At 63.2% G+C, this 87445-nt stretch carries 80 protein-coding genes and 1 tRNA gene; 44 read left to right on the top strand and 37 right to left on the bottom strand.

The window, feature by feature from the left end:
* Nucleotides 1-5: 5 nt before the first annotated feature.
* Both DEVEQU_RS12400 and DEVEQU_RS12395 read right to left on the bottom strand, forming a co-directional pair.
* Nucleotides 6-791, bottom strand: a complete 786-nt coding sequence (locus tag DEVEQU_RS12400; RefSeq protein ID WP_329601469.1) for an SDR family NAD(P)-dependent oxidoreductase — start codon at nucleotides 789-791, stop codon at nucleotides 6-8.
* 128 nt (nucleotides 792-919) lie between these two features.
* Nucleotides 920-2542, bottom strand: a complete 1623-nt coding sequence (locus tag DEVEQU_RS12395) for an ATP-binding response regulator (protein ID WP_126150899.1) — start codon at nucleotides 2540-2542, stop codon at nucleotides 920-922.
* 179 nt (nucleotides 2543-2721) lie between these two features.
* On the opposite strand from DEVEQU_RS12395, the gene mscL reads away from it, so the two are divergent.
* Together mscL and DEVEQU_RS12385 are read left to right on the top strand one after the other, a co-directional pair.
* Nucleotides 2722-3111, top strand: a complete 390-nt coding sequence (mscL, locus tag DEVEQU_RS12390) for a large-conductance mechanosensitive channel protein MscL (protein ID WP_329601470.1) — start codon at nucleotides 2722-2724, stop codon at nucleotides 3109-3111.
* A gap of 287 nt (nucleotides 3112-3398) precedes the next feature.
* A complete protein-coding gene (locus DEVEQU_RS12385; protein ID WP_126150897.1) occupies nucleotides 3399-4034 on the top strand; it encodes a response regulator transcription factor in 636 nt (211 codons plus the stop codon).
* A gap of 503 nt (nucleotides 4035-4537) precedes the next feature.
* Here the strand turns inward: DEVEQU_RS12385 and DEVEQU_RS12380 are convergent.
* A complete protein-coding gene (locus tag DEVEQU_RS12380) occupies nucleotides 4538-5452 on the bottom strand; it encodes an SDR family oxidoreductase (protein WP_126150896.1) in 915 nt (304 codons plus the stop codon).
* A gap of 78 nt (nucleotides 5453-5530) precedes the next feature.
* Between DEVEQU_RS12380 and DEVEQU_RS12375 the strand changes: the two genes are divergently transcribed.
* Together DEVEQU_RS12375 and DEVEQU_RS12370 are read left to right on the top strand one after the other, a co-directional pair.
* Complete coding sequence (locus DEVEQU_RS12375) at nucleotides 5531-6124, top strand: TetR/AcrR family transcriptional regulator (protein ID WP_126150895.1); 594 nt, start codon at nucleotides 5531-5533, stop codon at nucleotides 6122-6124.
* A 95-nt stretch (nucleotides 6125-6219) separates the two neighbouring features.
* Complete coding sequence (locus DEVEQU_RS12370) at nucleotides 6220-7671, top strand: FAD-dependent monooxygenase (protein ID WP_126150894.1); 1452 nt, start codon at nucleotides 6220-6222, stop codon at nucleotides 7669-7671.
* Nucleotides 7672-7675: 4 nt separating this feature from the next.
* Here the strand turns inward: DEVEQU_RS12370 and hemA are convergent, their stop codons facing one another.
* A complete protein-coding gene (gene hemA, locus DEVEQU_RS12365; RefSeq protein WP_126150906.1) occupies nucleotides 7676-8956 on the bottom strand; it encodes a 5-aminolevulinate synthase in 1281 nt (426 codons plus the stop codon).
* Between the two features lie 320 nt (nucleotides 8957-9276).
* Here hemA and DEVEQU_RS12360 point away from each other — a divergent pair, with 320 nt between their 5' ends.
* Nucleotides 9277-10599, top strand: coding sequence for a hypothetical protein (locus DEVEQU_RS12360; RefSeq protein WP_126150893.1), 1323 nt, complete (start codon nucleotides 9277-9279; stop codon nucleotides 10597-10599).
* Between the two features lie 196 nt (nucleotides 10600-10795).
* Here the strand turns inward: DEVEQU_RS12360 and DEVEQU_RS12355 are convergent, their stop codons facing one another.
* The 4 genes from DEVEQU_RS12355 to DEVEQU_RS12340 all read right to left on the bottom strand — a co-directional run bounded on the left by DEVEQU_RS12355 (nucleotide 10796) and on the right by DEVEQU_RS12340 (nucleotide 13446).
* Nucleotides 10796-11530 (bottom strand): TlyA family RNA methyltransferase, encoded by a 735-nt coding sequence (locus DEVEQU_RS12355; protein WP_126150892.1) that lies wholly within the window; start codon nucleotides 11528-11530, stop codon nucleotides 10796-10798.
* On the bottom strand, nucleotides 11527-12123 hold the full coding sequence (locus DEVEQU_RS12350; protein WP_126150891.1) for an SCO family protein: 597 nt from the start codon (nucleotides 12121-12123) through the stop codon (nucleotides 11527-11529). Before DEVEQU_RS12350 ends, DEVEQU_RS12355 begins: the two co-directional genes overlap by 4 nt.
* Before the next feature lie 115 nt (nucleotides 12124-12238).
* Nucleotides 12239-12490, bottom strand: coding sequence for an exodeoxyribonuclease VII small subunit (locus DEVEQU_RS12345; RefSeq protein WP_126150890.1), 252 nt, complete (start codon nucleotides 12488-12490; stop codon nucleotides 12239-12241).
* Nucleotides 12491-12516: 26 nt separating this feature from the next.
* Entirely contained in the window at nucleotides 12517-13446 is a 930-nt protein-coding gene (locus DEVEQU_RS12340; protein ID WP_126150889.1) for a histone deacetylase family protein, read from the bottom strand.
* A gap of 65 nt (nucleotides 13447-13511) precedes the next feature.
* Here DEVEQU_RS12340 and DEVEQU_RS12335 point away from each other — a divergent pair, with 65 nt between their 5' ends.
* Nucleotides 13512-14450, top strand: coding sequence for an L-threonylcarbamoyladenylate synthase (locus tag DEVEQU_RS12335; RefSeq protein WP_126150888.1), 939 nt, complete (start codon nucleotides 13512-13514; stop codon nucleotides 14448-14450).
* Nucleotides 14451-14481: 31 nt separating this feature from the next.
* Here DEVEQU_RS12335 and DEVEQU_RS12330 read toward each other — a convergent pair whose 3' ends face one another.
* Nucleotides 14482-15447, bottom strand: coding sequence for a DnaJ C-terminal domain-containing protein (locus DEVEQU_RS12330; RefSeq protein WP_126150887.1), 966 nt, complete (start codon nucleotides 15445-15447; stop codon nucleotides 14482-14484).
* A gap of 112 nt (nucleotides 15448-15559) precedes the next feature.
* Here DEVEQU_RS12330 and pdxH point away from each other — a divergent pair, with 112 nt between their 5' ends.
* The 4 genes from pdxH (at nucleotide 15560) to DEVEQU_RS12310 (ending at nucleotide 19504) form a co-directional block, all read left to right on the top strand.
* Nucleotides 15560-16189 carry a pyridoxamine 5'-phosphate oxidase gene (gene pdxH, locus DEVEQU_RS12325; protein WP_329601468.1) on the top strand — a complete coding sequence of 210 codons (630 nt, stop codon included), beginning with the start codon at nucleotides 15560-15562 and terminating at the stop codon, nucleotides 16187-16189.
* Between the two features lie 75 nt (nucleotides 16190-16264).
* Nucleotides 16265-17479 (top strand): DUF898 family protein, encoded by a 1215-nt coding sequence (locus tag DEVEQU_RS12320; RefSeq protein WP_126150885.1) that lies wholly within the window; start codon nucleotides 16265-16267, stop codon nucleotides 17477-17479.
* Nucleotides 17479-18615, top strand: a complete 1137-nt coding sequence (locus DEVEQU_RS12315; RefSeq protein WP_126150884.1) for a M48 family metallopeptidase — start codon at nucleotides 17479-17481, stop codon at nucleotides 18613-18615. Before DEVEQU_RS12320 ends, DEVEQU_RS12315 begins: the two co-directional genes overlap by 1 nt.
* 136 nt (nucleotides 18616-18751) lie before the next feature.
* Nucleotides 18752-19504, top strand: a complete 753-nt coding sequence (locus tag DEVEQU_RS12310; protein WP_223214207.1) for a DUF1499 domain-containing protein — start codon at nucleotides 18752-18754, stop codon at nucleotides 19502-19504.
* A 45-nt stretch (nucleotides 19505-19549) separates the two neighbouring features.
* Here DEVEQU_RS12310 and DEVEQU_RS12305 read toward each other — a convergent pair whose 3' ends face one another.
* The 3 genes from DEVEQU_RS12305 to glpD form a co-directional block, all read right to left on the bottom strand.
* The gene (locus DEVEQU_RS12305; protein ID WP_126150882.1) at nucleotides 19550-19852 is read right to left on the bottom strand and encodes an alkylphosphonate utilization protein; all 303 of its coding nucleotides are present in this window, start codon (nucleotides 19850-19852) and stop codon (nucleotides 19550-19552) included.
* A 58-nt stretch (nucleotides 19853-19910) separates the two neighbouring features.
* The gene (glpK, locus tag DEVEQU_RS12300) at nucleotides 19911-21401 is read right to left on the bottom strand and encodes a glycerol kinase GlpK (RefSeq protein ID WP_126150881.1); all 1491 of its coding nucleotides are present in this window, start codon (nucleotides 21399-21401) and stop codon (nucleotides 19911-19913) included.
* Nucleotides 21402-21529: 128 nt separating this feature from the next.
* Entirely contained in the window at nucleotides 21530-23029 is a 1500-nt protein-coding gene (glpD, locus tag DEVEQU_RS12295; RefSeq protein WP_126150880.1) for a glycerol-3-phosphate dehydrogenase, read from the bottom strand.
* Between the two features lie 141 nt (nucleotides 23030-23170).
* Here glpD and DEVEQU_RS12290 point away from each other — a divergent pair, with 141 nt between their 5' ends.
* A complete protein-coding gene (locus DEVEQU_RS12290; protein WP_126150879.1) occupies nucleotides 23171-24106 on the top strand; it encodes an AEC family transporter in 936 nt (311 codons plus the stop codon).
* 176 nt (nucleotides 24107-24282) lie between these two features.
* On the opposite strand, the gene DEVEQU_RS12285 is transcribed toward DEVEQU_RS12290, so the two are convergent.
* Entirely contained in the window at nucleotides 24283-25914 is a 1632-nt protein-coding gene (locus DEVEQU_RS12285; RefSeq protein WP_126150878.1) for an alpha-glucosidase family protein, read from the bottom strand.
* Between the two features lie 107 nt (nucleotides 25915-26021).
* Here DEVEQU_RS12285 and DEVEQU_RS12280 point away from each other — a divergent pair, with 107 nt between their 5' ends.
* On the top strand, nucleotides 26022-26480 hold the full coding sequence (locus DEVEQU_RS12280; protein ID WP_164550378.1) for a GNAT family N-acetyltransferase: 459 nt from the start codon (nucleotides 26022-26024) through the stop codon (nucleotides 26478-26480).
* Here the strand turns inward: DEVEQU_RS12280 and DEVEQU_RS12275 are convergent.
* The gene (locus tag DEVEQU_RS12275; RefSeq protein WP_386849530.1) at nucleotides 26477-26779 is read right to left on the bottom strand and encodes a putative quinol monooxygenase; all 303 of its coding nucleotides are present in this window, start codon (nucleotides 26777-26779) and stop codon (nucleotides 26477-26479) included. The two genes, DEVEQU_RS12280 and DEVEQU_RS12275, sit on opposite strands and share 4 nt — an antisense overlap.
* A gap of 11 nt (nucleotides 26780-26790) precedes the next feature.
* Nucleotides 26791-27720 (bottom strand): 2-hydroxyacid dehydrogenase, encoded by a 930-nt coding sequence (locus DEVEQU_RS12270; protein ID WP_126150875.1) that lies wholly within the window; start codon nucleotides 27718-27720, stop codon nucleotides 26791-26793.
* 146 nt (nucleotides 27721-27866) lie between these two features.
* Here DEVEQU_RS12270 and DEVEQU_RS12265 point away from each other — a divergent pair, with 146 nt between their 5' ends.
* Nucleotides 27867-28625 (top strand): NYN domain-containing protein, encoded by a 759-nt coding sequence (locus tag DEVEQU_RS12265; protein WP_126150874.1) that lies wholly within the window; start codon nucleotides 27867-27869, stop codon nucleotides 28623-28625.
* A 6-nt stretch (nucleotides 28626-28631) separates the two neighbouring features.
* Here the strand turns inward: DEVEQU_RS12265 and DEVEQU_RS12260 are convergent, their stop codons facing one another.
* Together DEVEQU_RS12260 and adh are read right to left on the bottom strand one after the other, a co-directional pair.
* A complete protein-coding gene (locus tag DEVEQU_RS12260; RefSeq protein WP_126150873.1) occupies nucleotides 28632-29018 on the bottom strand; it encodes a DUF779 domain-containing protein in 387 nt (128 codons plus the stop codon).
* A 165-nt stretch (nucleotides 29019-29183) separates the two neighbouring features.
* Entirely contained in the window at nucleotides 29184-30704 is a 1521-nt protein-coding gene (adh, locus tag DEVEQU_RS12255; protein WP_126150872.1) for an aldehyde dehydrogenase, read from the bottom strand.
* A gap of 206 nt (nucleotides 30705-30910) precedes the next feature.
* Here adh and DEVEQU_RS12250 point away from each other — a divergent pair, with 206 nt between their 5' ends.
* The 4 genes from DEVEQU_RS12250 to DEVEQU_RS12235 all read left to right on the top strand — a co-directional run bounded on the left by DEVEQU_RS12250 (nucleotide 30911) and on the right by DEVEQU_RS12235 (nucleotide 36312).
* A complete protein-coding gene (locus DEVEQU_RS12250) occupies nucleotides 30911-32743 on the top strand; it encodes a sigma-54-dependent Fis family transcriptional regulator (protein WP_329601467.1) in 1833 nt (610 codons plus the stop codon).
* Nucleotides 32744-32906: 163 nt separating this feature from the next.
* Nucleotides 32907-34328 carry a circularly permuted type 2 ATP-grasp protein gene (locus DEVEQU_RS12245; RefSeq protein ID WP_126150870.1) on the top strand — a complete coding sequence of 474 codons (1422 nt, stop codon included), beginning with the start codon at nucleotides 32907-32909 and terminating at the stop codon, nucleotides 34326-34328.
* 211 nt (nucleotides 34329-34539) lie between these two features.
* On the top strand, nucleotides 34540-35490 hold the full coding sequence (locus DEVEQU_RS12240; RefSeq protein WP_223214206.1) for an alpha-E domain-containing protein: 951 nt from the start codon (nucleotides 34540-34542) through the stop codon (nucleotides 35488-35490).
* Between the two features lie 3 nt (nucleotides 35491-35493).
* Nucleotides 35494-36312: a transglutaminase domain-containing protein gene (locus tag DEVEQU_RS12235; protein ID WP_126150869.1), complete on the top strand. Its 819-nt coding sequence runs from the start codon at nucleotides 35494-35496 to the stop codon at nucleotides 36310-36312.
* A 15-nt stretch (nucleotides 36313-36327) separates the two neighbouring features.
* On the opposite strand, the gene DEVEQU_RS12230 is transcribed toward DEVEQU_RS12235, so the two are convergent.
* The 3 genes from DEVEQU_RS12230 to DEVEQU_RS12220 all read right to left on the bottom strand — a co-directional run bounded on the left by DEVEQU_RS12230 (nucleotide 36328) and on the right by DEVEQU_RS12220 (nucleotide 39180).
* On the bottom strand, nucleotides 36328-36627 hold the full coding sequence (locus tag DEVEQU_RS12230) for a hypothetical protein (RefSeq protein WP_126150868.1): 300 nt from the start codon (nucleotides 36625-36627) through the stop codon (nucleotides 36328-36330).
* A gap of 24 nt (nucleotides 36628-36651) precedes the next feature.
* Nucleotides 36652-37728, bottom strand: a complete 1077-nt coding sequence (locus tag DEVEQU_RS12225; RefSeq protein WP_126150867.1) for an AbrB family transcriptional regulator — start codon at nucleotides 37726-37728, stop codon at nucleotides 36652-36654.
* 282 nt (nucleotides 37729-38010) lie between these two features.
* Nucleotides 38011-39180, bottom strand: a complete 1170-nt coding sequence (locus DEVEQU_RS12220) for a M20 aminoacylase family protein (protein WP_126150866.1) — start codon at nucleotides 39178-39180, stop codon at nucleotides 38011-38013.
* Between the two features lie 221 nt (nucleotides 39181-39401).
* Here DEVEQU_RS12220 and DEVEQU_RS12215 point away from each other — a divergent pair, with 221 nt between their 5' ends.
* The 9 genes from DEVEQU_RS12215 (at nucleotide 39402) to DEVEQU_RS12175 (ending at nucleotide 47080) form a co-directional block, all read left to right on the top strand.
* Nucleotides 39402-40160, top strand: a complete 759-nt coding sequence (locus DEVEQU_RS12215; RefSeq protein ID WP_126150865.1) for an electron transfer flavoprotein subunit beta/FixA family protein — start codon at nucleotides 39402-39404, stop codon at nucleotides 40158-40160.
* A complete protein-coding gene (locus DEVEQU_RS12210) occupies nucleotides 40160-41083 on the top strand; it encodes an electron transfer flavoprotein subunit alpha/FixB family protein (protein WP_126150864.1) in 924 nt (307 codons plus the stop codon). Before DEVEQU_RS12215 ends, DEVEQU_RS12210 begins: the two co-directional genes overlap by 1 nt.
* Nucleotides 41084-41255: 172 nt before the next feature.
* Nucleotides 41256-42440 carry an amino acid aminotransferase gene (locus DEVEQU_RS12205; protein WP_126150863.1) on the top strand — a complete coding sequence of 395 codons (1185 nt, stop codon included), beginning with the start codon at nucleotides 41256-41258 and terminating at the stop codon, nucleotides 42438-42440.
* Between the two features lie 78 nt (nucleotides 42441-42518).
* Complete coding sequence (gene fsa, locus DEVEQU_RS12200; RefSeq protein ID WP_126150862.1) at nucleotides 42519-43172, top strand: fructose-6-phosphate aldolase; 654 nt, start codon at nucleotides 42519-42521, stop codon at nucleotides 43170-43172.
* A 111-nt stretch (nucleotides 43173-43283) separates the two neighbouring features.
* A complete protein-coding gene (locus tag DEVEQU_RS12195) occupies nucleotides 43284-44345 on the top strand; it encodes an Mrp/NBP35 family ATP-binding protein (RefSeq protein ID WP_126150861.1) in 1062 nt (353 codons plus the stop codon).
* A gap of 61 nt (nucleotides 44346-44406) precedes the next feature.
* Nucleotides 44407-44622: a type II toxin-antitoxin system PrlF family antitoxin gene (locus DEVEQU_RS12190; RefSeq protein ID WP_126150860.1), complete on the top strand. Its 216-nt coding sequence runs from the start codon at nucleotides 44407-44409 to the stop codon at nucleotides 44620-44622.
* Nucleotides 44540-44869, top strand: a complete 330-nt coding sequence (locus DEVEQU_RS20315) for a type II toxin-antitoxin system PemK/MazF family toxin (protein WP_386849529.1) — start codon at nucleotides 44540-44542, stop codon at nucleotides 44867-44869. The genes DEVEQU_RS12190 and DEVEQU_RS20315 overlap by 83 nt, the downstream gene beginning before the upstream one ends.
* Nucleotides 44870-45041: 172 nt before the next feature.
* A complete protein-coding gene (locus tag DEVEQU_RS12180) occupies nucleotides 45042-46355 on the top strand; it encodes a GH1 family beta-glucosidase (protein ID WP_223214205.1) in 1314 nt (437 codons plus the stop codon).
* 50 nt (nucleotides 46356-46405) lie between these two features.
* The gene (locus tag DEVEQU_RS12175) at nucleotides 46406-47080 is read left to right on the top strand and encodes a UPF0149 family protein (protein WP_126150904.1); all 675 of its coding nucleotides are present in this window, start codon (nucleotides 46406-46408) and stop codon (nucleotides 47078-47080) included.
* Nucleotides 47081-47084: 4 nt separating this feature from the next.
* On the opposite strand, the gene DEVEQU_RS12170 is transcribed toward DEVEQU_RS12175, so the two are convergent.
* The 7 genes from DEVEQU_RS12170 to DEVEQU_RS12140 form a co-directional block, all read right to left on the bottom strand.
* A complete protein-coding gene (locus DEVEQU_RS12170) occupies nucleotides 47085-48644 on the bottom strand; it encodes a dipeptide ABC transporter ATP-binding protein (protein ID WP_126150858.1) in 1560 nt (519 codons plus the stop codon).
* Complete coding sequence (locus DEVEQU_RS12165) at nucleotides 48631-49479, bottom strand: ABC transporter permease (protein ID WP_206437839.1); 849 nt, start codon at nucleotides 49477-49479, stop codon at nucleotides 48631-48633. Before DEVEQU_RS12165 ends, DEVEQU_RS12170 begins: the two co-directional genes overlap by 14 nt.
* Nucleotides 49476-50426, bottom strand: coding sequence for an ABC transporter permease (locus DEVEQU_RS12160; RefSeq protein WP_126150857.1), 951 nt, complete (start codon nucleotides 50424-50426; stop codon nucleotides 49476-49478). Before DEVEQU_RS12160 ends, DEVEQU_RS12165 begins: the two co-directional genes overlap by 4 nt.
* A 39-nt stretch (nucleotides 50427-50465) precedes the next feature.
* Nucleotides 50466-51944 carry an ABC transporter substrate-binding protein gene (locus DEVEQU_RS12155; RefSeq protein ID WP_126150856.1) on the bottom strand — a complete coding sequence of 493 codons (1479 nt, stop codon included), beginning with the start codon at nucleotides 51942-51944 and terminating at the stop codon, nucleotides 50466-50468.
* An 84-nt stretch (nucleotides 51945-52028) separates the two neighbouring features.
* The gene (locus tag DEVEQU_RS12150; RefSeq protein WP_164550377.1) at nucleotides 52029-53597 is read right to left on the bottom strand and encodes an ABC transporter permease; all 1569 of its coding nucleotides are present in this window, start codon (nucleotides 53595-53597) and stop codon (nucleotides 52029-52031) included.
* A 274-nt stretch (nucleotides 53598-53871) separates the two neighbouring features.
* Nucleotides 53872-54915 carry an extracellular solute-binding protein gene (locus DEVEQU_RS12145; protein WP_126150854.1) on the bottom strand — a complete coding sequence of 348 codons (1044 nt, stop codon included), beginning with the start codon at nucleotides 54913-54915 and terminating at the stop codon, nucleotides 53872-53874.
* Between the two features lie 178 nt (nucleotides 54916-55093).
* The gene (locus DEVEQU_RS12140) at nucleotides 55094-57844 is read right to left on the bottom strand and encodes a histidine kinase dimerization/phospho-acceptor domain-containing protein (protein ID WP_164550376.1); all 2751 of its coding nucleotides are present in this window, start codon (nucleotides 57842-57844) and stop codon (nucleotides 55094-55096) included.
* 265 nt (nucleotides 57845-58109) lie between these two features.
* Between DEVEQU_RS12140 and DEVEQU_RS12130 the strand changes: the two genes are divergently transcribed.
* Nucleotides 58110-58186: transfer RNA gene (locus DEVEQU_RS12130), tRNA-His, on the top strand.
* Nucleotides 58187-58222: 36 nt separating this feature from the next.
* Here the strand turns inward: DEVEQU_RS12130 and DEVEQU_RS12125 are convergent.
* Together DEVEQU_RS12125 and DEVEQU_RS12120 are read right to left on the bottom strand one after the other, a co-directional pair.
* Nucleotides 58223-60049, bottom strand: coding sequence for a TadE/TadG family type IV pilus assembly protein (locus tag DEVEQU_RS12125; protein ID WP_126150851.1), 1827 nt, complete (start codon nucleotides 60047-60049; stop codon nucleotides 58223-58225).
* A 75-nt stretch (nucleotides 60050-60124) separates the two neighbouring features.
* The gene (locus tag DEVEQU_RS12120) at nucleotides 60125-60754 is read right to left on the bottom strand and encodes a L,D-transpeptidase (protein WP_126150850.1); all 630 of its coding nucleotides are present in this window, start codon (nucleotides 60752-60754) and stop codon (nucleotides 60125-60127) included.
* Between the two features lie 435 nt (nucleotides 60755-61189).
* On the opposite strand from DEVEQU_RS12120, the gene DEVEQU_RS12115 reads away from it, so the two are divergent.
* The 5 genes from DEVEQU_RS12115 (at nucleotide 61190) to DEVEQU_RS19915 (ending at nucleotide 65377) form a co-directional block, all read left to right on the top strand.
* Nucleotides 61190-61453 (top strand): hypothetical protein, encoded by a 264-nt coding sequence (locus DEVEQU_RS12115; protein WP_126150849.1) that lies wholly within the window; start codon nucleotides 61190-61192, stop codon nucleotides 61451-61453.
* 105 nt (nucleotides 61454-61558) lie between these two features.
* Nucleotides 61559-63133 (top strand): histidine--tRNA ligase, encoded by a 1575-nt coding sequence (gene hisS / locus DEVEQU_RS12110; protein ID WP_126150848.1) that lies wholly within the window; start codon nucleotides 61559-61561, stop codon nucleotides 63131-63133.
* Nucleotides 63134-63317: 184 nt separating this feature from the next.
* Nucleotides 63318-64382: an ATP phosphoribosyltransferase regulatory subunit gene (locus tag DEVEQU_RS12105; protein WP_126150847.1), complete on the top strand. Its 1065-nt coding sequence runs from the start codon at nucleotides 63318-63320 to the stop codon at nucleotides 64380-64382.
* A gap of 148 nt (nucleotides 64383-64530) precedes the next feature.
* Nucleotides 64531-65220: an ATP phosphoribosyltransferase gene (gene hisG, locus DEVEQU_RS12100; protein ID WP_126150846.1), complete on the top strand. Its 690-nt coding sequence runs from the start codon at nucleotides 64531-64533 to the stop codon at nucleotides 65218-65220.
* A gap of 1 nt (nucleotide 65221) precedes the next feature.
* Nucleotides 65222-65377 (top strand): hypothetical protein, encoded by a 156-nt coding sequence (locus DEVEQU_RS19915; RefSeq protein ID WP_164550375.1) that lies wholly within the window; start codon nucleotides 65222-65224, stop codon nucleotides 65375-65377.
* 135 nt (nucleotides 65378-65512) lie between these two features.
* Here DEVEQU_RS19915 and DEVEQU_RS12095 read toward each other — a convergent pair whose 3' ends face one another.
* Both DEVEQU_RS12095 and DEVEQU_RS12090 read right to left on the bottom strand, forming a co-directional pair.
* Nucleotides 65513-66397, bottom strand: a complete 885-nt coding sequence (locus tag DEVEQU_RS12095; protein WP_126150845.1) for a DUF4214 domain-containing protein — start codon at nucleotides 66395-66397, stop codon at nucleotides 65513-65515.
* A gap of 159 nt (nucleotides 66398-66556) precedes the next feature.
* Entirely contained in the window at nucleotides 66557-67519 is a 963-nt protein-coding gene (locus tag DEVEQU_RS12090; RefSeq protein ID WP_126150844.1) for a glycosyltransferase, read from the bottom strand.
* Nucleotides 67520-67590: 71 nt separating this feature from the next.
* Between DEVEQU_RS12090 and DEVEQU_RS12085 the strand changes: the two genes are divergently transcribed.
* Nucleotides 67591-68340 carry a TSUP family transporter gene (locus tag DEVEQU_RS12085; protein WP_126150843.1) on the top strand — a complete coding sequence of 250 codons (750 nt, stop codon included), beginning with the start codon at nucleotides 67591-67593 and terminating at the stop codon, nucleotides 68338-68340.
* Between the two features lie 20 nt (nucleotides 68341-68360).
* Here DEVEQU_RS12085 and DEVEQU_RS12080 read toward each other — a convergent pair whose 3' ends face one another.
* The 4 genes from DEVEQU_RS12080 to DEVEQU_RS12065 form a co-directional block, all read right to left on the bottom strand.
* Entirely contained in the window at nucleotides 68361-68762 is a 402-nt protein-coding gene (locus DEVEQU_RS12080; protein WP_206437837.1) for a type II toxin-antitoxin system HicB family antitoxin, read from the bottom strand.
* Nucleotides 68763-68769: 7 nt separating this feature from the next.
* A complete protein-coding gene (locus DEVEQU_RS12075; RefSeq protein WP_126150842.1) occupies nucleotides 68770-68964 on the bottom strand; it encodes a type II toxin-antitoxin system HicA family toxin in 195 nt (64 codons plus the stop codon).
* 214 nt (nucleotides 68965-69178) lie between these two features.
* On the bottom strand, nucleotides 69179-70819 hold the full coding sequence (gene groL, locus DEVEQU_RS12070) for a chaperonin GroEL (protein ID WP_126150841.1): 1641 nt from the start codon (nucleotides 70817-70819) through the stop codon (nucleotides 69179-69181).
* 48 nt (nucleotides 70820-70867) lie between these two features.
* Nucleotides 70868-71158: a co-chaperone GroES gene (locus tag DEVEQU_RS12065; RefSeq protein WP_126150840.1), complete on the bottom strand. Its 291-nt coding sequence runs from the start codon at nucleotides 71156-71158 to the stop codon at nucleotides 70868-70870.
* A 186-nt stretch (nucleotides 71159-71344) separates the two neighbouring features.
* Here DEVEQU_RS12065 and DEVEQU_RS12060 point away from each other — a divergent pair, with 186 nt between their 5' ends.
* Complete coding sequence (locus tag DEVEQU_RS12060; RefSeq protein WP_164550374.1) at nucleotides 71345-71704, top strand: DUF427 domain-containing protein; 360 nt, start codon at nucleotides 71345-71347, stop codon at nucleotides 71702-71704.
* 124 nt (nucleotides 71705-71828) lie between these two features.
* Here the strand turns inward: DEVEQU_RS12060 and DEVEQU_RS12055 are convergent, their stop codons facing one another.
* Nucleotides 71829-72233 carry a DUF4260 domain-containing protein gene (locus DEVEQU_RS12055; protein ID WP_126150901.1) on the bottom strand — a complete coding sequence of 135 codons (405 nt, stop codon included), beginning with the start codon at nucleotides 72231-72233 and terminating at the stop codon, nucleotides 71829-71831.
* Nucleotides 72234-72434: 201 nt separating this feature from the next.
* On the opposite strand from DEVEQU_RS12055, the gene DEVEQU_RS12050 reads away from it, so the two are divergent.
* The 3 genes from DEVEQU_RS12050 (at nucleotide 72435) to DEVEQU_RS12040 (ending at nucleotide 75131) form a co-directional block, all read left to right on the top strand.
* On the top strand, nucleotides 72435-72629 hold the full coding sequence (locus tag DEVEQU_RS12050; protein WP_126150838.1) for a hypothetical protein: 195 nt from the start codon (nucleotides 72435-72437) through the stop codon (nucleotides 72627-72629).
* A gap of 23 nt (nucleotides 72630-72652) precedes the next feature.
* Nucleotides 72653-73621 (top strand): DMT family transporter, encoded by a 969-nt coding sequence (locus tag DEVEQU_RS12045; RefSeq protein WP_126150837.1) that lies wholly within the window; start codon nucleotides 72653-72655, stop codon nucleotides 73619-73621.
* 601 nt (nucleotides 73622-74222) lie between these two features.
* Nucleotides 74223-75131, top strand: coding sequence for a hypothetical protein (locus tag DEVEQU_RS12040; RefSeq protein ID WP_126150836.1), 909 nt, complete (start codon nucleotides 74223-74225; stop codon nucleotides 75129-75131).
* Nucleotides 75132-75335: 204 nt separating this feature from the next.
* Here DEVEQU_RS12040 and DEVEQU_RS12035 read toward each other — a convergent pair whose 3' ends face one another.
* Complete coding sequence (locus DEVEQU_RS12035) at nucleotides 75336-76766, bottom strand: sigma-54-dependent transcriptional regulator (RefSeq protein WP_223214204.1); 1431 nt, start codon at nucleotides 76764-76766, stop codon at nucleotides 75336-75338.
* Between the two features lie 298 nt (nucleotides 76767-77064).
* Here DEVEQU_RS12035 and DEVEQU_RS12030 point away from each other — a divergent pair, with 298 nt between their 5' ends.
* The 7 genes from DEVEQU_RS12030 (at nucleotide 77065) to DEVEQU_RS12000 (ending at nucleotide 87402) form a co-directional block, all read left to right on the top strand.
* Nucleotides 77065-78324, top strand: coding sequence for an EAL domain-containing protein (locus DEVEQU_RS12030; protein WP_164550373.1), 1260 nt, complete (start codon nucleotides 77065-77067; stop codon nucleotides 78322-78324).
* A 327-nt stretch (nucleotides 78325-78651) separates the two neighbouring features.
* Nucleotides 78652-79518 carry a TIGR01459 family HAD-type hydrolase gene (locus DEVEQU_RS12025; protein WP_126150834.1) on the top strand — a complete coding sequence of 289 codons (867 nt, stop codon included), beginning with the start codon at nucleotides 78652-78654 and terminating at the stop codon, nucleotides 79516-79518.
* Nucleotides 79519-79635: 117 nt separating this feature from the next.
* The gene (locus DEVEQU_RS12020) at nucleotides 79636-80607 is read left to right on the top strand and encodes a bifunctional riboflavin kinase/FAD synthetase (RefSeq protein WP_126150833.1); all 972 of its coding nucleotides are present in this window, start codon (nucleotides 79636-79638) and stop codon (nucleotides 80605-80607) included.
* Nucleotides 80608-80814: 207 nt separating this feature from the next.
* A complete protein-coding gene (gene ileS / locus DEVEQU_RS12015) occupies nucleotides 80815-83919 on the top strand; it encodes an isoleucine--tRNA ligase (RefSeq protein WP_126150832.1) in 3105 nt (1034 codons plus the stop codon).
* A 167-nt stretch (nucleotides 83920-84086) separates the two neighbouring features.
* Nucleotides 84087-84653: a signal peptidase II gene (lspA, locus tag DEVEQU_RS12010; protein ID WP_126150831.1), complete on the top strand. Its 567-nt coding sequence runs from the start codon at nucleotides 84087-84089 to the stop codon at nucleotides 84651-84653.
* 109 nt (nucleotides 84654-84762) lie between these two features.
* Complete coding sequence (locus tag DEVEQU_RS12005) at nucleotides 84763-85443, top strand: hypothetical protein (RefSeq protein ID WP_126150830.1); 681 nt, start codon at nucleotides 84763-84765, stop codon at nucleotides 85441-85443.
* A 105-nt stretch (nucleotides 85444-85548) separates the two neighbouring features.
* Complete coding sequence (locus DEVEQU_RS12000) at nucleotides 85549-87402, top strand: pseudouridine synthase (protein ID WP_164550372.1); 1854 nt, start codon at nucleotides 85549-85551, stop codon at nucleotides 87400-87402.
* Nucleotides 87403-87445: the final 43 nt, after the last annotated feature.

The following is an 87445-nucleotide window of genomic DNA, read 5'->3' as shown; positions in this document are numbered from 1 at the left end:
CCCCCTCACGTATTCGCCCATCCCGCATCCACCAAAAACTGTTGTCCCGAGATCATGGCGCTGTCATCGGCGGCGAGGAAGAGGGCCATGCGGGCGCAGTCGTCGGGCATGATGTGGCCGGAGAGCGCCTGGTGCGCTTCGATATCGGCCATGTCCTCCGGCTTCAGCCAGAGGTCGAGCTGGCGTTGGGTGACGACCGCGCCGGGGACAAGCGAATTGACGCGGATGCCGGAGCGCCCGAGTTCGCGGGCCATGGAGCGCGTCAGGCCGTGCATTGCGGCCTTGGCGGTTTCGTAGAGCGGCAGCGAGGGCGTCATGATCATCCAGCTGATCGAGCCGAAATTGATCATCGAGCCGCCACCCGCCCGGGCCATCCCCGGCGCCACCGCCTGCATGGCAAAAAAGGCGTGCTTGAGATTGACCGCCATGCGCTGGTCGAAATAGTCCGGCGTCACCTCGGCCCAGTCATGGCGCTGATCGTGTGCGGCATTGTTGATCAGCACGCGCGCATCGCCATGCGCTTCGGCAAAGCCTGAGATCGCCGCCTGATAGGCCGCAATATCGGTGATATCGCAGTCCGCAAAGCGCACGCTCTGGCCCATGGCGACCAGCTCGGCTTCCAGCGCCTTTCCCTCATCGACCGCAATATCGACAAAGCCGACCCGCGCCCCCTGCGCCGCAAAATTGCGCACCAGTGCCGCGCCAATCCCCGAAGCGCCGCCCGAAATGACCACCGCGCGACCCGCGAGACTGGGATAACTGGCAAAGCGCGACATAGCAGCGACATCCATGATTTTGCGTCCACCCCGTGGATAGCGCGGAAATCAGCAGGGTGGCAAGTGCATCTGAGGTACGTACCTCACTTACTCTTGGGACGCTTCTTGAGGAGTTGGAAACGCCACCCAGCCAATCGCAAAAACTAACCCGCCCTTTGCGTCCCCCGGCCGCTCTGGTTGGCAAGGCCGGTTATGGCGGCGCGCAACGCGGCGGGCTTGACCGGTTTGGTGACAACGGCAATGCCGCGGTCCTCAGCCAATGTGCGCACTGCCGGGCTGCGGTCTGCCGTCACCAGTGCCGCCGGCAGATGGCCGCCGAGATTGTGGCGTAGCCACTCGATGGCGTCGAGGCCTGAGGTCTGGTCGAGGTGATAATCCATCAGCACCATGTCGGGATACCAGCCCTCGAGCAGCCGCTCGCGGTCGATCTGCTTCAGCGACAGCGCCGTGCGCACATCGCAGCCCCAATGCTGCAGCAGGCCCTCCATCGCCTCGAGAATGGCGCGCTCATTGTCGACGCAGAGGATCTTGAGATCGAGCATGCCGAAATTCTGCTCCGCCGGCGCCGCCTCGGGCGCGGTCTTGGCCCTGCCGTTGCGCACCACCGGCAAATAGAGCGAAAAGCGCGAGCCATGGCCTTCGCGGCTATCCAGTTCCAGCGTCAGCCCCAGCGCCGTCACCAGGCGCTGCACAATGGACAGCCCCAGCCCCAGCCCCTGTGCCATGCGCGCGCCGCGCTCCAGCCGCGAAAACTCGGCAAAGACCAACCGGTGCTGGTCGCGGTTGAAGCCGATGCCGGTATCGACCACGTCGAGCCGCAGCCGGTTGCCGCGTCGCCGTACCCCCACCAGCACCTTGCCGCCGACCGGGGTATATTTGATGGCATTGGAGACCAGGTTCTGCACGATACGCGCCACCAGATTACGGTCCGCCAGCACCGTGCCTTTGGTCGCCACCATCCGCAGAGTAATCGAGCGCTCCCGCGCCATGGGCGCGAATTCCACCTCGATCTTCTTGAGAAGGTCCTGCGCCGCCACCGGGGCCGGCGCGGGTTTCAGCGCCCCGCTGTCGATGCGGGAAATGTCGAGCAGTGCCGACATGATGTCCTCCACCGCCGTCAGCGACGCCTCGATGGAATTGGCGAGTTCGGCAAAGGCGGTGGATTTGGCCCGCTCGATCAAGGTCGAGGTATAGAGCCGCGCCGCATTGAGTGGCTGCAGCAAATCGTGGCTGGCTGCGGCCAGAAAGCGGGTCTTGTCGTGGTTGGCGGCATCGGCCTTGGCGCGGGCCAGTTCCAGCTCCGTATTGACCTGCCGGAGATCGGCGGTGCGCTCTTCCACGCGGCGCTCGAGGCTCTGGTTGACCCGCTCAAGTTCCATTTCCGCCTGCACGCGCGCCGTCACGTCGCTGAAGCTGATGATCAGCCCGCCATCGGGCAGGCGGCTGGAATAGAATTCCAGCGATTGTCCGGCCGTGCCCATGCGTTGGGTGACTGTGGTGGGCGAGGCGGTAATGGTGTTGATGCGTTCGATGGCCAGCCGCGCGGCGTCGCCCGGGCCGAAATCGCCGCGCTCGGCCATGAACAGGGCAATATCGAACAGCGCCGAGCCCTGCCGCGTCAGGTCGGGCGGCAGCGCCAGCAGCTGATTGTAGCGCTGGTTGGAGGCGGCCAGCCGCAGGCCGGAATCGAACACGGAAATTCCTTGGGGAATATAGTCTATCGCCTCCTTGAGGCTGGCGGTGCGATCGTCGGGCAGAAGCGGCATGTGGGCTGATATCCGCGCCGGAGAAATAGGGTAATGCCCTTATCGTCCCGGCATCATCCCAGTGCAAGGCCGACACATCTCCCATTGCATTTGGGCGAGAGGTCAGGAATTGTTAACCTCCGCCGCCGCGGTCCGCATTGCTTGGTGCGGAAAAGATTACTCAGAGGGCTGCTATGAGCTTGTTTAAGGAATTCCGGGACTTCGCCGTCAAAGGCAATATGATCGACCTCGCCATCGGCGTGATCATCGGGGCGGCCTTTGGGTCTATCGTCTCCTCCATCGTCGACGATATCTTCATGCCGCTCCTCGGGATCATCATCGGCGGCATCGACTTCTCGGGCATCGTGCTCACCGTGGGCGAGGCCAAGGTCAATATCGGCCTGTTCATCAATGCCGTGGTGAAGTTCACCATCATTGCTTTCGTGCTGTTCATGGTGGTCAAGGGCATCAATTCGCTGAAGCGCGATGCCGCCAAGGAGCCGGTAGAAACCACGCCCGCCCCGACCAAGGAAGAAATCCTGCTCACCGAGATTCGCGACGCGCTTCGCGCCAATCCCCCGCGCAGCTAATTCCGCAATCAGAGCCGGCCGTAGTGGCCGGTTCTTTTTTCCTATATATTAGGAATAATATCATTGACATGCGCCAAATATAGGTCATGATGCCTATATATCTTGGCGGTATGTACTTCTACGTACGCAATCCCACTGCGTGGAAGACTGCTTTCACCTAGAGCAAAATACAGTTGCGAGATGCACGGCGGGTTTGTCGCGAAACAAGTAATAAAGTTGAGGTACGTCGGCCACGCGCAATACTGGTCGTTTCCATAAACATTCTGCACCGAGAGAGGTAATGGCATATGGGCGAAAGCAGTTACTATCACGCGTTCCTGAATCGCGATCGGCTGGTTCATCTGGTCGATGCTGATCCGGGCACTTGCGAGGCTTTGAGTGTTTTGTTCCGTCTTGAAGGATTTCAAACCACGTTTTCGCTTGAGGCGGCCCATTTCGTGGCGTCGCTGGAGCGGCGGCGACCGGATGTGGCGGTGATCAATCTCGCCGTCGGAGATGAGAGCGGCCTGTCTCTGCTGCGCCGCATCAAATCCCTGCGCACCGGGGCGCCAGTGGTGATGCTCTCCAACAGCCCCAATCTCGACGCGGCCGTCACCGCCATGAAGCTGGGCGCCAGCGATGTCATCAGCAAGCCCATCGACAGTGAGCATCTGCTTGGGGTTGTGCGCGACGCCTTGCGTCGCGATGTGCATCTGGGTGCCATGCAGGGTGGCTATCGCCCGGTGGAGGTGCGCGGTTTCGCCCAGCTCACCCCGCGCGAGCGCGAAGTGCTGCAATTGATCACCAATGGCCAGTCCAACAAGGAGGCGGGGCGGGAACTAGGCATTTCGCCGCGCACCATCGAGGTCCACCGCGCCCGAGTCATGGAAAAACTCGGCGCCCGCAACACCGCCGACCTCATGCGCATCGTGTTGACTTCGTAGCGTGCCCGCAGGGCGAGCGGCGCCAGTGGCGCCGCGAAAGCGGAGAAGGCCATGAGAGCTACGCTCGAATGGCGAGGTAGCGTCAAGAAATCGCGCCAGTGGCGCGATTTTACCTCACCTCAGGCTCTCTCGCCTCCTCCCCCCTTTGAGGGGAGGGCCGGGGTGGGGGCGTTTAGCAATCCACTGACGGCGACTTGGCGCTTTTAATGGCAGCCCTGCAACCCATCCACCGCACCGCCCTCGGGCTCGACCCGCGGGCCAATCTCCGCGCGCACCAGTGCGTCCATGTGGCTCGCTATAAGGCCCTCGCGTCAAGCCCGAGGCGGCTTGATGCGCGTTGCATCTGTCGCGCCAGAACCCGGCCACTGCCTCCCGCGGGCGTGATGGCCATGCGATGGCTCTCCCCTCATAGCAGATGGGGCCACATCAGCCATAGCGCGCAGCGCCCAATCCAGGACGTCTCCCGACCTGTTCGGCGATGCACGCCCCCAGCACTGCCCCGATCAGCCCGGAAAACGTACCCCCGCCAGGTCCTCCGACGCTGCCCAAAGCGCCGCTGCCATTTTGGTGTCGAGGGCTTGCGGCGGGACGCGCGAGGGGGCCGGATAGCCGCGCACTTCGCTCAGCTGGTTCGGGCCGTAATAGCCGCCGGGCTGCGCCTCTGGCGCAGTGGCGGCGTAGAGTGTCGGCAGGGCACCTTGCCAGGCCGGCTGGAACAGGAAGCCGAGCCAGGTTCGGCCCCAACCGAGCAGGCTCGATCGACCCGCGCCATTATGCACCAGATCCGTCCGCGCCACGCCAGGATGGGCGGCCATGCTGGCAATGCCCCAGCTGCCGGCTTCGATGCGCCGTTGCAGCTCGAAGGCAAACATCAGGCAGGCAAGCTTGGATTGGCTATAGGCTTTCATGGGCACGTAGTCGTTGCATTGCAGGTCGTCCAGATCGATTTGTCCCTGGCGCGCCGCGATGCTCGACAGCGAGATTACCCGCGCGCCCGAACTGTTTCGCAACAGCGGCAGCAAATGCGCCGTCAGCGCGAAATGACCGAGATAATTGGTGCCGAATTGCAGCTCGAAGCCATCGGCGGTTTCCTGCCGCTTGGGCGGCACCATGACCCCGGCATTGTTGATCAGGAGATCGATGTGGTCGTGCCGCTGGCCGATCCGTTCGGCGAACGCGGCCACCGACTGCAGGCTGGCCAGGTCGACCTGCTCGAACCGCACCCTTGCGCCGGGCACGGCACTGTTCACAGCCGAAACCGCCTCGGCACCCTTGCCGGGATTGCGCCCGGCCACGATCACCTCAGCGCCGGCCCGCGCCAGGGCCAGGCTGGTCTCATAGCCAAGCCCGCCTGTGCCCGTGACAATGGCCAGACGGCCGTTTTGCGGGGGGATTTCCGAAGCCGTCCATTTTGTCATAGAAGTGATCCTGCGTCGAATTTGCACTCAGTGCATTTTTATATTGCACTCAGTGCAAAATTATCAAGGGGCAAAGTCATGGATACCGCGGAAACTGCCGGGCTGCGCCAGCGCAAGCGGCAGGACACGATGGATCGGATTACCCGGGCCGGGCTGAAACTGTTCGGCAGCAGCAGTTATGAGGCCACGACCATAGACGATATCGCCGCCGAAGCCGGCATCTCGCGCCGCACCTTCTTTCACTATTTCAAGTCCAAGGACGATATTTTGGTGTCGCTGCAAAGCGGCCTGGGCCGGCAACTGGCTGCAGCCATCGCAGATAAGGCGACCGGCCTCCGTCCGCTCGATGCCGTTCGCGCCGCCACTCTAAGTCTGGTTTCGGCCCATCCGCGTGATGAACTGGTGCATCTCGACCGTCTGATGCGCGCCAGCGAAACCATGCAGGCCCGCAAGCGCGCCAATTACATCATCGAGGAATGGGAATTGTTCGACGCGTTGCGCGACCTCTGGCCGGGCGAAACCGAGACCCGCCTGCGCGCCCTGGCCATGCTGGCCATCGGCGGCGCGCGCCTCTCGCTCGATGCCTGGACCCGCGCCGACCATGCCGGCCGCGCCGAGGACTATATCAACGGCATGTTCGACGCCATCGAGGCGGTCGCCGCGGCGGATTGATCTCCACCCATACTCACATGTAGCGCACAAGGGCCTTGCTTCAAGCCCCATCCCTTCTTCTACAACAAGGGCCCCATCGCATACGGAGGCTCTTCATGATCGACCATCCAGTCATTATCGCCGGCGCCGGCCCCACCGGGCTGGTGCTCGCCGCCGAACTGCGCCTTGCCGGTCTCTCCCCGCTGGTCATCGAAAAGCGCGCTTCCCGCGAGCGCATCCAACCCGGCGCCCTCGGCCTGCATGCCCGCAGCATCGAAATCCTCGATCAGCGTGGCCTGGCCGAACGCTTTCTGGCCGCCGGTACACCCATGCAGGTCATCGGCTTTGCTGGTGTCCGTCTCGATATCAGCGCCTGTCCCACCCGCCATCCCTATGGTCTGTCTCTGCCGCAAAAGCACACTGAACGCCTCCTCGGCGACTGGGCAGACGCGCTGGCTGTGACCATGCTGCGCGGCGTCGAAATCACCGGCCTGGCTCAGGACGACACCGGGGTCACCGTCACGCTCAGCGATGGCACCAGTCTGCGCGCCGCCTATCTCGTCGGCTGCGATGGCGGCCGCAGCCTCGTCCGCAAACAGGCCGGCATCGGTTTCCCCGGCTCCGATCCGACCATCAGCCACCTGCTGGCCGAAGCCGACCTGACGGGTGAACCAAAGCTCGGCCTTTTCACCGACGCCATCGGCACCCACGCCATCAGCAAAACCGAGACCGGCAAGTTCGCCATCATGGTCACCGAAGTCGGCATCGGCACCGGTCCCGTCACCATCGACACGCTGCGTGCCGCACTCAGCGACCATTACGGCACCGACTATGGCGTCGATAATCCCAGTTACATCACCCGCTTCACTGACATGACCCGCCAGGCAGAAACCTATCGCCGGGGCCGGGTGCTGCTGGCGGGGGATGCCGCCCATATCCACTATCCTGCCGGCGGCTTCGGCATGGGCATCGGCATCGAGGATGCGGTCAATCTCGGCTGGAAGCTGGCGCTGGTCGCCAATAATCGTGCACCCGAAACCCTGCTCGACACCTATCACGCTGAACGCCATCCGGCGGCGGCAAAGCTTCTGCGCTACACCATGGCAAGCGTCGCCTTGGCCCGCACCGACGAGCGGTCCAAGGCCGTCGCGGGTGTTCTCGGCGATCTGCTCCGCCTCGACGAGCCGGCCCGCCACATTGCCGGCGACATGTCTGGCCTCGCCACCCGCTACGATCTCGGCGAGGGTCATCCGCTGCTCGGCCGTCGCATGCCCGATCGCGATCTTCTCACCGCCAAAGGTCCCACGCGCATCGCCGCACTGCTGCGCGATGCAAAGCCACTATTGCTCGATTTTTCGGGGAAGACGCCGCTCGATCCGGGTCCCTGGGCCACGCGACTCACCACGCTGACCGTGCAGACGGAGGGCGACTGGCTGCTGCCGGTCATTGGCGCCGTGCCCGCGCCGAAGTCCGTGTTCATTCGGCCCGATGGTCATGTCGCCTGGGTCGGGCAGGGCGATGATGCGGGACTGGCCGAGGCCCTCGCCAGATGGCTCGGCCCGGCCTGAATTTTTAGCCGCCCAGGCTTGGCAGCGTCAGGTCGCCCGAGGTCAGCTTGCTCGCGGTAATGGCGGCATCGGCCTTTTCGCGCGGCAGTTCCAACGCCGTCCACACGCTGACCAGAGCGTGGCGAAGCTCGAAGATCATCTCGTCGGTATGCAGTGGCGTCGGGGTAATGCGCAGCCGTTCCGTCCCCTTGGGCACGGTGGGATAGTTGATCGGCTGGATATAGATATTGTGCTTTTCCAGCAGCATGTCGCTGGCAGCCTTCACCGCCCGCGCGTCGCCGACAATCAGCGGCACGATATGGGTCGATGTCTCCATGACAGGCAGGCCCGCATCGGCGAGGATCGCCTTGGTCAGCCGCGCCTGGCGCTGGTGCATCATGCGCTCATGACCATTGCCCTTGAGGTGCTCGATCGAGGCGCGCGCCGCCGCACAGAGCGCCGGGGGCAGGGCGGTGGTGAAGATGAACTCTGGCGCATAGGAGCGCACCGCATCGATGATGGCCTTGTTGGCGGCGATATATCCGCCCATCACGCCAAAGCCCTTGGCCAGCGTGCCTTCGATGATATCGATCCGCTCCATCAGCCCGTCGCGATCGGCAATGCCGCCGCCGCGCGGACCATACATGCCCACGGCATGGACCTCGTCGATATAGGTCAGCGCCCCGAATTCTTCGGCCAGGTCGCAGATTTCCTTGATCGGGGCGATGTCGCCATCCATCGAATAGACCGACTCGAAGCAGATCAGCTTGGGCCGCTTGCGGTCCACCTGGCTCAACAACTCGCGCAGATGCGCCACGTCATTGTGCCGGAAGATCTTCTTTTCCATGCCAGACTGGCGCACGCCCTGGATCATCGAGGCGTGGTTGAGCTGATCGGAAAGGATGATGCAATTGGGCAGCAGCCGCGCAATGGTGGAGATGCCGGCCTCGTTGGACACAAAGCCCGAGGTAAAGACCAGCGCGCCTTCCTTGCGGTGCAGATCGGCGAGCGAGCGCTCGAGCTCGACCAGCGGGCGGTTGGTGCCCGAAATATTGCGGGTGCCGCCGGCGCCGACGCCCATTGCGCCGGCCGTGTCCTGCATCGCCTTCACGACCTTTTCGTGCTGACCCATGCCCAGATAGTCATTGGAGCACCAGATGGTGATTTCGCGGGCATTGTCGGCATCGTCGCGATAGATGGCCTTGGGAAAGCGGCCGGCAACGCGCTCCAGGTCGGCAAATACGCGATAGCGCTTCTCCGTCCGCAGCGTGTCCACTGCATCTTCGAATATGCCGCGATAATCCATGGAGACTTCCTTCAACACCGTGGCTGGGGTGAGGGGCATTCCAGCCTGGATGCACTGTACTTAGAACGGACGCGCCTGCATTGACATAGGTCAATTCGACGCGCGAAGCGGCTGAAAGCCTTGATAGCCAAGACTCCTGCGCTTTCACTTGAGAGCTATTCTAATGTAGCCGGAGCCATCTGCCAATGCCGCAAACGGGTTTCGCCGCCCGGCATTCCCCCCAAACAAGGGTTAACCGGCCTGTGCATATGCTGTTGATAGTCGGTGCGGACTGCGCTTAGATCGCATCGCGGTGTTTGGGTATCTGAGGGGGTACCGGGATGAAGAGTTTCTCGTCGTCGAGTTTCGCCGGACAAGCCGATGCGCTGGCCTTGGCGCGCATGGCCGTCGCCAAAAATCCCCAGGCCCTGTTCACCGATTTCCAGTGGTTCCTCTATGAGGGCCGCGACACGGTGTTCTTCACCGCCTTCTCCACCCAGACCTATGACCTGGATGTGCTGGGCAATATGGTGGCCGAAATGGTCGCCCTGGCGCCGCAGCTCACCCATGGTTTTGTCGGCGCGCAGCCCGGCCAGCCTTTTCCAAAACATCTGCTCGATGCCATCACCTCGGTCGACTATGTCGACGAACTCGACGGCTATCCCGACAAGTGGCTGAGCAAGTCCAGCGACATTTTCGCCCATAAGGACTTGCCTCTGTTCCGCGTCATGGCCGCGGTGCGTCGTGGCGGGCCCGATGCTCAGGGCAGGGCCTCGGTCATCCAGGTGCGCTCCAGTCACGCTTTGCTCGAGGGCTCCGACTCGGCACTATTGACCCGCTCCCAGCTCGCCTCTCATGGCGTCCAGTCCGACAAGGCCAACAAGCTCCCCTGGGGCGACCGGATGAAGAGCGCCCTGCGCGGCGGCATGACCGCGCTCATCTACCTGGCCATCGCCAATGTGATGGCGCCCAAGGAACAGCCCTGGGGCTTCAAGACGCTGGCGCTGGAGCGTGACCGGCTGCGCAAGCTGGCCAACAAGCTCGGCGTGCGCCAGCGCTCGCTGATGTTCGCGCTGGTCACCCATGCCCTCAATGGCGAGGGCGCTGAAAAATACATGAGCAAGAAGGTGATCGGCGCCGCCTACACCATGCTCGATACCAAGCGCAACAATACCGACGACGACTTCTTCCGCGTCCGCGCGCTCGAAGCCAAGTTCAAGGTGATGGACGATTTCGTCGCTTATGTCCGCTGCGTCGACGACACCGTTGCCGGCATCGAACAGAAGGACATTACCTCCTTCCAGGTGGTCATCAATTCGATGTTCAAGGCGCTGCGCGCCGTCAATCGCGTGCTGCCCTTCCTGCCCAATCGCCGCTTCTGGCGCTTCAATGGCGGCATGCACATCGTGCTGACCCTGGTGCCGCCGCACCGCACCTATGGGCCGCTGACCCACGGCATGATCGAGCCGATCTATTGCGGTGCCTGGCACACAGAGGTCAACATCTGCACCTTCTGCCCGGGCCGCGACTACGTCACGCTCAACTTCTCCATGGAACAGCGCCATCTTGCCAATGTCGACAAGATCACCGCCCTCCTCAACGAAATCGAACGCCGCGACGTCTCCCCCCACACCATGAAACCAGCCGTCGAAAAGCTCTACTGAGCAAGTCTAGCGCTGGGAGCTTCAGCATTTTCAGGCCTTGGCACTATCTTTCCCGAGCCACGATGTGGCTCCTCCCCCCTTCTTCAGGGGAGGTTGGAAGGGGGGGCAGCGCGCTCAGGCTGGTGAGCAGCAGCACCGCGTCAAAGAAGAAGCATGAATCCGGTTCCAGCAAAATCTGAACGGCCGAACTCGCCAACTACCCCCGCGAAAACACCAGCACGGTTTCCTGATTGCCGTCGCCGCCGGTGATAGGGGAGGGCAGGGTGTGGTGTAACTGGAAGCCGGCTGCTTCCACGAAGCGCACCACCTCGGCGAGGGCTCGTGCGCTGGCCTCGGCATCGGTCACGATGCCGCCTTTGCCTACGAAATCCCGGCCCACCTCGAATTGCGGTTTGAACAGGATCACCGCCTCGGCCTTCGGGCCACAGAGGCGCAGCGGCTGCTCGAGGACCTTGGTTATCGACACGAAGCTGATGTCACAGACCAGGAGGTCGATGGGACCGCTGGCGGTTTCCGCGCCGAGGTCGCGGGCATTGGTGCCCTCGAGGCTGACCACGCGGGCGTCGCCGCGCAGCTTTTCATGCAATTGCTCATGCCCGACATCGACCGCATAGATTTTTGCTGCGCCGCGCTCCAGCAGCACTTGCGTGAAGCCGCCGGTCGACGAGCCGACATCGAGACAGGTCTTGCCGCTGGCATCGATCCGTCCGGCGTCGAGACCGGCGATCAGCTTCAGCGCCGCGCGCGACACATAGCCCGCTGCGGGGTCGTCCAGCACCAGCACATCGTCGTCGCCGACCATCTGGTTGGGCTTTCTGGCCGGGGCGCCATTGACGCTCACCGTGCCGCGCAGAATGGCGTCGCGCGCCCGGGCGCGACTGGGCATCAGCCCGCGCTGTTCCAGCGCCAGGTCAAGCCTTATGCGGCTCACCCCTTGACCAGCTTTTCGATCTTGGCCAGCGCTGTATCGCTGGCTTCTTCATAAGCGATGGTGCCCTGGAAACTGCCATCGGCCCGGATCAGGAAGGTGAGGGCCGTGTGGTTGACGAGGTAAAATTCGCTGTCCACGTCGCCGGCCTTTTCCGAGAACACGCCGAAGGCGGCCTTGGCCCTTTCGGTTTCCTCCGGCGTGCCCACGAGCCCGATGACGCTGGGATCGAACCCCTCGACATAGGATTTGACCATCTCGGCTGTGTCGCGTTCGGGGTCGACGGTAACGAAAATGATGCGCAACTGCTCCGGTGTCAGTCCCAGCTGCGCCCGCCAGGCCGTGGTTTCGGCCAGCGTGGTGGGGCACACATCGGGACAGAACGTATAGCCGAAAAAGATCAGGCTCGGCGTGCCGCGCAGATCGTCCTGGGTGAAGCTGCCGCCCTTGGTCGAGGCCAGCGCGAATGCCTGGCCGTTGAGGCCCAATGGCCGCTGTGGCGGCTTGAACACATAAAGCGCTGTCGCGCCGATGGCCGCCACGGCCACCAGCACCCAGAGCACGATCCGGAAATTGCGCAGCGCTTTGTTCGTCATGCTGGTTCGGCCTTCATCAGGAGCGCGCCCACTCGCCAGTGCTGCGGCGCGGCGTCGTCACCCCCAGATGCCAAGCACCCGGTGACAAGGCAACAGGCACTTTGCCGCGTCTGGTCTAGTTGGCGTCGAGCGGCTCGGTGCCCACGGCCTTGCCATCGCGGCTCAGGGTGATTTTCTCGATCCGCGCCTCGGCGGTGCGCAGCAGTGTCTCGCAATGGGCCTTGAGCGCTTCGCCCCGCTCATAGATGGCGATCGATTCGGCCAGCGGCGCGCGACCGCTTTCGAGCTTGGCGACGATCTGCTCCAGCTGCTCCAGTGCTGCCTCGAAGCTCAGCGTCTTCACATCGTCATGCGTGGTTTCGGCCATGGTCTCGTTGCTCGTTCAGAATGCGTTCATAGTCCGGTCATCAACGTCGCCACGTGGTGGCTGGCGCCGTTGGCCAGGCCCCCGAGGTCATAGCCACCTTCGAGCAGGGAGACAATGCGGTTGGAGCAGCGCCGCTCCGCCACCTCCATCAACTTTGCCGTGACCCAGGCAAAATCTTCGCCGGTCCAGTTGAGATCGGCCAGCGGATCGCCGCGATGCGCATCGAAGCCGGCGGAGATGAAGAGCAGGTCGGGCGCGAAATTGTCAAGCGCCGGCAATATCTTGGCGAGATAAGCCTCGCGCATCGCCGCCCCGCCGCTCCCCGCATGCAGCGCGCAGTTGACGATATTGCCCACGCCGGTCTCGCTGGGATCACCGGTGCCTGGAAACAGCGGCATTTCATGGCTCGAGGCATAAAAGACGCTGGGATCGTCCTTGAAGATATCCTGCGTGCCATTGCCGTGGTGCACGTCGAAATCGACGATCGCCACCCGCTCCGCCCCATATTTCCGCTGCGCCTCCCGTGCCGCGATAGCAATGGTATTGATCAGGCAAAACCCCATGGCTGTTGAGATTTCTGCGTGATGTCCCGGTGGACGAATGGCGCAAAAGGCATTGTTGACCTCCCCTAGCACCACTGCATCGAGCGCCGCCAGTGCCCCGCCGAGCCCGGTCGCCGCCACGTCCAGCGATTTGTCGGAAATGAAGGTGTCCGGGTCGAGTTGCCCTATGCCCTCCGCCGGGCGGGCATGGCGCAATTGTCCAAGATAATCAGCGTCATGCACCAGTTCGGCCAGCATCAGGTCGCCGAATGGCGCATCGCGGCGGATCAGCCCATTGAAACGCGGTTCGGCCAGTGCCGCCTCCACCGCGACGATGCGCTCGGCGCGTTCGGCATGACCATTGGGCGTACGGTGGTCGGCAAAATTGGGCTGGCTGATGAGAAGCGTGGTCACGGCGGGCCTGCGAGTGCATCTCTATGTGTCTTGACGCGCCGCGGTGGCATTGTCAAACAGCCCCCATGATCGCTCCCGCCGCCCTCTCCGTCGAAGACGCAGCCCAATTGCTGCGCAATGGCCAGCTCTGCGCCTTTCCCACCGAGACCGTCTACGGCCTGGGCGCCGACGCCACCAATGCCGATGCGGTGCTGTCGATCTACGAAACCAAGGGCAGGCCGCGCTTCAATCCGCTGATCATCCACTGCGCCGACCTGGCCATGGCCGAGACGCTTGCGGTGTTCTCCCCCTTGGCGCGCCGTCTGGCCGAGACATTCTGGCCGGGTCCGCTGAGCCTGGTCCTGCCAATGCAGCCGGGCAATGGCCTTGCCGATGTGGCCACGGCCGGTCTCAATACCGTTGCCCTGCGCGTGCCCGATCATCCACTGGCTCAGGCGCTGCTGCGCGCCGCCGCCCTGCCGCTGGCCGCGCCTTCCGCCAACCCCTCGGGAAAACTTTCACCCACCACGGCCCAACAGGTGTGGCGCGGCTTTGCCGGCAAGGTGCCGGTGCTCGATGGTGGGCCCTGCACCGCCGGGGTAGAATCGACGATTGTTGCGGTCGATGGCGAGCGGCTGATCCAGCTCCGGGCCGGCGCCCTGGCGCGCGAGGAGATCGAAGCCGCTCTCGGCATGCCCGTGGAGCAGGCCGTTGAAGGCGCAGCCATTTCCGCGCCCGGCATGCTGCTCAGCCACTATGCGCCCGAGGCCGGCATTCGCCTCAATGCAGCGCCGCGCCCCGGCGAGGCTTTTCTCGCCTTCGGCGCCGCAGCCGCCTTCGACGGGCCCACGCTCAATCTGTCGCCGAGCGGCGATCTGCGCGAAGCGGCACGGAATCTTTTCTCGATGCTGCATGAACTCGATGCATCAGGCGCGACAACCATCGCGGTCGCACCGATCCCGCAAGCGGGTCTCGGCGAAGCCATCAATGATCGCCTGAGCCGCGCCGCCGCGCCCCGGACCTGAGTGTCGCGCCTCGAAAGGCGCGAGACCCATTCTAGTCCCTCACCGAATAGGGCTTCTGATCCCGCATGAAGCGGGCGAGGGCCTCGAGATCGGGGTCGCCGCCCGGTGGCAGCACCACGCGAACATTGACGTAGAGATCGCCATCGCCGTAGAGCCCCTTGCCCTTGAGACGTAGGGCCTTGGAGGTGTCCACCCCTGGCGGCAGGTTCAACTCCACCGAACCATCCAGCGTCGGCACCCGCACTTTGGCGCCCAGCACCGCCTCATAAAGCGTCACCGGCACATCGGTGCGGATATCCTTGCCATCGCGGCGGAAGGTCTTGGATTTCTCGAAGCGAACGGTCACCAGCGCGTCGCCGGGTTCCCCGCCATAGGGGCTGGGCGAGCCCTGGCCCTTGAGCCGGATCTGCTGGCCTTCTTCCACCTTTTCCGGCAGCTTCACCGACAGCACTTTGCCCGAGGGCATGCGCACCGGCACCGAGGCTGCCTTATGCGCATCCTCGAAGGAAATCGTGGCGTTGACGACGATATCCTCGCCCTTGCCCGAGCGGGCGCCTGCTCCAGCGCCGCCAGCGGTCGCGCCGGCAAACGGGTCCCACTGCGCGCCTCCGGCCGAGGAGGTCCTGCCGCCGCCGCGTGGTTGGCCGCCAAAGCCGCTCATGAACTCCTTGAGGATGTCCTCGGCTGAAAAGCCGCCGGCACCCGCCCCGGGGCGTGCGCCGCGATTGGTACCGCCACCGCCGAAACCGCCATTGCCGAAGCCGGCAAAGCGTGGATTGCCGTCGGCGTCGATTTCCCCGCGGTCGAACTGAGCCCGCTTCTCGGTGTTGCTCAAAAGGTCATAGGCATGGGTCGCCTCGGCAAACTTGTTGTGTGCCGAAGGATCGTCCGGGTTCTGGTCGGGGTGATATTTCTTGGCCAGCTTGCGGTAGGCAGACTTGATGTCCTTTTCGCTCGCTGCCCGCGACACCCCAAGCACGGTATAAGGATCGCGCATTTGGTCCTATCTTCTGGGTTGGGCGTTGCTTGCCCGACATTTCGAGTTCTATATGGCCACGCCCCCCGCCCTTGTCCAGTTTTGCAGGGGCTCAAGCGCAGGAATAATGACGATGCTGCAGACCCTCACCGAACGCCTGTTCGACGATGGTGACCGTTCGGACCTCGACCCTTTTGCCGTATTCGAGGAATGGTTCGCCCTGGCGCAGGAGAGTGAGCCCAACGATCCCCATGCCATGGCGCTGGCCAGCGCCGATGCCTCCGGCCTGCCCGATGTGCGCATGGTGCTGCTCAATCGGCGGGACGAGCGCGGCTTCTGCTTTTTCACCAATTTCGAGAGCGACAAGGGCCGGCAATTGCTCGCCAATCCGCAGGCCGCCATGGTCATGCACTGGAAGTCGCTGCGCCGCCAGGTGCGCATGCGCGGGCCGGTGGAAGTGGTCTCCGAGGCCGATGCCGACGCCTATTTCGCCTCCCGCCCCAAGGGCAGCCGCATCGCCTCGACCGTGTCGCAGCAATCGCGGCCGCTGGCGAACCGCACCCAGATGCTGGCCGAGGTCGATGCCCTGACCCGCAGCATCGGCGATGCCGAGCCGGTGCGCCCGGCGCGCTGGTCCGGATTCCGCCTCGTGCCGCTCAGCCTCGAATTCTGGAAGGACGGCGAATATCGGCTGCATGATCGGGTGCGCTTTACCCGCGCTCAAGCCGACGCCCCGTGGAGCAGCGCGCGGCTTTACCCCTGATTTGGGCTTGCCGGCGCGGTCGGTGCCGCTCCATTCTCTCGCCTGGATGTGATCCAATCTGCCGCTGGAGACCAGATGCCAACGACCGAGCCGATCACCAAATCCGTGGACTTCACCGGCCGCCGGCTCGATCTGGCCTTCATGCTGTTGCGTGGTTATGCCCTCATGGTCCCCACCATCGGGCTCAACCGCTTCTGGCTGACCACCAGCAAGCGCCGCTTCTATTGGGGCCATACGGCGCTGGGCGGCGACGCGCTCGAATATACCGGTAACGCCCAGCAATTGCTGGTTGGCTTCCTCATGGCGCTGGCGGTGTTCCTGCCGCTCTATGGATTGTTTTTCTTCCTTTCCACCCAGTCGATGGAATTGGCGATCACCGGCTATGGCTGCGTCGCGGTCGGCATCTGGTTTCTAACCGGCTACGCCGTCTATCGCGCCCGCGACTTCCGCCTGTCGCGCACCCTCTGGCGCGGCATCCGTTTCGATCTCACCGGCAATCCCTGGGGCTATGGGGCCAGGCGCTTCTTCTGGTCTTTGCTCAATGTGGCGACGCTCGGCCTCGCCTATCCCTTCATGAGCGCCAATCTCTGGGCCTATCGCTATCGCCACACCTGGTTCGGTGATCGCGCCTTCAGCTTCGTGGGCTCCTGGAAACGCCTGGCCTTTCCCTATTACGGCGCCTGGCTCATCGGGGCAGGGCTGGTGGTCTACGGGATTGTCATCGCCGAACAGGGCAGGCTGTTCGAGCCGCTCGAAAACTATGATCCCGATCCCGGCGCCATCGGCCAGTTACTGATCCTCGGCCTTATTCTCGGCATCCTCATCACGATTTATCGCGCCGCGGAAATGACGCGGATGTTCTCTGCCATCCGCCTGGGCGATGCCGCCCTGACCGTGCGCATCGGGGCATTCGATCTCATTGGGCAATATGCGCTCTTCGGCCTGGCTCTCATCGTCGCCTATCTGCTGCTCGCCGCTGGCGGCGCTTTCGTGCTGGGCCTTGTCGCACCGGACGCTTTTGCCGGTGGCGGTTTCGATTTCAGCGCTTTGATGCGGTCGATGCAGTCCAGCGTTACCACGCTGCTCGCCATCGTTTTGGGCTATCTGCTGCTCTTTGCCGCTTTCTCTTTTGTCAGCGAACTGTTTCTCGGCTTCGGTTTCTGGCGCCTGGTCTGCAAGCGGGCCAGCGTAAACGGGCTTGAGACGCTCGCCGATATCCGCGCCCGCGCCGAGGACAAGGCCTTGGCCGGCGAAGGCCTCGCCGATGCCCTCAATGTGGGGGGATATTGATGTCCATTTCCGCCCGCTATTACGATGGCCTCGTCGCCACCTCCCATCAGGTCAACCTGTTCTACGAGCGGCTCGGCACGACTGGCGCGCTGGTGCTGCGTGAGCCGCAGTCAAACGCCGAGCTGACACGCTGGCCCGCGCAAACCCTCCAGGTCATCCCGGGGCGCAGTGGCGAATTGCGGCTGGGGGCGGTGGGCCTGCCCGATGGCGCGCGCGTGGTGGTCTCTGGTGAAACCGATATTGCGCGCATCCGCGCCACCCTGCCCATGCTCGAAGAGCGCCAGCGGCGTGAAAGCGGCCGGCAGGTGCGCCTTGCCGCCCTGTCCACCCTGGCGCTGGCGGCGGTTATTCTCGCCTATGCCTTTGGCGTGCCGCTTTTGGCCAGCCGCATCGTCGCCATCGTGCCGCCCGGCTGGGAAGAGGGGATCGGCGCCACCGTCGCCGGCCAGGTGGAAGCCAGTATTGGCGGCGACGCCGGCCTGCCGCTCTGCGATCCCAATCCACAAAGCCCGGCCAACCGCGCTATTGCCCGTTTTGCCGATCGGGTGATTGCCGAGGTCGGGTCGCCCTTCACGCTCGATGTGCGCGTCGTTCGCTCCGACGTCCCCAATGCCTTTGCTCTGCCGGGTGGCCGCATCTATTTCTTCTCTGCCCTGCTCAATGCCGCTCGCACGCCCGACGAATTTGCCGGCGTGCTGGCCCACGAAATCGGCCACGTCGCCCACCGCCACGGCATGGAGCAATTGATTTCCACCGCCGGCACCGGCGCCCTGATCGGTTTCATCCTCGGCGACATGACCGGCATTTCGGTGGCCGCGGGCCTGGGCTCCACCATCATCGATGCCCGCTTCTCCCGCGAGGCCGAGCGCGAGGCCGACCGCTTCGCTGCCACGGTCGCCCAGCGGCTCGATTTCGACCCGGCGGCGCTGGCGCGTCTTATCGGCCGCGTGGGGCAGGACAATGATTTCAGCCGCGCCCTGGCGCTGCTCAGTACCCATCCGCTGACCGACGATCGCCGCCTGGCGCTCGAGGATCTGGGGCGCGAGCGGCCGAGCGGGCTCGAGCCGGCCTTCACCAATGCCGAGTGGAACGCCATTCGCGACATGTGCAAGCCTGAGACGCTCAAGGCGAAATGAGCCCATCTTCAAGCAAAGGAAACACCTTCGCTTTACCCTGCCTGGGATTTCAGGGAATGCGGCGCCGGTGCGGATAAAGATCAGAACCTCGAAATGGGCCATTTGGTCGCGACGGCTCGGCAGTCTCGCCGTGCCGATGCTCGTCCTGCCCGTATTTCTGCATCGCGAGCAGCTGATCGCCTCGCCGGCCTTTCACGTGGTCATGCTGGCGGCAGGGCTGGTTGCGGCGCTGGCGGTGTTCTGCGCGCTGATCGCCTTGGTGCGTTTGTGGTTCACCGGCGACCAGGGCTGGGGCAGGGCGCTGGCCGGCCTGTTTCTCGGGCTGGTATGCCTCGCGCCCTTTGGCTGGTTCGGCTATCTGGCTGCGGATTATCCGCTGGTCACCGATATCGCCACCACCACGCGCAGCGAACTGCCGCTGATTTTCGAACCCGATACCGCCGCCATGCCGCCGCCGCATCTGCTCACCGCCGAGCAGCAGGCCCGCATCTTCCCCAATGTCACCACGCGCACCTATCCGCTCGACGCCTTCCAGGTTTTCGCCCTGGTCGAGCGGCTGGCCACGGCGCAAGGCTGGGACATCAGGCTGCGCCGTGAACCCGCAGATGCTACCGAAACCGGCCGCCTCAATGCGCGGATCGTAACGCTGGTGGGCTGGCGGGAAGAGGTGGTCATTCGGGTAATGCCCACAGCGACCGGGAGCGCCGTTGACATGCGCTCCGCCTCGATCAACGCCGTGCACGATTTCGGCTCCAACGGCGTGCGCATCAGCGACTTCCTGATTGCGCTGGATGGTGAGGTCACCGCCTTCATTCGCGATAACCGCAACATCCTGCAACCAGCCGATGACGAGGCGGCTCCGGAAGTGGAGACCGGCAGCGATTCCTAGCGCATCGGCCCGAAAAGCCTCCGTGCGCTTTTCGGAAATGCCGCTTTAGCGCTTGCGCACGAACTCGGTGCGCAGCACCAGGCCCTTGATGGCATCGTGGCGGCAGTCGATCTCTTCGGGATTGTCGGTCAGGCGGATGGTTTTGATCACCGTCCCCTGCTTCAGCGTCTGCCCGGCGCCCTTGACCTTGAGGTCCTTGATCAGCACCACCGCATCGCCATCGGCCAGAAGAGTGCCCGAAGCATCGCGCACTTCTAGGGCACTCGCATCGGTAGCAGCCATCTCCGAAGCCGGGCGCCATTCGCCCGTAGCTTGGTCATACACATAGTCGTCGTCTTGATTACTCATATCGGTGCTATTGCAAACCGCGCGCCCAAAGCCAATGGCCAATATGGGTAATTTGCAGCTAGTGCGTCAAAGTCCGGCGCACCGCCTGGTCCCAGCCTGCGATTTTCGCCTTGCGCTCACTGCCATCCATGGTCGGTTCGAACCGCTGGTCCCGGGCCCAGCTGGCGGCGAATTCGTCCATGGCTGGCCAGATGCCGGCCTTCATGCCCGCCAGCCAGGCAGCGCCGAGGGCCGTGGTTTCCAGAATCATGGGACGATCGACGGACGCATCGAGAATGTCGGCCAAGAACTGCATGGTCCAGTCCGATGCCACCATGCCGCCATCGACGCGCAGCACCGTATCCTTGCCGCCGCCCTTCCAGTCCTTGCGCATGGCCTCGAGCAGGTCGCGGGTCTGGTAGCACACCGCCTCCAGCGCCGCCTTGGCGATTTCGGCCGGGCCGGTATTGCGGGTCAGTCCATAGATGGCGCCACGTGCCTCTGCATCCCACCATGGCGCGCCCAAGCCCACAAAGGCCGGGACCATATAGACGTGCTGGCTCGGATCGGCGGTGCGCGCCAAGGGGCCCGTCTCGCTGGCATGCTTGACCAGTTTCAGCCCATCGCGGATCCACTGCACGGCCGCGCCGGCAATGAAGATCGAGCCTTCCAGCGCATAGGTGCTCTTGCCATCCAGCCGATAGGCGAGGGTGGTCAAAAGCCGGTTCTTGGAACGCACCATGTCGCTGCCGGTATTGAGCAGAGCGAAGCATCCCGTGCCATAGGTTGACTTGACCATGCCCGGGGCAAAACAGGCCTGCCCGATGGTTGCCGCATGCTGGTCGCCGGCGACGCCGAGAATGGGCACCGCCGCGCCGAACAATTCGGCTTCGGTCACGCCGAAATCGTCGGCACAATCCTTGACCTCTGGCAACAGCGCAGCCGGCACGTCGAGCAGCTTGAGCAGTTCTTCGTCCCAGCTATTGGCGCCGATATCGAACATCAGCGTGCGCGCCGCATTGGTGGCATCGGTGGCATGCACCTTGCCGCCCGTCAGCCGCCAGATAAGGAAACTGTCGATCGTGCCGAAGGCCAGCTCGCCGGCCTTGGCCCGCTTGCGTGCGCCCTTCACATTGTCCAGCAGCCACTTGACCTTGGTGCCGGAGAAATAGGGGTCGAGCAGCAGGCCGGTCTTCTTGGTGAACAGCGGTTCATGACCCTGCTTCTTGAGTTTGGCGCAGAACTCGGCGGTGCGCCGATCCTGCCAGACTATGGCATTGTGGATCGGCTCGCCCGTTTCCCGGTCCCAGATCACCACCGTCTCGCGCTGGTTGGTGATGCCGATGGCGGCAATATCGGTGGCGGCGGCGCCTGCCTCCTTGATGGCGGTCTTGATCGACCACAGCACGCTGTCCCAGATTTCCTCCGGGTCGTGCTCGACCCAGCCATCCTGCGGGAAGTGCTGGGTGAACTCCTTCTGTCCCACGCCCACGATCTTGCGCGCCTGGTCGAACAGGATCGCCCGGCTCGAGGTCGTGCCCTGATCGATCGCCAGAATGTACTTGGTCATATTCGTCTCCCAGCGAATTCGCTTCCCGACCGATTTTTAGTTCATCGTCACCACCCGGCTTGACCGGGTGGTCCAGGCGTCCAGACACTGGATTGCCCGGTCAAGCCGGGCAATGACGAATGATGTGGCTACACGCGACTCGCTAAATAGGCCTCAAGTCGTGCCACGCCACCAGGCTCCATGCGCAGGCCCAGCTTGGTGCGGCGCCAGAGCACATCTTGTGCCGTCCGCGCCCATTCCTCGGCAACCAGATAATCGACTTCGCGCTCATAAAGATCGGCGCCGAAATGCTGGCCGAGATCGGCTACCGTCCTCGCATCGCCGAGCAGCTTGCGCGCCCGCGTGCCATAAAGGCGCATCAACCGTTTCATCAGATCCGGATGTAATGCCGGATAATCCATGCACAGCCGGCGCACTTCCGGCTCGAAGCTCATCGGCCCGAAGTCGCCGCCAGGCAGGGTGCTCGTCTTGGTCCAGGGCGCACCGCGTTTACCCAGCACGTCCTCGATTTTTTCCAACACCGATTCCGCCAGGCGTCGCGAGGTGGTCAGCTTGCCGCCGAACACATTGATGATAGCGCCGGTCGCGGCATCGCCATTGGTCTTGAGCACATAGTCGCGCGTTGCCTCCTGAGCCGCGCTGGCGCCGTCGTCGAATAGCGGCCGCACCCCCGAATAGCTCCAGACGATGTCGTCCTGAGTGACCGGCTTGGCAAAATATTCGCTCGCCGCCTCCAGCAGGTACCTCGTCTCCTCGGCCGAGATCTTGACGTCCTTGGGGTCGCCTTCATAGTCGCGGTCGGTGGTGCCGATCAGGGTGAAGTCATTCTCATAGGGAATGGCGAAGATGATGCGCCCGTCCCCGTTCTGGAAGATGTAGCAGCGGTCATGGTCATAGAGCTTCTTGACCACGATGTGGCTGCCCTGCACCAGCCGCACATTATGCTTGCCATTGTTGCCGACGACGCCATTGATCACCTGGTCGACCCAAGGACCGGCAGCGTTGACAATCATGCGCGCGCGCACCGTCTCCTCGCCGTTTTCGCCGGCGAGTTTTAGGGTCCATGCGCCATCCTCGCGCCGCGCCTCGGTCACCTTGGTGCGCACATGGATTTTTGCGCCTTTTTCGGCAGCGTCGCGGGCATTGAGCACCACGAAACGCGCATCATTGACCCAGCAATCGGAATATTCGAAGCCCAGCCGATAACCCGGCTTCAGCGGCTTGCCGGTGATATCACGGGTCAGGTCCAGTGTCTTGGTCGGCGGCAACAGCTTGCGGCCACCCATATAGTCGTACATCGCCAGGCCCGTGCGCAGCACGAAAGCAGGGCGCAGTCCCTTGTGATGCGGCAGCACGAAACGCAACGGCCAGATGATGTGCGGCGCGGCGGCCCAGAGGATTTCGCGCTCCGCTAGCGCTTCGTGCACCAGCCGGAATTCGTAATGTTCGAGATAGCGCAATCCGCCATGGATCAGCTTGGTCGCTGCCGAACTGGTGCCGGAGGCGAGATCGTTCATCTCGGCCAGCCCGACGCTGAACCCGCGGCCCACCGCATCGCGTGCCACGCTCACGCCGTTGATGCCGCCACCGATGACAAAGATATCCAGCACGATCCAGTCCTCACCCATCGTCAAGTTGTTTCGTATATAGCGCGTTTTATTTCGTTTTCAAACGTAATGAGTTTCGTTTTGTAGCTTCGCGCGCGAAAGATTGACCGCTTCCTGGGGACGGGTTACGGCTGACGCATCCTAGGGCCCATCCTCAGGCCAATGCTCGATATTCTTGCCGTCATCGCCCCGATTTTCGCGCTCATGGCCTTTGGCTATGGGGCCGTGCGTTTCCGGCTGTTTCCGGCCGATGGCATCAAGGCACTGATCGCCTTCGTCAATAATTTCGCCACGCCCTGTCTGCTGTTCTACTCGATCAGCACCAGCGATTTCCGCTCGGCCTTCAATATCGGCATCATCGGCCCGTTTTATGTCGGCGCTGCCATCTGTTTCGTGCTCGGCATTATCATTGCCCGCCGCGTCTTCAACAATTCGCCGGGTGAAAGCGTTGCTGCCGGCTTTTCCGGCACCTTCACCAATACGGTGCTGGTTGGCCTGCCGATCATGTCGCGGGCCTATGGCGACCAGGCCATGCCGGTCACGCTCTCGATCATCGGCCTGCATGGCGCCATTCTGCTGACCCTGGGCATGGTCACCATGGAGCTGATGCGTCGGGACGGCCAGTCGCTCGCCAAGACCTTGGTCGTCGCCCTGCGCCGCGTCGTCTCCAACCCGCTGATCTGGGGCATCGCAGCCGGCATTCTGGGTTCACTGGCCGATCTGCAATTGATCGAGCCGGCCGAAGCCTTCTTCGTCATGATGAGCCAGGCCGTGGTCCCTGCTGCCCTCTTCGGCATTGGCGGGGCGCTGAACGAGTTCAAGCTCTCGGAAAACTGGAAGCCGGCGCTGGTGGCCTCGCTCATCAAGCTCATCGTCCATCCGGCGCTCGCCTATGTGATGATGATCTGGATTTTGCATGTGCCGATGGACATCGCCCGCTACGGCATCCTGCTCTCTGCCATGCCGGCCGGCGTCAACATCTATGTCTTTGCCACCTATTACGACCGCGGCGTCAGCGTCGCCACCAACACCATCCTCATTGCCACGGTCATGTCGGCCCTGACCATCTCCGCCTGGCTGCTCATCTTGAGCCTTTAGGCCGAAGCTCAGGACGTCAAACATCTTCTGCTTGGTGACCTCCGATTTTCCCCACCCACAACGCCGCCCTCGGGCTTGACCCGAGGGCCATCGGCCGCTTGCGGTTTACAGCGCCTGTGCCTCACCAACCGGCCCCCGGGTCAAGCCCGAGGGCGGTACTGCGTGGTTGAACCCACTCAACCCTGATAACGCACCGAGCCCTCTCCCGCCGGTGCCGGCAGGATGGCAAAGCCGTTCGGTCCCAGCGTCAGCGTCGTTCCGGACAATTCGGCATTGTGACTGACCGGCTCCAGCACCAGCTCCACGCCGCCGACGGTGACAGTACGCGCCTCGGCCGACAGGTTGAACACGCAGACCAGGTCCTTGTTGCCATCGGTGCGCATATAGGCCAGCACCGGCTCATCGCAGTCGAAAAAGGCGATATCGCCGGTCTTGAGCGCCGGGTGATTTTTGCGCCAGGCCAGGATCTGCCGGTAATAATGCAGCGACGAATTCGGATCGGCTTCCTGCAGGTCGACGCTCAGAGCCACGGCGGCATGCTTGACCGGCAGCCAGGGCTTGCCATGGGTAAATCCGGCATGCGCCAGATTATGCTGCCAGGGCATCGGCGTGCGGCAGCCATCGCGGCCCTTGTCTTCCGGCCAGAAGCGCTTGCCACGCGGATCGGTCAGTTCCTCGAATAGGATATCCGCCTCGGGCAGCCCCAGCTCCTCGCCCTGATAGAGTCCCGCCGAGCCCTTGAGCGTGAGCATCAATGCGATCGCCTGGCGCGACAGATCGGCCGACGAAACGCTGAACGGCGTCCAGCGGGTCATGTGGCGAATGACGTCGTGGTTGGAAAAGCTCCAGCACGGCCAGCCGGTGGCGCCATCGGCGAAGAAGGCTTCCACTTTCGAGCGGAAATGCGCCGCCGAGAATTTCGGCCCCAGGAAGTCGAACGAATAGCACATATGCAGCAGGTCGCTGCCCGATGTGTACTGCTTCATCAGCTCCAGCCCGCGCTCGTCGTCGCCGACTTCACCCACGGTGGTGGTGCCGGGATAGTCATTGAGCAGCGCCCGCACCTTGCGCAGCCAGTCCATGTTCTCCGGCTGGCTCTTGGAGAATTTGTGGCTCTGCATGTCATAAGGATTGGTGGCGGGCTTGCCATTGAGCTCCGGCAGTGGCGGGTTCGAGCGCAGCTTGGCGTCGTGGAAATAGTAGTTGACCGTATCGAGCCGGAAGCCGTCCAGCCCGCGATCGAGCCAGAAGCGCATGACCTCGATCACCGCATCCTGCACCGCCGGATTATGGAAATTGAGGTCGGGCTGGGAGGTGAGGAAATTGTGCAGGTAATACTGCTTGCGCGCCGTGTGCCATTCCCAGGCCGAGCCACCGAACACCGAAAGCCAGTTATTGGGCGGGGTGCCGTCGGGGTTGGCGTCGGCCCAGACATACCAGTCTGCCTTGGCATTATCGCGGCTGAAGGCGGATTCGAGGAACCAGGGATGGAGCGAAGAAGTATGGCTCACCACCTGGTCCATGATCACCTTGAGGCCAAGCGCATGGGCCTTCTCGATCAACAGGTCGAAGTCCTGCAACGTGCCGAACAGCGGATCGACCTGCACATAGTCCGAAACGTCATAGCCCATATCGGCCTGGGGCGACTGGGTGAGGGGCGAGAGCCAGATACAGTCCACGCCCAGGCTGGCAATATGGTCGAGCCGGTCGATAATGCCGGCCAGATCGCCGACGCCGTCACCATTGCTGTCCTGAAACGAGCGGGGATAGACCTGATAGATCACTCCGCCGCGCCACCATTCGGTCATTCATTTGCTCCTGTTGGCCGTGATATGTCCGGGCCGGATTCGCGCACGAGGCTATAGATTTGTGCGTCCGCTGTTAATTGGGCAGCATGCAGGCGAGGAATGCAGTTGTGATCACCACCGGATTGCTGATCGACCATGAAGCCACAGTCAGCGACCTGGCCGCGCTGCTGGAGCGGCAATGGCCCGATTGGTACAATCCGCGCGGGGCTTCGGCCCGCGCCGATCTGTGCGACCGGCTGGAGCGCAATCGCCTGCCGCTCGGCATTCTTGCCTTTGCCGATGGCGCAGTGGTGGGCACCTGCGCGCTCACCGCCGGCTCGGGCGGTCTGGTCACCGAACGCTCGCCCTGGCTCGGCGGCCTGGTGGTCGATCCGGCGTTTCGACGGCGCGGCGTCGGCAGGGCGCTTCTGGCCCGCGCCAAGCTCGAGGCAAAGCGGCTGGGTCACGCCCGGCTCCACGCACTGACGGCAGAAGCGCTGGATCTGTTCGACGCCGATGGCTGGCGGCTGCTGGAAATGGTGCCGCTCAACGGCGAAGCGCACGCCGTTTACGTCATCACCGTCTAGGCTGGCTTGGCAGCAAGCAGAACAGGGTCGACATCGATCAGCTTCAGCGATGCCACCATCGCCAACGTCCCCTGCTTGTATTTGAGGAAATGCGGCGTCTGGATATGGGTTAGGTAGGCGGCCTCGGACGCATAGACCTCCAGCAGGCGGATACGATGCGGCGCGGCCTTTTCGGAAACGGCATGCAGCATCAGCACGCCGTCCTCCCGCTCCAGCGACGCTGCAATTTCCTCTTTCAAAAAGGCCAGATACTCATCCAGCCGTTCCGGAACGATCTCCAGTTCGGCGATGCGAACCATGCGCTCGTCCATCACACCACCGCCGAAATCAGCGGTTCCCTGGCAAAATGCCGGTCCAGATTGGCAACCAGCAGTGCCCCCATGGCGTCGCGGGTCTGGTGCGTGGCGCTGCCTTGATGTGGTGACAGCACCACATTCTGCAAGTGCATGAAGGCTTCGGGCACCTCTGGCTCGTCGACGAACACATCGAGCGCCGCGCCGCCCAGCCCGCCATTCTGCAACAGCTCGAGCATGGACGGCTCGTCGATCAATGTGCCCCGCGCCACATTGACCACATAACCATCGGGCCCCAACGCCTCGAGCACCTGTCGCGACACGATACCCTCCGTGCCCTTGCCGCCGGGGGCAATTACCACCAACCAGTCGCTATCGCGGGCCATGTCTTCGAGATCGTCGTAATAGATATAGGGCGTATGTGGCTGCTGCCGGCGGCCATGATAGACCACGCGCATCTTCATCGCCTGCAGCCGTGTGGCGATTTCCTTGCCGATGCGGCCCAGCCCCAAAATGCCCACGGTCTTGCCGGTCAATTCGCTCAACAACCCGAAATTGCCGCTCGGCCACTTGCCCCGACGCACATATTGATCCGATTGCGGAATGCGGCGTGCCAGCGAAATCATCAGGCCCACCGTCAATTCCGCCACCGCGTCATTGAGCACGTCGGGCGTATTGGTCACCCGGATATTCCGAGCCTTGGCACCGGCAATGTCGATATTGTCATAGCCGACCCCGAAACTGGCGATGATCTCGAGATTGGGCAGCTTGTCCATCAAATCCGCCTGCACCCCCGAACCGGCATGAGCGCGGATACGGGCGCCGTTCGCCGCCAGCCAGCCCGCCTTGTGCTCTATCTCGTGCAGCTTGTGCACCGTGTAGCGCTCGGCCAGCGCCGCCTCGCAGGAGGCAAGCAGCTTATGCGTCTGTAGAATTTCGATGGTCATGGCGGCGCGACTCCCTTTGTCAGCGAGACTAAAGGCGCGGGCGGTGGAGGCCAAGTACGAAGCAGAGTGTTTACCCTAAGACCAGTCGCCAGCTTGTGAGACGAAACCAGACTTCGCACATTCGTCGGCAACCGGAGAGATTTGGAATGGCGAGCGCAGAAAAATCGGCACGACTTGCAGTATTGATCGACGCCGACAATACATCGTCCCGCATCGTCGATGGCCTTTTTGAAGAGATTGCCCGAATTGGGGAGGCAAGTGTACGGCGCATCTACGGCGATTTTTCTGGCACGAGATTGAAATCATGGCACGATGTTTTGGCCAGGTACGCCATTATCCCGCAGCAACAGCCCGCCACGACCAGCGGGAAGAATGCATCGGACATTGCCTTGGTAATCGATGCCATGGATCTATTGCATACCGGTCGCTTCGACGGTTTCTGCCTTGTGTCTTCGGACAGTGATTTCACCCGTCTGGCTGCGCGCATCCGCGAACAGGGCGTTGATGTGTTTGGGTTCGGCGAACAGAAAACCCCGCAAAGCTTTCGACAAGCGTGTCGGCGATTTATCTATACGGAAAATCTGCTGCCGGATTCTTTTACTGGGGTTGCGGTGCTGCCAGCCGCAACGCCACTGCAACCACCCAGCAAGGCGGTGCCGCTGCTCAGGAAGGCGATTGTTCAGGCGGAAGGTGATGATGGTTGGGCCAACCTTGGAGAGGTTGGCAGCCGGCTTGCCAATCTGTCGCCGGATTTCGACCCGCGCAGCTATGGCTTTTCCAAGCTCAGCGATCTGGTGCGCAAGACCAACTGCTTCGACTTCGTGCACCCCGAACGCGGCAGCATTCGTATTCGAATGCGCGCCCAACAGCCTGCAATTTCCAAGAACCTGAAGGCGGTCGGCTGATGGCGTTCAGCCCTGCGCGCCAATGCTCACCGGCGCTCGATTTTCGTGTTCTTCGTCGGTGAATACGCGTGATCGCGTCAGAAAGCGCCGCTCGGTGCCGTTATCGAGGCTGAACATGCCGCCGCGCCCGGCAATGGCGTCAATGATCAGCTGCGTGTGCTGCCAGTATTCGAACTGGCTGGGCGACATATAGAAGGGATAGCCGCCGATCTCGCCCATCTTCACGTCGCGATCGCCGATGATGAATTCGCCCTGCGGATAGCACATGGGCGATGAGCCGTCGCAACAGCCGCCGGATTGATGGAACATGATGGCGCCATGGCGCGCCGTGATCTCGCCGATCAGTGCGATGGCCGCCGGGGTGGCAATGACGCGGGGAACGGACTGGTTCATGTCAGGCTCCGCTTGAATGGAGAAAATGTCATTCCAGCGAGCCACGGGCCGGGGGAGAGATGGGGTTGAAAAGGCCCGGTGCCCGCCGGAATGATCCCTTGCCCCCGGGCGGACCCGGGGGCTGCGCGAGGGAGGAGCGCGTAACTCAGTGAGCTGCCGTGGCCCTTAGAAGAAGCCCAGCTTTTTGGGGCTGTAGCTGACCAGCATGTTCTTCGTCTGTTGATAGTGATCGAGCATCATGCGGTGGTTTTCGCGGCCGATGCCGGACTGTTTGTAGCCACCAAAGGCCGCATGGGCCGGGTAGGCGTGGTAGCAATTGGTCCAGACGCGACCGGCCTGGATGCCGCGACCGAAGCGGTAGGCGCGGTTGCCATTGCGGGTCCACACGCCGGCGCCGAGGCCATAGAGCGTGTCATTGGCAATCGCCATCGCTTCCTCTTCATCCTTGAAGGTGGCGACAGAAACAACCGGCCCGAAGATTTCCTCCTGGAAGACGCGCATCTTGTTGTTGCCGGCAAAGACGGTTGGCTTGACGTAATAACCGCCGGCCAGATCGCCCTCGAACGTATTGCGCTCGCCGCCGGTCAGCACCTTGGCGCCTTCCTGCTTGCCGATATCGAGATAGGAGAGGATCTTTTCGAGCTGTTCGGACGAGGCCTGGGCGCCGATCATGGTGGAGGGATCGAGCGGAGAGCCCTGCTTGATCGCTTCGACCCGCTTGATGGCCCGTTCCATGAACCGATCGTAGATCGACTCCTGGATCAGGGCGCGGCTCGGGCAGGTGCACACCTCGCCCTGGTTGAGGGCGAACATGGTGAAGCCTTCGAGCGCCTTGTCGAAGAAATCGTCGTCCTCGTCCATCACGTCCTTGAAGAAGATGTTCGGCGACTTGCCGCCCAGCTCCAGGGTCACCGGAATGAGGTTCTGGCTGGCATATTGCATGATCAGCCGGCCCGTCGTGGTCTCACCGGTAAAGGCGATCTTGGCGATGCGGTTGGAGCTGGCCAGCGGCTTGCCGGCTTCGAGACCGAAGCCATTGACGATGTTGAGCACGCCCGGCGGGATCAGGTCCTCGATCAGCTCCATCAGCAAGAGGATGGAAGCGGGGGTCTGTTCGGCGGGCTTGAGCACCACCGCATTGCCGGCCGCCAGGGCAGGGGCCAGCTTCCAGGTTGCCATCAGGATCGGGAAGTTCCACGGAATGATCTGCCCGACCACGCCCAGCGGCTCGTGGAAGTGATAGGCCACGGTGTCATGGTCGATTTCGGAAATGCCGCCTTCCTGGGCGCGGATGGCGCCGGCAAAATAGCGGAAGTGATCGATAGCCAGCGGAATGTCGGCGGCGGTGGTTTCGCGGATTGGCTTGCCATTGTCCCAGGTTTCCGCCAGCGCGATCAGGTCGAGATTTTCCTCGATCCGATCGGCGATCTTGTTGAGCATATTGGCGCGCTCGGCGGGTGAGGTACGACCCCAGGCGGGCGCGGCCTTGTGGGCGGCATCCAGCGCCTTTTCGATATCGGCGGCTTTGCCGCGCGCCACCTTGCAGATCACCTGTCCGGTGACCGGCGAGGTATTGTCGAAGGTCTCGCCATCGGCCGCGTCGACCCATTGCCCACCGATATAGTTGCCATACTTGGCTTTGAACGGCGACTTGCTGCGCTGGTCCAGGAATTGGGGTTTGTTCAAGGCTTCCTCCCTTGGTTCTTGAATGGAAGCCAGAGGAGCAACTGCCGTGCCAGATCGCTCAGAACCTTGATTTTGCTGCCCAAGTCTTCGTGATCACGGTTTTGCTTTACGCCGTCGATCCATGGGTGCAACACTTTGCAACAACCAGAACCGATGGCAGACGCAACATCTGTTGCATACTGCCACATACTGGGAGGAAGATGAGCATGAACCAGTCGTCTGACCATGTATTAGCTGCGGCACGCGAAAAATTCTTCTCCGGACGCAGCCTGCCAGACGGGCTAGTGCCGGCGCCCATCCTGCGCAGCTGGCAGCGATGCGCCGAAAAAGGGCTCGATGCCGGCGACAGCATCCATGCCGAACCCCTGACATCCGCCGAATTGCGCCAGTTGCAGCAGCAGAACGAAGCCTTGCGACTGCTCAGCCGCCCCGAGCTTGCGACGCTCCGCTCCGAAGCCAAGCTCACTGAAAGCGTCGTCATCCTCACCGACGCCAAGGGCACCGTGCTCGATGTGGTCGGCAGTCCCGAATTTGCCGGCGAGGCTGCGCGGGTGTCGCTACAGCCGGGTGTCGCCTGGTCGGAAATGTCCACCGGCACCAATGCCATCGGCACAGCCATGGCCGAGCGCCGCGCCATTGCCGTCCACGGCGCCGAGCACTTCTTCGAGCCGCACGGCATCCTCCATTGTGCCGCCTCGCCTATCTTCGATCCCTTCGGTAAGCTGGCCGGCGTGCTCGACATGTCCGGCCATGCCACTGCCGAACACACCCATGCGCTGGGCCTGGTGCGACTGGCCGTCGAGCAGATCGAGCACCGCTTCTTCGCCCGCGGCTTCGAAGACAAGACAGTGATGCGTTTCCACCGCCATGGCGACATGCTGGGAACCCCGCGCGAAGGCGTTCTGGTCTTTGATGGTGATCAGCTGATTGCCGGCAACCGCCGGGCCCTCAGCCTTCTGGGCCTTGATCGCCAGGCCCTGCGCAAAACCCGCAGCGACGAATTGTTCGAGCGGCTCGACACCGAACTGCGCTCCGTGTCCGGCGAGAAATTCTCCGCCGCCATCGCGCGTCCGGATCAAAGCCACGCCCGCACCAGCCATGTGGTCAAAACCCCCGCGACCTCGAATGAACCCTATCTCACCGACGAGGCGCGTCTCGGCCTCGCTAAGGCCATCAAGCTGGTCAATGCCGAAATCCCGGTTTTGGTGACCGGGGAAACCGGTTCGGGCAAGGAAGTCTTCGCCCGGCACCTGGCGCAGAAATCCAACCGCGCCGGAAAACCCTTCGTAGCGGTCAATTGCGCCGCATTGCCCGAAAGCCTCATCGAATCCGAGCTGTTCGGCTATGAGGCCGGCGCTTTTACCGGTGCGCGCAAGGGGGGCGCCAAGGGGCTCGTGCAACAGGCCGAAGGCGGCATCCTGTTCCTCGACGAAATCGGCGACATGCCGCTGCTGCTGCAATCGCGACTTTTGCGCGTGCTGCAGGACAAGGAAGTGGCTCCCCTGGGCGGCGGCCAAGCCCGCAAGGCCGATTTCGTCGCCATCTGCGCCACCAATCGCGATCTCAAGGCCATGGTCGATGCCGGCACCTTCCGCGCCGATCTCTACTTCCGCATCGCCCAATTCACCCTGCGGCTGCCCTCCGTCGCCGAACTTCCGGATCGGCATGCCATCATCGAAAGCCTCTGGGCCGGCCTCGACACCGGCAATGGTCCGCTGTCCGAAACCGTGCTCGATCGGCTGGCATCCTATGACTGGCCCGGCAATCTGCGAGAAATGGCCAATGCACTGCGCACAGCCGCGGCCTTGGCCGATCCCGGTCAGCGCGTCACCCTTGCCGATCTGCCCACCGCTATCATTCAGGCGCGGCCCTCGTCCGCGCCGCTAATGCCCTCGGGCGATTTGGGAGAGCTGACTGAGGCCGCCATGCGCCGGGCGGTCGATCTCAATCGCGGTAATCTGTCCGCCGCCGCACGGGCGCTCGGCATCGACCGCTCGACGCTCTATCGCCGGTTGGTTTGGTCGGGAAAAGCCAATTGAGGGAAATCACATGGCGCGAATGAGAGCATGTTCGGCGCTTGATCTGCAAGTCAGACCTGCACGAAAAAGCGGCATGCCCAGGCTTTGAGCGTCTGGACGGCGGCGAACATTCGTGTAGCAATGTTTGGGCGATGGGAAAGCCGTATTATTCAAGCGGAGCATAATGGGCGACAAAACGCCGTTTGACGAAATGTACAACGCGGACGGATCGGTCCGCGAACCTTACCGCGCTTTGAGCGCGTGGTTGGCCGAACAGCCGGATAAGGGCCTGGCGCTGATGCAGACGGACGCCGAGGCGATCTTCCGCAAGCTGGGCATCACCTTTGCCGTTTACGGGTCCGAGGAAGGCACCGAGAAGGTTATTCCCTTCGACGTGATCCCGCGGATCATTGCCGCCAATGAGTGGCGCCGGCTGAGCAAGGGGATCGAGCAGCGCGTCAAGGCGCTCAACGCCTTCCTGTACGACATCTATCACCGCCAGGAGATCCTCAAGGCCGGGCGGGTGCCGGAAAAGCTCATTTTGAACAATGAAGCCTTCTGCCCGCAGATGATGGGGCTGGAGCCCGCCAAGGGCGTTTATGCCCATATCATCGGCGTCGATATCGTGCGCGTCGGGCCCGACGAATTCTATGTGCTCGAGGACAATCTGCGCACCCCTTCCGGCGTTTCCTACATGCTGGAAGACCGCGAAGCGATGATGATCCTGGCGCCGGACCTGTTCCAGCGCACCAAGGTGGCTCCGGTCGAAACCTATCCGGAAAATCTGCGCCGCACGCTAGAAAGCGTCGCGCCGGAAAATTCGCGCGGCACCCCCAATATCGCCGTGCTCACCCCGGGCATCTACAATTCCGCCTATTTCGAGCATTCCTTCCTGGCCGACCAGATGGGTGCCCAGCTTTGCGAGGGTCACGATCTCTTCGTTGATGGCGGCAAGGTCTATATGCGCACCACGACAGGTCCGGAGCGCGTCGATGTCATCTATCGCCGCATCGATGATGACTATCTCGACCCGCTGACCTTCCGGCCCGATTCCATGCTCGGCGTGCCCGGCCTCTTCGACGCCTACCGCGCCGGCAATGTCACCCTGGTCAACGCGCCGGGCACCGGCATTGCCGACGACAAGGCCGTCTACACCTATGTGCCCGAGATCATCGAGTTCTATCTCGGTGAAAAGGCGCTGCTTAGCAACGTGCCTACCTATAACTGCACCGATGAGGAGCAGCGCAAATGGGTGCTCGAGAACATCCATGACCTGGTGGTCAAGGAAGTGCACGGCTCGGGCGGCTACGGCATGATGGTGGGGCCAACCTCCACCAAGGCCCAGCACGCCGAGTTCAAGAAGAAGATCGAGGCCCGCCCGGACAATTACATCGTCCAGCCGACGCTTAATCTCTCCACCTGTCCCACCCATATCAACGGTGACGTCGCCCCGCGCCATGTCGATCTGCGCCCCTATGTGCTGGTCGGCGACGAAGTGCGCATCACCCCCGGCGGCCTCACCCGCGTAGCGCTGAAAAAAGGCTCGCTGGTGGTCAACTCCTCCCAGGGCGGCGGCACCAAGGACACCTGGGTGCTGGAAGATTGATGATGGTTTTTCAGCTTTTGCCTCACTCGCCGGTGTCGGCTCTATCGCCTCCCTCCCCCTTGAGGGGAGGGAATGAGGGAGGGGGTCGTTCTGTGAATCACAGGAGCACCCCCTCCGCAGCTTCGCTAAGCCTGGCGGCTAGGTTCGCTACCCTCCCCTCAAGGGGGAGGGCGGGCATGCCCTCCGAGTTGATCACCGGGAGTGTCTCCCCATGAGAATGCTCGGACGCACCGCACAGAACCTGTTCTGGCTCTCCCGCTATGTCGAGCGCGCCGAAAACATGGCGCGCCTGCTTGAGGTGGGCTACCGCATGAGCCTCACCAGCCGCCGCGAAGGTGGGTCCAGCGAGCATCTGATCTCGATGATGCAGGCCGCCGAGGTCGATGAGGGCTTCTCCGCCAAGCATGACGTGGCCGATGTCGACAGCGTCGCCCATTACATGATGTTCGACCCCGACAATTCCTCCTCGGTCTATTCGTGCCTCGAGGCCGCGCGTACCAATGCCCGCTCGGTCCGTACCGCCATCACCACCGACATGTGGGAAAGCATGAACGGGGCCTGGCTCGAATATTCCCAGATCAAGCCGCGCGATGTGCGGGGCGCAAAGCTCTTGGGCCTGTTGCAATGGGTCAAACAGCGCAGCCATGAATTCCGCGGTGCCCTCCTGGGCACCATCCTGCGGGACGATGGTTTCGCTTTCCTGCAGGCCGGCAATTTTGTCGAACGGGCTGACAATACCGCCCGCATTCTCGACATGAAATACTATGTCCTCTTGCCGCGCTCGACGTTGGTGGGGGGCGAAATCGACATCCAGCAATGGACGCTGATCCTGCGCGCCGCCTCGGCCCACCGGGCCTATCGACACGTCTACCACGACCGCTACAAGGCTCATAACATCGCCGATTTCCTGATCCTCAGGCCGGAAATGCCGCGTTCGCTGATTTTCTGCGCCCGCTTCGTGCAGCAAAATCTCGACATGCTGTCCGAATTCTACGGCCGCAAGGAATGCTGCCACGACGCGGCAGCCGATCTCCTGGCCATGGTGGAAGACACCAATATGGAGACCATTTTCACCCACGGCCTGCACGAGTTCCTCAACGAGTTCATCTCGCGCAATAACCGGGTCACCGACGCCTTGTCGAAAAGCTACAATTTCTACTGAGCCATGCGTATCGAAATCGACCACACGCTGAACCTGACCCTGCCGCCCGGCATCGGCCAGGCCGTGCTGCACCTCCTGCTCACACCGTCCAGTGGCCCCACTCAGTCCGTCGACAGCTGGAGCGTCGAGGTGGCGGGGATCGGCAATGCCGGCCGCTTCCAGGATGCCTATGCCAATCAGGTGCATCTGGTGAATCAAAGCCGCCCTGAGGGCGATATCGTCCTTCGGGCGCGCGGCATTGTCACCACGCGCGACACCCATGGCGTGCTCGGCAAACCGTCCGGCGAACCGGTGCCCGCACTCTACAAACGCGTCACTCCGCTGACCAAGGCGCCGGTCACGCTCTATGGCAAGTTTCGCAGTGCCAAGGAGAGCCGGATCGACATGCTGCACGCGCTGATGGCGCGTGTGGGGGAAACCCTTGGCCTACCCGATCCTGAAACCGCGCCGACCCAGATGCAGGCCACCGGCGAACAGTCCCAAACCCAGAGCCAGGACGCTGATGCGCCCGCGCCCAAGCCGCTGCCATCGGTGCCGGACTATGCTCATAGCTTCATCGGTGCCGCCCGCGCGCTCGATATCCCGGCGCGCTACGTCACCGGCTATGTGCTGGAAGGGGAGGGGCTCGAACCGGGTCTACACGCCTGGGCCGAGGCCTATGACGAGGGGCTGGGCTGGATCGGCTTCGATCCACGCCTGCAGATTTGCCCCGTCGAAGCCCATGTACGACTGGCCGTTGGGCTCGATGCCGACAGCGCCCGTCCCCTGCGCACGGTTCCGGTCGGCGAGATCAGCCAGACCGTCATCGCCAAGGCAGGCTAGCGGTTCGTCTGAATCTCAGCCGACACGCTCGAGGCTTTGCGGGTGGAACAGCTGCATTTCCTCGCCACCGCCAGGCTTGCGCACGAAGGCGCGGACGCAGCCGCCCCACATTTCGACGCTGGTCGCATCGACGCCCATGCCGCGCAATCGCAGCATGTAGAATTCATTGCGGTCCGCCTCGGTGAACGTGCCGCCGACCTTGACGCCGAAGGAGATATCCACTCCCGGCCGATTTACATAGCAGCTCGCCGCTGCCTGCGTCGCGCCGGTCAGGGCCAAGCATAGCGCCACGGCGGAAAGAATGCGCATCATCATTTCGGCTCTCCTTTTGCTTGCAGCTTACGCCGAATTGCGGCGGTCCTGTGCCCGCTTTTCCTGTCGCCGCACCAGCACGACCACCAGAGGTATGGCAAAGCTCAGCATCAAGAGGCGAATGACATGATGCGCGGCGATGAAGGCGGTATCGTAGCCCAGCGCAATCCCCAGCGCGCCCATGCCTTCGAGCGCGCCGGGCGACAGGCCCAGCCAGATCTGCCCGAATGGCATGTCCACCAATTGCGCCACGCCCAGCGCCATCAGCGTCACGATCCCCACGGTCATCGCCGTGGCGATCAGCCCGCCCTTGGCAGCTGCGAGAAACTCCGCCCTGGTGATGCCGACAAAGCGCGAGCCGATCAGCGCTCCGGTGAGGATGAAGGTGATGGTCACAAGCGGGGTCGGCATCGCCGCCTCGTAAAGCCCCGCCAGCTTCGCCCCTGTCGCCACTGCCATGGCACCCAGCACCATGCCCGCTGGTACTTTGGCCCAAAGGAAGACCAGCCCGCCCGCAATACAGGCCCCCGCCAGCACCAGCACTTGCAGCGGCGACAGGAAGTCGCTGGGCAGTGGCGGTGGGAAATGGTCGATCGGCAGGAATAGCGTGCCGATGGGCACAGCGATGGTCAGCATCAATATGCGGATCACCTGGATGATGACGATCTGCCGCGCATTGCCCACTCCAGTCGCGGCAATGCCCATGACGAAGGAGAGATGACCGGGAAATGAGCTGAGATAGGCCGTGCCGACATCGAGCCCGAAGACGCGCACCAGCATCCAGCCGGTCAGCGCTACGATGATAACCAGTTCCAGCGCCAAGGCGGTCAGCGAGATCGGCCAGCTCGCCAGCAGCGACAGCGAATCCGGCGCCACGCTGGCGCCCATCGACATGCCGATGAGCACGAAGGTCACATCCCGCCATCGTCCGGGAAGCGAGACCGGCAGTCCGGCCATGGCGGCAATGGTCACCGCCAGCGCCCCGCCCATCAGCCACCCCGCCGGCAGGCCCAGAACATGGGCAATGCCCCCGCCCATTGCGGAGACGGCCACGGTAAAAGCGAAAGGCAGTAAGCGGTGGAAAGAGGAGGGGAGGGAAACCATGTCAGGCTTCCCCTAACCCAATCGATGCGCCGATAAAAGATTGATCGATCGCGTCAATCTCTGTCGATTAGATCATTTCAAACTGAGCTGAGCTCGGGGTCCTTTCGCCTCCCTCCCCCTTGAGGGGAGGGATTGAGGGAGGGGGTCCATCAGCGGGTCACCGGACCACCCCCACCCCGGCCTCTTCACTTAAAATCTCTCCGCTGGACAGATGTACCCTTCTGAACAGTTCAGAGCCCGCAAGGGCAGGGGGATGGAGCTGCATCAACCAGAACGTGAACGCTAGCGGATCGGCAGAGCCCGCTCGGCCAGTCGCGCCCAATAGCTGACCCCGACGGGAATGGCGTCGTCGTTGAAGTCATAGGTATCGGTGTGCAGCTCGGTGGAATCGCCGTTGCCAATGAAGATATAGGCGCCCGGCCGCTCATTGAGCATGAAGGAAAAATCTTCCCCGCCCATTGAGGGCACGGTGTCGTCGTCGACGCGATCCGCGCCGACGATTTCCCGCGCCACATCGGCGGCAAAGGCCGTCTGCTCGGGAGCGTTGACCGTCACCGGATAGCCGCGCACATAGCGGATGCTGGCCCGCGCGCCAAAACTGTCGGCGAACTGCGGCACCATTTCGACGAGGCGCTGCTCGATGAAATCCTGCACGCCGCTATCGAGCGTCCGCACCGTGCCGGTGATCTTGGCGGTGCGCGAGATCACGTTATCGGCCTCGCCCGCTTCGATCATGGTCACGCTCAACACCGCGCTTTCCAGCGGGTCGAGATTGCGCGACACGATGGTTTGCAGCGCCGTCACCATCTGCGCGGCGACAATGATCGGGTCGATGGTCTGCTGCGGCCGCGCCGCATGGCCGCCACGTCCCTCGATGTCGATATAGAAGCGGTCAGTCGCCGCCATGATGCCGCCGGTACGGATACCGAACTGGCCCACAGGCATCCCCGGCCAATTGTGCATGCCATAGACTTCGGTGATGGCGAAGCGGTCGATCAGCCCGTCCTCGATCATCACCCGTCCGCCGCCACCGCCCTCTTCGGCCGGCTGGAAGATCACGGCGACACGGCCATCGAAATTGCGCGTCTCGGCCAGATATTTCGCCGCGCCCAGCAACATGGCGGTGTGCCCGTCATGGCCGCAGGCATGCATCTTGCCATCCACAGTCGATGCATAGGCGGCGCCGGTCTTTTCGGTGATCGAGAGCGCGTCCATGTCGGCGCGCAACCCGATGGTGCGGTTGCTGCTATTGCCGCGGCCATTGATGATGCCGACAACACCAGTGCGGCCAAGGCCCGTCACCACTTCGTCGCAGCCGAAGGCCCGCAGCTTCTCCGCCACGATCCCTGCCGTCCTGTGCACGTCGAACAGCAGTTCGGGATGCGCGTGCAGGTCACGACGCCAGGCTGCGATTTCGGGCTGGAACTCGGCAATACGGTTAAGGACAGGCATAAAACGTCCGAAGCATTTGGGATGAAGCGACAATGTCGCTGCCCTAAGCGGCGGCGTCAACCTTTGCGCGCATGTCAAACGCGTGAGCCGGCCCGCTACGGCACCTGCCGCACGGTACTCCTTTCCAACAAATTCAGCGCAATCGAACCGATATTCCCTCTGCGCGCCTTGTCCGCACTTCCCCTTTTTGCGATTGAAGCGCCAACCTGACGGAGCTGCTTATGAAAATTCTCGTCGCGGTGAAGCGCGTGGTCGATCACAACGTGCGCATTCGTGTCCGCCCGGATGGCTCGGGCGTCGAGACATCGGGCGTGCGCATGTCGATGAACCCCTTCTGCAAGCATGCAGTCGAGGCCGCCGTGCAGCTTGCCGAAGCCGGTCAGGCCAGCGAAATCGTCGTGGTGTCCATCGGCCCCAAAGCCAGCAACGACGTGATTCTGACGGCCTTGGCCATGGGCGCGCAGCGCGGCATTCTGCTCGAAACCGACGCATCGCTCGAAACCCTCGCCATCGCCAAGCTCCTCGCCAAGGTAGTCGAAGAAGAACAGCCCGATCTGGTGCTGCTCGGCAAGCAGGCTGTGGATGACGACAGCAATCACGTCGGCCAGATGCTCGCCGCTCTCACCAATCGTCCCCAGGCCACTTTTGCCTCCGAGATCAAGCTCGGGGATGGCCGCCTCGAGGTCACCCGCGAAGTCGATTATGGCCGCGAGACTGTCAACCTGCCGCTCCCGGCCATCGTCACTGCCGATCTGCGTCTCAATACGCCGCGCAATGCCGCCTTGCCCATGGTGATGAAGGCCCGCTCCAAGCCGCTGGCCGTGCGCCCTGCCGCCGATTTCGGTGTCGATCTCACCCCGCGCCTCGCCGTGGAAAAGGTTTCTCCCCCCGCCGAGCGCGTCACCGGCCGCACCCTTGGCTCCGTCTCCGAACTGGCCGCGGTGATCGCCGCCGAAATCAACGCGATGGAGGCGATCTGATGAGCGTTCTGGTTCTTGCCGAAGTGGACAACGGCGCCCTGTCTCCCGCCACCGGCCGCATCGTCGCCGCATCAGCCGAACTCGGCGCCGTCGACCTGCTGGTCCTGGGCGATGCCGCCGCTGCTCAGGCTGCCGCCGCCATTGCCGGCGTGCAAAAAGTGCTCCTCGCAGCCTCCGAACCCATGGCCGACGCTATTTCAGGCCTGCTCGAAACCCTGGCGCCCAGCTACACCTATCTCGTCGCCGCCGCCTCGACGCTGGGCAAGGATGTCATGCCGCGCCTCGCCGCCCGCCTCGATATCCAGCCGGTGACCGATATCGTCGCCATCGAAAGCCCCAACCGCTTCGTGCGTCCGATCTATGCCGGCAATGCGCTCGAAACCGTTTCGGACCCGCAGCCGCGCCACGTCCTCACCATCCGCGCTTCCGCCTTCCGCCCCGCTTCCGGCGGCAATGCCGCGCCGGTCGAGACGCTGAGCACCCCGGTGGCCTCCGCCGCCCGCTTCATCGCCGCTCACCGCACCGAGAGCGACATCCCCGATCTCGCCACCGCCCAGATCGTGGTCGGTGGCGGCGTCTCCGTTGGCTCCGCTGACGGCTTCAAGCTCATCGAGCAACTGGGCAAGACGCTCGGCGCCGCCGTCGGCGCCACCCGGGCGGCCGTCGATGCCGGCTACGCCCCAAATGACTGGCAAGTCGGCCAGACCGGCAAGATCATCGCGCCCGACCTCTACATCGCGGTCGGTATCTCGGGCGCCCTCCAGCACCTGGCCGGTATCCAGGGTGCCAAGAAGATCGTCGCCATCAATACCGACGCCGAAGCCCCCATCGCGAAAATCGCCGATGTCGTGCTGATCGGCGATTTGTTCGAGATTGTCCCGCAGCTGATCGCTGAACTGGAAAATCAGGGGCTGAAACGCTGATCCCGAAACGATCTCGATGTCACCCCGGCAAAGGCCGGGGCCCATCCTGAGATCACCTGATGGATCCCGGCCATTGCCGGTATGACATTCGGTGGTTGCCGAGCCATCCGGCAATTGCAAATATTCCCACCCGGCCTATAAAGACCGCGCCTTCTCACTGGACCTCCAGATCATGTTCGAATCCCTCACCAAGGCCCCTGGCGACAAGATCCTTGCGCTCATGGGCGAATACGCCGCCGATTCCCGTCCCACCAAGATCGACCTCGGCGTCGGTGTCTATAAAGACGAAAAGGGCGTGACCCCGGTCATGACCTCGGTGCGCAAGGCCGAAGAGCGGATTCTGTCCAGCGAAAAGACCAAGACCTATCTCGGCATTGCCGGTAACAAGGGTTATGGCAATGCCGTGCTTGATCTGGTGCTGGCCAAGAGCGTCGATCGTGCCCGCGTTCGCATTGCCCAGGCCCCCGGCGGCACCGGCTCGCTCTGGGTCCTGATGCAGCTCATCAACCGGGCTCGCCCCGGCGCCACGGTCTATGTGTCCGACCCGACCTGGGCCAACCATAACCCCATCGCCATCAATTCCGGCCTAAAGGTCGCCACCTATCCCTATTTCGATGCCGCCACCCGTGGCGTGAAGTTCGATGAGATGCTGGCCGCCCTCGACAAGCTCGGCGCCGGTGATGTCGTCCTGCTGCATGGCTGCTGCCATAACCCGACCGGCGCCAATCTCACCGATGCCCAGTGGGACCAGGTTGCCGCCAGCCTCGTACGCACCGGCGCGCTGCCGTTCATTGATCTGGCCTATCTCGGTTTCGGCGACGGCATCGAGCCGGACGCCTATGGCACCCGCAAGATCGTCTCGTCGGTGCCCGAAGCGCTGATCGCCTTTTCCGGCTCGAAGAATTTCGGCCTCTATCGCGAGCGCGTCGGCGCCGCCATCCTGATCGCGCGCAACGCCGAACAGGCTGAGGTGACCAACAGCCAGCTGCTCAACATCATCCGTGGTGCCTATTCGCAGCCGCCTGATCACGGTGCCGAAATCATCCGCACCATTCTCGACGATGCTGCCCTGCGCGCCGAGTGGGAAACCGAGCTGGCGGCGATGCGCAATCGCATGATCTCGCTGCGCGAGAAGCTGTCCGCCGCTATCCGCGAGCGCTCGAACTCGACCGATTTCGACTTCGTCGCCGGCCACCGCGGCATGTTCTCGCTGCTGGGTCTCACAAATGACGCCGTCGAACATCTCAAGGCCGCAAACGGGGTCTATATGACGGGCGATAGTCGCATCAATGTCGCCGGCATTCCCGAAGATCGCGTCGGCGATCTGGCGGAAGCCTTTCTCTCGGCCACTCGCTGAGCCAATGCTTGCGGCCTCGCGCCGCCGTGCTACACCTTGGCCAGACCGGCCATTCGGAAGACTATTTAGGAGGGAACGATGAAGTTCTTCGTCGATACTGCAGATACCGCCGCCATTCGCGAGCTGAACGATGCCGGCCTCATCAACGGCGTGACCACCAATCCGTCGCTGATCGCCAAGTCCGGCCGCGACTTCAAGGAAGTCATCAAGGAAATCTGCGACATCACGCCCGATCCGGTGTCGGCCGAAGTCGCCAGCCTCGAATATGACGGCATGATTGCCGAAGGCGAGCACCTGGCCAAGATAGCCAAGAATGTCGTCATCAAGCTGCCGCTGACGCTCAATGGCCTCAAGGCCACCAAGTATTTCCACGACAAGGGCATCGCGACCAACGTCACGCTCTGCTTCTCGGCCAACCAGGCCCTGCTCGCCGCCAAGGCCGGCGCGACCTATATCTCGCCCTTTATCGGCCGCCTCGATGACATCAATCTCGATGGCATGGAGCTGATCGAGAACATCCGCACTATCTACGACAACTACCAGTTCGACACCCAGATCCTGGCTGCCTCGATCCGCTCGGCCAACCACGTGACCCAGGCTGCGCTCGTCGGTGCCGACGTCGCCACCATTCCGCCCGACGTGATCAAGAAGTTGGCCAGCCACCCGCTGACCGACAAGGGCATCGAAGGCTTCCTCAAGGATTGGGCCGGCACCGGCCAGTCGATCCTCTAAGGGTTCGTCCCACATAGATAACTCAAGGTGAGCTTGTCGAACCTTGAGGCACAACAAAGACCTCGCCCTCGACAAGCTCAAGGGTGAGGTCTTCTTCTTTCGAGACTTGCCATGGCCGACATCGAACTCTCCGCCCAGATCAAAGCCGCGCTCGCACAGGTGGAAATCCCCGGCGGCGGCGACCTCGCGGGCTATGCGGGTCTCTCCGAGATCATCGTCACCCCCGGCGCAATCGCCTTTGCCATTGCCGTTGCATCGGGAATGGAAGCCGCCTTCGGCCCGGCCCGCGAGCACGCCCAGAAACTGGCGCAGCAATTGGGTGGCTCTCGCAAGGTGATGGTCTCGATCACCGCCGAAAAATCCAACGCCCCAAAGTTCGGCCATGGCGCGCCCCAGCCACAGGGCAAGACCCGCGTGCCCGGGGTCAAGCGCATCATCGCCGTCGGCTCCGGCAAGGGTGGCGTCGGCAAATCAACCACTGCCATCAATCTGGCTCTGTCCCTCGCCGCCGAGGGGCTCAGGGTCGGCGTGCTCGATGCCGATCTCTATGGCCCATCCATTCCGAAACTCCTCGGCATTGAGGGCCAGCCCGCCATTCGCGATGACGGGATTTTCGCCCCGCATGAGGCCTTCGGACTCAAGGCCATTTCCATCGGCTCCATGCTGGTGCCCGGTCAGGCCGTGGTCTGGCGCGGTCCCATGGCCACTTCGGGCCTCCGCCAATTGCTGCGCGAAACTGCCTGGGGCGATCTCGACGTCCTGGTCATCGATCTGCCGCCCGGCACCGGCGATATCCACATCGCCCTGTTCCAGCAGACCATTGTCGATGGCGTCGTCATCGTCTCCACCCCGCAGGACCTCGCTTTGATCGATGCGCAAAAGGCCATCGACATGCTGCGCCGCATGGCCGTGCCGGTGCTGGGCCTGGTCGAAAACATGAGCTACTTCATCGCCCCGGATACCGGCGCGCGTTACGACATCTTCGGCTCCGGCGGGGCGGAGAAAGCCGCCGAAAAGCTCGACATTTCTTTCCTCGGCGCGGTGCCATTGGTCATGTCGATCCGCGAAGGCTCTGACGCCGGCACCCCGCCCGTCGCCGCTGTCCCCACCGGCCCCGAAGCCGCCGCCTACCGCGCCATTGCCAGCCGACTTTTGCCGCTGATCCGGGGCTAAATTGCCGATGCCCTTGGCGGGGCGGCCTGTTTTGACTAGATTTGCTGCTGGAGGTTTGGCGATGATCAACAGCAAGATGACGGATAAAGCCCAAACGACCATTCCCGAGCCCGTGCGCAAGGCGCTGCGGCTCAGTGTCGGCGACGAGATTGCCTACGTCATCGGCAATGGCCGCGTTACCATCAGCCGCGCCAATGCCGTGCCGGCCGACGACCCGTTTGCTGCCTTTTCCGAATGGGACAGCGACGCAGACCGCGCGGCCTATGCCAAGCTTTGAGCGCGGCGTCATCGTCCGGGTGCCATTTCCTTACACCAACCGGCCCATCGAGCAATTTCGCCCTGCTTTGGTCGTCTCCTCGAAGGCATTCTCCGAGAATTCGCATCTGCTTTGGGTGCTGATGATCACCAGTGCCGGCAATCGTCGTTGGCCGGGGATATTGCACTGGTGGAAGGCCATTCTGACTTTGGGCTGCCGGCGCCGTCGCTCTTTCGCACCGCCAAAATGGCGACAGTCGAAGCCGTAGTCGCTGAGCCGATCGGGCAGCTGCCGGCAACGCTGCTCGACCAGGTGGATAACTACCTGCGCAACACTCTGGCACTTTGACCGGACTCCTCGGTTAAATCGATTGCATTAGCCATTCTTCCGATGCTATCCGGCTTGTCCACTGATCGGCGCATGCCGCCATGGAGGGGAATTTGTTTTCGTTTGAGCGCCGGGCATTCGGCCCCGATTTCACCTTTGGCGTTGCCACCGCTGCCTATCAGATCGAAGGCGGGCAGGGCGATGGCCGCGGCCAGTGCATCTGGGACAGCTTCTCCGCCACGCCGGGCAATGTGCACAATGGCGATACCGGCCGCGATGCCTGCAATCACTACGAGCTCTGGCCAGCCGATCTCGACCTGATCCGCGATGGCGGTTTTGACGCCTATCGCTTCTCCTTTGCCTGGCCGCGCCTGATCCCCGAAGGCACCGGCGCCGTCAACCAGGCCGGCGTCGATTTCTACGACCGGCTCATCGACGGCATGCTGGAGCGGGGCATCAAACCCTATGCCACCCTTTATCACTGGGACCTGCCCTCGACCCTGCAGGATCGCGGCGGCTGGATGAACCGCGATATCGCCAACTGGTTCGCCGACTACGCCACGCTGGTGGCCGAAAAGTTCGGCGATCGCCTGACGGCAACCGCCACCATCAACGAACCCTGGTGCGTCGCTTTCCTCAGCCATTTTCTCGGCGTGCATGCCCCCGGCTATCGCGACCTGCGCGCCGCCGCCCGCGCCATGCACCACGTGCTTTATGCCCATGGCACCGCCATCGATGCGCTGCGCGCCGGCGGCGCCAAGAACCTTGGCATCGTACTCAACCTCGAAAAGGCCGAGCCGGCCAGCGACAGCGAAGCCGACAAGGCCGCCTGCAATTTCGGCGATGCCCTGTTCAACCGCTGGTATCTTGGCGGAGTGTTCAAGGGCCAATATCCCGCCGAGCTCACCGAGTGGCTCGCGCCCTATCTGCCCGAAAACTACCAGGCCGATATGGATGTGGTGTCGCGCCCGCTCGATTGGCTGGGCGTCAATTACTACACCCGCGGCCTCTACCAGGCCTCCACCGTGCCCGGTCGCCCCACCGAGCAGGTCAAGGGCCCACTCGAAAAGACCGATATCGGCTGGGAAATCTATCCCCAGGGCTTGTCCGACCTCCTGGTGCGCGTCTCCAAAGACTACACCAAGATCCCGGTCTACGTCACCGAGAATGGCATGGCCGAGGTCGAAGGCGACGACGATCCGCGCCGCATCCAATATTATGACGACCACCTCAAGGCCGTACTGGCCGCCCGCGAAGCCGGGGCCGATGTGCGCGGCTATTTCGCCTGGTCGCTGCTCGACAATTACGAGTGGGCCGAGGGCTACAACAAGCGCTTCGGGCTCGTCCATGTCGACTACCAGACGCAAAAGCGCAGCCCCAAGGCCAGCTACCGCTCGTTCCAGGGCCTGCTGCACAATACGCGCTGATCGCGTAAACATGTCTGGCGGGCGATTCGAAGCCCGCCGGGAGACCGCCTATGACGCTCAAAGCTGCTGACCTCGACGAGAACCTCACCCGGCTGGAAACCATGCTCGGCCAGCTCGATGAAGAGGCCATGGCGCTCTCCGAGCTCGACGGTTTCCTCTGTGGGCTGACGGTTGGCCCGCAGGCGGTTCCACAGGACGAGTGGTTGGCAGAAGTCTGGCATGACGATGTCGATCTTGCCGAGCTCGGCGTCGACCGTGACGAATTGGTCCGCCTGATCCTGCAGCGCGCCGAGACTACCGCCACCGAGCTTGGCGCTGGCGAATATGCGCCGCTCTACGAAGTGGATGACGATACCGGCGAGGTGGTCTGGCAATTTTGGCTTTTGGGTTTCGAGGCGGCCATGGTGCTGCGGATCAAGCCCTGGGAGCGTCTGCTCAAGAGCCCACCCGATGACAACACCGCCCGGGCCATGGAAATTCTCACCATGGCCATGTCCCTGGTCGAAGCCGATCTGGGCGACGAGGCTATGTCTGAAGACGCACGCAAGGAACTCGAAACCGCCCTTGCCGACGTGCCTGATGCGCTCCCCATGGTGGCCATGGCGCTCTATGACGCGCGCCTGCAGAAACCGGCTCCCGTGCGCGTTGTCAGCGTCGGCCGCAACGATCCCTGCACCTGCGGCTCCGGCAAGAAGTACAAGCACTGCTGCGGCGCCGCCGCCTGATCGATCAGGCCGCGTCGGGCAAGCGTGCTGCCACCAGCGCCTGGGTCAGCTGGTGCTGCGGCTCGGCAAACAGGCGCTCGGGCGGGCCTTCCTCGACGATCCGCCCGGCTTCCATCACCAGCACCCGATCGGCCATGGCCGCGACCATATCGAGATCGTGGCTGATGATGAGATAGGTGAGCCCGTGCTCGGCCTGCAGCCGCGACAGCAGACGCAACACCTCGCCCCGCACCGACATGTCGAGCGCCGATACCGGCTCGTCGAGAACCAGCAGGCGCGGCCGCGTCACCAGCGCCCGGGCGATGGCGAGGCGCTGCCGCTGCCCACCTGAAAATTCGTGCGGATAGCGCTCCAGCATGCCCGCATCCAGCCCCACCGCCGTCACCGCCTCTACCAGCCGGGCCTGCCGCTCCATTGAGGCCCGCTGCCCCAGCAGATGCAGCGGCTCCCCGATCGACTCGCCGATGGTCATGCGTGGGTCGAAACTGCCGAACGGGTCCTGGAACACCAGCGACATGTCGGCCCGCAATCGTGCCGGCAGGTCCTTGCCATGATAGGTCACGCCATCGAGCACCATTTGTCCGCTGCTGACCCGGTCCAGGCCCACCACCATGCGCGCCAGCGTGGTCTTGCCGCAACCCGAAGGTCCCACCAGCGCCACGCATTCGCCGGCGCCGACGCTGAAACTGGCATTGTCCACTGCCCGTGTCGGAGGCTGCCACCAGCCGAACAGCCCGTCCTGCCGATAGTCCCGGCTGACATTGTCGATGCTCAACAGCGGTTGGGCGCCAAGCGGCATATGGGCGCGTGGCCGTCTTTCGATGCGGCTGGCCTCTAGCAGGCGCCTTGTATAGTCCGCCTGTGGCGTGGAGAGCACCGCTTCGGCGTCCCCGCACTCAACCAGCCTGCCCCCCTGCATCACCGCCACCCTGGTGCACAGCGCCCGCACTGCCCGGATGTCGTGGCTGATGAACAACAGCGTCATCCGCCGCCGCTGGCAGATCTCTGCAATCAGGTCGAGCACCTTGCGCTGGGTGATGGTGTCGAGCGCCGAGGTCGGTTCATCGGCGATCAGCAAGTCCGCATTGCCGGCCAGCGCCATGGCAATCATGGCGCGCTGGCGCTGCCCGCCCGACAATTGGTGCGGATAACGCTGCGCATGCACCGGCAACAAACCAACCTCGGTCAACAGGCTCGGCAGCTCGATCTGCGGGCTGTCCGTCCCCGAAAAACGCACGCTTTCGGCAATCTGCTCGCCAATGGTCATCAGCGGATTGAGCGCCGTCATCGGCTCTTGGAATACCATCCCCATGCGCCTGCCGCGCAGCCGCGCCATGGTCAATTCGTCGGTCGGTAAATCCGCGCCATCGAAGCGCACGCTGCCGCGCGCCGTCGCGGTTTCCGGCAACAGCCCGGCAATGCTGAGCGCCGTCAGCGACTTGCCCGATCCGCTCTCCCCGATAATGCCGAACCGGTCACCCCGGCCAATGGTCAGCGACAGCTCGCTCACCGCCTCGCGGCCGGCAAAGGCAATGGTGAGATGCTCGATTTCAACCAGCGGCATGGCCCAGCCCCTCCTGCCGCAGGCGCGGATCGATGGCGTCGCGCAGCCCGTCCCCGGCAATGTTGAGCGCAATGACGATGAAGACGATGGTCAGCCCCGGTACCACGCTCAGCCAGGGATGGATGAGGAACAGGCTCTGCGCATCGCGCAGCATCAGACCAAGACTGGTGCCCGGCGGCTGCGTGCCCAGCCCCACATAGGAGAGTCCCGCCTCCGCCAATATGCCGAGCGACAATTGGATGGTGCCCTGGACGATGATGAGGCTCATGATGTTTGGCAACAGATGCCGCATGGCGATGGCGGCATTACCCAATCCGGCCAGCCGCGCCGCCGCCACATAGTCAAGCGTGGCAATGGCCAGCGCCCCGCCGCGCGCCACGCGCGCAAACACCGGAATATTGAAAATGCCGATGGCGACAATGGCATTGATCTCGCCCGGTCCCATCAGCGTGGTGATCAGGATGGCGACGATCACCGAGGGAAAGGCAAAGGTCAGGTCCGAGAAGCGCAGCACCACCCATTCCACCATCCCGCCCCAGGCCGCAGCGGCCAGCCCCATGGGCACCCCGATACCGATGCCAATGCCCACTGCCAGCACCGCGACCATGAAGCTGGTCAGCGTCCCGCTCATCACCAGCGACAACAGGTCCCGCCCCAAATGGTCGGTGCCCAGCCAATGGGTGGCGCTCGGACCGGCAAAGCGCCGGGCAATGGCGATCTGCTCGATGGGGAAGGGTGTCCACCACAGCGAGACCAACCCGAGCAGCGCGAAGACCAGCGCCACGAAGAGCCCTATGACCAGGCTTGGATGGCGCATCAGCTGCCGCCAGCTCATGAGCCAGCCCTCCGCAGGCGCGGATCGACCAGCGTATAGGCCAGGTCCACCAGCAGCATGGTGATGCTGACCATCACCACCAACACAATGGTCGCGCTGCGCACCAGCACCAGGTCGCGCTCGGAAATGGCGGTGAAGATCAGCCGACCCAGCCCGGGCAGGAAGAACACGTTTTCGACCACGATGGTGCCGGCGACCAGATAGCCGAACTGCAGCCCCAATATGGTCAGTACCGGCAGCAGCGCATTGCGCACGCCGTGCCGCCACAGCGCCTCGCCCATGGTCATGCCCTTGGCGCGCGCGGTGCGGATGAAATCCTGCCCCGCCACATCAACCAGGGCCGTGCGCATCACCCGCGCCAGGATCGAAGCCTGCGGCAAAGCCAGCGCCAGGCTGGGCAGGATCAGCCCGCGCAGCGCCTTCCACACATCCTCGTCCCAGGGCGTGAAGCCGCCGGTCGGCAGCCAGTGCAATGTCACCGCAAAGAGCAGCGTCAGCAGCATGCCGAACCAGAAATTGGGCACCGCAACCCCGGTCTGAGCCATCACCATCAGCGCCGTATCGGTGAATTTTCCACGCCGACGCGCCGCGATAATGCCAATGGGCAAACCCACCGCCACCGAAATGATCATGGCAAACACGCTCAGCGGCAGGGTGACGGCCAGGCGTTCGGCGATCAGTCGGGCGACGGGCGCGCGCTGGGTATGCGAAACGCCGAAATCGCCCTGCAGCATGCCCCAGATCCAGCCGAGGAAGCGCTGGCCGGCCGGTGCGTCGAGTCCCATCTGCTGGCGCAGCGCCGCAACCGCATCCGGGCTGGCATTGATCCCCAGGATGAAGCGGGCAGGGTCACCCGGCAGCAAGTCGAGCAAGAAGAAGATAATGGCCGCAGCCACGACCAGCGTCACCACGAACCCGCCGAAGCGCCGCAGCAGATAAACGCTCATAGGCCGACCAGCCTGGGCCGGTCGGCGCGGTGGTTGGGCTTACTCCGTCCAGTGAATGTCGCGCAGCACGACGCCTTCGACGGGCGCATTCGGCCACATGCCATCCAGCTTGGCGTTCCACACGCCAGTCTGGGCCAGCTCAAACAGATAGCCGTTGACTGCATCGCGGGCGATGATGGTCTGGATTTCTCCAGCCAACGCCTTGCGCTGCGCCTCGTCGGTGGTCGCATTCAGCGTCTCGTTCAGGGCCTGAACTTCGGAATTGTTATAGCCGAAGTAGTAGTCGGGATTGGCATAGATGCCAATGTCGAAGGGCTCGACATGGCTCACGATGGTCAGGTCGAAGTCCTTGTTTGTCAACACGTCTTCCAACCACTGCGCCCACTCCACATTGATGAGCTCCAGCTTGATGCCCACCTGGGCCAGTTGGCTGGCAATGATCTGCCCGGAAAGCCGGGCATAGGCCACTGGCGGCAGCTTCAGCGTGGCGGAAAATCCATCTGGAAAACCCGCCTCGGCCAGCAGCGCTTTGGCCGCTGCCGGATCATAGGGATAGGTATTGGTGAGATCGAGATAATAGGGGTGGTGCGGCGCGAAATGCGTGCCGATCGGCACGCCATAGCCATAGGTTGCACCCTCGATGATCTCGGCCCGGTCCAGCCCATGGGCGATGGCTTGGCGCACCTTGAGATTGTCGAATGGCGCCTTGCGGTTATTGGTGGCGAGAATGGTCTCGCCCTCTGTCGACCCCACCAGCACCTTGAACTGCGGATTGCCCTCGAAAATGGCCAGCGCCTCGGGCGCGAAATTATTGGTGCCGTCGATATCTCCGGCCAACAGCGCATTGGTCATCGTCGCGGTGTCGGAGATGAAAACATAGCTCGCCTTGGTCAGCGAAGGCTTGTCGCCCCAATAGGGGCCGTATTGTTCGAGGATCACCCGGCTGCCGCGATCCCACTGCAGGAAGGCGAACGGCCCGGTGCCGATTGGCTCGCTAGCATTGTTATCGGCGCTTTCCGGCGCCACGATCACCGCATCGCCGCGCCCGAGATTGAACAGGAACAGCCCGTCCGGCCGCGACAGGGTGAACTCAACAGTCAGCGGATCGATCACTGTCACGGCCGTGATCGGCGCATAGAGCGCCTTCTGCGCATTGACGCTGTTCTCGGCCAGCAGCCGATCGAAGGTGAATTTTACGTCCTCGGCATCGAAACTGGTGCCATCATGGAAGGTGACGCCGTCATGCAGGCTGAAGCGATAGCTCAGCCCATCTTCGCTAATGGTCCAGCTCTCGGCCAGGCCCGGCTGCACCGCCCCGTTCTGGTCGATGCGGGTCAGGCCCTCGAAAATGTTCTGGTAGACGACGACGTCGATCGCCTCGGCCGCGCCCGCCGTGGGGTCCAGTGCCGGCGGCTCCAGCGCCACCCCGATTCGGATCTCGGTCGGCTGCGCCGCGGCCATGGTAGTGGCCAGCAACAGGCCGGCCATTGCCAGCGCCAGGGACTTCGTCGTTCGCATTGCGGTCTCCTTGAGCCGAGGCATGGGACCCTTGCCTCACCCCCTACCTATAGCAAAGTGCGGGCTTCGCGTACCGCTGACGCGTCAAACTTTCCGCCTATCACCTGCCCAGGACGCCAGGATGACCGGGACGAGGCCCGCCAGCACGATCATCAGCGCCGGCAGTGCCGCCTGCGCGAACAGGCCTACATTGGCGCGCGAATAGACCAGGGTTGAAAGCGTCTCTATCCCAAGCGGCCGCAGCAGCAGCGTCGCGGGCAGCTCCTTGACGATTTCGACGAATACCAGCGTTGCCGCCGACAGGATCGCCGGGCTCAGTGTCGGCAGGTCGATGCGGAACAATATGGCCAGCCGGCTGCCGCCGAGAGCCCGCCCGGCATCGAGCATCGAGCGGCCGCGCTTGCGCATCGCCGCGTCGAGCGTCGAATGGCTGACGGCGAGAAACCGGATGGCATAGACATAGATCAGTGCCGCCATCGACCCGGAAATGATCAGCCCCGGCCGCCACTCAAACAGCGCCATGGTCATGCGGTTGAACCAGAGATCGGCCTGCCCAAGCGGCTGCAGCAGACCCAGCGCCAGAACCGTGCCGGGGATGGCATAGCCCAGTGTCGACAGGCGGATCATGCCATGCGCCGCCGCTGAACCGGTCTCCCCGATCCGCGCCGCCAGCAGCCCGATCGTCACCGTCACCACCGCGCCGATGGCGGCCAGCGTGATGGTCGGCCACAGCGCCGAAAACGCCAGCGCCGTGGTGTCGGGGTGATGGAGCCGCAGCGAGAGATAAATGAGCTCGCCCGCCGGAATGCCGAAGCCGAGCGTAAACAGGCCACCGCAAAAGCCGAAGGCCAGCCAGCGGCGCGCGCCCGTCAGCACTTCTCGCGCTGGCGGTACCCGGCTGTCGCGCTGTGCCGAATAGACCCGGTTCCGTCTTGCCTTCTGCTCGGCCAGGATCAGCAGGCCGATGACCAGCACCACCGTCACCGCCAGCTGCGCTGCGCCACCGAAATCGGAACGGTTGATCCAGGTCGAATAGATCACGGCGGTGATGGCATTGATGCCGAAATACTGTACGGCGCCGAGGTCGTTGACCACTTCCATCATGGCCAGCGTCATGCCGACCACCAGTGCCGGTCGCGACACCGGCAGCACCACTTCGAGGAAAGTGCGCCAGCCATTGGCCCCCAGCGTGCGCGCCGCAATGCTGAGCGCGGTGGACTGCATCAGAAAGAAGGTGCGGCAGGCCACATAGGTATAGGGATAAAGCACCGCCGAAAGCACCAGCGCCGCGCCCCAAGGGCTGCGTATGTCGGGAAACCAGTAATCCCGCACCGTCTGTGCCCCGATCAGCGGCCGCAGCGCCGATTGGATCGGGCCGGTAAAGTCGAGAAATTCCACATAGGAATAGGCGGCGAGATAGGTCGGCACCGCCAGGGGCAGAACCAGCGCCCAGTCGAAGATCCGCCGCAGCGGGAATTCGTAATGGGTGACCAGCCAGGCCGCCACCAGTCCTGCCGTGCCCGCCAGCAGCCCCACCGAGATCATCAGCAGCCCGGTTTCGCGCAATGCCGTCGGCAACATGGTTGCGGTCAGTCCATTGCTGCCGCTGCCCAGCGCCCCCAGCGCCGCAATGGCGAGCCAGATGATCGGCACCCCGACCACCAGGACCAGCACAAGCGCAACGACCGGCAGGCGAAAACGCCTGCCGGTCCGCTCAGATCGTCTCTGTGTGGCCTCGACCGCTATGCCGTCTCTCCACTCCGATTTAGTCATCTGCCCAACAACATTCACAGATCGTCACCCTCGGGCTCGACCCGAGGGTTCTGGTCACAGGGTCGGTTCGGCAAGTGCCCTCGGGTCAAGCCCGAGGGTGACGTGCGGTGAGTGGGCAAGTCAGCAAAATGCCTCGGCCCACTCGACCTGTGCCTTACTTCTGCGGGCCTTCGTCGAACTTCAGCTCGTCCACGAGCTGCGCGGCGAGCGCGCGGTTGGCAGCGACCTGGGTCAGCGGCACCGGCGAGGCCTTGAGCTCGCCCCAGCTGGCGACCAGCTCGTTGATCGGCGCACCGGGGACCACCGGGAATTCGTAATTGGTATCGGCATAGATCGCCTGCGCTTCGTCCGACAGCAGGAAGCCGATCAGCGCATTGGCGTTGTCGACATTGGGGGCGTGCTTGGCGATGAAGCCGCCGGCCACGTTCACCTGGGTGCCGGCGCCTTCGGCGTCCGGATAGATGATACGGGCGGCATTCGCCCAATCCTTCTGCTCCGGCTCGGCTTCGTTGTTCAGCATCGCACCCATATAGTAGGTGTTGACGATGGCCAGATCGCACGAGCCTTCGAGCAGGAACTTGACCTGCTGGCGGTCATTGCCGGTCGGGGCAAAAGCCAGGTTGTCGCGCACCTTGCCCAGCCAGTCGCGGGCCTTTTCTTCGCCATTGACGGCGATGTAGTGGGCGATCAGGCCGATATTGTAGGCATGGGTGCCGGTGCGGGTGCAAAGACGGCCCTTCCACTCGTCCGAAGCCAGGTCCTCATAGGTGAGGGCGGTGGCATCGACCCGGTCCTTGGCGACGTAGAACACGCGGCTGCGCAGCGACAGGGCGGTCCAGTTGTCGTCCTCGTCGCGATAGGCGGCCGGCACGCGCTCGTCGAGCACCGGCGTGGTGATCTTCTGGGTCAGGCCTTTTTCCTCGGCGCCCACCAGATTGCCGATATCGACGGTCAGCACCACGTCGGCGGGCGAGAGTTCGCCTTCGGCTTCGACGCGGTCAAGCAGGCCGTCACCGGCATAGAGCACATTGGCCTTGATGCCGGTTTCGGCGGTAAACTTGTCGAGAAGCGGCTGCAGCAGGCTCTGCTCGCGATAGCTGTAGATATTGACTTCGCCGGACTGGGCGAAGGCCGGGACGGAAACGCCCAGCATTGTCGTCGCCAGAAGGGCGCTGAAAATGCGCGCGGTCTTGGTCATTTGCTTCTCCTGCTGCATCGGGGGTCAAGGCCCCGGTTGACTGGGCGCTTAATGGCCTGTGCCTTAGGTAAAGTCAATAAAGCTAATAAAAACAAATGCTTACAGATTAGAACGGTTCAAGGGAGCAGTGGAATCTGTCAATGAACACAAGTGATTAGCTGATTATAAAAATCCGCTTTTATTGCTGTGGAACTGCCTGGTCGCGCCGCTCCACCAGGTCTGCCGGGATGCGCAGTGAAAACAACAGCCCCTCCGGCCCGGCCGGATCGACGGCAAGCGACACCGCATTGACGGCCAGCAGCGAGCGCGTCAGCGCCAGCCCGACGCTGGAGCGGATCGGGGTCAGCGCCTGCCCGTCCTTGCCGACGCCATCGCGGAACACCACGAAACGGTCGGCCATGTCCATGGCGGTGATGGAGCTGTCGCGCACATGGATGGCAATACCCTTGTCGTCCATCTCTTGGGCCGAGATGACTACGGCGCCGCCTGGCGGGGTCTGGTCGATGGCGCTGGCCAGCAGGTTCAGCACCGCCTGCGCCAGCGAGGCCCGGTCGGCGGTAACGCGCGGCAGCGATTCCGAAATGGCGTTGCGCACGATGACGCGGGAGACATTGGCCTGCTCACGAATGCGCAAGACGCAGCTTTCCAGCAGGCTGGTCAGTTCGAGGCTCGCGCGCTGCGGCAGGTAACGCCCATCGCGCAGTCGTGCATAATCGTCCAGCTCATCCACCAGCGCCGCGATTTCCTGCCCCGCCCGCGAGATATCCTTGGCATATTCGGAATAGCGCTCATTGTTGAGCGCCCCGAAGGCCTCGGTGCGGATCAGGTCGGAAAAGCCGACAATGGTATTGAGCGGCCGACGCACCCCACGGCTGATCCGCGCCAACAGCGCCGGATCGGCTTCATGGGCGATTGCAGGCGCCGGCAGATCGGCTTCACGCGCTCGCACAAAGCCGAAATAGCCGCTGAGAATCCCGGCCTGGCCGACAGCGAACAACAGGATATCGGTCTTGTCGTCCTGCCCGCGAAGCGAGAGGCATGGCCGCGCCGTCTCGGCAAAGCGGGCAGGGCGCTCCAGAAACGCCTGCAATTCCCCGATATCGGCTTCCCCGACCAGGTTTGAAAGCCGCGTGCCCACCACGGTGCTCGAACCGAGCAGCGATATGGCCACCCCATTGGCGGCGCTGATCGTGCCATTGCGGTTGGCTTCGATGAAACCGTCACCCCGAATTTCGGCAAAGGCTTGGGCAAAGGCGCGCACCGCATCTTCATGGCCGGTTCGCACTTCAGTGGCGCTGGCCGACAGCATCAACGCCGGTCGGCCCTGCCAGGAAATCGACTGCAGCCGCGCCGTCACCGGCACCAGCGTGCCGTCGCGCTGCACCAGATGATTGACCGGACCCGCGCCCTGACCATCGGCGCCGGTGGCCGGGAACACCGCGGCCAGGCCCGCACTGCGCAATTGCTCCACCGTGTCATAGCCGGTCATTTCGGTGATGGCGCGATTGGCGAACAAGACCTGCTGGTCGCGGAACACCAGAATGCCCAGCGGCAGGCGATTGAGCACCAGCGTCTCGCCGCCCAGATTGACCAGCGATCCCGCCGATTGTGGTCCAACTGACGTCAACGGCGCCAGCGCAGTTTCCCCGTCCTGGCCCTGGCCCCGGTTCTGTCCGCGATCGCCGACCCGCTCGTTGAGCACCCGTGACAGCTCGTCGAAATTGTAGCGCGATACCCGCTCCATGGCCTCGGCATCGCTGGGATCGGTCGCGCCGATTTCCGCCAGTGCCGTATCCAGCTGCTGTTCGGCATCGGCGGGCTTGGCCTCGGGGGCAGTTGCGTCCGGCTCCTCGGCCCAATGGGCGAACTCGTCCTCGGCGCCGTCCTGTTCGGTGGCTTCGAGCGGGGTAAAACCGCGCCCGATCACCCGATAGAGCGGACCCTCGCTCTCCGCCGCGGCAAGATCATCTCCCTCTTTGGCTTCAGACTCATCCGTCGATCCGGGTTCTTCGACCGGCGCGATCGGTGGCAGGTCGTCGTCTTCGCCCAGCGGCGTATAAAGCGTGTCGTGTGCCGCCAGCCGGTCCACCAGCGAACTCAGCCGCTGCGACACATCCGCCAGCGTCGCCTCGGTCTCGGCGTCTTCGCCCCTCGCATCCTCTTCCGAGTGAGACTCGGCCGCGGCCTCCGGCTCAGGGCCGCTATCGGCCTCAGCCGGCGTCGGCTTGGCCAGCTCATCATGGCTTTCCGGCACGGCACTTTCGGGTGCGGCGATCTCATAGACCGTCTCGGCGTCGGTCTCCTGCCAGCTTTGCAGCTCATGCGCATAGCTGTGATCGGCGCCAATAGGCGTGCCGTCCATGGCCTGAACCGGCTCGCCCGCCTCGGCCTCATCGCCATCCTGTCTCGGCTCGGCAGTCGCGGCTATGTCCTGTTCGACCTCGGTCTCGCCCTCGTCCACCAACATTGCTCGCGGCGGCTCGTCTGCCGCGCTTGGCTGATCGGATTGAGCGGCCTCGATGATCTGCTGCGCGATCGGATCGACATGCACGATCAGCAGCGCCGACTCGTCATGTTCCCAGAGCAGCGGCGTGGTCGCGCAGGTGCCGGAAACCGGCTTGTCCCCGGCGAGGAACTGGATGCGTGCGAGGCTGGTGCGGCCGCTCGAACCCAGCCGAATGATGCGCTGCACCTGTCCCTTGATTGGCACCGCCAAAGGCAGGCGTTTGAGCCCGTGCTTTTTCAGCTTGGCCAGATACAGCCCCGCCGCCGCATTGGACCAGAGCAGCCGCTGCCCATCCTGGGACCACAGCCAGGCCGGGCGCGCATCGTCCGCATGCTGCAGCACGCGGCGGGCACTCGGCGATGTGTTCCACTGGTCATCCATGGACGGCCTTTGTCTGGCGGCGTCGGACGCGATCCGTATCATTACGGAACACTTGTCCGAAGTTCATTAAGTGTTCTTCAATATCGTGACGGTTGCGACGAATCCAGTCCGCCGGGCTGTCCGCATTGGCTGCATCGCTGGTCATGGTTAAATGCCATGTCCTAAGGATTGGTCATTTCCGCCGCGCTGGCGCCGCTTTTGCGATAGGATGTCCACAGCGCAAAAACGGTCTTGTCATCCCGGTCATCTCGACCTATGTTCCGCCCGCTTTCGGAGCGCAGGCCTGCGCCGCCCCCGACTTGCCCATGCCGCCTTAGCTCAGTTGGTTAGAGCGCTAGATTGTGGATCTAGAGGTCCCCCGTTCAATCCGGGGAGGCGGTACCACCCTCCCAAATACTGTTTCGAAGTCGCGCCCGCGCCTCAACGTGTGATGCGCAGGGCTGAGATATTGGCGCCGATCTGGCGGAATGCCTCACGCAGCTGAGCGCCGTTCGAGGCCAGGAAGTAGTTGCTGGCCCCGCTGGCGCAGTAGCGCAGCACATTGGCGGCCGAGGTGCCTTCGCTGATGGCAAAGCCGACAGTGTAGATGGTGATGTTCGATGCTTTCATCGCATCGCAATAGGCCTGCGCCTGCGCGTATGGGCTGCCATTTGGCGCGTTACAATTGATGTGGTCAGCTGTACTGCCGCTACCGCTGGTCGAATTGCGCGCCACCACGCCATTGCAATGCACGGTGTTGAATTCGCCATCGGTCATGATGACGGCAGCCTTGAGCAGATTGTTCGTGTTGTAGGCGGCCGGGCGGCTGTCGAAGGGCCAGACATAGGCGAAATTCGGCGACAGCATCAACCAGCTCCACACCACGCCCAGACTGCCCGAGGTTGACCCCACCGCTGCCAGCGCATTGATTGCCGTGCGAAGTGCGGCCTTGTTCGCGGTAAGGGGCACGATGGTATTGGCGAGGCACCCATTGCCTGCAGGGGGATAATTGCGCCCCACATAGGACACAGTCGGGGCGACATCGGTCAGCCCATTGCTGGCCCGTTCGGTCACGCAGGTGGTCACCGGATTGAGCCGCCAGAGCCCCGTTGAGCCCTGGTAGCGATAATAGGTGCAACCCTCGGCGACGGTCTGCCAGGTACAATGCATGAGGCCGGTATTGTTGGTGTATGTGCCGCCATTGCCTGCCGGAGTGTTTTGCAAAGCCAGGCTATTTGGCGTTACGTTTGAAACTTGGAAGATGTTGCCATTGAGGCTGTGTGATCCGCCGACATTGGTGAAATAGGCGTAATCGCCATTGTTGAAGCCATGGCTGTTCGAGGTCACCACCAGATTGCAATTGGCAACCTGGCATTTGATCACCGACGCTGTGCCTGAAAACGTTGTGTAGTTGCGGCCGTCAATACCCGAAAGCCGGAATGTGTTGGCGGTCTTGCCGGTGACCATGAACGGCTTGTTGCTGATCTGGCCCATCCCTGAGTTCCAGATATAGACCCAGTCGCCGTCGGAAAAGCCATGGCCGTTGGAGGTGATGGTGACCGGGTTGGCCTTGGTCGCCCCGGTGATGGTTTTCGTCGTGCCTGTTGACCAGGAAAAGGTCGAGGTCTCCACCGGCGCACGGATGGGGCCGCGCACGGCTTCGGCATAGCTGCCGGCATTGACGGCCTGTGAGTAGGGGATCAGGGCCATTTTCGAATAGTTGAGCGTCTGGTCGTCGGCAACCACCGCCTCCATCAGATCGGTGATGGAATTGCGCAGGTCGACGATTCTCTGGCCCTGCATCGAGCCGGTCACGTCGAGCGCGACAGCGACCTCGATGTCCAGAGCGCCGCGAACTGCCTCGGCCCTGAAATTGGCCCTCAACTGCGGGACACCCACCAATTGCACGAAGATGGTCGGCAGCGAGAAATGTCCATCGATGAATAGCGAGCCGTTCGCGGGGTCCATGCGCACCGTGTCGATGCTCGCCTCGACCTCGCTATCGCCGATGCGCTCGAGCACCAGCGCCTCCGCGCGCTCGCGGATGCGGGTTTCCGTCATGCCGCCGACCAGGATGTCCGGCTGCAAAGCCAGCACCGCGGCGTCCAGGGCCGTTTGCGCGCGTTGGCGCGTCTGTTCGAGCCGCACATAGTCAACCACCGCGCCACCCAGCGCGATCAGCACCACCGCCATAACGCCGAAGATCACGGCAAAGACGCCGCGCTCGTCGCGCGCGAAACGCTGCAAGAGGCTTGTGGGTGCCGACATGGCTGCTCTCCGATTGAGCTGAATGCGAAAGCGGGCGGCAAGTCTTCGCCGCCCCGGGACAGGCTGCCGGCCTGCCTACATCACCACGACCTTGGTGTTCATCTGCACCCGGCCGTAAAGGTCGATGACATCGGCATTGGTCATGCGAATGCAGCCCGACGACACGTTCTGGCCGATGGACCAGGGCTCGTTGGTGCCGTGAATGCGATAAAGCGTCGAGCCGAGATAGAGCGCGCGGGCGCCGAGCGGATTATTGGGGCCACCATCCATGCGCGCCGGCAGACCCGGCTGGCGTTTGCGCATTTCCGCCGGCGGCGTCCAGCTCGGCCATTCGGCCTTGCGCGTTACCCTATGCGTGCCCGACCATTCAAAACCGTCGCGCGCCACCCCGATGCCATAGCGCAGGGCCCGCCCGTCGCCGAGCACGAAATAAAGGAAATGCGCCCGCGTATCGACCACGACCGTGCCGCTGCGCTCGCTGGTGGGATAGTTGACGATCTGCTTGATATAGGCCGGATGCACCTGGACATTGGCCTGCAGCATCAGCCCGTGCCGCGGCTTTTCGGTGGTCACGGTCAGGCCCGGCGGCGGGTTGAACCGCCACGCCGCCTGATATTGCGCCTGTGCCGGTGCTGCGAACAGGCTCGACAGCAATGCCGCCCCAAGCAACAGCGCTGCCTTTTTCAATCGAATTGTAATCATCATGCCGATCCCCGCAAATGATCGCGCGATTGTGCCGGTGAACAACCAAGGACACGTCAAGCGGCTTGGTTAAAAATCGGCTGGCTTGAACGGTTAACAATGTCTTTCGATGTCGGAGGATGTCGTGGCTTTCGTGCAACACTGCAAGGCGTGCTGCGTCACCCTGACACATCCGCGCTTGCCGTTCACAGGGACGTGAGTTACCCACGCATATCCGCAAATGCCAACCCAGGGAGGCGCTTTATGAATACTGTTTCGTTCCGCCATGCTGGGAAACTTGCTGTCCACCCAGTCGCGGGCCGCCGTTCGATCTGACGATCGCCTGGCTGCGGATATCCAACCACTCCAAACGCTGACTCCGAGCCGTATCGCGTCCGGATTCCGCCCTTAATCCATACTCAACAGAGGCCGGTGGGCGTTTGCTTGCCGGATACACCGATGTCTTCCAATGTGCTCGACGAGCGCAGCGTGGTGCTGCGTCTCGAATTCTCCATTGCCGACGCTGTGCGTCATCGTGGCCTGTTCGCCGTACTGCGCGCTGCCGTCAGCGCCTGGTGGGCCCAGACGCCCCGCGGCTATAGCGATGTGCCCGACTATCTGCGTGCAGATGTCGGCCTGCCGCCCGCAGACGAACCCCTCATATGGTTCTCCGTGCCCCCGGCTGCGGTCGTCCCCAGGCTTGAGGACGGGAAGCGACAATGAACTTTCATGGCGGTCGGGATCCTCCCGGCCGCCTTTCCCGCCCCAGCGCTGTTGTCTCGCCAAATCCTATGAGCTAGGAACGGCACGACTTTCCAAGGTTCGACAATGTCCGAAAAGCCCAAGCTGATTACGCCACGCCTGCCGCGCGGTTTCGAAGATCGCACCCCCGGCGAGATCGCCGCAGTGGGCGCCATGATCGACAAGATCAAGGCCGTCTATGAGCGCTATGGCTTCGATCCCGTCGAAACCCCGCTGTTCGAATATACCGAGACGCTTGGCAAGTTCCTGCCCGATACCGATCGGCCCAATGCCGGCGTGTTCTCGCTGCAGGACGATGACGAGCAGTGGATGAGCCTGCGCTATGATCTCACCGCGCCGCTCGCCCGCTTCTTTGCCGAAAATTTCGAAACCCTGCCCAAGCCGTACCGCTCCTATCGGCAGGGCTATGTGTTCCGCAACGAAAAGCCCGGCCCCGGCCGCTTCCGCCAGTTCATGCAGTTCGACGCCGACACCGTCGGTGCCTCAGGCCCCGAAGCCGATGCCGAAATGTGCATGATGATGGCCGACGTCATGGATGCACTGGGTCTGGCGGGCAAGTACGTGGTCAAGGTCAATAACCGCAAGGTGCTCGACGGCGTGCTCGCGGCCACCGGCATCACCAGCGACGCGCAGAAGCTCAACGTGTTGCGCGCGATCGACAAGTTTGACCGGCTGGGTCTTGAGGGTGTCGAGGCGCTTTTGCGGCATGGGCGTATTGATGAGAGCGGCGCCAGGATGCCCGGAGCCGGCCTTGGGGCCGTCCAGGCCCGCTACATCCTGAGCTATCTCAATTCGATGGTCCCTGCGGGGCAGCGACTGGACCCCCGCTACGAGGATCGCGACCTGGTGCTGCATGCCTATGTTGTCCAGGACGGCCCCGATGGAACGCCGGGCGAAGGCGGCCACAAGGATGAGCCCTTCACCCTCGGAAAGGTGCAGGACGATTTCGCCGCCAATGAAAATTTCCGCCAGGGCGTCAGCGAACTCCAGACCATCGAGCTATTGGCTCGCGCCGCCGGCTATGGAGACGACAAGATCAAGATCGACCCGTCCGTCGTCCGCGGCCTCGAATATTACACCGGCCCGGTCTTCGAGATCGAACTGACCTTCAAGGTGCAGAACGAAAAGGGCCAGGACGTAGTCTTCGGCTCCGTCGGCGGCGGTGGCCGCTATGATGGTCTCGTTTCCCGCTTCCGCCGTGAACCGGTCCCGGCCACCGGCTTTTCCATCGGCGTCTCTCGCCTCGCCAATGCGCTCAAACTCACCGGCAATCTCGGCGCCACCGAGCCCGTCGGCCCGGTCGTGGTTCTCGTCATGGACAAGGACCAGACCGCCCGCTACCAGGCCATGGTCTCCGAACTGCGCCAGGCCGGCATCCGCGCCGAAATGTTCCTCGGCTCCACCAAGAATTTCGGCAAGCAGGTCGCCTATGCCGACAAGCGCAACTCGCCCATCGTCATCATCGAGGGCAGCCAGGAACGCGAGCAGGGCATTCTGCAGGTCAAGGACCTGATCGCCGGCAAACAGGCCGCCCAGGCCATCACCGACAATGCCGAATGGAAGGCCGCCCGCCCCGGCCAGTTCGAAATCAAGCGCGAAGAGCTGGTCAGCGCTGTGCAGAAATTGCTGAGCGAGCAATGAGCGACTGCGCACCGATCATCCATCGCCTTTGCCCCTGCGCTCCCTCCCCCCTTGAGGGGGAGGGCCGGGGTGGGGGGTGGTTTTTTGGGTCACTGACGGACCCCCACTCTCAATCCCTCTCCTCAAGGGGGAGGGAGGCGATGGACCCGCCGGTGGCGCAGCGTGACTGCGAGGCAGGGCTATAATGACCAATCCCGCCTATCGCCGCTCTCAGCTTGAAGCCCTTGTCGAAGCCCAGGGCGGCTGCCGCGCCACCCCGCCGCTGCTGCTCAAGGCCGATCCCTATTTTGATCTCGCCGGGGAAGAGTTCGGCCGCCGCCTGCTGTTGACCACCGACACCAATGGCGCCGAATATTGCCTGCGCCCCGATTTTACCCTGCCCATCGTCACCGACTATATCGCTCAGGGTGCCGGTGCGCCTGCCGCCTTCTCCTATCTCGGCCCGATCTTCCGCCAGCGCGAAACCGGCCCGGCCGAATTCGACCAGGCCGGCATCGAGCTCCTGGCCCAGCCCGATGGTGACATCGCGCTCGATCAGGTGCTGACCTTCGCCCGCGCCGCGCTCTCGCTCTATGGCATCGTGCCGCAGGTGCATCTGGGCGGCGTCGGCCTTTTCGAAGCCCTGCTCGCCCAGGCCGACATGCCCGACGCCTGGCGCAGCCGCATCCGCCACCGCTTCGGCCACCCCGAGGCCATGGATCGCCTGTTGACTCGGCTCGAACGCGCCACCGACCAGCCGCGCAGCGAACAGCCCGCGCGCGACGATCTGGTCGAAGACGTGACCGCGCGCATGGTGTCGGCCGGTCTCAGCCTCTCCGATGGCCGCTCGCCGGCGGAAATCGCCGACCGTTATCTCGAGCAGCAGGCGCTCGACGCCGCCCAGGTGCCGGCCGCGACGCTGAAACTCCTGCGCGACTATCTCGCCATCAAGGGGGATGCCCTCACGGCCTTGCGCCAGATCGAGGCGCTGGGCGAAAAACACCGCCTGTTCCTCGGTGGCCCGATCCGCGCCATTCGCCGCCATTTCGAGGGCCTGGGCGATGCCCGCGTCAGCTTCGACGCCAGCTTCTCGCCGCGCCTCGACTATTACACCGGCATCGTCTTCGAGATGCGCGGGCAGGGCGGCACCATCCTCGTCTCCGGCGGCCAATATGACCGCCTGCTCGAACGCCTCGGCGCCACCGCCCCCATCGCCGCCTCCGGCTGCGCCTTGTGGGTCGATCGCCTGGAAGCGGAGTGGCCGAAATGAAGGGGCCACACTCTACCGCCCCCGGAAGACGGGAGCGGAACCGTGTCGCGTTGTTGACGAGATTTCAGACAACTCACCAGCCTACTCCTCGCCCTTCTTCAGGGGGAGGCCGGGTGGGGGTTGCTTCTACCGCCACGGAGTGGCCGAAATGACCCTCACCCTCGCCGTGCCCTCCAAGGGCCGCCTCGAAGAGCTGACGCGCGACTGGTTTGCCCAGCGCGGCCTCACCATTACCCGTCCAGGGGGCGCCCGTTCCTATCTCGGCGCCATCGAAGGCTTGCCCGACATCACCGTGCGCTTCTATCCGGCCTCCGAAATCGCCCGCGAACTCATCCGCGGCAGCATCGATATCGGCGTCACCGGCCGCGACCTCATCCACGAAACCAGCGAAACCGGCCCGGCCTCGGTCGAGTTCGCGCGCAATCTCGGCTTTGGCGGTGCCGATGTCGTGGTTGCCGTGCCAGATGCCTGGATCGACGTCACCCATATGCATGACCTGGCCGACGTGGCGTCCGATTTCCGCTCCCGCCACGGCCGCTGGATGCGCATCGCCACCAAATATATCACCATCACCCGCCAGCATTTCGCCCGCGCCGGCATCGCCGAATACCGGATCGTGGAAAGCCTCGGCGCCACCGAAGCGGCGCCTGCCTCGGGGGTTGCTGACATCGTGGTCGATATCACCTCCACCGGCTCGACGCTCGCCGCCAACGGCCTGCGCGTGCTCGAAGACGGCGTGATGCTCAAAAGCGAAGCCAATCTCATCGTCAGCCGCACCGCCGACTGGTCAGCCCGCCGCCCAATCCTCGACGATCTGCTGTCGCGTCTGGGAGAGTAAGATGGAACTTGCCCTCGTCCTCCTCTGCGTCCTGGTCGGCGTCACCGCCATCCTCTACGCCGGCCTCCGCCCGCCAATACAAAAGGCAGGGCCGGAAGTTGCCGGCGCAGTTCCCGCGGCTGAGGGCGAGACGGCAAGTACCGATACCGCAGAATAGGACGTTTCGAGCTCGACGCGCTCCAACCCACCTGGCGTCACCCCGGCGAGGGCGGGGTTCATCGCGAGATTTCGAAAGGGGCGCGAAAGGTTGGGATGACAGCCCTTTCGCGCGCCCGCGCGACCACCAACACGCCTACAGATACCAGATGCCATCCGCATAGGTTTCGAGTGCATTGGCCTTGTTCTCATCGCTCTCGGAGAAGAACACCAGCAGGTCCTTGCGATTGGTCTCGCCGGCCTCCAGCTTGCCCACCCAATAGTCGAAGCCTTCCTTGTCTTCCACGCGGCCCAGCGTGTGCTTGTAGAGCAGGGCGATGAAATCGGCGTCGCTCACCGTCGCCTCGGTACGAAAGCGCGCAAGGAACTCGGGGGATGCCATGAAGCTGTCCGCAACATCGGCGAGCGAGGATAGCTTGTTGTCCTGATGGCGGATCCAGTAGCCCAGGCCTTCGAAATCGGCGTCACGGTCAAGAGCAGCCTTGTAGAGGCGCACCAACTGCCCGGCAGGTCCATCAAAGTCAAAGGCCAGGAATCCGTCATTGAACTCGAGGCGTTCCACGTCCGGTAGTTTATAGGCATAGCCCGCGCCATCGACACTGACTATACCGCTGGCTTTGTCGTAGTTCACGTTCACATCGGCGAATACCGCCAATATCTTGGCAATGTCGATGTCGCCATAGCTGGTGACGGGCGGCAGGCCAGTGCCGCCGCCATCGCCGGAAAACTCAGGGATATCACTGAGAAGAGTGTCGGCGGGATACTTCGCCAAAAGCTCGTCCACCGACGATACAAAGGTGGCCTTGCCGATATCGAACAGGCCCGGATTGGCAAGGAGCGCTTCCTTGGCCAAGGCCATATTGGCTTCAAGCTCCGGCGTCCACTGGCCGAAGCCGCGCAGCAACTGCTCTATCTTGTCGAACAAGGCGCCGAAATCGGTGATCACCAACCCACCCACCATCGCCTTGCTGAGGTCGATAAAGCCTTTGAGGTCACCGATGGTCATGTTTATCGTAGTCACAAAGAAATCCTCCGAAGTTTGTCCAGCGCGGCCCTGCAATGCTCGAAGAACAAAGGATGCCGATTAGGACAAAATCTACTGTGCGACAGAGGCGTGGTTGACCCCTCAATAGGGGGGCTTTCAAATGTTCTGGATGATTTTCCTGATCAGATCGCCTTATCAAGACTGTGCTTGGCGTGCTTCTACGCGTGGCGCCGGAATCTCCAGATACCGCAGACGCTTGGCTTCGCGGCGGCCGGTGACGACGCTGTCGAGAATGGCTGCCATGGCGCCGAGGATGAGACTGGCGATGATCCCCAAACCGGAAAGGATTGCCGTTGGAAAGCGCGGTACGAGGCCGGTTTCGAAATAGTCGATGAAGACCGGGATGGCGAGCAGCAGCGAGATGATGGCGGTGACAATCCCCACCGACAGGTAAAGCTGGCGCGGCCGTTCGCGCGCAAACAGCCGCAAGATCATCTCAAGGATCGAAAAGCCGTCGCGAATGGTGTTGAGCTTGCTCGTCGAGCCCTCGATCCGGCTGCCATACGCGGTGGGCACTTCCGCATAGGGCGCGCGCAGTTCCAGCGCATGGATGGTGAGTTCGGTTTCGATCTCGAAGCCGCGCGACAGCGCCGGGAAGGATTTGACGAAGCGGCGCGACAAGACGCGATAGCCAGAAAGCATGTCGCTGAAGCCGCGCCCGAAAATATTGGCGACGGTGCCGGTCAGCACCTTGTTACCCAGCACATGGCCCGGCCGATATTCCTCGCCATCGCCGATGGCGCGACGCGTGCCCACCACCATGTCCAGCCCGCCATCGAGCAGCGTATCGACGAGAATGCGGCTCTGGCTGGCATCATAGGTGCCGTCGCCATCGGCCATCACATAGACATCGGCGTCCACATCGGCGAATTGGCGGCGCACCACATTGCCCTTGCCCCGCTGCGGCACGTGACGCACGATTGCCCCGGCCGCCAAAGCCGCAGCGGCCGTGCCGTCGCTGGAATTGTTGTCGAAGACATAGACTGCCGCCTCCGGCAGGGCGGCCCTGAATGCCGCAATCACCGATGCGATGACATCAACCTCGTTGTAGCAGGGCAGGATCACAGCTACAGAATTGCCCCGATAAAGCTTGGTCACGCCGTCGTCCTCCTTGAGCGCGCCAAATCTAGTTCAACAAAGTCGAAAAAGTGTAACGGCGCCGCACCCTCATGCTCGATCCCCTTATTCTCCTCGCCCTCATGGCGGTCGGCATGCTCGCCGGTTTCGTCGATGCCATTGCCGGCGGCGGCGGCATGATCACCGTGCCGGCACTGTTGTCGGCTGGCCTGCCGCCAGTTGCAGCGCTGGCCACCAACAAGATGCAGTCCGTCGTCGGTACCGGCATGGCGGTATTCACCTATTGGCGCCGCGGCTTCGTCGCCCTGCGCGACCTGCTGCCCGCTATTGCGCTGACCTTTGCCGGTTCTTCGCTGGGCGCCTTCACCGTCAGCCGCGTGGATGTTTCACTACTCACCGTGGCTGTGCCGGTCGCGCTCATCGCCATCGCGCTCTATTTTCTCTTCGCGCCGAAATTGTCGGACGCCGACAAGGCAGCGCGCCTGCCGTTCCGCCTGTTCGTGCCCGCCATGGGCTTTGCCATCGGCTTTTATGACGGCATTTTCGGGCCAGGGACCGGCGCCTTTTTCACCGTGGGTTTCGTCGTGCTCTTCGGTCTCGGCCTGACCCGCGCCACCGGCAGCACCAAGGCGCTCAACTTCACCTCTAACCTCGCCGCTCTGGTGATCTTCATTCCCGGCGGCCACGTGGTCTGGCCTGTCGCTATCGTCATGGCCATCGGCCAGATCATCGGCGGCTATCTCGGCGCCCGCACCGGCATCCGCTACGGCGCCAAAATCATCCGTCCGCTGGTCGTCGTGGTCTCCATCGCCCTCGCCATCAAGCTGCTGCTGTTTCCGTAGTTGTCGGTCTCAGAGCGGCCTTAGTCCGCAAGCTCCCGACGCACAGCAGACGCGATGAATGCCGAGCGGGTTTGGCCGCGAGATCGAGCTTCATCGTCGATCGCCTGCAACAGCCCGAGATCGAGCGACACATTGATGCGCGTCGTCGATCCAAGGTCTCGAACCAGCGGAACGGAAACCAGTATGGCGTCAGCGCGCGCCTCGTTCAGGCTCTCATCATCGACAATGGCGTCGAGCGAACGGGGCTGGGGAATTGCATCTCCATCCGCTTCCAGCATGCGGATATGCGAACCCAGCGCTTCGACGGCATTTTGCGAGGCTTCTTCCAATGTCTCGCCAGCAGAAAAGCATCCTGGCACGTCCGGAAACTGCACACCAAATGCGCTGTCGGGATCTTTGTGGATCATGGCAATGAAACGCAAAACTCGGCTACTCCAATAGTCCCGCCTGTTTCAAAATCGCCCGTACGGTGCCCAGAGGCAGTTCCCGCTTGGGATGCGGTATGGTCAGCTTGCCCGGTCGCGTCGGATGCTTGAAATGGTGATGCGATCCCGTCGTGCCGACCAGCACCCAGCCTTCACGCTGAATGGCGGCAATCAGTTTGCGACTGTTCTGCTCAACCATTCTCGCTTCCGTGTAAAATAATACACATTCTTGATGAATTCAACCAAGCGACATCCTGCCTCGACACACTCTGGGCCAAACCCAGGATCAGGCGCAAGGGCTCGCCTTGACTGTGCTCTGGACACAAAAAAGGCCCCGGTGTTTCCACCGAGGCCTTCCACAAAGATCGTGACTGGGAAGAAACGATCCTTGAAGCTTAGTTCGCTGTCGCGAACTAGAAATCCATGCCGCCCATGCCACCCATGCCGCCGCCGCCCGGCATTGCCGGAGCTTCGGCCTTCGGGGCCTCGACGATGGTGGCTTCGGTGGTGATCAGCAGCGATGCAACCGAAGCAGCGTCCTGCAGGGCGTGACGGACGACCTTGACCGGGTCGATGACGCCGAGCGCAACGAGGTCGCCATATTCGCCGGTTGCGGCGTTATAGCCGAACGAGGCAGCAGCGTTCTCGAGGATCTTGTCGACAACCACGGAGCCTTCGGCACCGGCATTGTTGGCAATGGTGCGGACCGGAGCCTGCAGGGCGCGGCGCACGATGGCGATACCGGCGTCCTGGTCGGCATTGGCGCCCTTGGCCTTAACGGCGGCCGAAGCGCGGAGCAGGGCAACGCCACCACCCGGAACGATACCTTCTTCAACGGCAGCGCGGGTTGCGTTGAGCGCGTCGTCGACGCGGTCCTTGCGCTCCTTGACTTCCACTTCGGTGGAGCCGCCGACGCGGATCACGGCAACGCCACCGGCCAGCTTGGCCAGACGTTCCTGCAGCTTCTCGCGGTCGTAGTCCGAGGTGGTTTCCTCGATCTGCGCCTTGATCTGGCCAACGCGGCCCTGGATGTCCTCGGCCGTGCCGGCGCCATCCACGATCGTGGTGTTTTCCTTGGTGATTTCAACGCGCTTGGCCGTGCCGAGCATGTCGATGGTCACGTTTTCGAGCTTGATGCCGAGCTCTTCCGAAATCACCTGGCCACCGGTCAGGATGGCGATGTCTTCCAGCATGGCCTTGCGGCGATCGCCGAAGCCCGGAGCCTTGACGGCAGCAACCTTGAGGCCGCCACGCAGACGGTTGACGACGAGGGTCGCGAGAGCTTCGCCTTCGATGTCTTCGGCGATGATCAGCAGCGGACGCTGCGACTGAACGACCGACTCGAGGATCGGCAGGATGGCCTGCAGATTGCCCAGCTTCTTTTCGTGCAGCAGGATCACCGGGTCCTCGAGGACGGCGGTCATCTTCTCGGCATTGGTCACGAAGTAGGGGGAGAGGTAGCCGCGGTCGAACTGCATGCCTTCAACGACATCGAGCTCGGTCTCGGCAGTCTTGGCTTCTTCGACGGTGATGACACCCTCGTTGCCGACCTTCTGCATGGCTTCGGCGATCATGTCGCCGATTTCCTTCTCGCCATTGGCCGAGATGGTGCCGACCTGGGCAACTTCGGATGACGAGGTGATCTTCTTGGCCGAGGCCTTCAGCGTTTCGACGACTTCGGCAACAGCCAGGTCGATACCGCGCTTGAGATCCATCGGGTTGAAGCCGGCAGCGACGGCCTTGACGCCTTCGACGACGATAGCCTGGCCGAGAACGGTGGCGGTGGTGGTGCCGTCACCGGCAACGTCATTGGTCTTGGAAGCGACCGAACGCAGCAGCTGGGCGCCCAGGTTCTCGAACTTGTCTTCCAGTTCGATTTCCTTGGCAACGGACACGCCGTCCTTGGTGATGCGCGGGGCGCCGAAGGACTTTTCGATGACGACGTTACGACCCTTGGGGCCGAGGGTCACCTTCACCGCATTGGCGAGGATGTTGACGCCGCGCAGCATCTTTTCGCGGGCTTCGGTGGAGAACTTTACTTCTTTAGCGGCCATGTGAGGCGCTCCTTAAAGTGGGTTGAACGACAGGATGGGTGCGAAGCCTTAGGCCTCGATCACGCCCATGATGTCGCTTTCCTTCATGATGATCAGGTCTTCGCCGTTGAGCTTCACCTCGGTGCCGCTCCACTTGCCGAAGAGCACGCGATCGCCGGCCTTGACGTCGAGCGCATTGATCTTGCCGTTCTCGTCGCGAGCGCCGGGGCCCACGGAAACGACGACGCCCTCGGAGGGCTTTTCCTTGGCGGTGTCGGGGATGATGATCCCGCCCTTGGTCTTTTCTTCACTGTCGACGCGACGGACGACCACGCGGTCATGCAGGGGACGGAAGCCCATGATTTCAGTTCCTCTTGGCATCATTTCTGAATGCAATTTCGGTGCTGTTAGCACTCAACAAGGAGGAGTGCTAACAGGCAGCTGGGATATAGGAACGGGGTGTCAGAAGAGTCAAGGGCGCGTGAACGGAGTTTTTGCTGGCGCGTTATGGGTTTGATCCCATTTGCAGAAACGAGGGCACCGACCATGGCCAATACCGATTTCTCTTCCGCCAGCATTGCGCCGGTTTCGGGGCGCGTGCACATCATTTTCGACGATGCCGAGATTGCAAGCTCCATCAGGGCCTTGCGTCTCGATGCCCCCGGCGCGGACCCGCTCTATTTCCTGCCGCTCGAGGATATCCATCCCGGCATTCTCGAAGCCTCGGACACCCGCCGCACCGATGCCGGCCCGGGCGAAGCGCATTTTTACACCATCAAGACCCTGACCGCCGATGGTGCCGACGAGGCCTGGTACTATCCCTATGCCGAAGGTCGCTTCGAACCCATCCGCGACCTCCTCACCTTTGCCGGTGCCCGCCTCAAGGTCGAAGTCACCGAGGTCTGACCGGCTTTTCCCTGTTAGGGCCGACGACCCCACGGCCCTCCCAACCACCGGCCTCTACCCAACCACCGCTCGTCACCCTCGGGCTCGACCCGAGGGCGCGGCGGTGACTGGGGTGCCAAGACGTTCAACTCGTCCCTTGTCGCCCCTTCTGCTTCCCACCCTTCAGCCGCCCCAAATGCGTATCCTTGAAACCGCTGGCATATTTGAGCCCATAGCCCAGCGCGCGATCGAGCCCGATATGGGCCAGATGGATCAGCGCCAGATGCTGCAGCAGCTCGATCTTCAGCACCACGGCGATCAGCCCCAGCGCCAGTGGTACGACAAAAGTGTGCGCCAGATTATAGACCACCGCGCCGGTTCGGCTGCCGGCCGCATAGCCCAGAAACGACAGGTCCGGCGCGAACAGCAGCACCGCAAACAGCCACCACGGCCCACCGAGCATAAAATACAGCACGCTGGCCGCCACAAACAAAGCCGCGCCTTCGCTCCGAACGATCATGCGGGGCGCGCCGATCACTGCGCCTTGCATTGCCTTGCTATCCAATCCTTCTCTCCGTGCTGGTCTGTTGTTGATGCGCCCTATCTAGTCTTCGCCACCCCTATTCGAAATTCTCGATTTTACGAGGTTGCACATTCATTTTTGAATAGAGTCCCCTCTATCCACGCGCCGCGGCATCGAAATGCACGCGGCCCCTTCCTTCCGTCACCAGAGTGAGCCATAAGGCAGACCATGAGCGAACAATCCTCCCTTCAGATCAAGTTGCGCCGCAAAGGCGGCGTCGGTCCCAATTCCAACTGGCACTGGGAAGTGCAGGACGCTGAGGGCAAGGTCCTCAAGTCCGGCAGCGCCGTGGGCGAAGAGCACAAGGCTTTCGCCACCGCCCGTATTGCCAAGGAAAAGCTGGAAGCTGCGGCCGGCAAGTAAGGCCCGGCCCGGATAGGATCGACGTGACCACGCCCGCCGCTGCACGAGAGGCTGCCTCGCCGTCCATCAGGAGCGGCGGCCCGCTGCGTGGCATCGCCCTCAAGGTCGCTTCGGTCTGCTGCTTCGTGGTCATGGCCACCATGCTCAAGGCCACGCAGACCATTCCTGCGGGCCAGATGGTGTTCTTCCGTTCATTCTTTGCGCTATTGCCGGTTCTGGCCTGGCTGGCCTGGACGGGTCATCTGGCCTATGCCTTTACCACCAGGCGCCCGCTTGGCCATGTGGTCCGGGGCCTGGTCGGCGTCGCTTCGATGGGCTTGGGCTTCTTCGCGCTGACGCGCCTGCCGCTGCCCGAGGCCACCGCCATCGGCTATGCCTCTCCGCTGATCATCGTCATTCTCTCCGCGCTGCTGCTGCGCGAAAAGGTCTATGTCTTCCGCTGGACCACAGTGCTCGTCGGTCTCGTGGGTGTGTTGATCATCCTCTTTCCCCGCCTCACCGTCTTTTCCGGCGGCGCACAACCGGTCGATGGCACCACCATCGGCGCCTTGGCAGCATTGGCCGCCGCCTTCCTGTCGGCCTTCGCCATGCTGCAGGTCCGCACCCTGGTGCAGACCGAGCGCACCGAGGCCATCGTCACCTATTTTTTCATCAGCGCCAGCGTGCTCAGCCTCTTCAGTCTGCCCTTCGGCTGGGTCTGGCCCACCCCGCAACAGGCGGCGCTGCTGGTCGGCGCCGGGTTCTTCGGCGGCATCGGCCAGTTGTTGCTGACCTCATGCTACCGTTACGCCGACATGTCGGTGATCGCGCCCTTCGAATATGTGTCGCTGCTGCTGACCATCATCATCGGCTTCATCATCTTCGCCGATATCCCCACCGTGCCCATGCTCATCGGCAGCACCATCATCGTCGCCGCCGGCATCGCCGTCATCCTGCGCGAACGTTGGCTCGGCCTGGAACGCACCCGCGCCAAGGAAGCCAGCACGCCTTAGGGGTGGGGGGGAGTGGCGGCTTACGTGGAACCTAGTGCTCGGTAGGTGTCGCCCTGAGCACGCGGCGCCAAGTTCAGTGTCGTTATTGCAGTCAATGGAGAGTGATGGGGCATTCGGTAGACCGCGCCTTCCGAAGAACATATCCGCGCTGCCTGTGCCCTCGGCGCGCGAGCAGTCTTCATAATCGCCGCAATTTCAGCGGTGACGAGGTTGCCCATTCCCTTTCCTGAAAGGGTGCGGCCAAAATAGCCGTTGACCTGATTCCATAAATGAATCAGAGTCGCATGCTGCGTGTTGGCCTTTCGGCGACACACTTCTGCCCGGACCGATTCCGGGATAGTGCGGAGTCGGGGCTGAGCCCCGACCCCTACCGCCCTGCAAGCGGCTGCCAACTTAACCAGGTGTGCAAGACCTCGTTAGGCCGGGAAGTCGTCATATGGGCCCCATCTACTTTCCAATCATGTGTGTCGCCGGGGATTCATCCCCCGGCGAGAATCATATTGCACGACTTCAAGGTGACGTTCAAGTCATCGGAGTAACGGGCGTTGCTTTTGTGGAGTAAGCGCGCTATCTATCATTTAGATATCGAGTGGAGGCCCCTATGGATGCCAAGCCAGTGCGTAGCCCGTCGTACCCCAGCATGTCGTTAGAGGATGCGATTGTGGCGGTAGCCAAAATCGAAAAAGACTACCGCTCTTCGCCAGTTGACCGGGAAAACGGGGCAAAACTGATCGGGTATTCAACTATGAGCGGCCCAGCCGCAAAGGCACTTGCAGCGCTAGCTTCATTCGGGCTCGTTGAGCGCGCGGGTAAAGGCGCTATGCGCGTTACGACTCTCGCCAGGACAATTTTGCATCCCAACGACGATAATGAGAGAGGCGCAGCGCTTCTTGAGGCTGCGATGCTGCCGCGCTTGTTTCAAGATATTCGAGCGAGGTTTCCTGACATTCCAGTTCCCCCTGAAAATGGGGTGAGAACATATCTTGAGAGGGAGGGGTTCAACAATTCGGCTGTGGGACCAGCGGCTAAGGCGTTTCTCGAAACCATGCGATACATCGAGCAAGAAGGCGCAAGCGAAAGTCATGGAAATCAGTCATCTGGCAAGACAGATTTAGAGGTGCCTGGCGGTGGCGTAGCCACTTTCGGCGGGGCGCGTGTAGGCGATCTTGTTCAATGGGAAAGTCAGGGTGCGCTTCAATTTCCAAAGCCTCTGAGGGTCCGAATGGTGTCAGATGATGGCAATTGGGTAGCTGTGGAAGGAAGCAAGACAGGAATCCCAATGAGCGAAGTGATTGTCGACACTCCCGCCCCCAGCCAAGAGCACAAGCCGCCCACATTCGAGTTCGAAGAACAGAAGGCGACGCAAGGGTTCGAGGAATGGTTTCGTGCGAAGGTAGGGCCAGACAAGCAGATTTTGATTTCCTATCGCGGTGAAACCGATATCGGCGCAAAAGAAATTCAAAAGCTTATTGACATGCTCTCTGCGCAGAAAGCGGCGCTGGAGGACTGACCCAATCAGCGTTGCCGATGACCGGACTAGGCGTCCGACTTCTCAGCCACAGTGGATACAGCTGTTGTCGATTTAGAGACACTGGCCACACACGCCGGAAACCAACCGGTCACCAAAGAGTTGGTAATTCTTGATAGGCGAAATGAGGCTGCCCGCTTCTTTCGGACGGTCAAAGCTCTTATTAGCGCAGAAATGGGTTCCCCCTCAGCTCGCCGCGGCCATTTCCGCCCAGCCTTGCCGCTTGCGATAGATCGTCGACGGGCTGATCTCCAGCGCGGCGGCGGCCATCGAGATATTGCCGCCATAGGCGGCGATAGCGTCTTCGATGATCCGCTGTTCCTGCTGCCACATCGGCAGTACCGGCCGCTTGCCTTCCGAGCGCGGCGCTTCCACCGGCGCGGGGAAACTGACCTGCGATTCGATATCGGCAGCGCTGAGCATGCCGGCGCTGATTTCCCCGCCGTCGAACATCACCACCATGCGGCGGATCAGGTTCTGCAATTGCCGGACATTGCCGGGCCAGTCGGCCGCCGTCAGCTGTTGGGCGGCGTCGGGCGCGAAGCCGACGAAACTCTTGTGCTCCTCGCGCGCATAGCGACCGAGGAAATGGCGGGCCAGCACCATGATATCGGTCGGCCGCTGGCGCAGCGGCGGCAGGTGAATGGGCAGGACATGCAGGCGATAGAACAGGTCCTCGCGGAATTGCCGCTCGGCGATCATCTGCATGGGATTGCGATTGGTGGCGCAGATCACCCGCACATCCACCTTGCGCGCCGCCGTTTCGCCCACCCGGCTGATCGCGCCCGTCTGCAGGAACCGCAGGAGTTTCGATTGCAGGGAGAGGTCCATTTCCCCAATTTCGTCGAGGAACAGCGTGCCGCCATCCGCCAGTTCGGTGGCGCCCTTGCGATCTTCATGCGCGCCGGTAAAAGCGCCGCGCGTCACCCCGAACAGCTCGCTTTCCATCAGATCACGGGGAATGGCGGCGCAATTGATGGCCACAAACCGCCGGTCGGCGCGCGGTCCCTTGGCATGCAGCGCCTCGGCGCACACATCCTTGCCGGTGCCGCTTTCCCCGGTGATGAAGACCGGCGCCGACGAGGTCGCGACGCGACCGATCTGCTCATAAAGAAACTGCATGGCGCTCGAAGCGCCGACGAAACCGGCATAGTCCGCTACCACCGGGCCGGTGCCGCATTCCGCCCCCAGCGAGCGCGGGCGGCCATGGCGCTGCGCCAGTTCACCGATTCGCGCTGCCAGCGCGGTGCCATCGATCGGCTTGGCCACATAATCATGCGCACCGGCGCGCATGGCGCCCAGTGCGGCGCTGACCGAGCTGCCATCGGCCACTGCCAGCAACAGCGCGCCCTCAGCCAGCTTGACCAGTCGCGTCACCGCATCCTCGACGCTCGTCGCCAGGTCGAGCAGGCTGCTGAGATCGGCAATGACCACGTCGAACCGCGTCTGGCGCAGCAGTTCCGCTGCGGCGCGTCCGGCTTCCACCACCGTCACCTCGGGTGTCACCAGCATCGATTCGCGCAGCGAGGCGCCGATCACTCGCGCGGAACTGCCGTCGCGATCAATGAGCAGAACCTGTCCGCTGAGTGCGACTTCGCTGCCCGTCGTCATGGTCATATCGGTCTACTTGCCCCGGTCTCACGTGGCCGCCAAATGGTCCTGGCGGCCTGTCGATCCCCCCGATAGTTCCCCAATTAGGGTAAATATTCCGTTCCAGTTCCGCGCCTGTCTGTTGCCTGCATTTGCCCCGCCTTGGCGCAGATTTAGCGAGCCGGACCCAAAAATCGGCGCTTTTCCGCCTGTTTTGGCCCGAAATAGCCCGGGAGAGGGCCGCGTGGCGCTTTTGCCGCTGTGGGTGCGGTGTTATGAAAACAAGGCCGAATCCCGGCGCATCAGAAGGGGTGCAGGTTCGCCCGTGCAGGCTCTGGTCTATTCGTTCATCGCGCTTGCCGCCGCCGCCATGGGCGCCTTGGCCTATTTTGCGCTCGCCTTCACCCCGGCCAATGCGGTGCTGGTGGTGGTCGTCGTCGGCTGCGTCTGCTTCGTCGTCGTCGAGCGCCAGTTGCGCCAGCGCGCCGAGCGCCGCCTCGAACAGGCCATCCAGGAACTTTCCCGGCTGCTCGCCACCGACGCCCAGGCCGGCGCCGTGCTCGGCCAGCGCATCAATGCCCTGACCGATCTCAAGCTGGGCCAGCGCATCGACATGCTCGAGGCCGATATTTCCGTGCTCGGCACGGTTATCCGCCAGGTCGCCGAGGCCGTGGCCGAGGTAGAGGAGCGCGTCGATCGTCCCGCCAAGCGCAACGCCAGCGCCATGGGCGACTATATGCCGGCGCCCGTGCCCGAGCCGGTGGCCCCCAAATTCACCGCCATGCCCAGCCAGCCGGTCATTCCGCTGCCCGTCCTGCGCCAGGCCGTCGCCGATCACCGCCTGACTTTTCATATCCAACCCGTCGTCCGCCTGCCGCAGCGCCGGCCCGCCGGCTACGATCTCCTGCCGCGGCTGACGCTGGAAAATGGCGATCTGGCCGAGGAGGCCGATTTCATGCCGGTGCGGGGCGGCGAGGACGTGGTGCGCGATATCGAGGGCACGGCCTTGTTCGAAGCCATCGCCATCGCCCGCCGCTCCCGCGCCACTGGCCAGCCGGTGACGCTCTATATTCCGTTCTCGCTGGCCTCGCTCGGCGATTCCTCCACCGCCGAGCAGGTGCTGGCAACGCTCGACGCCAACCGGGCCATCGCGCCGGGGCTGATCTTCCTGATGTCGGAAAGCCAGTGGAACGCCATGTCCGGTCCCGAGCGCACCGTTGCCGAGACCATGGCGCGCAAGGGCGCCGGTTTCTCGCTCACCGATGTGCGCTCATTGCGGGTCGACGCCGCCGATCTCGCCGCCATGGGCGTGCGCTCCCTGCGCGTCAACGCCAACCGCTTCATCGCCAATCCCGAAGCCTATACCGACTTCCACCTCTCCGATATCGCCAGCTATCTCGGCCGCTTCGACATCGCCCTGATCGCCATTGGCGTGTCCGGCGAGCGCGAAATCATCGAGCTGCTGGACAACGAAATCCTTCTGGTCAAGGGCGACCATCTGGCCCCCGCCGGCCCCATCCGCCCCGACCTCGTCCTCGAATCCGCCCGCACCACCGCCCCCAAACTCCGCCGCGCCGAGCTTTAGATCACTTCAAACCGATACGGACTCAGCGCCCTTTCGCTTCCCTAGCCCTAGAGAGGTTCGGGCAGCGCTTTTGGCAATATCTCACCAGTCACTCGATGCGGCTCCTCCCCCTTGACGGGGGAGGCTGGGAGGGGGTGTGCAGCACGCTCAAACCTATATGCGATACCGGTGCCCCAACGGGCGAGGGGGGCGAAAGTGCCTCCATACCCCATAGGCCTCGCTCAACCACCGTTCCGCCCTGCCTCGGCGGCGGAACAAGGTTTTGCTTGATCCCCCCGGCAAAAGAGGCTCATAGGGCGGGCAGTGTTTGTGTTGCGGAGCCTGGCCATGTCCTCCCCCCTGCCGATCATTTCAGGGCTCTCCGATCTCAGCGGCCGCTACGATGCGGTGCTCAGCGATGTCTGGGGCGTCATCCATAATGGCGTCGCCGCCTTTCCCGAGGCGGTCGATGCGCTGCGCCGTTTTCGCCAGGACGGCGGCCGGGTGGTGCTGATCACCAATGCGCCGCGCCCGTCCCAGCCCATTATCGACATGCTCGATCGCCTGGGCGTGCCGCGCGACACCTATGACGCCATCGTCTCCTCGGGCGATGCCACCCGCTCCATGATCGCCAAATATCGCGGCCGCGCCATCCACCATGTCGGCCCGCCCACCGAAGATGACCTGCTCTATGAGGGGCTCGATGTCAGGCGCACTGGCGCCGACGAGGCCGAAGTGGTTGTCGTCACCGATCTCGACCACGACGACGATACGCCCGAAATGTACCGCAGCCGCGCCGAGCTTTGGCTCAAGCGCAAGCTGCCCATGATCTGTGCCAATCCCGACCGCGTGGTCGAGCATGGCAACAAGATCATTTATTGCGGCGGCGCCCTGGGCGATCTCTATGCAGCAATGGGCGGCATCGTGCTCATGGCCGGCAAGCCCTATCAGCCGATCTACGAGGAGTGCTTCCGTCTCGCCGAAGCCGCTGCCGGCAAGCCGCTGGAAAAATCCCGCGTCCTGGCCGTGGGCGACAGCGTGCGCACCGATGCCACCGGCGCCGCCCAGTTCGGCGTCGATCTCCTCTTCATCACCGGCTCCATCCATGCCGCCGAGCTCGATGCGTTCGGCAAGCCCGATCCGCAGACCATTGCCGATCTGCTGGCGCCCAGCCGCGCCCATGTGGCCGGCTTCCTGCCGCGTCTCAGCTGGTAGGCTCTTGTCCTTCCGCCGGAAACAGCAGTAAACCCCAACGCATCGGCTCCTTCGCACTCTCCCCGCCTCGGGGAGGGCCGGGGAGGGGGTCCACCAGCCAGCCCATGGTGTCCGCCCGTGACCTTCATTCGCCTCTCCAGTCTCACCGATCTGCCCGAAAGCCTGCGTGGCGCCTATGTCGCCATCGGCAATTTCGATGGCCTGCATCGCGGTCACCAGACCATCATCGCCGCGCTGTTGCAGCGGGCTCGCGCCGCCGGAGCCCCGGCGCTCATGCTCACCTTCGAGCCGCACCCGCGCGATGTCTTCGCGCCCGCGCCCTTCATGTTCCGCCTGACCCAGGGCGACACCAAGGCCCGTCTGGCCGAAGCGATGGGGCTTGATGGCATCGTCATTCTGCCTTTTGACCAGCCGTTCTCGCAGATCGAGGCCGAGGATTTCGTCGAAAAGGTCATCGTCGATGCCCTGGACGCCCGCGGCGTCATCACCGGCGCCGATTTCCATTTCGGCCGCCAGCGTCGCGGCACCCCGCTTTTCCTCAAGGCCGCCGGCGAGCGTCTGGGTTTCGCGGTGGAAACGCTCGATCTCATGGACGAGGGCGACGAGGTCATCTCCTCCTCGCGCATTCGCGCCGCCTTGTCCGAAGGCGCCGTGGTCGCCGCCAATCGCCTGCTCGGCTATCACTGGTTTTTCGAAGGCTGCGTGGTCAAGGGCGACCAGCGCGGCCGCGAACTGGGCTACCCCACCGCCAACACCACCACGCCCACCGGGTTCCAGCTGGCCCAGGGCGTCTATGCCGTGCGCGCCCGCCTCGGCAACCGCCTGCTCGACGGCGTTGCCGCCTATGGCAAGCCGATGTTCAACAACCACCGCCCGCCCTTCGAGACCCACCTCTTCGATTTCGATGAGGACATTTACGACCAGTCCATCTCGGTCGCCCTCATCGCCCATATCCGCGGCCAGGAAGTGTTCTCCGGCCTCGACGAACTCATCGCCGCCATGGATCGCGACTCCAAAAAAGCCCGCACCCTGATCGCCACCGCCGCCCCGCTGAGCGCCCTAGACCACAAACTCGGTTTCTTCGGCTGAGCGCCACCCAGCCTCCCCCGAAAGAAGGGGGAGGAGTGGCATCGGTGCTTTCGTCAAGATACGGGCCGCGCTCGATAGGCGCCTCCCCTTCTTCAGGGGGAGGAGGGGAGGGGAAGTTACCAGGCTTTCTACCCAAAATCATCCTTTGCCCCGGCCGCCTTGCCTTGCTAAAAGGCGCGCACTTCTTCCAAACCTGATTGCCGATCCATGAACGACACCGCTCCCGAGGCGACCGAAAAAGACTATTCGGCCACGCTTTTCCTGCCGGAAACCAATTTCCCGATGCGCGCTGGTCTCCCCGACCGCGAGCCGGGCTGGCTCAAGCGTTGGGAAGACATGGACATTTACGCCCTGCAGCGCGAGCAGGCCAAGGATCGGCCGCTCTTCACCCTGCATGACGGCCCGCCCTATGCCAATGGCAACATCCATATCGGTCATGCCCTGAACAAGACGCTCAAGGACATGATCTCCCGGTCCAAGCAGATGGCCGGCTACAACTCGGCCTATGTGCCGGGCTGGGATTGTCATGGCCTGCCCATCGAATGGAAGATCGAAGAGCAGTACCGCGCCAAGGGCAAGGACAAGAACGAGGTTCCGGTGGTCGAATTCCGCCAGGAATGCCGGTCCTTCGCCGAGCAATGGGTCGATATCCAGCGCGAGGAATTCAAGCGTCTCGGCATCCTGGGCGAGTGGGATAATCCCTATTTGACCATGAGCTTCGACGCCGAAGCCCAGATCGCCCGCGAGCTGATGAAGGTCTCGATGACCGGCCAGCTCTATCGCGGTTCCAAGCCCGTCATGTGGTCCGTCGTGGAACGCACCGCCCTCGCCGAAGCCGAAATCGAATATGCCGACTATGAGAGCGACACGATTTGGGTGAAGTTCCCGGTTGTTAAGAACGATCTGGATCGCGCTGCTGCTGGATATCACGGCGAAGGCTATCAGCCACAGTTGGAGGGCGCCTCTGTAGTAATCTGGACCACCACCCCGTGGACGATCCCGGCCAACCGCGCCATCTCTTTCTCCTCCAAGGTCGAATACGGCCTTTATGAAGTGACCGAAGCGCCGGCCGAGAACTGGGCTAAGGTCGGCGAAAAGTACATCCTTGCAGACAAGCTTGCCGCCGAGACCTTTGCAAAGGCCAAGGTAACCGGCTTCAAAAAGCGCGCCGCCGTTTCTGCTATTGAACTTGCCGGTATCACCGCAGCCCACCCCCTCCGCGGCTTCGGCGGCGGCTACACCTTCGATGTCCCGCTCCTCGATGGCGAACACGTCACCGACGACGCCGGCACCGGCTTCGTGCACACCGCGCCGGGCCATGGTCTCGACGACTTCGGCATCTGGATGGATTCCACCCGCGCCTTGCAGGATCGCGGCATCGACCCCGCCATCCCCTATGTCGTGGGCGACGATGGCTTCTATACCAAGGACGCCCCCGGCTTCGAGGGCGCCCGCGTTATCGACGACAATGGCAAGAAGGGCGACGCCAATAACCGCGTCATCGCCGCGCTGGCCGAGCACGGCAACATCATCGCCCGTGGCCGCGTAAAGCACCAATACCCCCATTCTTGGCGCTCCAAGAAGCCGGTGATCTACCGCAACACGCCGCAATGGTTCGTCTATATGGACAAGCCGATTGCAGCCACCCCCTCATCCGGCCCTGCGGGCCACCTTCTCCCCGAGGGGGAGAAGAATAGTTCCGCGCGCGCCGAAGCCCCTATTCCTCTCCCTCTCGGGGAGAGGGTGGATCGGCCGAAGGCCGAGACGGGTGAGGGGGCTTTTCCCGACACCCTGCGCACCCGCGCCCTTGCCGCCATCGACAAGACCCGCTTCTACCCCGCCGCCGGCCAAAACCGCCTGCGCGCCATGATCGCCGATCGTCCCGATTGGGTCCTCTCCCGCCAGCGCGCCTGGGGCGTGCCGATCACGGTCTTTGTGCACAAGCAGACCGGCGAAATCCTGCGCGACGAAGCGGTCAATCACCGCATCGCCCAGTCCTTCGAGGAAGAGGGCGCCGACGCCTGGTATAAGCCCGGTGCCGCCGAGCGCTACCTTGGCGCGGAGTTCAATGCCGCAGACTACGAAATGGTCCGCGACGTACTCGACGTCTGGTTCGATTCCGGCTCGACCCATTCCTTCGTGCTGCGCAACAAGCAGAAGTGGCCCCACCTGAAATTCCCGGCCTCGATGTATCTCGAAGGCAGCGACCAGCATCGCGGCTGGTTCCACTCCTCGCTGCTCGAATCCTGCGCCACCAATGGCTATGCGCCCTATGACAGCGTCCTCACCCATGGCTTCACCATGGATGGCGAGGGCCGCAAAATGAGCAAGTCGCTGGGCAATACCGTTGCCCCGCAGGACATCATCAAGCAGTTCGGCGCCGATATCCTGCGCCTCTGGGTCGCCTCCTCCGACTATTCCGAGGATCTGCGCCTGGGCAAGGAAATCATCCAGACCACGGTCGACAGCTATCGCAAGTTGCGCAATACCATGCGCTGGCTGCTCGGCAACCTGGCCCATTTCAAGCCCGAAGACGTGGTCGACCCGCGCGACATGCCCGAACTCGAGCGGCTGATGCTGCATCGGCTGGCCCAGCTCGATGCCGGCGTGCGCGCTGCCTTCGCCGAATATGACTACCGCAAGGTCGTCACCATGCTGTCGAACTTCATGAACATCGAGCTGTCGGCATTCTATTTCGACATCCGCAAGGACACGCTCTATTGCGACCCGATCTCCTCGATCAAGCGCCGCTCGGCGCTGACCGTGCTCGATCACCTGTTCAACGCGCTCACCGCCTGGCTCGCGCCCATCCTGGTATTCACCATGGAAGAGTGCTGGCTGGAACGCCATCCGGGCGAGGGTGAATCTGTGCATCTGCGCCAGTTCCCGGACATTCCCGCCGACTGGATCGATGATGAACTGGCCGCCAAGTGGCAGCTGATCCGCGCCGTCCGTCGTGTGGTCACCGGTGCGCTGGAGATCGAGCGCCGCGAAAAGCGTATCGGCTCTTCGCTTGAGGCCGCACCCCAGGTTTTTGTCGCCGACGCCCGTTACATCGTGGCGCTGGAAGGCCAGGATCTGGCCGAGATCGCCATCACCTCGGCGGTCGCGATCAAGCAGAACGAAGGCCCGGCCGAGGCCTTCCGCCTCGAAGACGTGCCCGGCGTCTCCGTGGTGCCGGCTTTGGCCCAGGGCCAGCGCTGCGCCCGCTCGTGGAAGGTGCTGCCCGAGGTCGGGTCCGACCCCGACTATCCGGACGTCTCCCCCCGCGACGCCCAGGCATTGCGTGAGCGGGTGGCTGCGGGGTTGTAGTCCAGACTATCGGCTCCTTCCCCTCTCCCCCTGTAGGAGAGGGTGCCCGAAGGGCGGGTGAGGGGTATTCGAGCGCAGCTCGAATGGCGCTGAACCATCCCAAACCCCTCATCCGGCGCTTCGCGCCACCTTCTCCCACAAGGGGAGAAGGAAAGATGGAGTAGGCCATGAACACCCATCCCCCCCGCACCCCCACCATTCTCGCCTCCCTCATGCTGGCCATTCTGGCCTTCGGCATCGACCGGGCGCAGAAGGGCTTTCACATTGCCGCTGAGTGTTATGCCATCGGCCAGGCGGCGTGCGTGGAGGTGTTTTCGGCCTATCATCCGCTTGTCCTCACCGGCTGGCGTGGCGGCGAGGTGCTGCCGGTGACGCCCTTCTTCGACTATGTTCTGGTGTGGAACACCGGCATTTCCTATGGCCTGCTCGATGGTCTGCCGGTCTGGGCGCTTGGGGTCATCATGCTGGTGGCCATAGCGGCGCTGTCGGTCTGGTGGTGGCGCAGCGATGCGCGGCTGGTGCGCATGGGCCTGGCGCTCTGCATTGGCGGCGCGCTTTCCAATGCGCTGGATCGCCTGCTTTATGGCGCCGTTGCCGACTTCTTTCACTTTTATTGGGGAAGCTGGTCGTTCTATATCTTCAATCTGGCGGATGTGGCGATCACGCTGGGGGTCATTCTGCTTCTGGGTGATCTTGTCGGACTGGGGCGCAAGCGCCCGAACAAGCCGGCGTGATACGACACGGACAAGGTGCTGCCAGAATCTGGCCTTAGGGGCAGGAATAGGTTATAAGCGCCGCCGATATGGTAAGGGACGTTGCATGCGTAATGGATTGACCGGGCACATGGCTGCTCTTTCGACCGCCTCCCGGGCGGGCCTCGCGGCGCTGGGTTTGATCGCGACCTTGGCTCTGGCGGCCTGCACCACGGTGGAAGGCACCAATGCCCTGACCGATTTCGGCACCTTCGAGCGCGAAGTGCTCAACGATACCGCCCGCGGCGTCGGCCTCATCCCCGGCCAGGCCCCCAAGGCCGACCTGACCCAGGCGCGCGCCCCGCTTGCTTTGCCGCGCGATACCGGCAATCTGCCCGCGCCGACCACCAATGTTGCCGCCGCCCAACTGCCGGCCAACAGCAATACGGTGCAGATCGATACCTCCAATCTCTCTGAGGCCGACCTGCAGCGCCTGCGCAATGCCCGCGTCGTCGATCTGCGCTCGCTTTCGGGCCGCCCGCTGACCGAGACCGAAGCCAGGGCGCTTACCGCCCGCATGAAGGCGGCCAATATGCAGGTCAATGTCTCGGGCAACCGTCCGCTTTACCTGCCGCCTGACGAATATTTCACCCGCGTCGGCGATGCCGAGCTGGTCTGTCGTACGCCCCAGGGCGATCTGGTCTCGGTCCGCGATGCCCGCTGCCCTGAAGAAGTACGCAAGGCCATCGGGACACGTGGTCCCATGGTCGGTGCCAGCACCGCAACCCCCGGTGGCAAGCTGAGCGCCTCCGAGACCAAGCTCAACCCCTAGCCTGGTCTCACCGTCGAATCTGTTTTGCGGCCGGAGCCTATCCGGCCGCTTTCGCTTTATCCGCGCCGCCCCTTCCGGGTCCCGCATGTTATGAAAGTGTCCGCCATGAGCGACAAACCCACCCAGCCCGAAATGGCCGACCGTCTTGCCAAGGTCATTGCCCGCGCCGGTCTCTGCTCCCGCCGCGATGCCGAAGGCTGGATTGCCGATGGCCGCGTTGCCGTCAACGGCAAGAAGGTGCTGACCCCTGCCTTCAACGTCACCTCGCGGGACAAGATCGAGGTCGATGGCCTGCCGCTGGCGGCGCGCCAAGGCACGCGCGTCTGGCTCTACCACAAGCCCGCCGGGCTCGTGGTCACCGAGAAGGACCCCGAAGGCCGCCCCACCATTTTCGAGGCGCTGGAGCGCATGGGCCTGCCGCGCGTCCTCACCGTCGGCCGGCTCGATATCAACACCGAAGGCCTGTTGCTGCTCACCAATGATGGCGGCCTCAAGCGCGTGCTCGAACTGCCCGCCACCGGCTGGCTGCGCCGCTATCGCGTGCGCGCCTATGGCTCGGTCACCCAGGTCCAGCTCGACGCGCTCAAGAACGGCATTACCGTCGATGGCATTTCCTATGGCCCGATCACGGCCACGCTGGAGCGCGAGCAGGGCTCCAATGTATGGATCGTGCTCGGCCTGCGCGAAGGCAAGAACCGCGAGGTCAAGAATGTCCTGGGTTCCCTCGGCCTTGAGGTGAACCGCCTGATCCGCGTCTCCTATGGTCCCTTCCAGCTCGGCGACCTGGCCGAGGGCGGCGTGGAAATGGTCAAGGCCCGCATGCTGCGGGATCAGCTCGGCAAGAAGCTGGCTGAATCCGCCGGTGTGGATTTCGAAAGCGAAATGCCCGATTTCGAGCCGCAGCGCGATGAAACCTTCCGCGTCCGCTCCCCGCGCGACCGCGATCATGCCCGGCCCAATCCGGCCCGTGGCGCCACCCGCCGTCCCGGCTTTGACAGCGGCGAGGAAGAACGCCCCATGGGCCGCCCGCGCCGCGTCCATTTCGAGGACGAGGATGGCCGCGCCCCCGAGGCCTATGTGCCCAGGGCGCCCGAGCGCAAGCGCGTCGACCGCGACGACCAGCCCGCCCGCTCCTTCGGCAAGCCCGCAGCGCGTGGTGACCGCCCCGAGGGTGGCAAGCCCTTTGGCGACAAGCCCAAGCGCGATTTCGGCGACCGTCCGCCCCATCGTGACGGCGACCGCCCGGAACGCGGCAGCTTCGCCGACAAGCCCAAGCGTGACTTTGGCGATCGTCCCGCGCGCGGTGGTTTCAACGACCGTCCGAAGCGCGATTTCTCCGATCGTCCCCAGCGTGCCTTCGGTGACAAGCCGGCGCGTGGCGGTTTTGGTGACAAGCCCAAGCGTGATTTCGGTGATCGCCCGCAGCGCCCGTATGGCGATAAACCCGCCCGTGGTGGTTTCGGTGGGGATCGTCCTGCTCGCGGCCCGCGCCCGGAAGGTGGGTTCCAGGATCGTCCGAAGCGCGATTATGGCGACCGGCCGCAACGCCCCTATGGGGACAAGCCCGCACGCGGCGGTTTCAGCGAGCGTCCCGCCCGTGGCCCCCGGCCCGAGGGCCGCTTCGAGGATCGTCCGAAGCGCGACTATGGCGACCGCCCGCAGCGCTCGTTCGGCGACAAGCCGACGCGCGGCCCGCGCCCCGACAAGCCCTATGGCGATCGTCCGCAAGGCGGTCGCCCCGGCGGCAAGTCATTCGGTGATCGGCCCCAGGGCGGTCGTCCAGCCGGCAAGAGCTTTGGTGACCGTCCCCAGAATGGCCGCCCCGGTGGCAAGCCTTTCGCCGGCAAGCCCGGCGGCGCCCGACCCACGGGTGGTCGCCCCACCGGTGGACGTCCAGCCTCCGGCGGTCCCCGCCCCAGCTCCGGCCGTCCCACCGGCCCCCGCAAACCGCGCGGCTAAGGCCTTTGTTCCGTTCACGGTGGGCCATTCTCCGGCTCCACCC

The organism is Devosia equisanguinis (assembly GCF_900631955.1).
GTDB classification, from domain to species: Bacteria; Pseudomonadota; Alphaproteobacteria; order Rhizobiales; family Devosiaceae; genus Devosia; species Devosia equisanguinis.
The sequence above is the reverse complement of the archived record's forward strand: the minus strand, read 5'-3'. Positions and strand labels throughout refer to the sequence as shown.

What these genes read in the sequence shown, in the direction of transcription:
- DEVEQU_RS12400 (WP_329601469.1), bottom strand. Translation starts at nt 791, where the DNA reads ATGGATGTCGCTGCTATGTCGCGCTTTGCCAGTTATCCCAGTCTCGCG.
- DEVEQU_RS12395 (WP_126150899.1), bottom strand. Translation starts at nt 2,542, where the DNA reads ATGCCGCTTCTGCCCGACGATCGCACCGCCAGCCTCAAGGAGGCGATA.
- DEVEQU_RS12385 (WP_126150897.1), top strand. Translation starts at nt 3,399, where the DNA reads ATGGGCGAAAGCAGTTACTATCACGCGTTCCTGAATCGCGATCGGCTG.
- DEVEQU_RS12380 (WP_126150896.1), bottom strand. Translation starts at nt 5,452, where the DNA reads ATGACAAAATGGACGGCTTCGGAAATCCCCCCGCAAAACGGCCGTCTG.
- DEVEQU_RS12375 (WP_126150895.1), top strand. Translation starts at nt 5,531, where the DNA reads ATGGATACCGCGGAAACTGCCGGGCTGCGCCAGCGCAAGCGGCAGGAC.
- DEVEQU_RS12370 (WP_126150894.1), top strand. Translation starts at nt 6,220, where the DNA reads ATGATCGACCATCCAGTCATTATCGCCGGCGCCGGCCCCACCGGGCTG.
- hemA (WP_126150906.1), bottom strand. Translation starts at nt 8,956, where the DNA reads ATGGATTATCGCGGCATATTCGAAGATGCAGTGGACACGCTGCGGACG.
- DEVEQU_RS12360 (WP_126150893.1), top strand. Translation starts at nt 9,277, where the DNA reads ATGAAGAGTTTCTCGTCGTCGAGTTTCGCCGGACAAGCCGATGCGCTG.
- DEVEQU_RS12350 (WP_126150891.1), bottom strand. Translation starts at nt 12,123, where the DNA reads ATGACGAACAAAGCGCTGCGCAATTTCCGGATCGTGCTCTGGGTGCTG.
- DEVEQU_RS12345 (WP_126150890.1), bottom strand. Translation starts at nt 12,490, where the DNA reads ATGGCCGAAACCACGCATGACGATGTGAAGACGCTGAGCTTCGAGGCA.
- DEVEQU_RS12335 (WP_126150888.1), top strand. Translation starts at nt 13,512, where the DNA reads ATGATCGCTCCCGCCGCCCTCTCCGTCGAAGACGCAGCCCAATTGCTG.
- DEVEQU_RS12330 (WP_126150887.1), bottom strand. Translation starts at nt 15,447, where the DNA reads ATGCGCGATCCTTATACCGTGCTTGGGGTGTCGCGGGCAGCGAGCGAA.
- pdxH (WP_329601468.1), top strand. Translation starts at nt 15,560, where the DNA reads ATGCTGCAGACCCTCACCGAACGCCTGTTCGACGATGGTGACCGTTCG.
- DEVEQU_RS12320 (WP_126150885.1), top strand. Translation starts at nt 16,265, where the DNA reads ATGCCAACGACCGAGCCGATCACCAAATCCGTGGACTTCACCGGCCGC.
- DEVEQU_RS12315 (WP_126150884.1), top strand. Translation starts at nt 17,479, where the DNA reads ATGTCCATTTCCGCCCGCTATTACGATGGCCTCGTCGCCACCTCCCAT.
- DEVEQU_RS12310 (WP_223214207.1), top strand. Translation starts at nt 18,752, where the DNA reads ATGCTCGTCCTGCCCGTATTTCTGCATCGCGAGCAGCTGATCGCCTCG.
- DEVEQU_RS12305 (WP_126150882.1), bottom strand. Translation starts at nt 19,852, where the DNA reads ATGAGTAATCAAGACGACGACTATGTGTATGACCAAGCTACGGGCGAA.
- glpK (WP_126150881.1), bottom strand. Translation starts at nt 21,401, where the DNA reads ATGACCAAGTACATTCTGGCGATCGATCAGGGCACGACCTCGAGCCGG.
- glpD (WP_126150880.1), bottom strand. Translation starts at nt 23,029, where the DNA reads ATGGGTGAGGACTGGATCGTGCTGGATATCTTTGTCATCGGTGGCGGC.
- DEVEQU_RS12290 (WP_126150879.1), top strand. Translation starts at nt 23,171, where the DNA reads ATGCTCGATATTCTTGCCGTCATCGCCCCGATTTTCGCGCTCATGGCC.
- DEVEQU_RS12285 (WP_126150878.1), bottom strand. Translation starts at nt 25,914, where the DNA reads ATGACCGAATGGTGGCGCGGCGGAGTGATCTATCAGGTCTATCCCCGC.
- DEVEQU_RS12275 (WP_386849530.1), bottom strand. Translation starts at nt 26,779, where the DNA reads ATGGTTCGCATCGCCGAACTGGAGATCGTTCCGGAACGGCTGGATGAG.
- DEVEQU_RS12270 (WP_126150875.1), bottom strand. Translation starts at nt 27,720, where the DNA reads ATGACCATCGAAATTCTACAGACGCATAAGCTGCTTGCCTCCTGCGAG.
- DEVEQU_RS12265 (WP_126150874.1), top strand. Translation starts at nt 27,867, where the DNA reads ATGGCGAGCGCAGAAAAATCGGCACGACTTGCAGTATTGATCGACGCC.
- DEVEQU_RS12260 (WP_126150873.1), bottom strand. Translation starts at nt 29,018, where the DNA reads ATGAACCAGTCCGTTCCCCGCGTCATTGCCACCCCGGCGGCCATCGCA.
- DEVEQU_RS12250 (WP_329601467.1), top strand. Translation starts at nt 30,911, where the DNA reads ATGAACCAGTCGTCTGACCATGTATTAGCTGCGGCACGCGAAAAATTC.
- DEVEQU_RS12245 (WP_126150870.1), top strand. Translation starts at nt 32,907, where the DNA reads ATGGGCGACAAAACGCCGTTTGACGAAATGTACAACGCGGACGGATCG.
- DEVEQU_RS12240 (WP_223214206.1), top strand. Translation starts at nt 34,540, where the DNA reads ATGAGAATGCTCGGACGCACCGCACAGAACCTGTTCTGGCTCTCCCGC.
- DEVEQU_RS12235 (WP_126150869.1), top strand. Translation starts at nt 35,494, where the DNA reads ATGCGTATCGAAATCGACCACACGCTGAACCTGACCCTGCCGCCCGGC.
- DEVEQU_RS12230 (WP_126150868.1), bottom strand. Translation starts at nt 36,627, where the DNA reads ATGATGATGCGCATTCTTTCCGCCGTGGCGCTATGCTTGGCCCTGACC.
- DEVEQU_RS12225 (WP_126150867.1), bottom strand. Translation starts at nt 37,728, where the DNA reads ATGGTTTCCCTCCCCTCCTCTTTCCACCGCTTACTGCCTTTCGCTTTT.
- DEVEQU_RS12220 (WP_126150866.1), bottom strand. Translation starts at nt 39,180, where the DNA reads ATGCCTGTCCTTAACCGTATTGCCGAGTTCCAGCCCGAAATCGCAGCC.
- DEVEQU_RS12215 (WP_126150865.1), top strand. Translation starts at nt 39,402, where the DNA reads ATGAAAATTCTCGTCGCGGTGAAGCGCGTGGTCGATCACAACGTGCGC.
- DEVEQU_RS12210 (WP_126150864.1), top strand. Translation starts at nt 40,160, where the DNA reads ATGAGCGTTCTGGTTCTTGCCGAAGTGGACAACGGCGCCCTGTCTCCC.
- DEVEQU_RS12205 (WP_126150863.1), top strand. Translation starts at nt 41,256, where the DNA reads ATGTTCGAATCCCTCACCAAGGCCCCTGGCGACAAGATCCTTGCGCTC.
- fsa (WP_126150862.1), top strand. Translation starts at nt 42,519, where the DNA reads ATGAAGTTCTTCGTCGATACTGCAGATACCGCCGCCATTCGCGAGCTG.
- DEVEQU_RS12195 (WP_126150861.1), top strand. Translation starts at nt 43,284, where the DNA reads ATGGCCGACATCGAACTCTCCGCCCAGATCAAAGCCGCGCTCGCACAG.
- DEVEQU_RS12190 (WP_126150860.1), top strand. Translation starts at nt 44,407, where the DNA reads ATGATCAACAGCAAGATGACGGATAAAGCCCAAACGACCATTCCCGAG.
- DEVEQU_RS20315 (WP_386849529.1), top strand. Translation starts at nt 44,540, where the DNA reads ATGCCGTGCCGGCCGACGACCCGTTTGCTGCCTTTTCCGAATGGGACA.
- DEVEQU_RS12175 (WP_126150904.1), top strand. Translation starts at nt 46,406, where the DNA reads ATGACGCTCAAAGCTGCTGACCTCGACGAGAACCTCACCCGGCTGGAA.
- DEVEQU_RS12170 (WP_126150858.1), bottom strand. Translation starts at nt 48,644, where the DNA reads ATGCCGCTGGTTGAAATCGAGCATCTCACCATTGCCTTTGCCGGCCGC.
- DEVEQU_RS12165 (WP_206437839.1), bottom strand. Translation starts at nt 49,479, where the DNA reads ATGAGCTGGCGGCAGCTGATGCGCCATCCAAGCCTGGTCATAGGGCTC.
- DEVEQU_RS12160 (WP_126150857.1), bottom strand. Translation starts at nt 50,426, where the DNA reads ATGAGCGTTTATCTGCTGCGGCGCTTCGGCGGGTTCGTGGTGACGCTG.
- DEVEQU_RS12155 (WP_126150856.1), bottom strand. Translation starts at nt 51,944, where the DNA reads ATGCGAACGACGAAGTCCCTGGCGCTGGCAATGGCCGGCCTGTTGCTG.
- DEVEQU_RS12145 (WP_126150854.1), bottom strand. Translation starts at nt 54,915, where the DNA reads ATGACCAAGACCGCGCGCATTTTCAGCGCCCTTCTGGCGACGACAATG.
- DEVEQU_RS12140 (WP_164550376.1), bottom strand. Translation starts at nt 57,844, where the DNA reads ATGATACGGATCGCGTCCGACGCCGCCAGACAAAGGCCGTCCATGGAT.
- DEVEQU_RS12125 (WP_126150851.1), bottom strand. Translation starts at nt 60,049, where the DNA reads ATGTCGGCACCCACAAGCCTCTTGCAGCGTTTCGCGCGCGACGAGCGC.
- DEVEQU_RS12120 (WP_126150850.1), bottom strand. Translation starts at nt 60,754, where the DNA reads ATGATGATTACAATTCGATTGAAAAAGGCAGCGCTGTTGCTTGGGGCG.
- DEVEQU_RS12115 (WP_126150849.1), top strand. Translation starts at nt 61,190, where the DNA reads ATGTCTTCCAATGTGCTCGACGAGCGCAGCGTGGTGCTGCGTCTCGAA.
- hisS (WP_126150848.1), top strand. Translation starts at nt 61,559, where the DNA reads ATGTCCGAAAAGCCCAAGCTGATTACGCCACGCCTGCCGCGCGGTTTC.
- DEVEQU_RS12105 (WP_126150847.1), top strand. Translation starts at nt 63,318, where the DNA reads ATGACCAATCCCGCCTATCGCCGCTCTCAGCTTGAAGCCCTTGTCGAA.
- hisG (WP_126150846.1), top strand. Translation starts at nt 64,531, where the DNA reads ATGACCCTCACCCTCGCCGTGCCCTCCAAGGGCCGCCTCGAAGAGCTG.
- DEVEQU_RS19915 (WP_164550375.1), top strand. Translation starts at nt 65,222, where the DNA reads ATGGAACTTGCCCTCGTCCTCCTCTGCGTCCTGGTCGGCGTCACCGCC.
- DEVEQU_RS12085 (WP_126150843.1), top strand. Translation starts at nt 67,591, where the DNA reads ATGCTCGATCCCCTTATTCTCCTCGCCCTCATGGCGGTCGGCATGCTC.
- DEVEQU_RS12075 (WP_126150842.1), bottom strand. Translation starts at nt 68,964, where the DNA reads ATGGTTGAGCAGAACAGTCGCAAACTGATTGCCGCCATTCAGCGTGAA.
- groL (WP_126150841.1), bottom strand. Translation starts at nt 70,819, where the DNA reads ATGGCCGCTAAAGAAGTAAAGTTCTCCACCGAAGCCCGCGAAAAGATG.
- DEVEQU_RS12065 (WP_126150840.1), bottom strand. Translation starts at nt 71,158, where the DNA reads ATGGGCTTCCGTCCCCTGCATGACCGCGTGGTCGTCCGTCGCGTCGAC.
- DEVEQU_RS12060 (WP_164550374.1), top strand. Translation starts at nt 71,345, where the DNA reads ATGGCCAATACCGATTTCTCTTCCGCCAGCATTGCGCCGGTTTCGGGG.
- DEVEQU_RS12055 (WP_126150901.1), bottom strand. Translation starts at nt 72,233, where the DNA reads ATGCAAGGCGCAGTGATCGGCGCGCCCCGCATGATCGTTCGGAGCGAA.
- DEVEQU_RS12050 (WP_126150838.1), top strand. Translation starts at nt 72,435, where the DNA reads ATGAGCGAACAATCCTCCCTTCAGATCAAGTTGCGCCGCAAAGGCGGC.
- DEVEQU_RS12040 (WP_126150836.1), top strand. Translation starts at nt 74,223, where the DNA reads ATGGATGCCAAGCCAGTGCGTAGCCCGTCGTACCCCAGCATGTCGTTA.
- DEVEQU_RS12035 (WP_223214204.1), bottom strand. Translation starts at nt 76,766, where the DNA reads ATGACCATGACGACGGGCAGCGAAGTCGCACTCAGCGGACAGGTTCTG.
- DEVEQU_RS12025 (WP_126150834.1), top strand. Translation starts at nt 78,652, where the DNA reads ATGTCCTCCCCCCTGCCGATCATTTCAGGGCTCTCCGATCTCAGCGGC.
- ileS (WP_126150832.1), top strand. Translation starts at nt 80,815, where the DNA reads ATGAACGACACCGCTCCCGAGGCGACCGAAAAAGACTATTCGGCCACG.
- lspA (WP_126150831.1), top strand. Translation starts at nt 84,087, where the DNA reads ATGAACACCCATCCCCCCCGCACCCCCACCATTCTCGCCTCCCTCATG.
- DEVEQU_RS12005 (WP_126150830.1), top strand. Translation starts at nt 84,763, where the DNA reads ATGGCTGCTCTTTCGACCGCCTCCCGGGCGGGCCTCGCGGCGCTGGGT.
- DEVEQU_RS12000 (WP_164550372.1), top strand. Translation starts at nt 85,549, where the DNA reads ATGAGCGACAAACCCACCCAGCCCGAAATGGCCGACCGTCTTGCCAAG.